The sequence below is a fragment of the Paenibacillus glycanilyticus genome, assembly GCF_030161375.1.
GTDB lineage: Bacteria > Bacillota > Bacilli > Paenibacillales > Paenibacillaceae > Pristimantibacillus > Pristimantibacillus glycanilyticus_B.
In genome coordinates, this window is the sequence record NZ_BSSQ01000011.1 from 56,803 (window position 1) to 172,145 (window position 115,343).

Consider the following 115,343-nt stretch of genomic DNA (forward strand, 5'->3'; position numbering starts at 1 on the left):
ACATTGTACGGCAGAAGAGTTCGCGTACCGCTATAACCGGTTTGCAGATGCAATGAAGGCGGTAGATCCGGATATTGTGCTTCTCGCTTGCGGAGATTGCGATCCTGAATGGAATCGCACGGTGCTAGACATTTCGGCTAGCAAGATGGATATGCTGACGATCCATATTTATCACGGTTTTGGCACGGTTGGCATTACGCCGAATACGTCGGCAGAGGAACGGTATCCTGCGGTGATGTCTTTCCCGGAAATCAGCCGGACGGTTATTTCCAAGGCGGAACATTTGATAAGGAGCAATCCGGCCTATTCCCACGTGAAATTGGCGATTACGGAATATAACACGATGTATTACCCGAACACGATTCGCGAGGGTCGTCCGATGGAGCATACGCTGGAGGCGGCCGTTGCCAATGCGGCGAATCTTAATGAATTCATTCGCCAGTCGCACCTCGTTGAAATCGGCAGCTTCTCCGATCTGGTCAACGGCTGGCTTGGCGGCTGCATTCGCGTTGGCGATTGTTATGCGGATCAATACCGGGGCAAGGAAGCGGGATGGAGCGGACGCAGCCGCGTGGTGTATGGAACGCCGACCTTCCACATGATGAAGGAGTATGCGAATCGCGAGATTTCCCGTATCGTGCCGGCTAATGCAGACTGCGAGACATTCGAATGGCCGTCCGGTTCCAAACGCTTTGGCCTTGAGCCGGGGCCGCTTCCGGCCCTGGATGTGGCAGCGGCAGTGGACGAGTCCGGTCGTGTATTAACTTTGTTTGTTGTTAACAGGGGATTATCTTCGATTGACGCGGAACTTATCATCGGCTCGTTCGCAGATGCCGGCGAAGCGAAAGTATGGGAGCTTGCCGGGGATCATTATGAGACAATTAATTCCGTATTCGAGCCGGAAGCCGTAACGATGCGGGAGCAACGATTGGATTTCGGCAGCAGCAAGCCGGTTCTGGCCATGAGGCCGCATTCTGTTTGCGTAGTAGAGGTTCGCAAATGAAAAAGCCCAATATTTTGCTCATAACAAGCGATCAGCAGCATTGGAATACGATCGGAGCTTTTAATAAAGAGCTACATACCCCCAATTTAGACAGACTCGCGCGGGAAGGGACAACGTTTACCCGGGCTTATTGCCCGAACCCGACCTGCACGCCTAGCCGGGCATCCATTATTACGGGCATGTATCCGAGCCAGCATGGCGCATGGACGCTTGGCACGAAGCTGCTGGAAGATCGCCATACCGTTGGCGAGGATTTTGTGAAGGCGGGTTATCGCACTTCGCTGATCGGCAAAGCGCATTTTCAACCGCTTCGTTCAACGGAGGAGTATCCTTCTTTGGAAGCTTATCCGCTTCTTCAGGATTTGGAGACGTGGAAGACGTATGAGGGACCGTTTTACGGATTTGACCATGTGGAGTTGGCGCGCAACCATACCAACGAAGCCCATGTGGGACAACATTACGCGTTATGGATGGAAGAGAAGGGCTTCGCGAACTGGCGAGATTATTTCCTCGCGCCTACCGGCACGATGGATCCTTCCAATACCTACAAATGGCCGATTCCCGAGGAGTATCATTACAATACATGGATAGCGGAGCGGACGAATGCCCAGCTGGAGAAGTTCAAGTCGGAGGATGAAAGCTTCTTCTTATGGTCCAGCTTCTTCGATCCGCATCCCGAATATCTTGTTCCGGAGCCATGGGATACGATGTATGATCCGGATCAATTAACGGTTCCGACGCTGACTGAAGGCGAGCATGAGCAGAACCCGCCGCATTTTGGCATGACGCAGCAGGACAATCCGGACTTCTCCCATTTGCTGGAGAGCGGTTATGGCGTCCATGGTTACCGGTCCCACAACTACTACGAATACGGGGACAAGGCCAAACTGACGGACTACGATAAGAAAAAGCTTGTCGCGGTTTATTACGGCATGGTCAGCATGATGGATAAGTATATCGGAACGATCTTGGACAAGTTGGATGATCTCGGGATGGCCGACAACACGATTGTGGTGTTTACGACGGATCATGGACATTTCTTCGGTCAACACGGGCTTCAGGCGAAGGGCGGGTTCCATTACGAGGATCTGCTGAAACTGCCGTTTATCGTGCGATATCCGGGGCGGGTACCTGCGGGGCATGTTTCCCCATCTATTCAATCCCTGGTAGATTTGGCTCCAACGTTCCTCTCATTCTGCGGAATCCCGGTGCCAAGCGCCATGACCGGCGTTGACCAGAAGGACGTATGGCTTGGGCGGAAGTCTTCCGCGAGGGACCATGCAATCTGCGAATTCCGGCATGAGGCAACGACGATTCACCAGAAAACGTATATTGGCGAGAGATACAAAATTACCGTTTACTATAATCAGACGTACGGTGAAATCTTCGACTTGCAGGAAGACCCGGGGGAGCTTCGGAATTTATGGAATGATCCTGCACATGCTCCGTTAAAAGCAGAACTATTATTGAAATATATCTGGGCGGAATTAGGCAAGGAATCGATGCCGATGCCTAGAATATGGCATGCCTAGCGTTCAATCAGCAGTCGGTCGACTAAGACCGGCTGCTGATTTTATTGAAGAGGAGAATCTATTAACGTTATAATATTGGAAAAATGTAGATTGGCATGAAGATGGAGGTAAATGGTTTGCATATCGTTTGGAGCAATTTTATCGTTCAAGTTCCAGTGTTAGCCGCAATTCTAGCATTACTCATTTGGGGATTTGTTAGAATCGTAAAATTCATCAAGAAGTAACGAATGAAGAGGGAAGCGCAAAAAGAAGGAATGGCAGTCGATCTAGCGATCAGCGGCCATTCCTTTAATCATGCGTAATCTCGTGGCGGTCAAGTTCGCCGTTATTGTTGAAATAGAGCCGCAATAAGCTGTCATCTACTCCTAATCCTGCTCTTCCAAGATAGTATACATATTGCCGAGTAGGTTCATCTACTTTTAGCGAGGGTTTACCAAGCAAATCAACAATTTCAGCCTCGGACATTCCTACTAGGTGGTACTTCTTAATCAAACTATGCACCATGCCATTTCTTTTCTCGGGTTGTTCTAACCAGGTATCTTTATTGAAGGCTGCACTACACGAACAAAGAATAATTAATAGAAGTATAGAGAGGACGAGTTTTTTCATTGTAGGGATCCTTTCAAGCAAAATAAAATATCTAGCTAGGAACGTTAACAAGCGCATCCATATAGTCTTACGCTTAGTTTCAGTATTTTGTTGCAATAAACAAGACGGGATTTCAAACGCGAAAGGGGCTTGTCCCAATGGATTGTTTAGGCTGCCGTATAGCAAACGGTACGGAACCGGATTTAAAGATCATTTATGAGAACGAACATGTCACATGCGTGCTCGACATTGCTCCGTTTAATGAAGGTCACACTCTCATCCTGCCCAAAAAACATGTTCTCGACGTAGAAGAAATAGACAAAGAGACAACTTCCGCCATTATGGTGGCTTCACAGCATTTATCGCTTGTCCTGAAACAAGTTTTTCATCCGGATGGCATTAGTATTTGTCAGAATGGCGGAATCTTTAATGATCTGACCCATTACCATATGCACCTTATCCCGAGATATCAAGGTGATGGCTTCTCTTGGAGTGAACCCTTGCATCCCCACCATGCGGGCGAGCGGCTCGATGAAACCAGAGCTCGCATCGTCCAGTTCATCGAACGGCATAGCTAAACGGTAGCCGCCTGGCGACAGGCGGTTTTTCTGTGACGTTCAGGTTGAAAAAGCCTTTCCACTTCGTGACATTCTGTCTAATGTAAACGGTCATAATCGCCACTATACTAGACATATATACGAAGTGGAAGAAGGGCAGGTGGGCCATGTGCCACACTCTCAATCGGCTGTTATAACGCTTCGGAATTGGATAGGCGGGCAATGGGTGGAATCGGCAAGCGGCCGATATGAAGAGGTACCGAACCCGGCTACCGGAGAGATCCTTGCGAAGGTGCCGTTATCCGGTGAAGAGGATGTCGATCGGGCTGTTCAGTCGGCGAGCGTTGCTTATGCGAGTTGGCGAGAGGTCGCGGTACCGAGACGGGCTCGGATGCTGTTCAAATACCAGCAGCTGCTGACCGAGCATGGAGATGAGCTTGCTAAATTAATCACAACCGAGAATGGGAAAAGCATCACGGAAGCGCTTGGCGAAGTGCAGCGGGGGATTGAATGCGTCGAGTTCGCGGCCGGTGCGCCAACTTTGATGATGGGCAGCCAGTTGCCCGATATCGCCAGCGGCATTGAGTCAGGGATGTTCCGCTATCCGCTAGGCGTGGTTGGCGGCATTACGCCGTTTAATTTTCCGATGATGGTGCCTTGTTGGATGTTCCCGCTTGCTATTGCATGCGGAAATACGTTTGTGCTGAAACCTTCCGAACGTACCCCGTTGCTCGCGAATCGCCTCGCGGAATTGTTCAAGGAAGCGGGCTTGCCTGACGGCGTGCTCAATATCGTGCATGGCGCAAGGGACGTGGTGAACGGAATGCTTGCGCATAAGCAGGTCAAAGCGATTTCTTTTGTAGGCTCTCAGCCGGTAGCGGAGCATGTCTACAAAACGGCAGCCGCGCACGGAAAAAGAGTTCAAGCGCTCGCAGGAGCTAAAAACCATTCCATCGTCATGCCGGATGCAGACATGGAGCTTGCGGTCTCCAATATTACCGCCGCTGCCTTTGGCTCGGCTGGCGAACGTTGCATGGCTTGCTCGGTTGTTGTGGCGGTCGGAAATGCCGCGGACCAGCTGCAGCAGGCACTTGTTAGAGCCGCCGACCGCATTAAGATGGGCAACGGACTGGAGGAGGATGTATTTCTCGGGCCGGTTATCCGCCAGGAAAACAAGGATCGAACGATCCGCTATATTCAGCTGGGCATTGAAGAAGGCGCCAAACTCATCCGGGACGGCCGGCGCGATGAGGCAGCGGAAGACGGTTATTTTATCGGACCCACGATATTTGACGAGGTCAATCCGGAGATGACGATCTGGAAGGAGGAGTTGTTCGCTCCGGTACTTGCGATCGTGCGCGCGGCTACGCTCGAAGAGGCCATAGCAATCAGCAACCAATCCGAATTTGCCAACGGCGCCTGCTTATACACCGATAGCGCCAAAGCGATCCGGCAGTTCCGCGAGCAGATTGATGCCGGAATGCTTGGCATTAATTTGGGCGTTCCCGCGCCAATGGCTTTTTTTCCATTCTCCGGTTATAAGAGCTCCTTCTATGGGGATTTGCATGCGAACGGCCGGGATGGAGTAGAATTTTATACGCGCAAAAAGATGGTTACAGCCAGGTACTAAAGGTTGAATGGTGAGGAGTGACAAGGAATGTCCATGGATCGGGAAGAAGAGGCGGACTGGATCGCCAAAGACCGCCAATATGTGTGGCATGCGATGACACCATATAATGAACAGGTTCCTCCGATGGTTGTGACGGAAGGGCAAGGCTCATGGATAACAGACGACAAGGGCAACCGTTATTTGGACGGCATGTCCGGATTATGGTGCGTGAATGTCGGATATGGCCGGGAAGAACTGGCGCAAGCCGCGTATGAGCAGCTCAAAACCTTGTCTTATTATCCGCTTACCCAAAGCCATAAGCCTGCGATCCGTCTTGCCGAGAAGTTAAATGATTGGCTGGAAGACGACTATGTGATCTTCTATTCGAATAGCGGCTCTGATGCGAACGAAGTAGCGTTCAAGATGGCCAGGCAATACCATGAGCAATCCGGTGCTCCAAGCCGGTATAAGTTTATTTCCCGCTATCGGGCCTATCACGGCAACTCCATGGGTGCACTCGCCGCAACCGGGCAAGCTCAGCGCAAATACATGTACGAACCGCTCGCCGGAGGATTTCTGCATGTCCGGCCGCCAGACAGTTACCGCCGTCCCGAAGGCATGACCGTTCAACAATTTAATTTGCAATGCGCCGAGGCGATCGAAGAGACGATTGTGTGGGAAGGCCAAGAGACCATAGCAGCCGTTATTATGGAACCTGCCATTACGGGCGGGGGAGTGATCGTGCCCGAGCCGATTTATCTGGAGAAAGTCCGCGACATCTGCACCAAATATGGCGTCCTGCTCATTATGGATGAGGTGATTTGCGGATTTGGACGTTCGGGTCGGAAGTTTGGCCATCTGAATTACGGGATTAAGCCGGATATCGTAACTCTTGCGAAAGGATTAACGAGTGGTTATTTGCCTTTATCCGCAACGGCCGTTCGCAAAGATCTCTATGAAGCTTTCAAAGGAAAAGAGATGTATAGCCACTTCCGTCATTTAAATACGTTTGGGGGTTCACCGGCAGCATGCGCTCTTGCGCTAGCGAATCTTGAGATTTTGGAGCGGGAACAACTTGTTGAGCGGTCGGCTATTCTTGGAGCAAGACTTCGAGATGAGCTATCCGTATTGCTTGAACATCCGGTTGTTGGGGACATTCGCAGCTTTGGTTTCTTGATGGGGATCGAGCTGGTAGCCGACAAGCAGACGAAAGAGCCGTATCCGCTGTCTGGCGTCGTCCGCATTATGGGGGCGTGCAAAGCAAGAGGCCTTATAATCGGAAAAAACGGCGATACCGTCGCAGGCTACAATAATGTGCTTACGATCAGTCCGCCGTTATCATCTACCGATGAGGATGTTGCGTTTCTAATTCAAACGTTAAAAGAAGTTTTTGCGAATCTATAAATAAATCTATTCATATAAAACAAAAAAAAGCCTGATCATATATCAAGCTTCCTGCGTGTTTACTCTATGGTCGGGACGACACGATTTGAACATGCGACCCCCTGGTCCCAAACCAGGTGCTCTACCAAGCTGAGCTACGTCCCGAAAAAAATGGTGCCGGCGATAGGAGTCGAACCCACGACCTACTGATTACAAGTCAGTTGCTCTACCAACTGAGCTACACCGGCATATTTCAAATTGTGTCGGGCACAAAATGTATTATGCCATAGCATGTACGGTTTATGCAATCCTTTTTTTATAGAAAAATCTTAAAGCTTTTTTGCCTTGAAATGCACGACCGCGCTGTACAGCATTTTACCCGTAATGGTGTTGAAAGCGGCATGATGCTGGACTTGATGCACCTGCAATAAAAGCGCTTTATTATTCTCGATTTGCTGCTCGATCTTGAGCTCCAGCGTGCGGAGATCGCTTGCCTCAAAAAACTCAACCTTGTCTTCAATCAGATCCAAACGAAATTCCATGCGTCCCTAGCTCCCGTCTCTCTCATATAGCATCTATTATAACGTCATCCTTCCTTGTTTCAAAGGGGATGAGTCTAAAGTCTGGATATCGGAATGGGAATGGAGCCAAATTTTGTTTACAAAAAGGTAGATTTATCCTAAACTAGTCTTTGTGTCGAAATTAGTCGTAAATAAACTGAAAAAGGCAAACTTGCTGAAAGGCAAGGACGCAAAGTTATGGGCCTAATGCTCTAAAGAGCGATGGTTGCCAGACCGCCGGACGTAGGACATTGTGCCTTTAACAAGCTATCCGCCGTGGATAGCTTGTTCTTTTTTCAGTGACAGCGAGGAGAGACGAGGATGAAGGATCAAGTTAAAAAAGCATGGCAGTGGGTAATCGCCAGAAGGAAACTGGTAGAGGGCAGAAGAAAGATAGGCGTCAGGCTTCTAGTGTTAACGAGCATTATCACGTTTTTTAACGTTGTGGCAGGCGTGTTTATTTATTCGCAAAATCTGTCGGTATCCCATGCGGTCAAGGAATCCAATACGTTAACAAGCGCACAGCGAGAATACGAAGGAATATCGAATACGCTGCTCCAGACCTTGCTCATGATGATCAATTCCATCGAGAACAATAATGACAGCTCCAAATCGGAGGTTGTGGATCCGAAGGAACGGCTGGTGGACATGCCTGGACAGATTGAGCATTTGAAGGGGACTTTTGCGGAGCTGGACAAGTTGTTCCCTGCAGATGACGAGCAGCAGACGTATGTGGGACAAGGCAATATTTACGAAATCGCTTATAACGATCTGCAGAGCTCGAACGTAACGCAATTCGAGAATGTGACGATAGAGATGAAATCCGCTCTGGTGCTTAGACTCGTCAATATTTACTTGAACGAGCTCGAATTCGCCAATCAGAATGTGAACTCCCGGATTACCGTCGATGCGGCGTTAACGGACAAACGGCTTTCCGACAGTATTGATGCCGCTAATCTGATTATATTAATCAACGTATTGATTCTCGCCGTTATACCATTCCTGTTCACTTTTGGCTTGAGCAGAAGCATTAAATCCGGACTTCAAGGCATCATGGGGCGTATTACGGCTTACCAGCATAATGATTTCACTTATAATAAATCGCTTGACCGCAAAGATGAATTTGGCGATATTGACCGCTCCTTGTCGGCGATGGGCGATAATTTGAAAGGAACCATTAAATCGACGCTTAGCGTTAGCCAGACGGTGCTTCAAATGTCGAATCAGATGGGGGACATGATCAGCCGGAACCGTACAGCATCCGAGCAAGTTAAGGGTCAGATTGATCTGGGAACATCGGTCCTGCTCTCCCAATACGACGATGCCACGTCGATCTCGGCTGTCACGGAGCAAATCTCGGCCAGCTCGCAAGAAATTGCGGCGTCGAGCGACTATATCAACAAAGACATGCAGCAGATGAAAGACGATTCGCATACGGGATCGGTTGATATGGAAGGCGTTGTGCAGATGGTGAACCAGACGGTGGAACAGTTCAATCAAGTAACCGAAGCGTTCAACCGCATAACCGAACGTTACAGCAATGTATCGAAGTTTCTCGAGAGTATCCAGGATGTGAATACGCAAACGAACCTGTTATCCCTTAACGCATCCATCGAGTCCGCCCGGGCAGGCGAGCATGGCCGCGGCTTTGCTGTGGTAGCCGACGAGATCCGCAAGCTGTCCGGTCAGACCGACCAAATTTCGAAAAATATTTCGAAAGAAATGCATCTGATCCAAGATGATGTCGCGGCTAGCAGCAAGAGCATGGGGGCTTTCGCCGAGGTCATTTTCTCTACGAAACAAGCGTCAATTGCGGCAAGCGACGTGTTCAAAGGACTAGAGACGCAAAGTCATACGTTGTCTGAACAGGTCAGCGAAATTTCCACTGCCATTAATGAAATTACATCCGGCATTACGGATATCGTTACCTCGGTCGATAAGCTGTTGCATACCTCAACCGACGTTAATGGCAAGATGGAACAGATGGGCCATCTATCCGAAGAGCAGAACCATATTTCGGACAATTTGCAGGAAATGGCCGGCAAGCTCCAGCAATCTTCGTTTGCCCTCAAGGAACAAGCGGCTATCTTTAAAGTATAATTTCTTTGTTCTAAATAATATCTAAGGCTGTTATTCCATGGTGATCTTCAAGGATGACCAAGGAATAACAGCCTTTGTCTGTTTATGGAGTAACTAGGTTGGTTGCATGCTGGAAGCGATGTATGCCGAAATCCGTTAGAGAAGAATTTAAGATGGCGTCTCTAAGCGGATGCAGATTAGGGGAGAAACGGACCTCTATGCCAAGCTTCATGAGATGGCTTAGAAGATCGGGCAATGGATGAACGTTTATAGGAATCAGCGTTTCAGTGGAGATATAGTAACCGGCGGATTCGTCAAACCTCTCGAAAGATTCGGTAGGCAGCTCATACCGGTACAATGTTGTATGCTTTATTCTTTCATACCAGCTAGTCTCTGCCGTAATGACAATGTTAGCATGCGATAAACCAAAAAACTTCTGTTCATCTTCATCGGTTATTCCCGCCGATCTTGTGTACACGATCCGGGGGCAATCTCTGGGGAAGAAAAACGTGAATTGATGTTCTTCATCGATGGCCCACACGACAGGCGGCATATTTGTCCGGTTCGCCTTCACCCTTGGAACAAATCGTTCTATCGAACTTTCCTCGCTAAAATGAAACAATCTCATCTTAAACCTCCAATCGGCTTCACATACTGTATTCGTGCTTAATTATTCTAGGGCAGCATCTCTAGGCGAACAACTATTTTCGTTAATATTTGGTAATTTTCTTGTTGGGGTCTTTACATCACTAATGACCTAGTGTACTATTTGACTATAACACTAATACAAAAGGGAGAGACGTTATGAAAACGGCAAAAATCTCAAACCCGTCCATTGTGCTTCAGTTGAGCGGATTAACCAAAAAGATTGGCGGCAAAGCGATTGTAGACGGTTTGTCCTTCGATATTGCAAAAGGCGAGGTTGTTGGCTTGCTTGGACCAAACGGTGCGGGCAAAACAACAACGATGCGGATGATAGTTGGTTTAATTGGCATGACGGACGGGGATGTACACATCTGCGGCCAAAGTATCCGCACCAACTTTGAACAGGCCATCCGGCATGTAGGCGGGATTATTGAGAACCCGGAATTTTATCCTTACATGACAGGTTATGATAATTTGAAGCAATACCAGCGGATGACGGAGGGCGTAACCGATGCGCGAATCGAGGAGGTTACCAAGCTTGTCGGCATGCAGGATGCCTTGGATAAACGGGTCAAAGCTTATTCGCTTGGCATGCGACAACGTCTCGGAATCGCGCAGGCGCTGCTCCATGAGCCTAAGCTGCTCATTCTCGATGAACCTACAAACGGACTTGATCCGGCAGGCATTAAGGAAATGCGCGAATATTTGAAGCGGATTGCGGAAGCCGAAGGAATTGCGATTCTGGTCTCCAGCCATTTGCTCAGCGAGATTGAGCTCATGTGCAGCCGGGTTATCGTTATACAGGAAGGCAAGTATGTAACCGCCCGCTCGCTTGGCGAAACGGAATCTCCGAAGCAAAAGATTATTTCGATCTCCCTGCAGGTTGGCGATGCCGCACATGCTCAAGCGGTGATAGAAGGAATGGAAGGGATCGAGGTCGTAAGCGTTACCGCAAGCCGCATGACGATACAGATTCAGCATGAGAAGATCCCTGGTCTTGTAGCCGGTCTGGCCACGCAAGGCGTTGAGATTTACCGGATTGAGGAAGTACGCGAAACATTGGAAGACGAGTTTATGAAATTGACTGGAGGGAACCGCATTGCGTAATTTTTCGGGTTTGTTAGTGAACGAATGGCTGAAGCTGAGTAAAAAGAAATCGTTTTTCGTCGCGTATGCCATTCTGGTTGTCGTATTCGGGATATTGGCATTTGCATTCTATAAATTATCGCCGGATGGCCTTGATTCCACATTGGATTTCGCAACGGGCACAATTATGCTTCAAGCGGCCGGACAGCTTGTGCCGGTACTTGCCGTATTGGCTGCGGCTGGCAGCGTTACGCAGGAATACCGCTATGGCACAATCAAGTTTTTGCTCATCCGTGCGCAGAGCCGTCATAAAATTCTCGCATCCAAATATATCATCTCGATTGTATATGCGCTTAGCCTTGTCGTTACGGCGGCCGTGTTAGCCGTTGTTGCCGGTTATATCGTTTACGGCGGCGGTTCCGGTGATTCCACCTGGACGGATTTCTTCAGCAATATGGCGAGTCTGGCCGTATATTCCATCGTGTTTGTGACAATGACCTTTATGGTTGGCATTCTGACTAAATCCAATGGCGCGGCAATTGGCATCGGAATCTTCTCCATGATGATCGGAAGCCTGCTCGTTATGCTGCTCTCCCGTTATTCGATTACGAAATATTTGCTGTTCGCCAATACCGATTTGTCCGTATACCGCAGCGACGCCATACCGGTTGAGGGGATGACGTTAGCTTTTTCCATTGTTATACTGCTCGTATATGTAGCGCTGTTCCTATCCGTCAGCTTTGCCGTATTTAAGAAGCGCGATATCGCGTAAGCGGGCGTTTCAGAGGGCCGACGTTAAGGAAAGGAGATAAGGCACCCGTGACTATTGTATTTGACAACAATATGCCGATTTATATTCAAATTATGAATTACGTGAAAAAGCAGATCATTACCGGTAAATTAAGCCCCGGGGACAAAATCGAATCGGTACGGGATCTTGCCCTTGAACTGCAAATTAATCCAAATACGATTCAACGCACGTTTCAGGAGCTGGAGCGGGAAGGCATTGTGGAAACGAGACGAGGACTTGGCCGATTCGTGACAAGTGAGGGGTCGACGATTATGCAAATAAAGAAAGAGATGGCGGGCGAGCTGCTTGAACGCTTTGTGCAAGGCATGAAGGAACTCGGGTTCGAGAGGGACGACATCGTAGCTATCGTGAAAGATGCCGTTGATGAAGGAAAAGGGAAAAGCCGTAAGGACAGGAGTGAATAAAGACGTGGAATCAATCTTGGAGCTATCGGGAGTATCGAAATCTTATGGTGCCAAGCGAGCGCTGGACGATGTTTCATTTAGCATTCAGTCAGGTAAAATCATAGGTCTGCTAGGCAGCAACGGCAGCGGCAAAAGCACGCTGATGAAATTAGCCGCGGGCCTTATGCAGCCATCCTCCGGAAAGCTGCTTGTATGCGGGGAACCAAGCGGACAACGGAGCAAAGCGGTGACTTCCTTTATGCCGGATAAGCCGCTCACCGAATCCTGGATGCGGGTGAAGGATGCGATCGGATTTTATAAAGATTTTTATGCGGATTTTGATGCGGCGAAAGCCGAAGAGATGCTTCAATTTATGAATTTGAAGCCGTTGGATAAGGTTAATACGTTGTCCAAAGGGATGAATGAGCGGCTGCAGCTAACCCTAGCTTTGTGCCGCAACGCCAAGTTGTATTTGCTGGATGAACCGATTGGCGGCGTAGATCCGGTTGCCCGCGAGAAAATATTGGACGCCATCGTCAAATACTACAACGAGGATAGCTGTCTTATTGTTTCGACGCATCTGGTGCGGGATATTGAAAGGATTTTTGACGAGGTGCTTTTGATTAAGAACGGGAAACTTGTCCTTCAGGAGGAAGTAGAGACGATTCGTTTCTCGCAGGGCAAAAGCGTGGATGAGCTGTTTAAAGAGGTGTTCGCGGAATGATGAATTTGCTCAAGCTGGTCAAATACGATTGGAAACGGAATGCGGGTATGCTGCTTGTTCTGGGAACGTTGTTCCTATTGGCTGAAGCGGCTTTAACGGTATACAGCAAAATAAAACATTTGGATATCGAATTTATTTACGTCCTTTCCTTTGTTTTTTACGTTGCGGTTACGGTTATGGTGTGCGTAACGACATGCAGAACGTATGAGCGGAATCTCCGTTATTTTAACCGGCGACTGCTTCCGTTGCCTGCCGTTTATACGATCCTGTCGCCTATGCTTCTGGGCCTAGCCGGTCTTGTGGTTATTGGAGCGGTTGGCGTGCTGCATCTAGTGGCGATCGGAATGATGTGGGACAGCGGCATTTTGCGGATATCGGATGTGCTGGCGGACAGAGGTTTTTGGTCGATGCTGGTCGCAAGCACGATGTTTATGATGATTATTTTCTTATGCATTACCGTATCCAAGATATTTACCGGCAAAAAGGGAATCTGGATTGGCGTTGCCTTGTTTATGGCTTTGCAGTTTGCGTTTGATTGGCTGGAAAAACTGTTGTTCCCGGACACGGCGGTTACAACCGATCAATTTTTTGAATCGGTTAACGAACGGATTACTGAAGGTACAGATGCAGTCGTTCATGTTCGGTCAACCGTCCCGAATTTTTGGGGACCGCTTGTTTTTGAAATAATCGCAATTTCCGTGCTGGTATACGCCACGGCGTATTTAATCAACCGCAGGCTTCAAGCAAAAGGATAAAGGTTTGTAAAAAGCTTCTTAAGGCGTTTATCGCCCTTAAGGGGCTCTTTTTTTGTCAGAAACTGATGCTTTCGCCCTATTCTTTCAGTTGACTGTCGCTTGTCGAAAGTGTTTCAATTAGGTTTGGATTGTTTGAACGGATGAAGAGGAAGGAGACAAGCAACTTGAATCACATCATGAAGCAGTTTATGAAGGCATCGCGGATCCGCGTCCTTCCAGTTATGCTTATTCCCGTTGCTTTAGGAGCGCTTGGCGCTTTTGTATGGGACGGAAACTTTCATTTCGGGTTGTTCCTGCTTACGTTAGTCGGTTCGGGAGCCGCGCATTTGTTCTCGAATATGATTAATGATTTGTGGGACTACTACAACGGAACGGACGAGGCTGCCAAACAGGCGGAGGGGGCTATCTCTACGAACTCGGGATACTTGACGAACGGGACATGGAGCATCCGTACCTTTGCGGCGGTAACCTGGTCGTTGTTTGGCATTGCGGCGTTAAGCGGTATTATCCTGTCCGTCATTAGCGGCTGGCCAGTTATTGTGTTTGGCGGACTTGGCGGACTTATTGCATATTTCTATGTAGCTCCTCCGATCAGGTTCGGCTACCGGGGGAAAGGCTATAGCGAGGTTGCGATTTTGCTGTCGTTTGGTATTTTGCCCGTTGCCGGCGCTTACTATGTGCAGTCTTCGGAGCTCGATTATCGGGCTTTGCTGTTATCGTTGCCGATCGGTCTGCTAACGACGCTGATCTTGTTTAACCATCATTTCCTGCACTGGCAGGCGGACAAGCAGGCCGGCAAGAAAACGCTTGTTGTTGTATGGGGCGAACAGCGCGCGCTTGTGTTCTCCAGATGGCTGCTCGTTCTCGCTTACGCATCGCTTGTTATTTGCGTCCTGGCAGGGGCGTTGCCTTGGTACGCGCTGATTGGTCTGTTAACCGTCATTCCGCTGTATGGGGTGTACGGCAAGCTGAAGGAACATAACCCTTCGCATGCGTATTTGCCGCTGATGGGCGGTTCGGTGAAAGCAACAAACCGCTGCGGCGTTATTCTTATACTTGCGTTAATTATTCAGGGTCTTGTGTAAAGGACGGGCCATTCTAATAACTAATAACATGGAAAGCCGAGGGATATGAACATGAGCAAACAATGGGTTCTTGGAGATTTCGATACCATTCTTGATGAAGGAAAAGTATGGACGATCGGCGGCTTCCCGTTGCCGGACGGTTCGTTCTGGCAATATCGCGAGCCTGATGCGGTCGTTATCGTACGCAACGGTATTTTGTACGTCCGCGCACCGCTTAGCCGCAAGCATGACAAGATTCAAATTCTCGATAACGCCAAACATATGTATTATTCGGCCAAGCCGGTTGAAGTACCTGAGAAAGGCGAGATCAGCTTCGAACTTCAGATCCGCGCCCGTTCGCAAAACACGGCGCCTGGCGACCTGTACGACGGTTATGCTTCGCTGAACCTGCTTGACTTCACGACGGGCGGCGCGCTTGATTTCTTCGCGGGCAATGACAAATATGCGAGCGTGTATGCCGTTCTGCCATTCCCGGGCGTTCCGGTGCCGGAGTCGGACAAGACAAGATATTTCTGCGTATTCAAGGAATCGACGGAATTCCAAGCCCGTGAGTTTAACACGTACAAAATTACGTACAACCGGGATAAAGACGAGATCGTCTTCTACGTGAACGGTACGGAAGTGCGCCGCGAACACAACGTTCCGGTTAAATTCAACCAATTCACGGTTGCGCTTGGCATTATGACCGAAAAAGATTTGACGCCGGAAGGCAGCGTATCCGTGCATGGACAGACCGTAATCGGGGAATATTCGCCTATTACGATTTCAGTAACTGAAACGGAATAAGAGTATAGGCAGATTTAAGCCAAGCCGTTCCCATAGGGAGCGGCTTTTTGTTGTGCCAGGAATATGAGGGCCGAGAGAGCGGGCAATCATTAACACTTATATTGAGCGGCTATTTAGACATTATAAATGGCGAAGTGCTTGACATGGCCTTCGTTATATTGTATTGTTACTAACATAAATAAAGTTACTTATGTTTATCCTAGGAGGCGGACAAAAATGTCAAATACTGCTACTACATCTAAAGGCCTGCTCGAGGCCGTAAAAGCAAGACGCACTTATTATGGAATCAGCAAACAATCCACGATTTCCGACGAGCAAATTGTTAACTTGGTGCAAGAGGCTGTTAAATATTCTCCTTCGGCTTTCAACTCCCAGAGTGCCCGTGCCGTTGTGTTGCTCGGCGAGAATCACGATAAACTGTGGAACATTGTGAAAGAATCGTTGCGCAAGATCGTTCCCGCGGATCAATTCGCTTCCACGGAACAACGGATCGACAGCTTCCAAGCCGGTTATGGTTCGGTCTTGTTCTTCGAAGATACGGCCGTGATCGAAGGCCTGCAGAAACAATTCGCAAGTTATGCCGACAACTTCCCGAAATGGTCGCAACAGTCTTCCGGTATCGCGCAATACGTGGTATGGACGTTGCTGGAGGAACAAGGACTTGGCGCTTCCCTGCAGCATTACAACCCGCTAATTGACGAAGAAGTGAAGCAAACATGGAACATTCCGGGCAGCTGGCAGCTGATTGCCCAAATGCCGTTTGGCACGCCTACGGCTGAGCCGGGCGACAAGCAATTCCAGCCAATTGACGAGCGCGTGAAAGTTTTTAAATAAAGATGAAGCAAGCAGCTCCCGACATGTTCGGGGGCTGTTTTTCTTGGCGCCCCCGGAGGAGTACTAGCCGTTATAATTAAAAACATGTACAATAAAAACCGATACATCATTTATACCCTTTTTTACTTCGACTGGAGGACCTTATGAGTATCGATTCGCGTACGCTTTCGCGGCTGCTTCAGATGCAGCTTTCACCAACCCTGGATTTTCAATCAACGGCTAATCCGCTTGACATGAACAGCGGTGACGGCAATACCTCCTTATTTGATGTTTTGCTGTCCCAATATATGAACGGCGATCTTTCGGGAATGGAGAGCATGGAGCAATCCGTACTTGCTTCTGATTCGCTAGCCAAGTTGTCCAGCTTGCCCAACTTGTATAGCTCTGCGCTAAGCAGCACGGGTGCCGAAGCGACCGGTATCAGCTCTAGCACGCCGACCGGCTACGATGACCTTATTGCGAGCGCCGCCGCCAAGTATGGCATTGATCCGGAACTGATCAGAGGGGTGATCCGAACGGAGTCTGGATTCAACTCGGATGCCGTATCCTCCGTGGGAGCGAAAGGACTTATGCAGCTTATGGACGCTACAGCGCGAAGTCTTGGCGTATCGGATTCTTTGGATCCCCAGCAAAATATTGAAGGCGGATCGAAATATTTATCCTACCTGCTTGGCAAGTACAGCGGCAACGAACAAGTGGCGCTTGCTGCTTATAATGCGGGACCTGGACGGATTGACCGGCTAGGCATTTCAACGGACAGTCAGCTGCAGGCCAACCTGGACAAGCTGCCGATAGAGACACAGCGCTACATAGGCAAGGTACTGGAAGCCCGTTATTAGTCAAACCTACCTCTAAACGCGGTCGCTCGTCTTCGAACGACCTCGATAGAGGTTTTATTCTTTTTTACGGAAAGGTGTCACCACACTATGCTTTATTTCGATCATTGCGCATCAACCCCGCCGTATGATGAAGTTGTGGACACATTGGCGCAGGTCATGAAGATCCATTATGCCAATCCGTCCTCTATTCATCGCGCGGGAGCCGAAGCCGACAAATTGATAACCCGTTCCCGCGCTTTGCTTGGGGAGCAATTCGGCGTGAAACCCGAGGAATGGCTATTCACTTCTGGCGGAACAGAGAGCAATAATCTCGCGGTTAAAGGGGCGGCTAGGCAATTCCGCAGCAGAGGCAATCATCTGATAACGACTCAAATCGAGCACGCTTCGGTCAATGACGCTTTCCGGCAGTTGGAGCTGGAAGGTTTCCAAGTAACTTATTTACCGGTAAGCTCGACGGGGCACGTTGATCCGGAACAGCTTCGGGCCGCGATCACGGACGATACGATATTGGTCAGTATCATGCATGTGAACAACGAAGTTGGCTCGATTCAGCCGATTGACAAGATAGGCAAGCTGCTGGAAGCTTATCCGAGAGTTCTGTTCCATGTCGATGCCGTGCAAAGCATCGGCAAGCTTCCGGTTAAGATCAAGGAGTGGGGGATTGACCTGCTTAGCGGTTCGGCCCATAAACTGCGCGGACCTAAAGGAATCGGCTATTTGTACGTTCGGGAATCCTTGCAGCTTCAACCGCTTCTGTCCGGAGGCTCGCAAGAGCGGGGGCTGCGGGCAGGCACGCAAAACGTGCCGGGTATCGTAGCCTCCGCGAAAGCCCTTCGGATGAGTATACAAGCCGAAGAGCAGAACAGAGAGCGTTTGTATGCTCTTCGAGGCCGTCTTATCGAGCAAGCGGAACAGATTCCCGAGCTTAAGTTGAACGGGAGCCATGATCAAGCGGTAATGGCGCCGCATATTGTGCATTTTTCGTATGCCGCCATGAAACCGGAAGTAATCGTCCACATGCTTGAGGAGCTTGGCGCAATTGTATCGACCAAGTCGGCATGCTCCTCAAAGGACAACAAACCTAGCCGCGTGCTGCTAGCTATGGGGGCGAACAGGGAACATGCAGCCGGAGGAATCCGGATCAGTTTTGGAGACGAACATACGGAGCAGGATATAGACAAGCTTGCTGTCATGCTGGGTGAGGCAGTTGCCAAGCTGAAGCCGCTTGAAAGGAGCAAATAGCAACGTGATTTATGATAAAGTGATTGTCCGCTATGGCGAACTCGTCATGAAAGGACGCAACCGCAACCAATTCGAGAAACGAATGTTGCAGCAGACTAAGCTAGCTTTGCGGGGGTTTGAGTCATTAACCTATGCCAAATCTTTCGGGAGGCTTACGATCAGCTTAAACGGAGCACCGTTTGAGGCGATTAGCGAACGATTGAAAGATGTATTTGGCATCGTGTCGTTCAGCCCTGTCATTCTGGTGGACAATGAGCTGGAGAAAATTCAAGCCGCGGCTCTTCAATTGATGAACGGCCTTGAACAGACCCCGGCAACATTCAAAGTAAGCGCCAAACGGGCATGGAAGCCATTTGTTCATTCTTCGCAAGAAATGAATCATCTGGTTGGTTCGCATGTGCTTCGGGCATTCGCCGATTTGAAAGTGGATGTGCGGAAGCCGGAAGTGGAACTGCGCGTCGACACTTACGAAGAAGGCACCTTTGTTTATAATAAGGTTATTGCGGGCGCCGGAGGGTTCCCGTTTGGTTCAAACGGCAAAGCCATGCTTCTATTGTCCGGGGGTATTGACAGCCCTGTAGCCGGTTGGATGGCGATGCGCAAAGGCCTTAAGCTCGAAGCCGTCCATTTCCATAGCTATCCGTTCACAAGCGATAAAGCGAAAGAAAAGGTCATCGACCTGGCAAGAAGGCTTTCTTATTACGCCGGTGCGCCTCTGAAGCTTCATCTCGTGCCTTTTACGGAAATCCAGACAAGGCTCGTGCAAGCTAGGCAAGATAGCTTGATGATTACAATGATGCGCCGCGCGATGCTTCGGATTACGGAGCAGCTGGCTGAGCGGAATGAGGCGGGCGGAATCGTAACGGGCGAAAGTCTCGGCCAGGTAGCGAGCCAAACCTTATCCAGCATGAACGTCATCGGAAGGGCGACCGTGCTGCCTCTTCTGAAGCCGCTGCTGATGATGGACAAGCAGGAGATCATTAACGAAGCCGTAAAGATCGGCACGTTTGAAACTTCGATCTTGCCTTATGAGGACTGCTGCACGTTGTTCCTGCCGAAATCGCCAAGCACAAACCCGAACCTGAACGTCGTGGAACGCGCGGAGAAAAATATTCCGGAACTGGAACAAATGCTGTTAACAGCAGTAGAAGGCACTGAAGTGCTGGAGCTGACGCCGGAAGCGCAGGCATCGGCGGAAAAGGCCGGAGAAGACGAATGGTTCTAATAAAAAAAGCAGGGAATCCTTAAAGGGATTCGCTGCTTTTTTCTTGTACGGCTTGTTTAGTGCGGGTATTGGTAAATAATCCAAGAGCGATAACGAGAACGATAATAACGGCAAGGAACGACCAATAGATAGCGGGATTATCCTTGAAGAAATCTTCGAACGCCTTTTCATGAGTGATCATCTTGGCAGCTGTATAAGCAAGGACGCCGGAACCGATATACACGATCCAAGTAAATTTGTTGATGAGTTTAATGAACAGGGTTGAGCCCCAGACGATCACCGGAACACTGATCAGAAGTCCTAGAATAACGAGCAGCGTGTTGCCGTGCGAAGCGCCGGCTACAGCGATTACGTTATCAATTCCCATCGCGGCATCCGCGATAATAATCGTTTGAACCGATTGCCAAAGGGTGTTGCCGGCTTTAATATTGTGGCTATCCTCTTGCTGGACGAGCAGCTTATAGGCGATCCACAAGAGTAGGATGCCGCCGGCGAGGTGAAGCCAAGGCAAATCGAGCAGTTGAACGACGACAACAGTGGCAATGATCCGAATCCCGATCGCGCCGGCCGTACCCCAAAGTACTGCCTTTTTCTGCTGATGCTGCGGCAAATTGCGAGCGGCCATACCTATGACAATGGCGTTATCACCTGCCAAGATGAGATCAATGAATACAATGTTAAGCAATGCCAGCCAAAATTCTACCGTAAAAAAATCCATAATTTTATGACCTTCCCTTCCTACAATACCTGCTTGGTCCAAATCCTTCATTAACTACGCAGGAAGGACAGGAATGGATTCATTTTTTTTTAGGACATCCTCTCATATTACTTGTCCTCTTTACATACAGCTTGTATAGAGGGGGCGAACGTACAGTGGATAGCGTGCTAATTTTTCTTCAAATTGTCCTAATTAACCTATTATTAAGCGGCGATAATGCCGTCGTCATTGCGATGGCAAGTCAGCAGCTTCCGGTCAAGGAACGCAAACGGGCCGTTTGGTGGGGCGCTCTTGCCGCTGTTGGATTACGGTGCCTGCTTACGCTGGCTGCCATCTCGCTGCTCCAGATTCCCTATTTGCAGGCTGTTGGTTCGCTGTTGTTGTTGTACATTGCGGCCAAGCTGCTAGCGGATGCCGGACAAGAAGGCGAAGGCGGGCTGCATATGCCAAGCAGAAAATCGAAATCTTTGGCCCAAGCCATCCGGACGATCGTGGCCGCCGATTTTATTATGAGCTTGGACAATGTGCTGGCGATCGCTGCCGTGGCTGATGGCGACACCGTGCTTATATTGCTGGGGATTGCGCTTAGCATACCGATGATCATTTGGGGAAGCCAGGTGCTTGGCACGCTGCTGCAAAAATTTCCTCCGCTTGTATATATCGGTGCCGGTTTGCTGGGTTACGCGGCAGGCGGCATGCTTGTGCACGATCCGGGAATGGACGCCTTATTATTCAACGGTTCCAGGACAGCCGCGGAGGCAATCCCGCTTTTATGCGTACCGTTTGTGGTGATAATTGGTTTATTGAAGCGGAAAACTTAAATCATTTTTGCCAGCCGTTCACAGGCCGTTCACAGGTGAACGGTATTTTTTTGCAATGTTCCTTCTGTTCCCGCTGGTATTTTCATCGCAGTTCCATTAAACTATGATAGATAAAAACTGGCGTCGTACGTCTGTAAGGGGTAGACGTTGTAAGGAGCGGAAGCGCAAATGCCAAATAACAAATATTCCGCTGGAATTATTGTATTGCTAGCTGGGGTCGTTATTTTACTGGGCAAACTTGGTGTATTCAGCTTTTTGGGGGCAATATTCTGGCCAATGCTCGTCCTCATTCCGGGAATTTTGCTGCATGTCTTTTATTTCGGCAGGCTTCTTCCCGCGGTAGTGCTTGTTCCTGGTGGAATACTAACCGTGTCTGCACTGCTGTTTATCGTTTGTAACATCTTTGGATGGGATGCACTGAAATATTTGTGGCCGCTGTTCCTGCTCGGCGCTGCTGTCGGTCTTTACGAATATTATTTGTTCGGCTCGTCCCGCCCGCGTTTTGCGCTTACGGCAGCTATGGCACTTGCTGTAGCATCGGCTGTATTCTTGCTGCTCGTCCTGTTATGGAGCTGGGGGATTTATATTGTAGCGCTCGTGCTCATGGTTGCCGGAGGTTGGATGGTAATCACGAACCGGTCGCGCCGCTGGTAATGGCTGTAAGAGAAAAAAGTAAGTAAATTAGAGAAAATGGAGTGGATTATTAGTTATGCAAGCAAGAGAAAACATCCGCAATATCGCGATTATCGCCCACGTTGACCACGGTAAAACAACTTTGGTTGATAAGCTGTTGCAGCAATCAGGCACATTTAGAGAACATGAAGCTGTTCAAGAGCGGGCGATGGATTCCAACGACCTGGAACGCGAACGCGGTATTACGATCCTGGCGAAAAATACGGCAATCACGTACAAAGACTACCTTATTAATATCGTAGATACGCCAGGACACGCCGACTTTGGCGGCGAAGTGGAACGGATCATGAAGATGGTTGACGGCGTATTGCTCGTTGTTGACGCATTTGAAGGCTGCATGCCGCAAACGAAATTCGTATTGCGCAAAGCACTCGAGAGCAACCTTACGCCAATTGTTGTCGTCAATAAAATTGACCGTCCGAATGCCCGCCCTACAGAAGTTATTGATGAAGTGCTTGACCTGTTCATCGAGCTTGGCGCTAACGATGACCAGCTGGAATTCCCGGTTGTTTATGCTTCCGCTCTGATGGGTACTTCAAGCCTAGACGCCGAGAAACAAGACGATAACATGCAAGCTTTGTATGAAACGATTGTAAGCCACATCCCTTATCCAACTGAGACAGTTGACGAGCCGCTTCAATATCTCGTAACTTTGCTCGATTACAACGAATACCTGGGACGTATCGCCGTTGGCCGCGTTAACCGCGGTATTGTTCGCCAAGGCCAATCCGTTGCGGTTATTAACCGTGAAGGTGCGGTTAAGCAGGCTCGTATCGAGAAGCTATTTGGCTTCCAAGGTCTGAAGCGCATTGAGATTGAAGAAGCAGGCGCTGGCGACATCGTTGCAATTGCGGGTATTAAAGACATTAATATCGGTGAGACCATCGCTGATCCTTCGCAACCGGAAGCTTTGCCGGTTCTGAAGATCGACGAGCCTACGCTTCAAATGACTTTCTTGGTCAACAACTCGCCATTCGCAGGCCGTGAAGGCAAATGGGTTACATCCCGCAAGCTTCGCGAGCGCCTCTTCAAGGAGCTTGAGACGGACGTTGCGCTTCGCGTTGAAGAAACGGAAAGCCCTGACGCCTTTATCGTATCCGGACGCGGTGAGCTTCACCTTGGCATCCTGATCGAGAATATGCGCCGCGAAGGATTTGAGCTTCAGGTGTCTAAACCGGAAGTTATCATTAAGGAAGTAGACGGCGCGAAATCCGAGCCGTACGAGCGCCTCCTCATTGACGTTCCGGAAGACAGCATGGGCGCTGTTATGGAGAGCCTTGGAACTCGTAAAGCCGAGATGGTTAACATGATCAACAACGGCAATGGTCAAGTTCGCTTGGAATTCATCATTCCTGCACGCGGATTGATCGGTTACCGTACTTCGTTCCTGACTCTGACGCGCGGCTACGGCATTATGAACCATGCCTTCGACAGCTATGGTCCACTTGCCGCTGGCGTTGGCGGACGTCACCAAGGCGTGCTTGTATCGAGCGAGACAGGTACATCGACCTTCTACGGCATGCTGGGCGTAGAAGACCGCGGTATTCAATTCGTTGAGCCGGGCACTGAAATTTACGAAGGTATGATCGTAGGCGAGCACACGCGCGATAACGACATCATCGTTAACATCTGTAAAGAGAAAGCACTGACTAACGTGCGTTCCGCAGGCAAAGATGATACCGTTAAGCTGAAAACGCCTCGTCTGTTCTCTCTGGAGCAAGCGCTCGAATATTTGAATGATGACGAGTATTGCGAAATTACTCCGAAGTCGATTCGTCTGCGCAAGAAGATCTTGAACAAGAGCGAGCGCGAGCGTGCGGAGAAACACCGCAAGATGGCACAAGCTAACGCATAATCACCAGGCAGGCACAAGGGGGTCACGGCATGCAGCAATGGTTGAGCGACCATCACGCCGTTTCGTATTTGCTTATTCTTGGATTTACGGTTTATATCTTCAACAAAGTGTTCCGGGCAAACAATCAGAAGCTTCCGATTCTGAAAGAAGTGCTTGTCTACATTCTGATGGCCATCGGCTCGTTCGTGCTGATGGTCCTTCAGGTCGACAAGCTTCCAATTGTTCAATGTATGGGAATTGCCGTGCTGATGATGCTTATGCTTCGCGGCCGGCAGCTTTATGACAAATGGAAGAGTAACCGGGCCGGCAGCGGCGCCGTAAAGGAAGCTGATTCAGGCAAATGACGTTTGATGATGCCTTGTTCAACTGGCTGCAGATTCATATCGTAGCCGAAGACCGGCCGGATGATCGGGCAGCGCTGGATACTCGTGACTTTTTCGCGCAAATTTTGTCGGAAGATCACGGAGTTGCCAGTCTGCATATTTCGGCGACGGATGCGACGATGGTTCATGTCAAATATGAACGCAACGGACGTTCGAAGCTGCAAATGTATCCGCGGGAAGCTGCAGAGCAGCTTCTCGTTGATATCAGATCCAATCCGAAATACAACTGACATGAAGGTGATGATCTTATGACGCAAGGCTCTGCCGCGCTGCCGCCACGAGGGGGGAACGCCAAAGCCGCTCCAAGATCGCCTAAGCCACCGAAGAAAAGACGCGTATGGTTGAGAGTGGTTTTACTGCTATTATCTGCTGTTATTTTAATAATCGTGGCCTATTTCGGATATTTGGCTTTTAAGGCGAATGATGCTCTTCAAAAAAGCAGTACAGTATCGAATAGCGATGTAAAGATTCCAGTTACGGAATCCGTCAAAAAGAAACCTGTCGGCATGGTATTGCTTGGTCTTGATACGAGGGCTAAGGGCGGCGGTATGAATACCGACGTTATGATGGTTGCCGTATTTAACCCTAATACGAAAAAAGCGACGGTTGTTTCGATTCCGCGCGACTCTTTGCTGCAGCTTGAAGGTTACGGCGAACGGAAAGCGAACGCCAACTATGCCACGTTCTTCAGCCAAGCCCGTTCGGATAAAGGAATGGACAAAGAAGCGGCCGAGGAAGATGCAAAACGTGCGATCCGAGACATGTTAGGCAAATTTTTTGGCGTGGATCTGAAATACACGGCGGTTGTTAACTTCAAGGGCTTCGAGGATGTCATTGATGCGCTTGGCGGCATTGAAGTAAACGTGGATATGGACATGAAATACGTGGACACCGCCGATGGTACAAATATCGACCTGAAGAAAGGTCTCCAGAAGCTTAACGGTGACAAGGCATTGGATTTTGTCCGTTACCGTAAGTCCAACGACGGCCGCAATATGTCCAGCGATTTCGACCGCAACAAACGCGAGAGCGAAGTTGTGGCCAAGATCGTTGACAAGATGAAATCGCTCAGCGGGATTGCCAAGATGGGCGAGGTTATCGATGCGGTAGGCGACAATATGGAGATCGACATGCCGCCGAAGGAAATTCAGAACCTGATGAAGACTTACTTCGGCATCAGCAGCGCGGATGTGCAATTCATTCCGCTCGAAGGAATTTGGAAAAGTCCTTACGTCTATTTGGATGAGGCCAAGCTTGATGAAGCCCGTGCAGCTTTGCAGGCGAAAATGGCTGAATAACCATAGACTACGGATTCTTTTACAGCTATAATAGGTGTACGGATATGAACCCTTGGAAGAGGAGGTCATGCGGATGCCCAAAGCCGTAACCGCTAATTGCATACTAATAAGAATAAGCGGTGAAGAGCGCTTGAGAAGAACATTCTTGGGCCTAGCGGCGGATGACTGCATCTGTGTGCCGATCTTTGCATGTATCCGGATTGAATTGAATACAATGTTGACAGGCTTGTCCCAAAGGACGAACTGTCATAAGGAAAGCCTAGTGAGCCAGTCACTAGGCTTTTTGTGTCTTTTGCCGCGGTATACAAGCTAATGAAGTTTGTGTAAATCGTTGGCGCGTTGTTGAATCTCGGGATCTTGAGGCATAACCTCTCGAGGTACCTGCGGTACGATTCGGCCGATAATATCGGCCATCTCCTCAGCAAAACCGCTAAGCGGTTTGCCGCGGCGGATGTCTGCTCCGATTTCGTTCAGCCGCTGTGATAAATCCATATCGGCTGTTACGATAGCATCAATACCGTAGGGATCTTTATGAAACGCTTCAGCAACGGAATATTTGATTGTGCCAACTCTGGAGCGATCAAGCTTGCTGTCGACGTTGATGCCTACGACAGCGGTGTTGCCGAATACGACACAGTGCGCATTCGTAACTCCTTTGATGCCCATGGCTAACTGTTCCAGATGCTTAGCGACCTGCTCAGGATTCGTAATTTCTTTTTTCTGAGGACTTGTCTGCTGTGCGCGAACAGTGCCATTATTTTGAGGAGAGGGTGATGTTTCGTTACGTGCGACGGTGGCGCAGCCTGCCGTAATTGCCGCAATAGCGATCGCCGCAATAAGTTTATGGTACATGATGGTTCCACCTCTTTTTGTCTTGTTGCACATCGTCTATTCAGCTTTAGTGTACCCGTAGCCAAGTATGGCTATGTATGCCTATCTATTGAATGACCGACGCCGGGAGGGTTCTCATGAGAAAAATATTCGTGCTCGACACTAATGTGCTGCTTCATGATCCGCAATCGCTCTTTGCCTTCGAGGATAACGAAGTCATCATTCCCGCGGTGGTGTTGGAAGAAATCGACTCCAAGAAGAGGTTGGCAGACGAACTAGGGCGCAATGCGCGTACAATTTCCCGGTTGCTCGACGGTATGCGGGTGGATGGGCATTTACACGAGGGCATCATGCTTCCTAATGGCGGACTGTTAAAGGTGGAGCTCAATCATAGGAGTTTCATGCGCGTGCAGGAGATGTTTGGCGAGATGACCAATGACAACCGGATCCTCGCTGTTGCGCTCAACTATCACTTGGAACAGCTGGACAAGGAAGAGACCAGCACGGTTGTACTCGTGAGTAAAGACGTGCTCGTCCGGATTAAAGCGGATGTGCTCGGTCTCAAAGCCCAGGATTATTTATCTGACCAAACGGTGTCTACGACGGATTTCTATGCCGGCCAAGTAACCGTCTTTGTTCACCCGTCTGTCATCGATGAATTTTATTCGTACCGCTTCCTGCCGGTCAAAAGCCTTCAGGGAGTAGCGAGGCTCAAGCCTAATGAATTTGTTATATTGCGAGATGAGATGGGGACCTCCAAATCCGCATTGCTTAAAGTCAGCCAGGATGGCGCTCGCCTAGAACCGTTGTTCCTCAGCAATGATCCGATTTGGGGCATAACCGCCCGGAACGCCCAGCAGCGAATGGCACTCGAGCTGCTGCTTAACGATGAAATCCCGCTCGTCACGCTTACCGGCAAAGCAGGTACGGGCAAGACGCTGCTAGCGCTTGCCGCAGGCCTGTTGAAGGTTGAAGATGAGCATAAATACAAAAAATTGTTGATCGCCCGTCCGGTCGTGCCGATGGGCAAGGATATCGGTTACCTGCCGGGCGAGAAGGAAGAGAAGCTGCGGCCTTGGATGCAGCCGATCTACGATAACCTTGAATATTTATTCGATACGAAAAAATCGGGCGATATTGATAAAATTTTGATGGGACTGGGCAGTATCCAGGTCGAAGCGCTTACGTACATTCGCGGGCGTTCGATTCCGGGACAGTTCATCATTATAGACGAAGCCCAGAATTTAACGAAGCATGAGGTGAAGACGATTGTCTCCAGGGTCGGAGAGGGCAGCAAAATCATCCTAATGGGCGATCCGGAGCAAATCGACCATCCTTATCTCGACGCCGTGAGCAACGGTCTCACGCATATCGTAGAGCATTTCAAAAGCGAAGGCATTAGCGGCCACATTACTCTTGAAAAAGGCGAGCGTTCCAAGCTCGCTCAGCTCGCGGCAGATTTGCTCTAGGTTTTACAAGGTAGCGGTGCGGGGAAATCCCAGCACCGCTTTTTTACGGTCAAAAAGGCAGAGGTTAATGGCAAACGGAGTAATTCTAATGTTTCTGGAGAAGTGTAACGTTCGCTTTTGCTCGCGGATTCCTTTCATCGCAGATGATAGGAATCCGCGAGCAATGGCGATCGGAAGAACATTAGAATTCGGAGTTTGCCCAATTAACCTAATTGGGCAGGGGGGAGCAAAGTCCTAGTTTGTTTGGACAACTCTACGTTTTATTGCTATGATAGGTTTTAATAGACTAGAATACCGGGGGCTAAAGTTACATCGGAAAGGAAGAAGTGTGTGGCTACAAGGAGATATGTCATGATCCTTGCGGGAGCTGTACTGTTGTCCGTTATTTTGTTTGTTCCGAATCTGGACTCCCCAAAACCTGCGGCTACCGGCAATAACTCTAATGATGCAAATGCTGGACCCGTGTCTGACGAGGGAAATGATGAGCCTATGGAATCCATAGTTGTAACCGTTTCCATGCCTGCTGAGCAATTTGCGTATTTGGAAGAGGCAAATGAACGATTCAAAGCTAAATCTCCGAATATGCAAGTGGAACTTTCGAATATCGAATCCAGTGAAGAAGCCTACTCGGCATGGAAGCAAGATCTTATGCTCGGATCTTCCTCTGATATTATGCTCATGGACAGCGGCTGGGTAAGGGAGTTTGCCGTGATGGGTTTGCTTGAGCCTGTCGATAGCGTCAACACGGCTAATACCTTTTCCGATCAACCGGCTAAACTTCTTGCTCCACTGAAGTGGAACAGCTATCTATGGGGCATTCCTTATGACGCGGATCCAACGATTATGGTCTGGAATAAGGCTTTATTGACTGAACAGAGTAGGAACGAACCGCCTAAGGATTGGACGGGCTTTATGGAATTAGCCAATCAACTAACGGCTTCCGGATCGAAATCTCTGCTTTATTTGCCTGGTGATTTCAGCGAGACGGCTGCTTGGCTGGATGGTTGGAGCCTCGAAGATAAACGCGGTGCCGGGTACTTATTATTAAACGATGAATCGGCAAACCGTCTGGAAGAGACAGCTTCCTTAACAATCCCGTCTACCGTTTTGAACAAACGTTTGCTCGGGACGGAGATGGAGAATCAGCGATTGCTTGTTTCGGTCATTCCATGGTCGGACTATAAAGAGCTCTCGGGAACAGAGCAGGACAAGCTGCTGATCGATAAATCCAAGCTGCGGAATTTGTGGCTGGGGAGCCGGAGTTTTGTTGTCGCGGCCAATTCGGAGAAAGCAGAAGCTGCTTTCAGCTGGATTAAGGAAATGACGACCGTTACCGAACAAGGAAATGTCTACGAACGATTTGGCAAGCTGCCGGCCAAAAACTCTTTATACGAAATAAGCGGATATTCGGGCACGATCGCCCAATATCCGCCTTCATGGTTGCTGCCTGTGCTTAATGACGAGCCAGTGAGCGAACCGCCGGCTCCCGACTGGCATAAAGAGTGGAACCGCTGGCAAGCTTTATGGAAGCTGTACGTGAGCGGCGCCGTGGACATCACTTCTTTTATTGATTCCGTTACAGCTTCATCTTCAGATAAACAATAAGTTCATTGTTCTTCACTTCAACCGATTTGGCTTGTATGAAGGATATAATGTCGCCAGGGTAGAAGCCAAGATCAAATTTCTCTTCTAATGTTTTCCTTGTTGTATCCGGGAGAGCAAATCCATTAAACAACAGCTCGTCGACATGGAAGACGATGCCGTTCTTTGGCGTCTCTTCCACGGTGTAGTGGCCGCCTACCGCAATCTCCATGTTGTCATGGTTGCCGGAGGCGGTTATTTTGCCATCCTCAAACGAGAAGGCGAAGTCTTTAAACCGTTCATCCTGTTCCCGAAGGAAATCGTTCAGCACATCGGCGGGAATATGAATCGTATAATTGAATCCGTTAATATCGAGATATTGCTTATGATTCTCGAGCCAACTCGGCAGCTTGTTCATCGCTTTGGATAAGGCGTCGAAATAACTCTCGACTTCCGCTAGGCCGGCTGTTTCCCAATAATGCGTCAACTCCTGCATCATAAGGCGAAGGCGGTCGGCATCGGAACGTCCGGCAAGATCTCCGTCTATCTGCTTCTCCAGAGCAGCTACGCGGCTACGCTGCGTCTGAAGCTTGTTTTCGATCTCTTCGAGCTCTGTTTTTCTAGTGCCCAGCTTTGTGTATTCTTCCTTCAAGCTTGTATATTCCTTCGTATAGGAATCAAGCGTATTCCGGTCCTGTTTGAAAATCAGATCGACATAATCGAGCATTGCAAACAGTTCATGCAAGGAATCGAAGGAAAGGAGGGCGCGCAGCAATACTTCTCGCTCACCCATATAATAAGCGCGTAGCACCTTGCCGGCGTCTTCGCGTTTTTGCTTGATTTCCTGCTCTCGCTCCGCAATCCGTTTGTCGGTATCCGACATATCCTCCGTAACCTTTTGTTTCTCCGCCTGTATACGTGTTATTTCCTTATCAATCTCCACAATAGACAAGCTTTTCTCCAGAATCTGATTAGCCTGCTCGTCCTCCGTCAACTGAGGCTCGGCCATAACGGGAAGCTTGCAAAGAGCAAGCATCAGAACGACCAGAAGGATAAAAAGCCATCTGCCTCGAACATAAATCGGATGGAATGCCACCAGCCGCCTCCTCTCTCACATGCTCGCGTTGCTAGGCCTGTACAGCAATCATTCTATGCGACAGTTCCATTTATTATATCTTATCGGCGGGAGATGAACAGGTGAAAATAGGCAAATTACCGTTAATGAACCGTATATCGGAGCAGATAGCCGTTATGCCCGCAGTCGGATGGCTGCCGGGAGATACCGGTGTACAGGAACATTTCCGTTGCATGACTTTTAAGCAATATATGAACTTTTGCTTGTATGACAACCAGCATGGTTATTACCGGTCTGGTTCGGTTCGCGTGGGGAAGCAGGGCGATTTCTATACAAGCTCTGCCGTTGGATCGGTGCTGGCCCATTGCTTATCGAACGTATTGCGCAGCTATGCGAATGACGTTGCGCAAGGGAGTATAAGGCTGATGGAATGGGGAGCGGGGACGGGGCGGTTGTCCAAGCAAATCCAAGACAGCTGGAAAATCCATTTGAACCGTTCCCCCGGCTATAAATGTCTACCGGTACTTGTTGATGATCATCCCGGCCATCTGGAGGAAGCAAAACGTTCGTTTTCCGCCGATGATCCAACCTGTAAGCCGTTATTTCTTGCTTCGGAAGAGGCGATGCACAAGAAGGAGTTGTGGCAGGGAACGCCTACGGTCGTGCTGGCTAACGAGCTGCTAGACGCATTTCCCGTGCATCGGGTTACAGTCTGGACAGGAAGGCTTGTTGAGCTTGGCGTAGCGGGTAATGCGGAGGAAGGCTTCTATGAGGTATATATGCCGATCTCAGATGAACGGATTCCGTTGTCGCTGCAAAGGGATGGCATTACATTGGTTGAAGGACAAAGGACAGAGGTTAATTTGGAAGCGGAGCAATGGCTCGGCAGGCTTGGCGAGATTATGGCATCCGGACGCGTCCTTATCATTGATTACGGACATGAGGCGAAGGAATATACCGCAGAACACCGGATGAATGGCACGCTGCTTTGCTATTCGGAGCATCGGGCATCCGATACGCCCTACATCAGGATCGGGGAGCAGGATATAACCGCTCACGTGCCTTTCACATCGCTCAAGCATGCTGCGGAAGTATCCGGGTGGCGGATAACCTATTACGATACCCAGAAGCAGTTTCTAATGGATTATGGAGCGTTTGAATTGCTGCAGAACCATGGAGAGACCGACCCGTTCGGAGAAAAGGCGCGAATAAACCGCGCGGTTCGCCAGCTGTTGTTAAGCGATGGCATGAGCGAGGCGTTTAAGGTTCTTATTTTGGATAAATGAAGGATATAAAAAAGGTGCGGCTCCTTGTGGGAGCTGCACCTTTTTGCCGTTCGCGAACATTTTAGAAGGGATTGCCCATTTTGAATACGGTCCAGTAAGTGAAACCTGCGAACGAAATAACCATATATCCCCAGAACATGAGTATGTAGGTTCGTTCGCTAAATTTCAGATAACCAAGGAAAACGAAAGCGATCGCTTGCGCAAAAAACAGCAGTGCGAATTCAGTCATGTGACCTGCGAAGGCCATCAAGCCGATCACAAGCGTCCAAAAACCGAGTACCCGATACATGCGTGCCATGAAACCATCCCCCCTTCGCTCTGACCCGAATTTCTATTGTACATTATAACGGTTGAATTTGGCAGTGTAAACAAGCAAGTACGAACAAAATCAACTATTTTGTGTAAATTGAAAGCGTTATGACTTCAGTTTGCACGTTAATCCAATGAATTATGTATGAGCTATTTGAAATTTGGTTATACAATTTAGTATCCAATAGATTCTATGAACTCTACCAAGGGCATAGAGATAAAGTAAGCGCCTTTACGTAAGGAGGTTTTGGTCGCATGACAGCAGTCAGACAAGATGCGTGGAGTCCGGACGATGATCTTATTCTCGCCGAAGTTACTCTACGCCATATTCGCGAAGGTAGTACCCAGCTTGCGGCATTCGAAGAGGTAGGGGAACGTATAGGACGTACTTCTGCGGCTTGTGGATTCCGTTGGAACAGCTGTGTCCGCAAACGTTATGAAGAAGCGATTCAAATTGCCAAGCAGCAGCGCCAGAAACGGAATTATTTGAAAAAACAGGCGATTGTCGCTACCCCTCATGTCTCTTCTATTGCCGTTTATGAGACGGAAGAAAGAGCATTTAGTGCCAATGCGGTATCGACGGAAGATGCTTTGTCCGTTGATTCCATTATTCGTTTTCTTAGACAATTCAAGACCACTTATCAGGACGTAAGCCGTCAAATCAAGTCTTTCGAGAAAGAACTGCGGGATAAAGAAGACGAGATTGAACGTTTGCGCGAAGAGAATGAGAGATTGTCTAAAGAAGTAAATAATGTTCAAACCGATTATCGCGCAGTCAATGACGATTATAAGACATTGATTCAAATTATGGACCGGGCACGCCGACTGGCGGTGTTGACGCATGAAGAGGAAGCAAAGCCTCGGTTTAAAATGGATGCGAACGGAAATTTGGAACGAATTGAATAGGTGAGCACCCCGCCGGGCAAGAATGGCGGGGTTTCGCTTTTTATGCGAATATACAAGTATGCTATATATACGAGCATACTTTTTTTGTGCCCAGCGCTAATTGGGCTTATGCTATCGAAGCTTTCGAAGTATGAATCATCACAATGACCTCTATAAGGACATAATGGTGATCATTCATTTCAGGAGGAATTAATTTGAATAACTTGAAGATCCATATAGTTGGAGGAGGAGCGATTGGTCTCCTTCACGCCGCCCGTCTTGCCTTGTCGGGTACTGATGTGACCGTTTGGACGAGAACAGGCGAGCAGGCCGAACGGCTGCGGAAGGAAGGCATCAGGCTGGTGACGCTGGAGGGCGAAGAGCGCGACGTCCAGGTGCAAAGCCAGAGCATAGATAGCCTGCAAGGACAAGATGTTGTCGGCTCTTCATCGGCATGGGTTATTCTTACAGTAAAACAAAGCCATATTCATGATGGGCTGCTCCAACGGCTGAAAGGATCTTTAATCCAGAAAAATACAGCGGTTTTATGCCTTCAGAACGGCATTGGGCATATGGACAAGATGGAGGGATATTTTCCTGACATTCCTTTGTATACAGGCGTAACCTCCGTTGGAGCGAGACGGCTTGATCCGCGCAGCGTCCGGCATACCGGCGACGGTCCCCTATGGTTTGGTCCGCATCGGGCGGACAAAAGAAGCGAAAATCTCCAAAATTTGTTGCTCAATATACTGAAATCGGCAGGATTCCGCGCGGGTTTGTCGAATGAGATGAGGGACCGAATTTACCAAAAGCTGCTTGTTAATGCGGTTATTAATCCGCTTACAGCTATTTTTGATACGACAAACGGGGAGCTTCCGAAACATCCGTCCAGATTGAAGCTAATGCGGTCGTTATACGAAGAATCGTTTGCGGTATTGTCGGCAGACGGGATGACGCTGGAGGAAGACGGCTGGAGGCTTGTCTTGCAGGTGTGCGAAGCTACGGCAGCCAATGTATCTTCCATGCTCAGCGATGTAAGGGCAGGGCGCAAGACCGAAATTGACTGGATCAACGGCGGCTTGTCCGAACTTGCGAGACGCCTGGGATTGCCTTCTCCGTTGAATGATGCCGCTGTGGCATTCGTGAAGCAAATCCATTCATAACATGAGGAAAGGTGCGGATGACATGGGCTTTTTATGGGACAGCATTAAATACGTCTACGCCTATTTGGCCGTTATACCTGTCATTCCGTTTTTTCTTGTTTATTTCGGATATGGCATGTTCTCAGACGATAGAAAAAAAGCGTTTCAACTGGCCATGGACGTTACAACGCTGCTCTTGATCGGATGCGTGGCCGTCTTATTCGATTCCATATTCAATAGCTCGTTTGGATTGTTTGCCATTATTCTTTTTATGCTGCTTGGCGGAGGCCTGCTTGGCAACATGCAGTTCCGCAAACGCGGCAACGTCAATATGAAAAGAGTGTTCCGCGCCGTATGGCGGCTTGGTTTTTTTACAATGAGCATGGCCTATCTGCTTCTTATGTTTATCGCGATCGGTCAACAAATTTTTTCCGCATAATTTCAATTGAAGCCCGCAACTTAAAAGTTGCGGGTCTTTTTGTTTTGACGCGCGGCTTATCCTTTGTGTACAATCAAAGTGTTGCATGAATGATTACAGTTATTCAAAATATAAGATTGATTTAGGAGGAACTGGTTGCGCTATGAATACGGAACGTTATGACTTGCCAAGCGCCCAGCCTTTAACAGAGGCGTATATACATCGTACGGACGCAAATATGGATTCGCTTTACGGCTATTTCGCCGGACGGGAGCAGGATTGGGCAACCCGCTTGCAGCGTCTTGAGGAGCTAGCTGGCACACGCGCAAACGCGGCCGAAGTGGCTGATGTGCTGCGTCAATATAACAGCCCGTATACGACGCCGGAGGTAGATGCGTCTATACGTGCGATTGCGGAAGGGGCTCCGGTCATTATTGGCGGGCAGCAAGCCGGATTATGGTCAGGAGCGCTGCTGGTCATACATAAAGCAGTCTCCATCGTGAGCGGCGCCAAATGGGCTTCCGAGAAGCTTGGCCGCAAGGTAGTCCCAGTCTTTTGGATTGCGGGCGAGGATCATGATTGGGATGAAGCCAATCATACCTTTGTGCTCAATGCGGAGCAGGAACTTCGCAAGCTGATCTTGCAGCGTCCCGAAGGTCCAAGAACGTCGGTCAGCCGGACGGCGGTAGACGGAGAAAGCTGGAACAAGCTGCTTGAAGAACTGGAACAAACGCTTCCTCATTCTGATTTCAAGCCAGCACTGTTGGAACAGCTGAAGCAAATCGCTGAACAATCCCGGTCTTTATCGGATATGTTCGCCGGTATTCTCGCCTTTTTGTTCGGCAAGGAAGGACTTGTGCTGCTTGACGCGGACGATCCGAAGCTGCGCAGAGTGGAAGCTCCGATGTTCCGCCAGCTGATTGAGCGCAATGATGAGCTTGAAGAGGCTTATCTGGCGGCTGCCGGCAAAGTGAAATCATGCGGTTACCAGCTGCAGGCGGACGTTGTTGAAGGCAGTGCGAATCTGTTTGTGTTTAATCAGGCCAATGGCCACGAGAGAACGCTGCTTCATAAACGCGACGGACAGTTCCAGGACCGCAAAGGGACGTCGTTCTGGTCCAAGGAGCAGCTGCTTAAGCTGGCGGAAGAGAACCCTTCGCAGCTTAGCAATAACGTACTTACCAGACCGATTATGCAAGATTATCTGTTCCCTGTTCTTGGAACGGTACTTGGTCCTGGCGAAATTGCTTATTGGGCTTTAACCGGGGATGCCTTCCGCAAGCTAGGTATGGAAATGCCGATTATTGTGCCGCGGATGTCCTTTACCTTGGTCGAAGGAACGATTGCGAAGCATATGATGAAATATGAGCTTTCTTTCGAGGATGTGGCCAAACGCTTTGAAGCCCGCAAACAGCAGTGGCTGTCGGAGCAGGACCAGCTGTCCATCGAAGAACGGTTCCATGATGTGAAGCAGACGTTTATTACGATGTATGGGCCGCTGCTTGAACTAGCAGGTTCGATTCAACCGGGACTTCTGAAGCTCGGCGAGACAAACCGCCAGAAGATCGTTGAGCAGATCGAATACTTGGAAGCGAAGACGAAGGATGCTTTCAACAAGCAATACGATGCGTCCATCCGCCAGCTTGACCGCATTGCGCTGTCGTTATGGCCTAACGGCAAACCGCAGGAGAGAGTCATCAATATGGCGGGGTATATGAACCGCTACGGATCGGTTTGGCTGGAGAAACTTCTTGAGCTTCCGTTCAGTCCGGTCGGCGGACATCAGCTAGTCTACTTGTAATAAATCGCTAAATAGAAGGAAATCGTGGAAAGATATTTGTAGGAGGCTATTATAAGGCATGAGTACAGTTGGAAAAAGCATTATTCGCGATATCGCCCTTGCACCGGAAGGGCATTTGAAGATCGACTGGGCAAGCGCGCATATGCCGGTATTAAACCGGATTCGCGACCAATTCGAGAAGGAACTCCCTTTTAAAGGGCTGAAAGTGACGATCTCGCTTCATCTTGAGGCGAAAACCGCTTATTTGGCAAAGGTCGTTCAAGCGGGCGGCGCGGACGTAACGATCACGGGAAGCAATCCGTTGTCGACGCAAGACGATATTTGCGCTGCGCTGGTGGAAGACGGCATTACGGTATTTGCCAAATACAATCCGGATCCGAAGGAATACAAAGAGCTGCTGATCAAATCGCTTGAAACGAAGCCTGATCTGATCATTGATGACGGCGGCGATCTCGTTACCATTTTGCATACGGAACGTCCGGACCTGCGCGAGAATTTGCGCGGAGGCGCTGAAGAAACAACGACGGGCATTATCCGTCTCAAAGCAATGGAGAAGGAAAGCACGCTCAGCTTCCCGATGGTTGCGGTGAATGACGCGTACTGCAAATATTTGTTCGATAACCGCTATGGTACGGGTCAATCCGTATTTGACGGCATTAACCGTACGACCAACCTTGTGGTAGCGGGCAAAACGGTTGTAGTTGTTGGTTACGGCTGGTGCGGCAAAGGCGTTGCGATGCGCGCGAAGGGCCTTGGCGCAAATGTTGTCGTGACCGAAGTAGACGCAATCAAAGCGGTTGAAGCTTACATGGACGGCTTTACGGTGCTGCCGATGGCAGAAGCGGCTAAAGTCGGCGAATTGTTCATTACGGTTACGGGCAACAAAGATTGCATTCGCGCCGAGCATTACGAAGTGATGAAGAACGGTGCCATTCTAACGAATGCCGGCCACTTTGACGTGGAGTTCAACAAGCCGGAGCTTGCGGCGATGTCGACCGACATCCGTACCGTTCGCCGCAACATTGAAGAATACAAGCTGAAGGACGGCCGCAGCATTTATGTGCTTGCGGAAGGACGTCTCGTCAACTTGGCGGCAGGCGACGGGCATCCGGCAGAAATTATGGATACGACGTTTGCTCTTCAAGCGCTTGGACTTAAATACGTAAACGAAGAGTACGCGAATATCGGCCAAAAAGTCGTTAACGTTCCTTACGAGCTGGATGAGCAGGTAGCGCGCTTTAAGTTGGACTCGCTGAACATCAGCATTGATAAGCTGACGCCTGAACAAGTCGCTTATCTCGACAGCTGGAAGGAAGACTAAAACCTAGTTTTTAATAGTTGACCCGCAGAACGTGCCTATTGGCGCGTTCTTTTTTTTACCCGGTCATGGGACTTGCGGCAACCGTCGTACAATGATACAAGAAGGACGTTTACGAAGTAATAATGGCTTCGTAATTCTTCTTTTCGGGAGGGATGCATAATGAAAAGCTCCGTTGACACGATACGGCTTATGGATCGTTTCGGTGCGCGCAACTACAGTCCGCTTCCTGTTGTCATCACACGCGCGGAAGGCGTGTGGGTGGAGGACCCGGAAGGCCGCAAGTACATGGATATGCTTAGCGCCTATTCCGCGCTTAATCATGGCCACCGGCACCCCGCAATCATACGTGCGCTCAAGGAGCAGGCGGATAAGGTGGCGTTGACATCCAGAGCCTTCCACAGCGAGCAGCTTGGGCAATTATCCAGGAAACTCGCGGAATTTACGGGCAAGTCCAAAATATTGGCGATGAATACAGGGGCCGAGGCGGTAGAAACCGCGTTGAAGGCAGCTCGGCGCTGGGCTTATCGGATAAAGGGCGTACCTTCCGGTCAAGCCGAAATTATCGTGTGCGAAGGTAATTTCCACGGACGTACCATTACAATCACTTCTTTTTCCTCGGAAGCGCAATACCGCGCGGGTTTTGGCCCATTCACGCCGGGCTTCAAGATCATTCCTTACGGCGATGCCGAAGCGCTTGCGAATGCGATCACGCCAAATACGGCAGCGTTTCTGGTGGAGCCGGTTCAAGGAGAAGCAGGCGTTATTGCACCTCCTGACGGATTTTTGAAGCAGGCTTTCGAGTTGTGCAGGCAGCATAACGTATTGTTTATGGCCGATGAGATTCAAACCGGGTTTGGTCGGACGGGTAAACGTTTCGCTTGTGATTGGGAAGACGTTACGCCGGATGTTTATATTTTGGGCAAGGCGCTTGGCGGAGGGGTGCTTCCGATCTCGGCCGTGGCAGCCGGGGATGATGTGCTTGGTTTGTTTGAACCTGGTTCGCATGGTTCGACGTTTGGCGGCAATCCGCTTGCATCGGCGGTTGCATTAGCAGCGTTAAAGGTCATGGAGGATGAAAAGCTGGCTGAGCGGTCGGAACAGCTTGGCCGCTATTTCAAGCAAAATCTAGAGGCGATCAGCCATGAAGATATCGTTGAAATAAGAGGGAAAGGGTTATTCATAGGCATGCAGCTTTCCGTGCAAGCCCGTGCCTATTGCGAGGCTTTGTTTCAGATTGGGCTGCTGTGCAAAGAGACGCATGAGACCGCGATTCGTTTTGCCCCGCCATTAATTATAACGAAGGAGGAGCTCGACTGGGCGCTGGAGCGGATTAAGGAAGTGTTTCAAGTATGACGAGGAAGCCGCGAATTTCGTTGATATCCGCGCCGTTTGGACTTGGGGCCGGAAGAGCGGGAAGCGAGCAGGCCCCGGACTATTTAATCCAGCTGGGACTGACCAGTCGGTTGCTTCAGCTTGGCTGCAACATTGACGAGATGAGGAAATTGGATCGTTCAGGTATGGCCGCTCCTTCTATTCAAGTGCCCATGAACCATGCCGTAGAAGTATTAAAGATGGGGGTGGCGCTGGCAGAAGCGGTGGAGACGGCCGTGACGGCCGGCCGGTTCCCGTTTGTGCTTGGCGGCGACCATAGTCTGGCGATGGGAACGCTAGCCGGGTTGACGGCGCGGCATCGCAAGCTAGGCGTTATTTGGATCGACGCGCATGCCGATATGAACACGGAGTCTACCAGCCCTTCCGGCAACATGCACGGTATTCCGCTAGCCGTTGCCTTAGGAAGGGCACAATTGTCTTTGTCGCATTTATTGCCGGGAGCGGGTACGGTCGCGCCCGGCAATATTGTCCTTATCGGAGCCCGCGATCTGGATCCTCCGGAGGAGGCGCTGATTTGGGCGGAGGGGATTACTTGCTATGGCGTGGCAGATATAAGGCGCCAAGGTATGGCTTCCATAGTGGCTCAAGCATTGAATCAGGCTGGCTTAGGTATGGACGGTATCCATCTTAGCTTTGATATCGACAGCATAGATCCATCCGAGGCTCCAGGGACAGGTACGCCCGTACAGCGGGGGTTAACGGCAGATGAAGCCAGAGAGGCCCTTCGACTACTCGCATCGTCTGCGGCACTATGCTCTGCCGAGTTTGTGGAAGTGAATCCGCTGCTTGACCGGAATGATCAGACTTCTAAGCTTGCCATAGAGCTTATTGCTTTATTTTTAAGCAATCTTGCCATTTAACAGGTTTTCTCTCCCTTGTGCAACCTTTCCAATTTTTATTCGTCTAGAGCGATATAAAAAGGGGGAGTATGGATGCGGAATAAAACAAAATGGTATACGTTCTTACTCATGATCATGGCTCTAGCGTTAATTCTTGGCGGTTGTTCGGAAGCAAGCAGCAACATGGACTCCAAAGGAAACGGCGGCACGAATTCAGCTACAACCGGAGCAACCGAACAGATGTCCGTCAGCGAAAATAAGGCAGTAACCGCAACGGAAGGCGCGGCAGCAAGCTCCGCCGAAGCGCCTTCTGCGGTAGGAGGAAGCGCGGACGGAGGGTCGGTTGGCGAGATTGCCGCGGAAGGCACCGGTACGGGACTTAATCAGAAGCTGATCTACAAAGCGAATTTGACGATTGAAGCCGTTGATTATGACAAGGCGGCAACGGCGCTCCGTAACGCGATCCACCAAGCTAGCGGCTATATTTTGCAATTTCAGGATGGACAATATAACGGAGAGAAAAGTTCCACCTATACCATTAAAGTGCCTGCTGCCGGTTTTATGGATTTTATCGACCGTCTGGACGGCATTGAACATAAAAAGTTCGAACGGCAAATAAGCGGAACGGACGTTACGGAAGAATACGTTGACCTCCAATCGAGGCTGAAGGCGCAGCAAGTGGTGGAACAAAGGCTTCTCGCCTTTATGGACAAAGCGACTAAAGCGGATGATCTGGTGAAATTCTCGGAGCAGCTGGCGACGGTTCAGGAAAACATCGAGCGGTTGAAAGGCCGAATCCGCTACCTTGATAACAACGTATCCTATTCGACAATCGAGCTGAGGCTCTACCAGCCCGAAGCGGGGGCCGATACGAAATCAGTTGAAGATGGTCTTGGCGGTAAAATGTCACAAGCTTTGAATGACAGCGTAGACGCTATGGTCACCGTCCTGCAAGGCTTGCTCATCTTCGTGGCGGGCGCGCTGCCAATCCTGCTGCTGGTTGCAATTATCGGTCTGCCAATCTATTGGCTTCGCGGAAGACACCGTTCCAAACAAAGCTTCAGAGCTCACGTTAAACCTCCAATTGCCCCAACGGCCAAGGAGGATGGCCAAGAAGAAGATCCGGATCAGCCAAAAGGTTAATCATATGAAATAATTTTCAAAAATCCTGCTCACTCGAGCAGGATTTTTATTTTAGGTGGCGAACTAGTCTATCTTAGTGGGGAAAAGTGGTGCCAAGTGGAGGATATGGGGGAAGGGGTGGGGCGCATCTCATGTTTATGGGTGAATATCAACATACCATTGATGAGAAGGGCCGCATTATTATTCCTTCGAAGTTCCGAGATTCGCTAGGCATAAGCTTTATCGCTACCCGCGGTTTGGACAACTGTTTGTTCGTTTACCCTATGAATGAGTGGAGCGTGCTGGAGCAGAAGCTCAAGTCGCTGCCGCTAATGAAGTCGGATGCCCGTGCGTTTACCCGGTTTTTCTTTTCCGGCGCAACGGAATGCGAGCTGGACAAACAGGGAAGGGTAAACATACCAGCCCACCTTCGCGATTATGCAAAGTTGGACAAGGATTGCATGGTGCTTGGCGTATCTAGCCGCGTTGAGATTTGGAGCAAATCAACATGGGAAGGCTACTATGAGCAATCCGAACAGGCGTTTAATGAAATCGCGGAGAAATTGGTTGATTTTGACTTTAACTTCTAGAGTAAACAACAGGAATGGGAGGATGTTAGCGTGTTTCAGCATGTTACAGTGCTATTGGAAGAGGCGGTAGACGGACTGGCGATTAAGCCAGACGGCATATACGTCGACTGTACGCTTGGCGGCGCAGGCCATAGTGAGAGAATTGTGTCCCAGCTAAGCGGTGGAGGGCGTTTAATCGCATTTGACCAGGATGATGCTGCGCTGGAGAACGCACGCGTAAGGCTTGCTCCCTATATGGATAGAGTAACGCTAGTCAAAAGCAATTTTCGTTATTTGGAAGAAATGCTTCTCACGTGTGATGTTCCAATGGTCGATGGTATCCCGCAGGTCGACGGTATTTTGTTTGATCTAGGCGTCTCCAGTCCGCAACTTGATGAAGCGGAGCGCGGCTTCAGCTACAACCATGACGCGCCGCTTGATATGAGGATGGATCAGGGCGGGGCTTTAACCGCTTATGATATCGTCAATAGCTGGGAGGAGCGGGAAATTTCTCGCATTTTGCATGTGTACGGGGAAGAGAAATTTGCAAGACAGATCGCGCGCAAAATTGTGCAGGCTCGCACGAACGCGCCCGTAGAAACAACCGGTGAGCTTGCCGAATTAATCAAATCCGGCATTCCGGCTGCAGCAAGACGGACTGGCGGCCATCCGGCCAAACGTTCGTTCCAAGCCCTTCGGATCGCTGTTAACGATGAGCTTGGCGCTGAGGAGGATGCGCTTGAACAGGCAGTCAAATGCGTTCGTTCAGGCGGCCGAGTATCGGTTATTACGTTCCATTCCTTGGAAGATCGCATCTGCAAGCATTTATTTGCGAGTTATGTTGAAAAATGCACTTGTCCGCCGGATTTCCCGAAATGTGTATGCGGCGGCACAGGAAAGCTTCGGTTAGTGAACCGCAAGCCGATTGTTCCGACAGAGCATGAGCTTGAAGTCAATCCCCGCTCTCGTTCGGCCAAGCTGCGTGTCGCAGAAAAATTGTAGGTTCTTTTAAGGGGGTACTTATATTGGCTTATATTAACGGCAATTTGGCCATGCAGCCAAAGCGCAAGCCCGATCAGAAGACGGTCATCCGCGAGACGAAACGAGTTGTAGTAAAGCGCAAGTCGATTCCGATTCAAGAGAAGCTGCTGTACATGTTTACAGTTGTGCTTTGCGTAATCGTGCTTGGCGTCATTGTGAACCAATATGCGAAAAACTATGATATGCGAGTTCAAATCAAACAGATGAATAATCAATCTGCGGCTTTGAACATTGACATGAAAGAGTTGCAAAAGCAAGTCGAAATGCTGAGCGATCCTGAGAGGATCCGCAAGATGGCCGAGACGCAAGGCATGGCAAGCACGGAACAGCCTGACATCATGGTAAATACACAGTCCGCTAAGTCGGAATAGGTGACGCATATGGTGAAACGAATTAAACTTCGTACGTTGTTGTTTGGAGGGATAATTACCCTCCTTTTTGTTGTTCTAATCGGCAGAATCTATTGGGTGCAAGTCGTTAAGGGAGACTTCTGGTATGATAAAGCAAAGTCAAGATGGGCGGCAGAAGAGAAGCTGGTAGCGAAGAGGGGGTCAATTACGGACAGAGACGGCAACATGCTCGCGATGGACTCTATCGCTTACGATGTTACGGTCAACCCTTTTATGATTAACAAGCTGAATATCGCCGACGAAGTAGCGGAAGGATTAAGCAAGCTTCTCGGCAAGCCCAAAGCCGATTTGCTTGATATTGTGACCAAGCAAAAGGCTGACGGCGAATTCTATCAGCAGCGCGAGATTCACGAGGAAGGCTGGAAGATCGATAAAGAGCTTGCGGACAAAGTCGTGGCTTTTCGGAAGGAGCTGTACGATAAATACAAAACGAAGGACGTTGGTATTTATCTCTTTGAAGACCAGAAGCGTTATTACCCTCGTAATTCGATGGCCTCGCAATTGCTTGGCTATGTAACGAAAGAGGGGCAAGCCGCTACAGGCATTGAGGCTTATTTCAACGATAAGCTGCAAGGCGTCGACGGCGAGCTCAAATACGAGAAGGACGGCAAACGGGTACAGCTTGCGCAAGGCGAAGTGGAATACAAGCCGGCCAAGGACGGTCAGGATATTGCGCTCACCATTGATATGGATATCCAGCATTACGTGGAAGAAGCGCTCGTGGGCATTAACGAGAAATACAAGCCTAAGAGCATTACCGCCATTGCGGCTGATCCAAATACGATGGAAATTTTGGCGATGGCCAATTATCCGACTTTTAACCCAAATACCTATTGGGACAGTAATTACGAGAATGCGTATAACCATGCGATCAAGTCTTTATATGAACCCGGTTCAACGTTTAAGATCGTGACGCTGGCGGCAGCGGTGCAAGAAGGGATTTTTAATCCGAATGCCACTTATCATTCCGGTTCGATTGCGGTACCTGGCGCGCCGGTAAAAGATATTAACAAAGTAGGCTGGGGAACGATTTCTTATTTGGAAGGCCTTAAACGTTCCAGTAACGTGGCCTTTGTAAAGCTGGGCTGGGAACAGCTCGGCGGAGAGAAACTACTGGATTATATTAACCGGTTTGGCTTTGGCCAGAAGACGGGGATCTTGCTCGGCGGCGAAGCGGCAGGCGGCATCAATGTCAACTTGTCTATTCCTTCCGATATAGCGCGCGCATCGTTTGGTCAAGGCAAGGTACAAGTAACGGCCCTTCAGCAGGTTGCGGCGGTTGCGGCGGTTGCGAACGGCGGCAATCTGATGGAGCCTCATATCGTTAAGCAAATCTATGATCCAAATACGCAAACAACGGTGAAAACCGAGCCTAAGGTTGTGCGCCAGGTTATTTCCAAGGACACCTCCAAGAAGGTGGGCGAATATTTGGAGCAAGTCGTTTCGGACCAAGAGATTGGCACGGGACGCAATGCCTATATCGAAGGTTATCGGGTAGCAGGCAAAACGGGCACGGCGCAAAAGGTTATCAACGGCAAATATTCTTCGGACAAGTTTGTGGTATCATTTATCGGTTATGCTCCCGTAGAGAATCCGAAGATTGTTTTGTACATCGTTGTTGACGAGCCGAATGATCCGCTTGCCGGCGGTGGTGCCGTTGCGGCTCCGGCCTTCAAGGACATTGTGTACAAGAGCCTGAAACATATGGGTGTTGCGCCAACGATTAAAGGCACCGAGAACGAGAAGAAAGAAGTGACCGTTACCGTGCCGAAGCTGTCGAGCATGACCGTGTCGCAGGCGAAAGCCCAACTGAAATCCCGCAGCTTGAACGTGGAGGTCGTTGGCGGCGGAACAAAGGTTGTGCAGCAAGTGCCCGCATCAGGCGCGTCAGTTCATCCGGCTCAAAAAGTGTATTTGATCACGGAGCAGCGGGACAAGCTCAAAATTCCGGATATGACGGGCATCTCCTTGCGGGATGCGCTTGAGATAGCTTCCGTCTTGGATATTCGGGTTACGGCCAAAGGCGAAGGGTATGTCGCAAGCCAGAAGCAAGTGACTCAAAACGGCGAACGTCTGCTTGAGCTTACGCTTGCTCCGCAAACGGATCTTGCGGCCGGCACGAGCGGGCAGACCGAAGACGCCGCTGCTGGCAACAAGGAATCCAAGCAATAATTCGTCCATAGCTTGTTCTATCCCCCACTTGTCCATCATAGGTTGGGAATGAGCGTCAGCGTATGCTCATCCTGAGGGTGAGGCGTGAGGGGGAACAAGGATGAAAGTATCAAATGTAACGTTGCGTCGCCGGTTGTTTATCGTGCTGCTGATTACCGTGGCGGCTTTCGCCGGTTTGGTCTTCCGGCTTGCTTACGTGCAGTTGTGGCAAGGGGAGAAACTTTCTGCGAAAGCAGAGGATTCCTGGCGGCGTGAAATTCCTTACAAGGCGAAGCGCGGAGAGATCTGGGACCGAAACGGAGTAAAGCTAGCGTATGATGTAAGTACGCCGTCCGTTCTGGCTATTCCCGTTCAAATTCCGGACAAACAGGCAACTGCGGCCAAGCTTGCGCCTTATTTGGACATGACGGAGGAAGCTCTCGTTAAGCTAATGTCCAAAAAGGAAATGATTGTGCAGTTAAAGCCGGGCGGCCGGAAAATGTCTCTCGACAAAGCCGAACAAGTCAGAGGCCTGCGACTGCCGGGCATCGTTGTTGCGGAGGACAATAACCGTTATTATCCTTATGGAAGCTTAGCGGCGCATTTGCTTGGGTTTACCGGGGTCGATAAAGGACTTACCGGGGTTGAAGCCAAATACAATGATCAACTCACGGGAATTGACGGCAATGTTTCTTTCTTGTCGGACGCATCGGGCAAGATCATGCCGAACTCATCGGATACTTATAAGGCGCCGCAACAAGGCTTAACGATGGAACTTACCATTGACCAGCAAATTCAATCGGTCATGGAGCGGGAACTGGATCAAGCGATGACAGCCCTTCAGCCTGACGATATTATCGCGATTGCGATGAATCCAAATACGGGCGAAATATTAGGCATGGCAAGCCGGCCTACTTATGAACCGGCTAACTTTAGGGAGTACCCAAGCGAAGTTTATAACCGAAATCTACCGATCTGGATGACTTACGAGCCAGGTTCGACATTTAAGATTATTACGCTCGCAGCGGCTATTGAAGAGAAGAAGGTTGATCTAAAGAACGAAACCTTCTTTGATCCCGGCGCCGTCGAGATCGGCGGAGCAAGGCTGCGCTGTTGGAAAAAAGGCGGTCATGGCAGCCAAACGTTCCTTGAAGTTGTGCAAAACTCCTGTAATCCGGGATTTGTAAACCTTGGCAATCGGCTTGGCAAAGAGAAGCTTTTCGATTATATTAAAAACTTCGGATTTGGTTCAAAAACAGGCATTGATATTCCTGGCGAAGCGAATGGTATTTTGTTCAAGCTGGATAAGGTTGGTCCTGTAGAGCTTGCGACTACCGCGTTCGGTCAAGGCGTATCGGTAACGCCAATCCAGCAGATTGCCGCCGTTTCGGCAGCGGTTAATGGCGGAACCTTGTATAAGCCGTTTGTTACTAAAGCTTGGATTAATCCGCAGATCGGAGAAACCGTGAAGCAGAATGAACCGGAAGCGGTCCGCAAGGTCATTTCCGAGGACACGTCGAAGCAGGTGCGAGAAGCGCTCGAAAGCGTCGTTGCCCTTGGAACAGGCGGCAATGCGTTTATTGACGGCTATAGAGTAGGCGGGAAAACGGGTACGGCGCAAAAAGTTATTAACGGACGTTATTCTCCCAACGAGCATATCGTATCCTTCGTTGGTTTTGCTCCGGCAGACAAACCGGAGATCGTCGTATACGTTGCGGTAGATAATCCGCAAGGCATTCAGTTCGGTGGCGTCGTAGCGGCTCCAATCGTACGCAACATTATGGAAGACGCCTTAACAATTTTGCAGGTGCCGCCACGCGACAAACAAATTGACAAGAAGCTGAAGCTCGGCGAGAACCCGATTGTGACGGTGCCTAACTTGGTTGGTCAATCGGTGTCCGATATTTACGAGGATATGAATATGAACTTCAACCTGTCGGCGGCCGGTTCGGGCAAGGTTGTCATCCGTCAGGCTCCGGCAGTAGGAGCAAGGGTGGAGAAAGGATCTACGATCCGTATTTATTTGGGTGATGAGGATGATCTAACAGATTCCCATTAACTTACGATGGTCAAGGAAGATGATAGATGCATCCTTCTTGACTTACTGTAGTCAAGGATGATGATATAAACCATCCTCCTTGACTATAATGAGAGATAAAGACCTACATATGGGAGGAATACAACATGCGATTAAGCGAATTGGCAGAACTGCTGATTACGGCGAAGCTGAGCGGATCGGGCGATATGGAGATAACCGGTATCGAGACCGATTCCCGCAAGGTGGAGCCTGGACAATTATTCATCTGCCTGCCTGGACATACGGTTGACGGCCACGCGTTTGCGCCGCAGGCGGCAGCCAAAGGCGCAGTCGCATTCGTCGTTGAACATGAGCTCGCGCTGGATGCGCCTCAGCTAGTCGTTAAGGACAGCCGCCTCGCTATGGCGGTATTGGCTGACCGGTTCTACGGGCATCCCAGCAGGGCATTGAATCTGATTGGCGTAACAGGGACGAACGGCAAGACAACAACGACTTACTTGATTGAACAGATCCTGAATGATCATGGGAAAAATTCAGGAGTAATCGGGACGGTAGAGATGCGTTATGCGGGCAAATCCTTCCCGATGTCCGGCACGACGCCGGAGGCGCTTCAGTTGCAGCGATATTTGGCCGATATGCGCAAGGAAGGCACGGCGTATTGCGCGATGGAGGTTTCTTCGCATGCCTTGGAACAAGGACGCGTGAAGGGCTGCCGATTCCGCACCGCCATATTTACGAACCTGACGCAAGATCATCTGGATTACCACGGTACGATGGATAAATACGCCGATGCGAAGGGGCTGTTCTTCTCCCGATTGGGCAATATTTACGCGGCAGACGAGCAAGACCGTTCCTATGCGGTACTGAATGCGGATGATGAGGTATCCAAGAAGTACGCCAAGCTGACTTCGGCGGAAGTGATTACGTACGGGATTGATCAGGAAGCGGATGTTTCTGCATCCAATATCCGCATTTCGCCGCAAGGCACAACCTTCCGGGTTAAGACATTCCGCGGAGAAGCGGATATCGCGCTCCAGATGGTCGGCAAGTTTAACGTATATAATGCGCTTGCCGCCATTTCGGCTGCGCTGATCGAAGGTCTTACGGTGGAACAGATCAAAGCTAGTCTGGAAGCCCTCCCTGGCGTGCCGGGCCGCGTTGAATCGGTTCAGGCGGGTCAGGAATTTGCCGTCGTTGTGGATTACGCCCATACGCCAGACGGTCTTGAGAACGTGCTGCGCGCCGTGAAGGAACTCGCTCCGCCTCGCTTGATATGCGTATTTGGCTGCGGCGGAGACCGCGACCGGACGAAACGCCCGATCATGGGCTCGATAGCAGCCCGCTATGCGGATTATGTGCTTGTCACCTCGGATAATCCGAGAACGGAAGAACCGGATCTTATTCTGAAGGATATTGAAGCTGGTCTTCTGGAAGACGGCGTATCCTCCGATCGGTATGAGCTGATGGTAGACCGCCGCGCCGCGATTGAAAAAGCGGTTGAAATGGCAAGCCCGGGCGATGTAGTATTGATTGCGGGGAAAGGCCATGAAACGTATCAAATTATAGGAAGCGTTACGCATCCTTTTGACGACCGTTTGGTGGCAAAAGAAGCGATAAGGGGATTATTACATTGATCAATCGTACATTGGAACAAGTAGCCGACATGTGCGGCGCTAGGGCCTATAAAGGCGAATCGATCCGAATTGCCGGAGTCAGCACGGATACGCGCAGCATCCAGACGGGGCAGCTGTTCGTTCCGCTCGTTGGCGATAACTTTGACGGCCATAACTACGTAGCGCAGGCGCTTCAACAGGGAGCGGCAGCTGCACTGTGGGAGACGAAGCGCGAAGTTCCGCAAGAGCTGGCGGATGCGCCGCTGCTTTTTGTCAGAGATACGCTGAAGGCGCTGCAGCTTCTGGCTACCTCCTACCGGGAGGAACTGTATGTCCGTGTCATCGGCATTACGGGCAGCAACGGCAAAACAACAACGAAGGATATGGTTGCCGCCGTGCTGGGCACTTCTTACAAAGTTCATAAGACGGCCGGCAATTTGAATAATCATATTGGACTGCCGTTAACCGTTCTGCAATTGGATGAAGAGACGGATGCGGCTGTTCTGGAGATGGGCATGAGCGGCTTTGGCGAGATTGAGCTGCTAACGAATATTGCCCGTCCTGATGTTGCGGTCATTACGAATATCGGAGATGCGCATCTGCTTCAGTTAGGCTCGCGCGAAGGCATCGCGAAGGCGAAGCTGGAAATCGCGCAAGGCTTGCATTCAGGCGGCGTTCTGCTGTATAACGGCGATGAGCCGCTGCTTGAAGCGGAATTGAAAGTAACGGCCCTGCCGGAAGGCATTCAGTTACAAACCTTTGGACTAGGCGAGTCAAATGAGTGGTCGGCTGCCGATATTGAGGTTGGCGCGGTTTCTTCGGCCTTTGCGGTTAAGCGCAAGGGACAGGAAGCAGTCTCTGCCCTTTATGCCATTCCCGTGCCCGGCCAACATAATGTGAGCAACGCGCTTGCCGCGATTGCGATTGGCCGCCGGTTTGGCATTTCGGAAGAGAAGATTCGCGAAGGACTTGTTAGCCTTGAATTAACGGGGATGAGAATTCAGCCGGTTAAAGCGCACAACGGGGCTATGATTCTAAACGATGCGTATAATGCCAATCCAACGGCCGTACGTGCCGCAATTGATTTGGTCGGGCAGCTGAGCGGCTTCCGGCGCAAATGGATCGTGCTAGGCGATATGCTAGAGCTTGGCCCGGAAGAAGAATCCCTTCATTATGATACCGGGGCTTATATTACGCCGGACAAGGCTGATGCCGTGGTCACTTGCGGACCATTGTCGCAGCACACGTCGGCAGGTGCATTATCTCGATTCCCGGCTGAAGCGAAGGATTATGACATTGTACATTTTGATGATAAAGGGAAGCTTGGAGAATGGTTGAAACAACAAGTGGAGCCTGGCGATTTGGTGCTTGTCAAAGGCTCGCGCGGCATGCGCATGGAACAGATTGTCCAAACTTTGGAAGCGAGGTGAGCTAAATAATGGACACGATGGTCATCTTATTCTCATTAGGTGCATCATTTTTAATAGCGGTTCTGCTTGGACCATTGTTCATTCCGCTTCTCCGGCGCATGAAGTTTGGACAGCAAATCCGTACGGACGGTCCGCAAAGCCATTTGAAGAAAAGCGGCACGCCAACGATGGGCGGCATCATTATTATGCTGGCCCTCCTGATTTCCTTCTTGAAATTTTCCGACAAAACGCCGGATTTCTGGGTGCTGTTCACAGCCTCGCTCGGCTTTGGTCTTGTCGGGTTCTTGGATGATTATATTAAAATTGTCTTCAAACGTTCGCTTGGTTTGACGGCGCGCCAAAAGCTGTTCGGACAGTTATTGTTCTCCATTATCGTATGTGCCGAGCTGTACAATATGAATCACAGCACGATGATCACGGTTCCGGGCACGTCATGGGGCTTTGATCTTGGATGGTTCTATTATCCGTTTGTGGTTATCATCCTGTTCGGATCCAGTAACGCGGTTAACTTTACGGATGGTCTGGACGGACTTTTGTCCGGTACAAGCGCAATTGCATTTGGTGCATTTACGATTATCGCGCTTCAATTGTCCGAACATGAATCGGCTATTTTCTCCGCTGCGATGGTAGGCGCGGTATTAGGTTTCCTAATCTTCAATGCCCATCCTGCCAAAGTGTTCATGGGAGACACCGGTTCGCTTGGGATAGGCGGAGGTATTGCGGCAGTTGCGATTCTGACCAAGACGGAGCTGTTGCTCGTTATTGTTGGCGGCGTGTTTGTTCTGGAAATGCTGTCGGTTATCCTGCAGGTGGGATCGTTTAAACTCCGCGGCAAACGGATTTTCAAGATGAGTCCGATTCACCATCACTTCGAGTTAATTGGTTGGTCGGAGTGGCGCGTTGTTACAACGTTCTGGTCGGTTGGTTTAATCCTTGCCGTGGTTGGACTTTTTCTTGCTCTATAAGCAATAATGGCTTGGTGCGTCTCCCGCCTGCTGCCTAATTGGCAGACTGGCGGGAGAGGGCAAGCTGAACATAACATAGACTACTAAGCGGCTTTCGCCGTTTCTTATACGAAGGAGTTGTACACATGAACCATCCGGCGACTTATCGGGATCGCCGCGTCGTTGTATTAGGTCTAGCCAGAAGCGGCGTGAGCGTAGCGAAAGTATTTCATGCTCTTGGAGCGGAAGTCATTGTTAACGATAAAAAAGAACGTGAACTATGCCCCGAAGCGGATGAATTAACTGCTTTGGGCATTTCTGTGCTATGCGGGTATCACCCGGATGACCTGGTTACCGGCGATACGGCGCTTTTGGTGAAAAACCCGGGCATTCCTTACACGGCTAGTCCCGTTCAGCAGGCCGAAACGCATGGCGTTGAGATTGTTACGGAAGTGGAAGTCGCTTATTGGTTGTCGGCGGCACCTATTATCGGAATAACGGGCTCTAACGGGAAAACAACAACGACCACCTGGATCGGCAAGCTGCTTGATGAAGCGGGCTTTAATCCTATCGTTGCCGGCAATATCGGCACGCCGCTATGCGAAGCGGCAGCCGAGGCGACGGAAGACAATTGGATCGTTGCCGAGCTCAGCAGCTTTCAGCTGAAGGGAACGTCCTCGTTCCGTCCGCGGGTAGCCATGCTGCTTAATATCGTTGAGACGCATTTGGACTACCATGGCGGCATGGAAGATTACGTCGTATCCAAGACGAAGCTGTTCGCCAACCAGACGGCAGATGATATAGCCGTTCTGAACTGGGATGATGCAACTTGCCGGGCTATTGCAGACACGGTTCAAGCTAAAGTTCTCCCGTTCTCGCTTTATGTGCGTTTGGACAAAGGGGTTTGCGTTGAACCGCCGTTTGAGAGAGGCAAAGAATCCGATGCTGCCCATATGATCGTATGGCGCAAGGAAGACGGAACGGAAGAGACGATTCTGCCCGTATCCGAGCTTGGTATTCCGGGCCGCCATAATGCGGCGAACGCGCTAGCGGCTATCGCTGGCTGCCTTGCGGCAGGGGTTGCTCCGCAAGCCATGGTGCCGGCTTTGAAGGGATTCAGAGGGGTCGAACACCGGCTTGAATATGCGGGTGAAATAAACGGCGTTCATTATTATAACGATTCCAAAGCAACGAATCCGACGGCAACAACGATGTCTGTTGGTTCGATGAGCGCCCCGATCATTCTGATTGCGGGCGGACTTGACCGCGGCTCTGATTATATGGAGCTGCTTCCGGTATTCCGCGACCGTCTGAAAGGACTCGTGGCGCTTGGCGAAACGAGAAGCAAGCTGGCGAAGGTAGCGGAACTTGCAGGTTTAACGAATGTACGATTGGTCGAACCTGAGGAGGACGCCGAATCTACCTTGCGGAAGGCGGTGCAAGAGGCAGCAGGACTTGCTGAGTCCGGAGATGCCGTATTGCTGTCGCCAGCCTGCGCAAGTTGGGATATGTTCAAATCCTTTGAGGACAGAGGACGCATTTTTAAAGAATCGGCGCATACCTTGTAAGTAGGGGGCTTGTCCCTACTTACGCTAAACAAGAGGTGTGTTTGCTATGGCCAAAGCCAGGTCCGCCCCGGACGTTTGGATGATCGTCTCTATCGCGCTTATCCTGACGATTGGATTAATAATGGTATATAGCGCGAGCGCTGTGCTTGCTTTCCATGATCACGGCGATAAATTCTATTTCGTGAAGCGTCAGCTTATATTTGCCGTATTAGGCGTGTTTGCGTTAACATTTACGATGAACATGAATTATCTGGTGTGGAAAAAATGGGCGAAGCTTGCGCTTATCATCTGCTTCGTTCTGCTTATTATCGTACTTATACCGGGGATCGGGGTTGTGCGAGGCGGTGCCCGCAGTTGGCTGGGGATCAGTTCGTTTGGCATACAGCCGTCTGAATTTATGAAGCTGGCGATGATTTTGTTTCTCGCCAAATGGCTGTCGGAGAAACAGCAGACCATTACTTTGTTTACTAAAGGGCTGCTTCCTCCTCTTGGCCTCGTTGGACTAGCTTTCGGCTTGATCATGTTGCAGCCTGACTTAGGGTCTGGCGCGGTGATGGTTGGAGCATCGCTAATCCTTATATTTGCGGCAGGTGCCAGGATCAGCCATTTGGCACTTCTTGGATCCAGCGGACTACTGGGACTAATAGGGCTAGTTATTGCCGAACCGTATAGGATGAAGAGGATTACGGGCTTTCTGGATCCTTGGGCGGATCCGCTTGGTACAGGCTATCAGATTATACAATCGCTGTACGCGATAGGGCCGGGCGGGTTAGTAGGGCTTGGGCTTGGCATGAGCCGCCAGAAATTCAGCTATTTGCCGGAGCCGCAGACCGATTTTATTTTCTCCATTATATCCGAAGAGTTGGGCTTTATTGGAGGCGCGGCGCTTATCCTGTTATTTATGATATTGGTCTGGAGAGGGATCCGGACGGCTATATCGGCTCCCGACACGTTTGGCAGCTTGCTGGCGGTAGGGATTACCGGGATTGTGGGCGTTCAGGTGCTCATTAACATTGGTGTCGTAATCGGCGCGATGCCGGTTACCGGGATCACGCTGCCGCTGATCAGCTACGGCGGATCATCATTGACGTTATTGCTTACCGCTCTTGGCATTTTGCTCAATATATCCCGTTATTCAAGATAATCGAGGGATTGCATATTGGCGTAAATGGCCGGCATGGCGCCGCCTTTCGAGGCGGCTTCCTGACGTCCATTTTTGTGTTTGCGCAGGTTGCCTGGGCGATTGTCACATTCAGTATGGAGAGGGCATAAGATACTCTATAAATCGTGACCGTCGCCCTGCTCGGGGCATTAGTCACTAACGCTATGGCAGACAGCAGCAGTGCTTAAGCCTACAGCGGAATCCGCACTCTCTCAACAAGAAGCTAAAAGGAGGTTCGACAACATGGAAAACTATATAACGGAATTGGAACAAGCAGGTCTCGGCCAACTCTTGTACAATGAGCCGCTTGCAAAACATACGACTTGGAAAATCGGCGGACCCGCTGATGTTCTGTTTATCCCACACGGCAAAGATCAGCTCGTGTCGGCCATCCGCCTGCTTCATAAGCATGGCGTACCGTGGACGAATCTGGGACGCGGCTCCAATATGCTGGTGAGCGACAAAGGTATTCGCGGCGTAGTGATCAAAACGAAAGACGGGTTAGATTACGTGCGTTTTGAAGGAACGCTCGCGCATGCGGGTGCAGCTTATTCGTTCATTAAGCTATCGGTCATGTCGGGCAAGGAAGGTCTATCTGGCTTGGAGTTCGCGGGGGGAATTCCGGGTTCGGTAGGCGGAGCTGTCTATATGAACGCAGGCGCGCATGGATCGGATGTGTCACGTATTTTTAGATCAGCTGAGATTGTGCTGGAGACAGGTGAATTGGTTCGATTCGATCGGGAGGCGATGCAATTCTCATATCGCCACTCTATCCTTCACGAGGTGAAAGGCGTCGTTCTAGAAGCTACGTTCGAGCTTGCAGAAGGAGACCGCAATGAGATAGCGGCAGTACTCGCGACTAACAAGGAACGGCGGTTACGCACGCAGCCGCTGCAGCTTGCATGCGCAGGCAGCGTGTTCCGTAACCCGACGGGTGATTTTGCTGCTAGATTGATTCAAGAGGCGGGTTTAAAGGGTGTTCGTTTCGGGGGAGCGGTAGTTTCGGAGCTTCATGCCAACTTCATAGTAAACACAGGGCAAGCGACAGCTGAAGACGTTCTCACCCTCATGTCGCACATTCAAGGTACGATAGCGGACCGCTACGGCGTTCAACTGGTGCCGGAAGTATTGGTGGTGGGTGAGCGGTAATTCGGAGGTGATACATTGGACAAATTGGTGATTGAAGGCGGGAAACCACTCTCAGGATCCATTGTTATCCAAGGAGCGAAAAATGCCGCTTTGCCGATATTGGCAGCCTGTATGCTTGCAGAAGGCACGTTAACCATTGAACATGTGCCAAGGCTGCGCGATATCGAAGTAATGCTTAACATTTTGCGCGAATTAGGATGCCGCGCTGAGCATGTGGGAGATACAGTTATTCTGAATACGGAAACTGCACATACCTCCCATGTTCCGGAATCGTTAATGGGGCAGATGCGCTCGTCGATCTTTTTGATGGGTCCGTTATTAGCTAGATTTGGAGAGACGCAGGTGTATCAGCCTGGCGGCTGTGCAATCGGTGAGAGAAAAATCGATCTTCACTTGGAAGGACTTAAAGCTCTCGGCGCAGAAATTGAGGAGATCGGCAACCGGATTATTTGCAGAGCGGATCAATTGCAAGGTGCTGATATTCATCTGGCCTTCCCAAGCGTTGGAGCAACGGAAAACATTATGATGGCAGCCGTGCTTGCCGAAGGACGCACTACGATTAGTAATGCGGCCCGCGAGCCGGAAATTCAAGATTTGCAAAAGTTTCTGAACGCGATGGGCGCAAAAATCATGGGTGCCGGAACGGATACCATTACGATCGAAGGGGTACAGTCGCTAACACCTTGTACGTATCAGGTAATACCGGACCGAATCGTCGCCGGCACAATTATGGTAGCAGCTGCCGCAACACGCGGTCAGGTGACTCTTTTAAATACAAACCCAGCGCATTTATCTTCCCTCATTCATGTACTCCGCCGGGCTGGTGTTCAAATCGCAGTTGACGGTGATATAATCAAAGTGGGCTGCCCCGGGCGGCCAAGAGCAGTAGAAAGAGTCGTAACGGCTCCGTACCCTGCCTTCCCGACCGATCTTCAGTCGCAGGTGATGGTGCTTCTTGCGCTGGCGGACGGTGTGAGCATTTTGAAGGAAACGATCTTTGAAGGGCGTCTGAAGCATGTGGATGAATTGACCCGCATGGGTGCCGATATCCGGGTGGATATGAATGCGGCCTTTATCCGCGGCGTACCGCGTCTGTACGGTGCAACCGTAGAAGCAACGGATCTCAGAGCAGGAGCGGCATTGGTCATTGCCGGATTGGCTGCGCAAGGCAAAACAATCGTTGAGCAAATCCATCATATTGACCGTGGCTATGATTGCATAGAGACCATGCTTGGCAGACTCGGCGCGCGCATTTCAAGGTATTCTCCTGTACCGAAGAGTTAAACGGTAATAATCGCAGCTGGATAGAAACGACCGGCCCTGCCAATAAGGAGGTCCGGATGTTTTTTTAGAAGGAAGGGACAAGTTATGAGCGAGCTAGTGCCTGTATTGAAAGAACCGGAGCAGCGAAAAAGAAAAGGAAGCCGCAAACTGCTTGCCGTTCTTTTTTTATTGTTTGTTATTCTCTTATCTGTATTATTTTTCAACTCATCGATTAGCAAGATTACGACGATAACAATAGAAGGCGCGCAATATACGTCCAAAAGCGATATTCAGGCAGCCACGGGCATTACCGCAGGAGACGCCTATTTCGGTGTGTCGGGGAGCGCAGTTGAAAGACGCCTCACCAAAGCTTTGAAGCCGATTCAAGAAGCAAGCGTAGTCAAGTCCTTCCCTGGCAATGTCAAAATTACGGTCAAAGAATTTCCCGTTGTTGCGTTTGAATTGTCCGCTAGCGGCGAAATGGCCGCTATTCTGTCGAACGGCACGAACGTTTCGGCATTAAGCGACGAATTTCTTATGGACAAGCCCGTGCTCTCCGGCTGGAAGCCGGACGACCCGAACCGTGCCGAGCTGACCAAGCAGCTGGGGCAAATCTCGGAAAAGCAACTATCGGACCTTTCAGAGATTATTCCGTTCCCTTCGAAGGCATATCCGGACCGGATCAAGATCTATACGCGAACCAAATTCGAGGTCATTACGGCTGTGTCCCTGCTCGCGGAGAAGATCGAAGCGCTCAACGCGGTAATCGAGACGCAGGAGCCTGGCAAAATAACGATGCTTCTCGCGGACACTTATGTTCCTTTTAATAGTAATGCTTCAGAAAATATGGAATCTGACCAAAAAGAGACTACTCAATAGGTTGAAAGAATGGTAGAATTTTATTCACAGATTTATGTATTTTCATAAGATGGTCAAGCATTCACTCACACACATAACAAGGGCATAAAAGGCCGCCACATTAGGGAAATGAAAATTTTGTAGAAAAAAGAGGGAATATATCAAAGGCGTTGAATATGTACAAGGACGAATGTTTAAACCCTATTCTTGTGTTTATTTTATTAGTTGAAACGGGAGGTGCCGCGGGTTGAGCAGTAACGACATCATCGTCAGTTTGGACATCGGTACATCCAAAGTTCGTGCTATTATTGGTGAAGTGAACAACGGATCCATTAATATTATTGGAGTTGGATCTGCCGACTCGGAGGGTATTCGCAAGGGAGCTATTGTAGATATTGACCAGACCGTGCAGTCGATTCGCAGCGCGATTGAGCATGCGGAAAGAATGGTTGGCATTCAAATATCAGACGTCTATGTTGGGATTCAAGGGAATCACATTGCACTTCAGACGAATCGTGGCGTTGTTGCAGTATCCAATGAGGATCGTGAAATAGGCGAGGAAGATATCGAACGTGTTATTCAAGCGGCCAAGGTTGTCGCGCTTCCTCCTGAGAGAGAAATTATTAATTTGGTACCGAAGCAATTTTTGGTTGACGGCTTGGAAGGCATCTCGGATCCTCGCGGAATGATCGGCGTAAGGCTTGAGGTTGAAGCGACCATTGTAACAGGTGCAAAGACGGCTATACATAACTTAATGCGCTGCGTAGAGAAGGCCGGACTGCAGATTTCGGGCGTGATCCTTATGTCACTTGCTTCTGGCGTCATGTCGCTTACGAAAGACGAGAAAACAATGGGAACCGTACTTACGGATATCGGTGCGGGTTCTACAACGATTACGATTTATGAGCAAGGCAGCCTTGCCGCGATATCGACATTGCCGATCGGCGGTGAATATGTCACCAATGATATCGCTTATGGACTGCGCACACAGTCGGAACAAGCGGAGAAGATCAAGCTGAAATACGGCTGCGCGTTTGTTGCCGATGCTGCTGAAGACGTGAAATTCAAAGTAACTCGCATGGGAAGCAATGTAGAGAAAGAGTTTTCCCAGGTGGATTTGGCTAGCATTATCGAGCCGCGCATGCAAGAGATTTTCCATCTTGTCCGTCAGGAAGTGCGCAATCTTGGTTACGGAGACAAAGTGAACGGATACGTACTCACTGGAGGTTCTGTGACGATGCCGGGTACGCTGGCGCTTGCGCAAGCGGAGCTGGAGTCATCCGTTCGCATCGCGTCGCCGGATTATATCGGTGTGCGCGACCCTGCGTATAGCAGCGGGGTAGGAATGATCCAATACGTGTCGAAATATATGGGAGTACGAGGAGCAGCAACAAGTACAGGGAAGAAAACGGCAAGCCGCAAGTCGGGTACCACCGCTTCATCCAAACCCGGTATGTTCGAACGGTTGAAAAATATGTTTAGCGAATTTATTTGATCGGGGGAAAATGGAAGATGTTGGAGTTCGATTTGGATCTAGAGCAACTCGCTCAAATAAAAGTCATTGGTGTTGGCGGCGGCGGTAGCAACGCGGTTAATCGAATGATCGAAAACGGCGTTAAAGGCGTCGATTTTATAACGGTAAATACGGATGCGCAAGCTTTGCATCTGGCAAAGTCCGAGCATAAGCTGCAAATCGGCGATAAGCTGACTCGTGGTCTTGGCGCGGGTGCTAATCCAGAGGTAGGCAAAAAGGCGGCTGAAGAGTCGAGAGAATTGGTTGTTCAGCAATTGAAAGGTTCGGACATGGTATTCGTGACGGCCGGCATGGGCGGCGGTACGGGTACTGGCGCAGCTCCGGTTATCGCCGAGATTGCGCGCGAATGCGGTGCTCTTACGGTTGGCGTAGTTACTCGTCCGTTCACGTTCGAAGGCCGTAAACGTTCCGCGCAAGCGGAGCTGGGTATCGAAGCGTTGAAGGAAAAGGTAGATACGCTGATCGTAATCCCTAACGACCGTTTGCTTGAGATTGTAGACAAGAAGACTCCGATGCTCGAAGCATTCCGCGAAGCGGACAACGTGCTTCGTCAAGCGGTACAAGGTATCTCCGACTTGATCGCGGTACCTGGTCTGATCAACCTTGACTTCGCGGACGTGAAGACGATCATGACGGAGCGCGGTTCGGCGCTGATGGGTATCGGTATCGCCACAGGCGAGAACCGTGCAGCAGAAGCGGCTAAGAAAGCCATCATGAGCCCGTTGCTCGAGACGTCCATTGACGGCGCTCGCGGCGTAATCATGAACATTACGGGCGGCAGCAACCTGTCCCTGTATGAGGTCAATGAAGCAGCCGAGATCGTTATCTCCGCTTCCGATCCGGAAGTAAATATGATCTTTGGTGCAATTATTGACGAAGATCTGAAAGATGAAATCAAGGTTACGGTTATTGCAACAGGTTTCGAGAGCAAGCCAACCGCTGCAACTCGCCGTGCGCCTCAGCCGCAAGCTGAGCCGGAAGCACGCCCGACACCGACGCCTGCGTCGGCTTCGCAGCAAGCTGCCCCGGTTAAGCCGTTTGGCGCATCGACTTCGAGCGACCAGCTCGAAATCCCCGCGTTCCTGCGCAACCGTCGCAACGACCGTTAATCTTATAACGCCTGACCGGTACTCCGGTCAGGCGTTATTTTTTTTGTAGATCAAGCTAACCAACCAAACGTGCAAACGTGGCACCGTAAGCTCCAAAGGCAGCTAACAGGGTGGAAAAGTAACTAATGCTGCTGCTGTAAGCTTCAAAAGAAGCTTACACAGGTCGACCAGGCTTGCGTTACATGCAACTGCCGCACCGTAAGCTCCAAAGGCGGCTAACAGGGTGGAAAAGTAACCAATGCTGCTACTGTAAGCTCCAAAGGCGGCTAACAGCGTGGAAGAGTAACCAATGTTGCTGCTGTAAGCATCAAAAGAAGCTAACACAGGTCGACCAGGCTTACGTTACATGCAACTGCCGCACCGAAAGCTCCAAAGGCGGCTAGCAGGGTGGAGAAGTAACCAATGTTGCTGCTGTAAGCTTCAAAGGAAGCTAACACAAGTCAACCAACCCTACCATAAATGCAAACGTGGCACCGTAAGCTCCAAAGGCGGCTAACAGGGTGGAAAAGTAACCAATGCAGCTGCTGTAAGCTTCAAAGGAAGCTAACACAGGACAACCAACCCTACTATAAATGCAACTGCCTCACGTAAGCAGAACCGTTACTTAAGTTTGTCATTATTAACAATGTAACAACGGACACGTTTCTCTCCGGAACCATGCTTAAGTAGTTTGTTATTTGCTAACATACTATGTAATAGGGTTCTAGTTCGCTTTTCCCCGATTTGTAGGTGCGCTCGAACATCAATCGGTCTCAAGGGCCTGCCAAGCCGCATGGCATACTTCAGAATCTCAGCCTCCAGTATCTCGTCCGCACTCACTTCATCTGTCCTGGGACGCCCCAAGCGCGAGCCGAAATACTGTTGCAGCGTTTGGATGCAGATCCGCGGCTTGTCCTTCACATCATCGTAAGAGAAACGCAGGACATCCCAGCCGTCGATCACCAGATGATTTTGCCTTGCTAAATTGTCCGAGAACTGCCAACGGCTAACGCCTGCGGCATGCGTGTTGTAGCCGTCTACTTCAATAGCAAGCCTCAAGACATCATCAACATAGGCAAAATCAAGATACCGCCTTCCCTCACGGAAATCGATTAGCTCAAACTCCGGATAAAGATGGTCAAATTGCAAGAATGCAGGCCACCACACTTTATCAAGAAACAGCTTGCCCTCATGGCTCACTCCTTCAGCCAATCTTCTTTTATTCTCACCGTTCCGTCTCTTAAGATGATCTTCGTACCAACTATTAAAAACTTCCTCATACGACAAATCCGGTCACGCTCCTCGCCAAATGGGAATAAAAAAAGCCACGTCACAGGAAAGAATTCATCCTGAAGACGCGGCGTGTGCTTCACTGCCATAGGGATAATATGGATAAAGATTACCATAATCCAGACTATGCAACAACCCTATAGCCCTATAAACTCGCATTTTACCCTCGACAAAAAAAGCTATGTCATACCGTCATGTTTAGACAGACTTTGAAATAGGATTTTTATATACTAGGGTCAATCGTTCTCTCTGGAAGGGAGGGCAACAGGTTGTCGTTCCAACCCGCTGGAAGGTGATGCTGTGGCTGTTTATGTCGATGTCATGTTTATGCGGGAGTTGCTTGTTGATGGCAGCATACTGCTGACTACCGCTTGGGTACGTCACATCCGGGCACGTCCTTGGCGGGTGTTGACGGCATCCAGCATTGGTGCTTGTTACGTTGTTCTCATGCTTTATCCGCCGTTATCTATCTTATTTACATTGGCTGTAAAAATACTGATTTCGCTTCTTATGTTATGGGTTGCGTTTGGTTTCTCGTCAATCCAGAACTTATTCAGAAATATCGCCGCTTTCTACACCATTAATTTTGTTGCAGCGGGGGCGATAATCGGTATTCATTACTTGTTGATGCAAGGCTCAGGCGAAGTATGGCGTACGATCACCTTTATAAATGGCGGTATGCAGGTCGAGCTGAAGATGGGATTTATTTATCTTGTCGCGGCCTTTAGTATCGGCATTTACATATACCGCTCGGTTTATGTTCAGCGGCGTGAGAGGGAGCTGGTAAAAACCCATTTGGCCGAGGTGAAAATTCAAATCGGCGACCGGGAGCATACATGCACCGGACTAATTGACACAGGGAACCAGCTGTACGATCCGTTAACGCGGACGCCAGTTATGGTTGTTGAAGCAAACTTGTGGCAAGATGATCTGCCGGAATCCTGGATGAAGAGCATCCGGGAATCTCAAGTGGATCGGCTGGTTGCAGGACTTGGAGAAGAATCGTTTGCCTGGCAGGATCGACTGCGACTGGTACCCTACAGAGGAATCAATCGAGGATCGCAATTTATGCTGGCATTAAAACCGGATTATGTACAAATTGAGCGGGAAGGTCAAGTGTTCGTTACACGGAAGGTGCTGGTCGGCATCGATGGCGGTAAACTTTCATCGGACAGCGCTTACCAAGCGATTATCCACCCGTCACTCGTTCAAAACAGCCAATGATCGGATGAAGAAGAATGAACGCTAACATCAATTTGGGGAGGGATGGGCCGGATGATGCTCGTCAAGTGGAAATTAGTCCTGCAGTTATATTATTATCGTGTTTTGTTTTTATTCGGATTAAAAAGCGAAGAAATCTATTATATCGGCGGCAGCGAGGCGCTTCCTCCGCCCCTCACCCGTGAAGAAGAGGAATATTTGCTCGATAAGCTGCCATCCGGCGATACCGCCATCCGTGCGATGCTCATTGAACGGAACTTGCGACTTGTCGTATACATTGCGCGTAAGTTCGAGAACACCGGCATCCATATTGAAGATTTGGTATCGATCGGAGCTATCGGCCTCATCAAAGCGGTAAACACGTTTGATCCGGAGAAAAAAATCAAGCTGGCCACTTACGCTTCCCGTTGTATTGAAAATGAAATTTTGATGTACCTGCGCCGCAACAGCAAGACGCGCACAGAGGTATCTTTTGACGAGCCGCTTAACATTGATTGGGATGGCAACGAACTGCTCTTGTCGGATGTGCTTGGTACGGAGAATGATACGATCTACCGGAATATCGAGGAGCAGGTTGACCGTAAGTTGCTTCATAAAGCGTTAGATAAGTTATCCGAACGGGAACGCATTATTATGGAACTACGCTTCGGACTTGCGGACGGCGAGGAAAAAACACAGAAGGATGTAGCCGATTTATTGGGCATTTCCCAGTCCTATATCTCCCGTCTTGAGAAGCGGATTATCAAGCGGCTGCGTAAAGAATTCAACAAAATGGTGTAATGGTATACCCATTTTCGGGGCAACAGATACCCCTGATTCGGAAGAATAAAATAGGGGTCCAGGGAGATAATGTACATTAATGTTTCTCCTTGGGAGGTAATCACGTTGACCCGAAATAAAGTCGAGATCTGTGGAGTGGATACCGCGAAACTGCCTGTCCTGACCAATGCCGAAATGCGGGAGTTGTTTACCGCACTACAAACCCAGAATGAATGGGCAGCAAGAGAGAAATTAGTTAACGGCAATTTAAGGCTGGTTCTAAGTGTCATTCAGCGGTTTAACAATAGGGGAGAGTTTGTGGACGACTTATTCCAAGTCGGCTGCATCGGACTTATGAAGGCAATCGATAACTTCGATCTTAGCCAGAACGTCAAATTTTCCACCTACGCTGTACCGATGATTATCGGAGAAATTCGCCGTTACTTGCGTGACAATAATCCTATCCGCGTATCGCGGAGTCTTAGGGATATTGCCTATAAAGCGCTGCAGGTTCGTGACAGCCTGACGAATCAGAATTCGCGTGAACCAACGATCTTTGAAATTTCCGAAGCCTTAAACGTACCAAAAGAAGATGTCGTATTTGCACTAGACGCGATTCAAGATCCGGTCTCGCTCTTTGAACCGATCTATCATGACGGTGGAGATCCCATCTATGTGATGGACCAGATCAGCGATGACAAGAATAAAGATGTTTCTTGGATTGAAGAAATTGCCCTTCGCGAGGCGATGCACAAGCTGAACGACCGCGAGAAAATGATTTTATCCATGCGCTTCTTTGAAGGCAAGACGCAGATGGAAGTAGCCGACGAAATCGGTATTTCGCAAGCTCAGGTATCCAGGCTGGAGAAGTCCGCGATCCAACAAATGCAAAAGCATGTCAAAACATGAACGGTGCCGTCTGGCACCGTTTTTTTGTTGTTCATGGCTGGAAATAAGGACAAGTCCGAATTGTTTTTTTTCGGGAACAGGACATTTTGGGCGTTTTGTACATATAGATTAGTGAGGGTGTTTATCCCGTGAAGAGGGGTGAAGCGCAAATGAAAATATCCGATTTTCAAACAAAGGATGTTATTAATATTGTGGACGGCAAAAAGCTGGGGCAGATCAGCGATCTTGAACTGGACCTTCGCCAAGGCCGCATTGATGCTATTGTTATTCCGCAATTTACAAGATTTCTTGGGATGTTCGGCAACGGCGGAACCGAGGTTGTCATCCCGTGGCGCAATATTGTGAAGATCGGGGCGGACGTGGTACTCGTACGATTGGATGAAGGAAGCAAGAAACTGGAAGAAGAAGATTTGCACGCGCGCACATAACAGGTTAAACTGCTTACAGAGGTGAGTGCCCGTATGGAATCGTTTAAATCTGTACCAACGGCGAAGGGACCTTCGCTTTTTTTATTGCCATCCTGGATGGATCGCAATAACCGGCTGACCGCCGGATTTACCGGCCGGGGCGGCGGAGTCAGCGAAGATGCGTGGGCATCGTTAAATGTAGGTCTTCACGTAGGAGATGCGGATGAAGACGTTGTTCGCAATCGTCGGCTTATAACGGAAGCGATCGGTTGGCCGTTCGAGGCTTGGACTTGCGGTGAACAGGTGCATGGCTGCGAAGTATTTCAGGTAACGGAAAGCGAGCGTGGAATGGGTAGAGAGTCCCGCGCTTCCGCGATTGCGGATACTGACGGTCTGATGACGAATATACCCGGGGTGCTGCTGGCATCCTTTTACGCGGATTGCGTTCCGCTTTATTTCTATGATCCGGAGAATCAAGCGGTAGCCTTGGCGCACGCGGGTTGGAAAGGAACCGTACAGCAAATTGCGACACGGACGATCGAAGCGATGCAGGAACAGTACGGAACGAAACCCGAGGAACTTCTTTGCGCCATCGGTCCGTCGATTAGCGATTGCTGTTATGAAGTAGACGGTTTTGTGATTGATAAGCTTCAACCATTGGTAGAGGAACTTGCGCGAGAGCTGACGGTTGACCCTGAACTTATGATGACATTGGTGGAAAACGGTAAAGCTATGGTAAACTTAAAACAAATTAACCGACACATTATGCTGAAAGCAGGAATTTTGCCGATTCATATCGAATTATCCCAGTGGTGCACGGGATGCAGTACGGATCAATTTTTCTCCCACCGGAAAGAGGGCGGCAAAACAGGCCGAATGGCCAGCTGGATCGGTATCCGGGAAAGGTGAACGAATGACAAACGCGATTAAAGAAGCATTGCAAGTCAGAATCGAAGAAGTGGAGCGCCGAATTTCTGCCGCCTGTGAGAAAAGCGGCCGCAGCCGTGATGAAGTGAACATTATTGCGGTTACGAAATATGTGGCCTTGGCGACAGCGGAGGCGGCATATGAACTTGGACTCCAGCATCTTGGCGAGAACCGCTGGCAGGATGCAAAGGAAAAATGGGAAGCCATAAGCGGCAGCGAAACGGATGAGTACGGCGGACAAGCCGTCTGGCATTTCATCGGATCCCTGCAGACAAACAAGGTAAAAGACGTCATCGGTAAATTTACATACATACATTCGCTTGATCGTCTGTCGTTAGCGGAGGCGATCGACAAACGGGCTTCCCAGCTTGGTCTTACCGTTCCTTGCTTTATCCAGGTTAACGTATCAGGGGAACAGTCGAAGCACGGTCTTGAGCCTGAAGAGCTTCCGGCATTTCTAACTAAGGTTAAGGAATTATCATCGCTGCGCATAATCGGTTTAATGACGATGGCGCCTTATGAGACGGAAGCAGAAGAGACGAGGCCGGTGTTTCGCGCGTTGCGCGATCTGAAGAACGAGATGAATGAGCGCTCGATCCTCCCGGAGCCAATGACGGAACTATCCATGGGTATGTCAGGAGATTTCGAAGTGGCGATTGAGGAAGGCGCAACCTGGATTCGATTAGGAACGATACTCGTTGGAAAAGAGGGGTAGAGCATGAGTGTAATGAACCGATTTATGAACTTTCTTGGTCTTCAGGAGGAAGAAGAGGTTGTAGAACGCGAAAGAGTTGTACAGCAGCAACCGGAAGAACCGGAAGTTGAAACTTCTCCGTTCGAAGCACGTAGAAACTCCAAAGGCGGCAATAACAACAATATTGTAAGCATTCATTCGCAGAAGAGCGTACGCGTCGTGCTAAGCGAACCTCGCTCTTACGATGAAGCGCAAGATATTGCCGACCATCTGCGTTCGCGCCGGGCGGTTATCGTGAATTTACAGCGTGTACGCACGGATTTGGCTGTACGGATTGTTGATTTCTTAAGCGGAACGGTTTACGCGCTTAACGGCCACATTTCGAAGCTTGGGCCAAACATCTTCCTGTGCACACCGGATTCTGTAGAAATTCAAGGCGCCATTACCGAAATGCTGGCAGAGGATATTGATTACAATAAGATGAGGTGACCTTGATTGACTGTTTCTTCGTTAATTATGAATCTACAGAGCATTTACAGCTTTATGATTATTGGCTACGTATTATTGTCCTGGTTGCCAAATGCACGTGAGAGTTTTATTGGGGTATGGCTTGGCAAATTGGTAGAACCGTATCTCGGCATTTTCCGCAGATTCATTCCACCGATTGGCGGCATGCTTGATCTTTCCCCAATCATTGCGATTTTTGCATTGCGCTTTATTGCGTTTGGCGTTATCGCGGTTCTTGAGTTCATTTTGAACATGTTCTAAGGAAGGACAGCTTATGAATAAAGCAGTATATGAACATTTCCATCCGGATGAGAAACCATTTGTCGACCGGGCAATGGAGTGGGTAGAACGGTCCGCGCAGCTTCATGAGCTGAAGCGGACCGATTTTTTAGATCCGAGACAATCGCAGATCTTGCAAATGCTTGCGAACCGGGATCCGGACGTGAAGCTGCGGCTCGACGGCGGTTATCCGGAGGCAGAACGCTGCAGAGCAATCATCGGGCCGGAGTATCGTTATTTAGAGGATGAACCGGCTGGTTTATCTGTGCTTGCCGTAACAGGCGGCGGCAGTGAGCTTGATCACGGAGATTATCTAGGCGCGTTGCTTGGTCTCGGCGTCAAACGTGATCGAATTGGAGATATTCATGTTCATGAGGACTACGCGCATATAATGGTTTTAGACGAAATTGCCGATTACTTAAATGTACACTTAAGACAAGTGCATCGTGCGAGCGTACTTACGGAAATCATTCCCATCTCAGAGCTGAAGCCCGTTGTACCTGACCTTCAAGAAATGTCCTTCACCGTCGCATCTATGCGGCTTGATGGAATCGCCAGCGACGTTTACCGGATTAGCAGGACCAAGATCGTAGATCCGATCCGCGCGGGTAGATGCAGAGTGAATTGGAAGACAGTCGAGAATCCGTCCGAGCCACTAAAAATGGGAGACGTAATCTCCTTCAAAGGTCTTGGTCGATTCAAAGTACTGGAAGTGGATGGCATGACAAAAAAGGGAAGAATTCGTGTTAGGGTTGGTAAATTTATTTAATTCGTTGCAGGATTTTGGAAACAACTGTCGAATCCATCTTCACAACGAATATTTCCGAGTACATCCGCGATTGCGGCAAATACGTTGAGGAGGTGCGCCAATGCCTTTAACGCCATTGGACATACATAACAAGGAATTTGGACGAAGATTACGCGGGTACGACGAAGATGAGGTTAACGAATTTCTTGATCAGGTGATCAAGGATTATGAATCGATTATTCGCGAGAACAAGGAGCTTCAGAATCAGATTCTGGGCTTGCAGGAGAGATTGAACCATTTTTCCAATATCGAAGAGACGCTTAGCAAAACAATCATCGTTGCGCAGGAAGCTGCGGATGAAGTGAGAAACAACGCGAAGAAAGAAGCTCAACTCATTATTAAAGAGTCGGAGAAAAATGCCGACCGGATTATTAACGAGTCGCTCTCGAAGTCGCGCAAAGTATCGCTGGAAGTGGAAGAGCTTAAGAAGCAGGCTTCCATCTACCGTGCACGTTTCCGTACGCTAGTTGAAGCGCAGCTTGAGCTGCTTGGTCAAGAGGGCTGGGATTCGCTTGATCCGGGTACGCAGCAACTATCCCATTCATCGCATAACTCCCATTCTTCGCATGTCACGTCTTCCGTAACTCATCTGTCCGCGGAACATTTGCAGCGAGGTTAGGCATTTGTCATTTGACAACCGCTCGTCGATGAGCTATAAATAGAATTAATTGCATGATAGTTGATTCAAACTTCATTGACGAGAACGAGTACGATTCCAAGTTCGTCCACCAGAGAGCCGTCGATTGCTGAGAGGCGGCGTTCGAACCGATTCGGAAAATCATCTCCGAGAAGCAGCACTGAACCTGCGATATGTAGAATTCGCATTATTAAGGGCTGACGGCTTGTCCCCCGTTACAGGGACCGCGAATTTACGCAATTCGCGCCAAGGTGTCGTATACGGTTGCTTTAATCAGCAATTGGCATGCGGAACAAGGGTGGTAACGCGAGCTGAGCCTCGTCCCTTTTTACAGGGACGGGGCTTTTTTGTTTTTCAGCAAATACTAAAGTTTTCAGGAGGTATATCAAATGCAACGTGTAGACGTCAAAGAAAAAGCAAGAGCCCGCGATTTGCGCATTCTGAAGCAATGGTCGGAGAACGATACGTTTAAGAAATCCATTGAGAACCGTACAGGCAAACCAAACTATGTATTTTATGAAGGTCCTCCGACCGCAAACGGTGCGCCGCATATCGGCCACGTACTGGGCCGCGTAATCAAGGACTTCATTGGCCGCTATAAAACGATGCAAGGCTACCGCGTTGTCCGCAAAGCGGGCTGGGATACGCATGGTCTGCCGGTAGAGCTTGGCGTTGAGAAGCAGCTTGGCATCTCCGGCAAGCAAGAGATTGAGAAATACGGCGTTGAAGCATTTATCAAGAAGTGTAAGGATAGCGTGTTCGTGTATGAGAAGCAATGGCGTGAGCTCACTGAAGCAATCGCTTATTGGACGGATCTCGACAATCCGTATATCACGCTGAAGAACGAGTACATCGAAAGCGTATGGCATATCCTTTCGACGATCCACGGCAAAGGTTTGTTGTACCGCGGACATCGCGTAAGCCCGTATTGCCCATGCTGCCAAACGACGCTCAGCTCGCATGAAGTAGCTCAAGGTTACGAGGATGTGAAAGATCTTTCGGCAACGGTGAAGTTCAAGCTTGCTAATGGCGAATCCATTCTTGCGTGGACAACAACGCCTTGGACGCTTCCAGCCAACGTTGCTTTGGCCGTTAATCCGGAACTGGAATATATTCGCGCTTCCAAAGACGGCGAAGTGTTCATCGTTGCTAAGAACCTGGCCGACAGCGTGCTCAAAGAAGGGTATGAGACGCTCTCGACGTTGAAGGGCTCTGAGCTTGTTGGTCTTTCTTACGAGCCGCCATTCCGCTATGTGCCGGTTGAACATGGCCACGTGGTTATTCCTGGTGATTTCGTCAGCGACACTAGCGGTACCGGTATCGTTCATATCGCGCCGGCGCATGGTGAAGATGACTATAAAGTTTCCCGCCAGAACGGCATCAGCATGCTTAGCGTCGTGAATAACGCCGGCCGTTATGTTGATGAGGTTACGGACCTTGCCGGTCGTTTCGTCAAAGACTGCGATGTAGACATCGTCAAAATGCTAAGCGAACGCGGCTTGCTCTTCTCCAAAGAGCGTTACGAGCATAGCTATCCGTTCTGCTGGCGTTGCAAATCGCCGCTTCTGTACTATGCAACGGAAAGTTGGTTTATCGAAACGACTAAAGTGAAAGATCAATTGATCGCAAATAACAGCAACGTAGACTGGTACCCGGGTCACATCCGCGAAGGCCGTTTCGGCAAATTCCTTGAGGATCTCGTGGATTGGAATATCAGCCGCAACCGTTATTGGGGAACGCCTCTGAACGTGTGGGTATGCGAAGCAACGGGAAAAGAATATGCGCCAAGCAGCATTGCCGACCTGCGCGAACGCGCAGTAGATTTCGTGCCTGAGGATATCGAGCTGCATAAGCCGTATGTAGACGAAATCAAGTTGAAATCGCCATTCCAGGAAGGCGCGGTAATGACCCGCACGCCGGAAGTAATTGACGTATGGTTCGACAGCGGCTCCATGCCGTTTGCCCAGCAGCATCATCCGTTTGAGAATGCCGAAGAGTTCGCTGACCAATATCCGGCGGATATGATCTGCGAAGGGATCGACCAAACACGCGGCTGGTTCTTCAGCTTGCTGGCGGTGTCCACTTTGTATAACGGCAAGGCTCCTTACAAAGCGGTTATCTCGACGGGGCATATCCTAGATGAGAACGGGCAAAAGATGTCCAAATCCAAAGGTAACGTTATCGATCCTTGGGAGATCATCAATGAGTATGGCACGGATGCGTTCCGTTGGGCTCTTCTTGCAGACAGCGCTCCATGGAACAGCAAACGTTTCTCGCGCGGTATCGTAGGCGAAGCCAAGTCGAAAGTGATTGATACAATCGTTAACACTCACGCGTTCTATGCGCTTTATGCGTCGATCGATGGTTTCAATCCGGCTGATCATGAAGAACGCCCATCAACAAGCAAGCTCGACCGCTGGATCGTATCAAGACTGAACAGCTTGATCAAGACGGTCATCAAGGGTCTTGAAGTGAACGACTTCTTAAACCCTGCGAAATCGATCGAAGTATTCGTGGACGAGATGAGTAACTGGTACATCCGTCGTTCGCGCGACCGCTTCTGGGGCAGCGGCCTGACGGAAGACAAGGTTGCGGCTTATCAAACGCTGCGCCATGTGCTCCTGACGCTTTCCCGTCTTATCGCTCCTTACGCTCCGCTGCTTGCGGAAGACGTATATGGCAACCTTGGCGGCGAATCCAGCGTTCACTTTGCGGATTATCCTGTAGCGGATGAATCGGCAATTGACGAGACGCTCGAACGCGACATGGATAGCGCCAAACAAGTCGTTGAGCTTGCCCGCAACGTGCGCAACGAGACCGGCATCAAAACCCGTCAGCCTTTGTCTGAGCTGATTGTATCGCTTGACCGTGATTTCGCGGTGTCGGACTATGAGGAAATCATCAAAGATGAGATCAACGTGAAGTCGATCGTCGTTCAAAATAGCGATAGCGGGTTTGTTGATTTCGCCCTGAAGCTGAACCTCAAGGTAGCAGGCAAGAAATACGGCAAACATGTTGGCCCGATCCAAGCTTATTTGAAAGGGCTCGCTCCAGAAGCGACACGTGAAGCGGTCAATTCCGGCAGCCTTGTCTTCACTACGGCAGAAGGCGAAGCGGTTACGGTAACTACGGAAGAGCTGCTCGTTGAGAAGCAAGCCAAATCCGGTTTTGCATCGGCATCGGCTGGTGGCGTAACGGTAGCTCTTAACACGGATATTACGCCGGAGCTGGAACAGGAAGGCTGGGTTCGCGAGGTTATCCGCGCGGTTCAGGATACGCGCAAGAAGCTGGATCTGCCGATTGAGAAACGGATCGATCTTGCACTGGATGTAGACGCCGAGCTGCAAGCTGCTTTGCAGAACTTCAGTCATGTATTGAATGAGAATGTCCTGCTGAACAGCGTTTCGTATGAGCAAGCTGATGGTATGGAACGAGTATCCCTTGGTGACAAAGAAATCGGAATTCTTGTCCGCGTTTAGGCATATAGATGCCGGGGATCGGGATATAGTATAAGGAGCATGGCCAAAAAACCGAGGCCTTCATGGGTAAGGCCTCGATTTTTTCCTACCAGCAAGCGGATGAAGGAACCGCAAACGTTTTGCAAAGGGGGACGCCGCATGGTCCGTATCAAACTGGACAACGACCCGGAAAAAGAACGCAAGGATAAAAATGACGACGAATCGATAGAGCAATCCTTAAGCAAGTTGGACATGCGTCTGAGCAAAATCGCTACAAACATGGAACGGACTCAAATCGCCGATTATGTGGATCTGCTGAATCATCCGCTTCGGCTTATTTGGCGGAATCTGCTGGCAGGGCTCTCCAAAGGAGTAGGGCTGGCGATTGGTTTTACTTTTTTTGCTGCGACCATTCTGTATGTACTGCGTATTATTGGTGCGCTCAACCTTCCCATCATCGGTGATTATATCGCAGACATCGTAAGGATTGTTCAGAACCAGCTGGAAGGCAAAATGTATTAAATTGAAAGGCGGACGGTGCTTGCACCTGTCTCTTANNGAGATGTGTATAAGAGACAGGTGCTTGCACCGTCCGCCTTTTCTCACCGCAATAAAAAGTATAAGTTTCCCTGTCATTCGAACTGTTCGGTCTCGAGTTCATGGTCGCCTTCGTCATGGTCCATATATTGCTTATAGTTACGGTTCCGAATGACAGACACATGTTTGCCGGTAATGTCCGTCGCAACAAAACTTTCGTAGGATTCAACGAAACCGTCATTTTCGTCCGCTTCAATCCCAATATGGTCATAATCGCCGACATTGTTGTTTTCCGAGAATGCGGGGGATTCAGCCGTGCCCCATTGTTCAACGATCTGCCAAGCATCTTCGCCGTCAAAGCCGTTATAATCATCGTCATCCCGGCTGGAGCGGCCAAACGGAGGGGAGAGAAATTCCTCTTCCACCGGCTGGTTGTGGGATATGTCCTGTCTTGGCGCATGCTCGACACAATAGAGCGACTCGGGAAGCGCTTCTAGCCGTTCATTGGAAATAGCTTTTCCGCATGCCAGACATTGTCCGTAAGTTCCGTTATCCATTGCTTCCAGCGCGGCCGTAATGCGGGCCAGATGAAGATCCTCTTTCTCAAGCAGAGCGAGATCCTTGGAGCGCTCGAACATCTCGGTTCCAAGATCCGCCGGATGATTATCAATAGGGGATAATTCGCCGGTACTATCGCGCAGCGAAGAAGCAAGTCCATGATGGTCGTTTTGGGACTGACGATCCTCGATCTCCTGTTTCTCTGCCTCAAGCCGGCTTCGAAGCTGCGCAAGCTGGGTTGCATTCGGCATCGGTTGCACCTTCCTTAAACAAAATGAAGTATGTCGATCAATATCTAAGCTATAGTTTTCGCAAACGGGCTTTTTTTATAAAGGACTTCGTTGGAAAGGGGACTACTGGCTGAATAGCGGCCGATTATGCTACAATACAGTAGTTTGGTACAAACTAGGAGGGATACGATGCGTTTTTATTATTACTGGATCGCGATAGCAGCTTTTGTGCTGGATTTGGTCACCAAAAAAATCATTGAGGCTCAGCTTGAAATCGGTGAGCAAATTAGCGTGATCGGCAATTTCTTCATTATTACCTCGTATCGGAACCGCGGAGCAGCATTTAGCATTTTGCAAGAACAGAGGGTGTTCTTCATCATTATTACTGTTCTTATTGTGAGCGCCATTATCTGGTATACCCAAGCTAACCGAAAATCAGGAAAAGTATGGTTATTGACCGGGCTTGGACTCGTTCTTGGCGGAGCGGTTGGCAATTTTCTCGACCGTGCCCTTAAAGGCGAAGTAGTTGACTTCCTGATGTTTAATTTCGGCAGCTATACGTTCCCGATTTTTAACATAGCGGATTCCGCTATTTGCGTTGGCGTAGCATGTATTCTGATTGATACTTTGCTTCATTCCAAGGAAGAGAAGAGCCAAATTGGCAATAGAGAGGATAAGGAACATAACGAGCATGAACAGCCTGTTTAATGAAAGTGAAGAGTTGTTGGAGTTTGAAGTATTGCCGGAGCAAGCAGGAGAGCGGATTGATAAATTCGTAACGGACAGCTTGAACGAGGATTCCATATCCCGAACGCAAGTGCAGGAGTGGATCAAATCCGGTGCCGTACACGTTAATCAAAACGCGGTTAAACCTAACTATAAGCTATCCTCTGGCGATCAAGTGGCGATTCGTATTCCGGAGCCGGAAGATGCGCCGATTGTAGCGGAAAATATTCCGCTTGATATTGTTTATGAAGATTCTGACGTTATCGTCATAAATAAACCTAGGGGTATGGTCGTACACCCTGCTCCCGGACATTCGTCGGGTACAGTCGTTAACGCGCTTATGTATCATTGCAAAGATTTGTCCGGCATTAACGGCGTGCTGCGCCCCGGCATTGTTCACCGCATCGATAAGGACACTTCCGGATTGCTGATGGCAGCCAAAAACGATCTGGCGCATGTATCGCTTGCCCAGCAGCTCAAAGACCATACCGTTTCCCGCAAATACATTGCGCTTGTTCACGGTAATTTGCCGCATGATCAAGGCACGATCGACGCGCCAATCGGACGGGACCAGAACGACCGGAAGATGTTTACGGTCACGGATCGCAACAGCAAGCATGCCGTTACTCACTTTTCGGTACTTGAGCGCATTGCCGATGATTATACGATTGTCGAGCTGCAGTTGGAAACTGGGCGCACGCACCAGATCCGCGTTCATTTGAAATATATCGGTTATCCGCTTGCGGGAGATCCGATGTACGGACGCAACAAGACGGTGGCGCTCAAAGGACAAGCCTTGCATGCTGCTCTACTGGGCTTTAAGCATCCCCGGACCGGCGAGTTCCTTGAGTTCGAAGCGCCAATTCCGGCCGATATGGAGCATGTGATTAATTCGCTTCGCTTGCGTTAAAAAAAGCTGAATGCGAAAAAATGCAAACATTTCAGCAAATTATTCATTAATTCAACTAAAAAAGTAAGCTATTCTAAGCATGAATAAGCTTGTCTTTATGAATAAAGGAGAGACGATACGATATGCAAAACATGGAACAAACAATGGAAGTTATTAATTACATCAAAAATGGCAAAAAAGTTACGCCGGTGAAGGTTTACTTCAAGGGCAAAATCGCTTCCACTAATACTGAAGTAAAAGTATTCGATTTCGGCGACGGCGGCGTGCTGTTCGGCGATTGGGCGCAAGTCCAAGAATTGCTGGAAACTGAGAAAGCAAACATCGAATATTACGAAGTTGAGAACGATCGCCGCAACTCCGCGATTCCAATGCTGGATCTAAAAGGCATCAACGCCCGCATCGAGCCAGGCGCGGTTATCCGCGATAAAGTTGAGATCGGCAACAACGCGGTTATCATGATGGGCGCATCGATCAATATCGGTTGCGTGATTGGCGAAGGTACAATGATCGATATGAACGCAACGCTTGGCGGACGCGTTCAAGTCGGCAAAATGTGCCATGTTGGCGCAGGCGCGGTTCTGGCTGGCGTTATTGAACCGCCATCCGCTTTGCCTGTTGTTATCGAAGATGACGTTGTTATCGGCGCTAACGCGGTTGTTCTGGAAGGCGTACGCGTAGGCCAAGGCGCAGTAATCGCGGCTGGCGCGATTGTAATCGAAGACGTGCCTGCGAATGCGGTTGTTGCCGGCGTACCGGCTCGCGTTATCAAGATGGTAGACGACAAGACCAAATCCAAGACCATCATCGTTGAAGGTCTTCGCGACTTGAAATAATAAGATTTGCTACGCGCGCCATAAATATGGCGCGTGTTTCCTTATAAAGCGCCTTACAGGGGAATAGGAGTTAACAAATGAGCGTGTTTGTGGAGTTGAGAAGGAAGTTGCACCAAATTCCCGAGCCGGGCTTTCAAGAGTTTAAGACGCAAGCCATGCTGCTCGAGTATTTGAACGGATTGCCGCAAGAGAATTTGGAAATACGTACTTGGCGCACCGGCATTTTTGTTCGGGTAAAAGGTCTCGTCGGCGAACGCTGTTTAGGTTACCGGGCCGATATGGACGGACTTCCGATTGAAGAGGATACGGGTTATTCATTCCAATCGACGCATCCGGGCTACATGCATGCATGCGGTCATGATTTACATATGGCAATTGGTCTTGGCGTATTAACGTCCATTGTGGAACAGCCCATTAATGATGATGTTCTGTTTGTATTTCAACCGGCAGAAGAAGGGCCAGGCGGTGCGTTGCCGATGCTTGAGAGCGAGGAGTTCAAAGCGTGGAAGCCGGATTTCATGATGGCGCTGCATATCGCGCCGGAATATCCGGTAGGTACAATCGCAACGCGGCCGGGTATTTTATTTGCCAATACGTCCGAGTTGTTTATCGACGTAATCGGCAAAGGCGGCCATGCCGCTTATCCTCACCGCGCGAACGATATGATTGTTGCGTCCGCGAGCCTTATTATGCAGCTGCAGTCTATCGTTTCCCGGAACGTTGACCCACTCGATTCGGTTGTGGTAACCCTCGGCAAGATCGAAGGCGGTACGAAGCAGAACATCATTGCGGAGCGGGTACGCCTTGAAGGCACGATCAGAACGTTGTCCGCCAAGTCGATGAGTGACGTGAAAGGGCGTATCGAAGCTATATTAAACGGCATTGAGGTCAGCTTCGGCTGTAAGACTGAGCTCGATTACGGCTCGAATTACTATCAGGTATATAACAACGAGCAAGAAGCGGAGCAATTTATGAATTGGGCTCAGGCTTATGATTCCGTAAATCTCATTGAATGTACCGAAGCCATGACCGGAGAGGACTTTGGATATTTCCTTCGCGATATTCCTGGCCTCATGTTCTGGCTTGGCGTTGATACGGCTTACGGCCTTCATCATGCTAAGCTTGAACCCCAAGAGGAAGCGATCGGGATTGCAATCGACGTGGTTTCTAAGTATTTGCGCCATCGCTCTTCTTAACAAAAAAGCTGCTTCGCGAACAATTCGCAAAGCAGCTTTTTATTATCTATAGAATAGTTATAGGCCTTGTACAAAAGATTTGATCCGTTCCATTGCTTCTTGAAGCATTTCCATCGAGCAGGCGTAGGAAATTCGGATGTACTCGTCCCCGAATGGGGCAAAAGCGGCTCCCGGTACGACAGCAACCCGTTTCTCTTCAAGCAGTCGATGCGCAAACGTTGTGGAATCAAGACCAAACTTTGCGATGGATGGGAAGATGTAAAAAGCTCCGTTTGGCTTTACTACATCAAATCCTGCCTCAACCAGACTGTTATAAGCGAAGTCGCGGCGACGTGCGTATTCGTCTCGCATTGGCAAGGCGTCATCGATGCCGTTCGTCAATGCTTCGACTGCTGCGGCTTGGCTAATGGAGCTGGTGCAGGTTACGTTGTACTGGTGAACCTTTACGATATGTTTAGCCAGATAAGCCGGCGCAAACAACAATCCAATACGCCAGCCGGTCATGGAATGCGACTTCGATAACCCGTTAATAACGATCGTTTTGTCGCGCATCCCCGGCAAAGACGCGATGGAGGAATGAGTGCCGTCAAACACGAGCTCGCTATAAATCTCATCGGACAATATAAACAGTTCGCGCTCTTCGACTAATGCCGCAATCTCCTGAAGCTCTTCTAGGCTTAACGTACAGCCTGTCGGATTTGAAGGCGATGCCAGCACAATGCAACGCGTGCGTTCCGTCAAATGCTCCTTGATCAGATCGGCTGTCAGTTTAAAGCTGTTGCCGCTTGTATCAACATGTACCGGTAAAGCGCCGCACATGCGAATGATCGGCTCATAGCCCGGATAGATTGGACCCGGAAGCAGCACTTCGCTGCCTTCTTCCAGAATAGTCCGGAAAGCCACATCGATGGCTTCGCTTGCGCCAACCGTCACGATAACTTCTTCGGCCGGATCGTAGGACAGCCCGTATTTGCGTTGTAAAAACTCGGAAGCCGCTTTACGCAACTTGAGTGTTCCTGCGTTAGGCGTATATACGGTTTCGCCATTGTCGATCGCCTGCTTGGCTGCGTCAAGAATATGTTTCGGCGTCGGGAAATCCGGCTGCCCGATCGTCAGCGACAGCACCCCGTCGTATTGACTGACCTTATTGGCCATTTTTCGAATACCGGATACTTCAATCGCTTGAACTTCCGGTCTGATTAAATGTTCCATTCCTTCACCTGTCCCGTCTATGTACGTAATCAATGTTATTCATCATATCATATCGGGCTAGGCACTTCGAGAGGGAGAAACGTACATTGTCATGAAGGAATACTTCCGTAAAAAAGTCCCTGTAATATTAATTAAAGGGTATGCAGAACCTAAGATAAGTAATTATGATGGGAACATCCGATCAATTCGGTACAATGTATTGACATAATGCGACGGAAGAGGTACAATTCCTTTTGATATATGGCAGTACCTTTAAATCAGCCCTGTGAGGCTGGCAAGGTAGCGTGAATAACAGATCTGCCGCACTTAGAATAGGGCCTTAGCCTAACCGTATCCTGCTGGGATTGCGGAGGTTAAGTTCGACCCTCTATGTGTGGCTGGTCTCAGGCTCCTTGCGTTGTTGGCAAGGAGCCTTTTTTGTCTCCTCGCCAACATGCGCGATTGATGATCCGAGAGCGAAGGAGGCGGCAGCGGTGGAAGATGAGCATTTGGTTATTATGGACGAGACAGCGATCCGAAGAGCTCTTACAAGAATTGCTCACGAGATTGTGGAGAAGAACAAAGGAATTGATAACTGCGTTCTGATTGGCATTCGTACAAGAGGAATTTACCTGGCGCACCGAATTGCGGACCGTATCCAAGATATCGAAGGCAAGCCAGTGGAAGTCCGAGAGCTCGACATTACCTCTTACCGCGACGACCGTAAAGCATCTGTGGATACCAGCGTAGAACTGGCGGCTGTGATCGGCGATTTGAATGGCGAGAAGTTCTCCGCACATGATAAGAAAGTTATCTTGTGCGACGATGTTCTCTACACCGGTCGAACGATACGCGCAGCCATGGACGCTCTGATGGATTGCGGAAGACCGCAAAGCATCCAGCTCGCCGTACTGGTCGACAGAGGCCACAGAGAGCTCCCTATCCGGCCTGATTATGTAGGCAAAAACGTACCGACCTCCAAACAAGAGCAAATTGACGTCTCGTTAACGGAAATCGATCTGAAGGACCAAGTCATGATCATACACCAAAGGGGGCAGGCCTGATGACGACGATGACACAACTTAAACAACGCAGTTTGCTTGGATTGAAAGACCTTAGCAAAGAGGAAATTGAAGCGATTCTGGATCGCGCGGCTTATTGGGAACAACACCCAAACAAAGTGCACAACGTGATGCAGGGCAAGTTCGCGGCGAACATGTTTTTCGAGAATAGCACGAGAACGCGCTTTTCCTTCGAAGTTGCGGAGAAACGGCTTGGCGCGGAAGTATTGAACTTCTCGGCGGCTGTGTCCAGCGTCCAGAAGGGTGAATCGATCTACGACACGGTTCGCACGCTTGAATCGATGGGCATCGACGTCGGCATTATCCGATTGAAGCCAATCGGCGTACTGGCAGATCTCGCCACGAAAATTCAAGTGCCTTTGATCAACGCAGGCGACGGCAACAACGAGCATCCGACGCAGGCTCTGCTCGATTTATATACGATGCGCAAACATTTCGGCAATCTGAACGGTCTGACCGTATCGATCATCGGTGACGTTCTGCACAGCCGCGTAGCAAGATCCAATCTGTGGGCGCTTCGCAAATTTGGCGCGAAAGTGCAATTCTGCTCGCCGGGCAACATGAAAGCGGCAGACCTCGACGCTCCGTACGTTTCGATGGACGAAGCGCTTCAAGCCGATGTGATTATGATGCTCCGCGTACAGCTGGAACGCCATGAGAGCGGCATGTTGAACTCGGCGGAAGCTTATCGCGAACAGTTCGGCATGACGGTCGAACGCGCAAGCAATATCAAGGACCATGCGATCATCATGCATCCGGCTCCAATCAACCGCGGCGTTGAGATCGACGACGAAGTCGTCGAAAGTCCCAAATCGCGCATTTTCCCGCAAATGGCAAACGGCGTACCGATTCGAATGGCGGTTATTGAACGGGCATTAAGCTAATAACGAATAAACTCCGGAAGGTGAACAAAACAATGTCAGTATGGATTATTAACGGTAACGTATGGGATACAGCTTCTGGAAGCTTGCAAAAAAAACACATTCGTCTCGAAGGCGAGCAAATTGCCGAAATCGTTGACGGCGGCCAAACGCCGGACACGGGCTCGGCAGAAGTAATCGATGCAACGGGCAAACTCGTGTCCGCAGGCTTCATCGACATGCACGTCCACCTTCGCGATCCGGGCTTCGAATATAAAGAAGACATCGCGACAGGAACAAGATCCGCGGCTAAAGGCGGCTTTACTACAATCGCATGCATGCCAAACACAAGACCTTCGGTTGATACGCCCGAAACAGTCAAATACATTTTGGATAAAAACGCGGCAGAAGGCGTTGTAAAGGTTCTGCCTTACGCAGCGATTACGAAAAACCAGCTGGGCCGCGAACTGACGGACTTTGCGGCTTTGAAAGAAGCCGGCGCAATCGGCTTTACCGACGACGGCGTTGGCGTGCAAAGCGCGCAAATGATGAAAGACGCCATGACGCTGGCGCAATCGATGAACATGCCAATCATCGCGCACTGCGAAGATAACACTCTGGTTGAAGGCTTATACGTAAGCGAAGGTTCCTTCTCCCGCAAGCATGGCATTAAAGGCATTCCGAACGAATCGGAAGCGATCCATGTAGGACGCGACGTATTGCTGTCCGAAGCGACAGGCGTTCATTACCATGTGTGCCACGTTAGCACCGAGCAATCGGTTCGCCTGATTCGCCTTGCGAAGCAAATCGGCGTTCGGGTAACGGCTGAAGTGTGCCCGCATCACCTGATTCTGTCGGACGAAGATATTCCGGGAATGGATTCGAACTGGAAAATGAACCCGCCGCTCCGCACGCCACGCGACGTAGAAGCGGTTATCGAAGCGCTTGAGGACGGCACGATCGACATGGTCGTAACCGACCACGCTCCGCATAGCGCGGAAGAGAAAGCTCGCGGCATGCAGCTTGCGCCGTTTGGCATCGTTGGCTTTGAGACGGCTTTCCCACTGCTCTACACGAAATTTGTACGTACCGGCAAATGGACGCTGGGCTTCCTGCTCGACCGGATGACAGCTGACCCTGCTCGCGTATTCGGACTTCCTACCGGCCGTCTTGAAGCGGGAGCGCCTGCCGATCTGACAATCGTTGATCTGGATAATGAGCGTGCGGTAGATCCTTCTACCTTCGCGTCGAAGAGCAACAACACGCCATTTGGCGGCTGGAAGCTGCATGGCTGGACAGTAGCCACAATTGTTGACGGCAAAGTCGTGTATAACGAATCCGCTAACTAATAGAACATACGAAGACCTGATGAGGAGTGATACGGATGCAAGCAAGACTATTATTGGAAGACGGGACGTTATTTACCGGACAATCATTCGGGGCGGAAGCGCAAACGTTTGGTGAGGTTGTTTTTAATACAGGGATTACAGGTTACCAAGAAGTATTGTCCGATCCGTCCTATTGCGGGCAAATCGTTACAATGACATATCCGCTGATCGGCAACTACGGGATCTCGCGCGATGACTTCGAGTCTATCCGCCCAAGCATTCACGGGTTTGTCGTACGCCGTTACGAGCCGGTGCCAAGCAACTGGCGCGCGCAATATTCCCTTGGCGATCTGCTGAAGGAATACAACATTCCGGGCATCACCGGAATCGACACGCGGATGCTGACTCGTATTCTCCGTCAGCACGGTACGATGAAAGGTGTTCTTACAACGGGCACTGAGCGTGTGGAAGAGCTTCAAGAACGTCTTGGCGGCATTCAGCTGATGACGGATCAGGTTGCTCGCACATCCACGAAATCCGTCTTCTCGAGCCCGGGCTTTGGCCCGCGCATCGTCCTTGTAGACTTCGGCGCAAAAAGCGGTATTCTTCGCGAACTGACTGAGCGCGGTTGCGACGTTGTGGTTGTTCCGCACAACACGACTGCAGACGAGATCCGCAAGCTTGCACCTGACGGCATTCAGCTGTCTAACGGCCCCGGGGATCCGAAAGACGTTCCGTACGCTGTACAAATGATCAAAGAACTGCTCGGCGAAATTCCAATCTTCGGTATCTGCCTTGGCCACCAATTGTTCGCTCTGGCTTGCGGCGCGGATACGACAAGACTGAAGTTCGGTCACCGCGGCGGCAACCACCCGGTTAAAGAACTGGCTACCGGCCGTTGCTACGTGACTTCGCAGAACCATGGTTACACGGTTCTTGAAGATTCGATCAACAGCAAGGAACTGACCGTTACTCACATCAATAACAATGACAAGACCATTGAAGGTCTGAAACATAATAAATATCCAGCGTTCTCGGTGCAGTACCATCCGGAAGCAGCACCAGGTCCGTTCGATTCCAGCTACCTGTTCGATGAATTCCTTGAGATGATCCGCGAACACAAACAAAACAACCCGCAAAAACCTCGTCAAGCTGTGCTGGCGGCAACGTTGAAAGGAGAACTTCAATATGCCCAAAAATAATGAACTCAAAAAGATTCTCGTAATTGGCTCCGGTCCAATCGTCATCGGACAAGCGGCAGAATTCGACTATGCCGGCACGCAAGCTTGCCAAGCGCTCAAAGAAGAAGGCTATGAAGTCGTACTGATCAACAGCAACCCTGCTACGATCATGACGGATACAAACATGGCTGACAAAGTATACATCGAACCAATCACGCTTGATTTCGTATCCCAAATCATTCGCCAAGAGCGCCCAGACGGCCTCTTGCCGACACTTGGCGGCCAGACTGGTCTGAACATGGCCGTTGAACTTGCTCGTGCTGGCGTACTGGAACAAGAGAACGTTAAACTTCTTGGCACGCAGCTGACTGCAATCGAGAAAGCGGAAGACCGCGACCTGTTCCGTGATCTGATGCGCGAACTGGAACAACCGGTACCGGAGAGCGTTATCGTAACTACGGTTGAAGAAGCGGTTACTTTCTCTAACGAGATTGGCTACCCGATCATCGTTCGTCCGGCTTACACGCTGGGCGGTACAGGCGGCGGTATTTGCGGAAATGAAGAAGAGCTTCGCGAAACGGTTGCTTCGGGTATCCGTTACAGCCCGATCAACCAATGTTTGGTCGAGAAATCGATCGCCGGCATGAAAGAAGTCGAGTATGAAGTTATGCGCGACGCGAACAACAACTGTATCGTTGTCTGCAACATGGAGAACTTTGACCCGGTTGGCGTACATACTGGCGACAGTATCGTAGTAGCGCCTTCCCAAACGCTGTCTGACCGCGAGTATCAAATGCTCCGTTCGGCATCGCTTAAGATCATCCGCGCCCTCAACATCGAAGGCGGCTGTAACGTTCAGTTCGCGCTGGATCCGCACAGCTTCCAATACTATGTAATCGAAGTTAACCCCCGCGTAAGCCGCTCCTCGGCGCTTGCGTCCAAGGCAACTGGTTACCCGATTGCGAAGATGGCTGCGAAGATCGCTATCGGCTACACGCTGGATGAAATCGTTAACCCGGTTACAGGCCAAACATACGCGATGTTTGAGCCTACCCTTGACTATATCGTATCGAAAATCCCACGTTGGCCGTTCGACAAGTTCGTTAACGCGAACCGTAAGCTCGGCACGCAAATGAAAGCTACGGGCGAAGTTATGGCGATCGGCCGTACATTCGAAGAGTCGATGCACAAAGCGGTTCGTTCGCTTGAGATCGGCACGCACCGTATTCACTTGAAAGAAGCGGTTACGCTTGACGATGCCGTTCTGCAAACGCGTCTGGCTAAGCCGGATGACGAGCGGATGTTCCTCGTAGCGGAAGCATTCCGCCGCGGTTACAAGCTGCAGGATATTCAAGATCTGACGAAGATCGACTGGTGGTTCCTTGATAAAATCCAAGGCATCGTTGAATTCGAAGATCAAATCCGCAGAGAAGTAGCACTTTCGCCTGAAACCCTGTATGAAGCGAAACGCAAAGGCTTCTCGGACCGTTCGATTGCCGAAATCCGCAAAGAAGGATTCCCAAGCGGCAGCCATACGAACGAGCATGATATCCGCGCGTTCCGTAAAGAACTTGGCTTCACTCCGGTATACAAAATGGTAGATACTTGCGCGGCTGAATTTGAAGCTTCGACACCGTACTACTACTCGACATACGAAACAGAAAACGAAGTAACGGAATCAAACAAAGAGAAAGTTCTCGTGCTTGGCTCCGGTCCAATCCGTATCGGTCAAGGCATCGAGTTCGACTACTCGACGGTTCACGCGGTATGGGCAATCCAGAACGCAGGCTACGAAGCGGTTATTATCAACAATAACCCTGAGACCGTATCGACGGACTTCAGCACTTCCGACCGTCTGTACTTCGAACCGCTCTTCTTCGAGGACGTAATGAACGTAATCGAGCAAGAGAAGCCAATTGGCGTAATCGTTCAATTTGGCGGTCAAACGGCGATTAACCTGGCAGCTCCGCTTACGAAAGCCGGCGTACGTATCCTTGGCTCGAGCCTCGAGAGCATCGACACGGCGGAAGACCGCAAGAAGTTCGAAGCTTTGCTTCGCAACTTGAACATTGCTCAGCCTGAAGGCAGCACGGTAACTTCGGTTGACCAAGCGGTTGAAACGGCGCAAAAACTCGGTTACCCGGTACTTGTCCGTCCGTCCTACGTACTTGGTGGCCGCGCGATGGAGATCGTATACTCCGACGAAGAACTTCTGAGCTACATGGAAGTTGCGGTTAAGATCAATCCGGAGCACCCGGTTCTGATTGACCGTTACATGCTTGGCAAAGAAGCGGAAGTTGACGCTATCTGCGACGGCGATACCGTTCTGATCCCGGGTATTATGGAGCATATCGAACGCGCTGGCGTTCACTCCGGCGACTCGATCGCGGTATACCCACCGCAGTCGCTGTCTGACGATATCAAGAACCAAATCGTAGACATCACCGTAAATATCGCTAAGGCGCTCAAAGTAATTGGCCTTGTAAACATCCAATTCGTTATCCATAACGAAAAAGTATACGTAATCGAAGTTAACCCGCGTTCGTCCCGTACGGTTCCGTTCCTGAGCAAAGTAACGGATCTGCCGATGGCGAACCTGGCTACTAAAGCGATTCTTGGCACGAAACTGGCTGACCTTGGCTATGTAGACGGTCTCTGGCGCGAAGATAGCTATGTATCGGTAAAAGTACCGGTATTCTCCTTCGCGAAACTTCGCCGCGTTGACCCGACTTTGACTCCGGAGATGAAATCGACGGGTGAAGTTATGGGCCGCGACGAGAATTATGCAAAAGCATTGTATAAAGGTCTTATCGGTGCAGGCATGAAAATCCCAATGTCCGGTTCGATCATCGTAACGGTAGCAGACAAAGACAAAGAAGAAGCGACTGAACTGCTCCGCGGTTTTGCGGCACTGGGTTACAAAGTGCTTGCAACCGGCGGTACGGCTGACACGCTCGAAGAAGCTGGCCTCCGCGTAAGACGCGTGAACAAGCTGAGCGAAGGCGCTCCAAACATTCTTGATCTGATCCGCGAAGGTGAAGCTCAATTCGTGATCAATACGCTTACGAAGGGCAAAACGCCTGAACGCGACGGCTTCCGGATTCGCCGTGAAGCGGTAGAGAACGGTGTTGTATGTATGACATCGCTTGATACGGTACGCGCTTTGCTCGGCATGCTTGAATCGATCAACTTCTCCTCGCGCCCAATGCCGGTGCTTCAGAAGTAATTGAATACAAGAAAGCACGGCCAGCGCCGGTTGCTTTCGGGGCAGAAGCTATAGCAGCTTCTGCCGCCGAAGCCGGCGGATGGCCGTTTATTTCGGCCTCAGAAGCGAAAGGAGACTTTGATTGCGATGAGTTTAACAAGAGAACAAGCGGCAGGCAAAGTCATGGTTGCCCTTGATTATGCGGATGCGGCTTCGGCCGAGCGGCTACTCAGCGAACTGGAAGGCATTCCATGTTATATGAAGGTGGGCATGCAGCTCTTTTACGCGGCGGGAACTACTTTTGTAGAAGACTTGAAGAAACGCGGCTACCGCGTTTTTCTCGACGTGAAGATGCATGACATTCCGAACACGGTAAAAGGCGGCTCGAACAGCGTAACGAAGCTAGGCGTGGACATGTTTAACGTTCATGCGGCCGGTGGAGCAGCAATGATGGAAGCGGCTGTTGAAGGCGCTGAAGCCGCGCTTGCGAGCGGACAAGAACGCCCGGCAATTATCGCCGTAACGCAGCTTACAAGCACTAGCGTGAAGGTATTGAACGAAGAGATTGGCATAGCGGGTTCGGTGGAGCAAGCGGTTGTCCGTTATGCGGAACTGGCGAAACAAGCTGGACTGAATGGCGTAGTGGCATCGCCGCTGGAAGTAGAAGTAATTAAGGCGGCATGCGGCACCTCCTTCCAGACGGTAACTCCGGGCATTCGTCCTACTTGGGCTGCAACTAATGATCAATCCCGAATCATGACTCCGCGCGAAGCGCTTGCGCAAGGCACGGATTATATGGTTATCGGCCGTCCAATTACGGCTGCGGCAAACCCGCGTGAAGCATTAGAATCCATTATTGAGGAGCTGATTTAACGATGAGCACAGTAACATTAACCGAATTGCCTCGCGCAATTGCATCCAAACTGTTGGAGATCGAAGCGGTAGCGCTTCGTCCAAACGATCCGTTTACATGGACATCCGGTTTGAAATCGCCCATCTATTGCGATAACCGTTTGACGATGACATACCCGGAAATCCGGGACATGATTGCCGAAGGATTCGCAACGGTAATCCGCGAGCGTTACCCGGATGCAGAGGTCATTGCCGGAACTTCCACGGCTGGTATCCCGCATGCCGCATGGGTAGCGCAAAAGCTGAACCTGCCAATGGCTTATATCCGCGATAAAGCAAAAGGCCACGGCAAGCAAAATCAAATCGAAGGCCGTATCAATCCGGGTCAAAAGGTTGTTGTCATCGAGGACCTGATCTCCACTGGCGGCAGCTCGCTGAAAGCGGGTCTGGCCGTTCGCGAAGCAGGCGCGGAGGTATTGTCCGTTCTGGCAATTTTCACTTACCAGTTCGAGAAAGCTTCTAACGCGTTTGCAGCGGAAAATATGCCGCTTGAAACATTGTCGAACTACAGCGCGCTGATCGAAGTAGCGGCTGAAATCGGCAAGGTGCAAAACGAAGATATCGCAACGCTGCAATCTTGGCGCGCAAATCCGGAAGCATTCGGCAATTAAGAAATATCCTTTTAAGCAAATGAAAGAGCAAGCCCTTCAGCGGGCTTGCTCTTTTTTTATGGAATTCGACACAGTTCTTGTCATTTATGTTTATTTATTATGTCGTAATACCGATGTAGTTAATAAGGCGCAATCCTTCAACTTAGACGGGGTAAAGGGGCAGTGAACAAAGATGAGATTCAACTTAAAATGGAAGCTGGCGATAATTGGCGTAATACCGCTTTGTTTTTATGTTTTTTCAGGTCTATATTCCATGTCGGAGCTTATTGCAACAAATAAGACAATGTCGGATGAAGTGTACGGTGTATCCGCTCGTTCAACCTCTTTGATTCTTAATGCGGACCGTGATTTATATCAGGCCTATTCGGCTTATCAATATTTGGCTTTTGGCGATCTCGATGACAGCAGCAAATCGGAATGGAAGGATACGCTTAACACGAATCTGAAGGATGCGTCAGACCGGGTGAATGCGGCGAGAGAGATTTTTGAAGCGAATGAGCTGCTGGACGTGCATAATGAGAACGGAAAATCGATCATGCAGCTTATTCAGGAGTTTAATACCGCATTCAGCGGATGGTCTGAAGTGGTGAACAGCGCCATAACGTCGGGCGATGCTGCGGATCGGGATAAGGAGATCAACGAGCAATTCGAGAAAGCTCGAAGCGGGCTTGATGATATCGGCAATTTGCTCGATCAATATGCGAAGCAGCAAATAGACGATAGCAATCAGCAGCTGGAGTCTTCCAAGTCGGGCACGTACATCGGGATGGGAGCCGCGACCCTCTTGCTTGTCATCCTTATCTATTTCACAATTCGCAGTATCTCGCGTACCGTCAATACCGTGATGGTAAGAATGAAAATGGTCGCTGATGGTAATTTAACCGCTGACAGAAGCCTGAAATACAGCAAAGATGAGCTTGGCGACAGCTTGCGTTCCGTAGATGATACGATCGACGTATTGAAAAGGCTGCTTACGTCCATTTCTTCCAGTTCAAAGAACGTAGGTGCTTCTACTTCGCAGTTAACGATTATTTCTGACGAATCGGCTTCCGCCTCCCAGCACGTGGCGATTAACATTCAGGAAGTGTCGCACGGCAATGAAATCCAGGCGCGAAGCGCGGAGGAAACGGCAAAAGCGATTGAAGAAATGGCCATCGGGATTCAGCGGTTAGCGCAAAATACGTCCGCTTCAGCGGAGCAGTCGACAGTGACTTCGGGTGAAGCCATCCAAGGGCAGGAAGCGCTGAATCGGGTCATTGCCCAAATGGCTCAAGTAAAAAACGTAATCGGTCAGTTGTCGGACATGATTGGGACGTTGGAAGCCCGTTCCCAGCAAATAGGGGCCATTGCCGAGAATATTACCGCTTTTGCGAATCAGACCAATATATTGTCGCTTAATGCGTCAATCGAAGCAGCCAGAGCAGGCGAGCATGGACGCGGTTTTGCCATTGTGGCGGGAGAAATCCGCAAGCTTGCGGCTAGCTCCCTGGAATCGGCGGACGGCATTCATCAGCTAGTAAGCGAGACAAGAGGCGAAATTTCCAGCGCGTCAAGCTTCATGGCGCAAACGTTGAACGAAGTAGAACGCGGCAATAACCGGGTAGAAGAGCTTCAGCATAGCTTGGAGCTGATTGTAACGGCAATTGACCATATGACCGGACAGCTTCAGGAAAACTCGGCCATTACGGAGCAAATGTCGGCGAGCTCGGAAGAAGTGAATGCGTCGATGGAGCAAGCGGCTTCCTCGGCCGCAGCCAATCTCGCACGCACTGAAAATGTTGCGGCGGCTACCGAAGAACAGCTCGCGTTAATGGAAAGCATCGCAACCGCCGCAAGCCAATTGAATGGGGTTGTCCGCGAGCTGAATGAGGCTGTTGGTTATTTTAAAGTTTAATATTAATTGAAATACAGATTAAGCATCGTGCATATGTCGGTTTAAATGGCATAATGAACGATGCTTTTATATTTTTAGAATATATTTCATTCCATTGGAACTTTTTCTTAATGTCATACGTCTAACGATTTAGATGAGAATTATGAAAGAGAGAAATGGGAGGTATCGCATCCGTTCATGGCGGCAACAGACAAGGAAAATAGAGTAGACGAAGAGCAGAAAGACACGGAATTACATAACACCAGGTTGCTGTCGGTAGTAGATGTAGAGAGAACTTTTCAAGCTGGCGGAGCGCCGCTGCGAGTTCTGAAGGGACTTCATATGGAGCTGATGCCGCGTCAGCTGGTTATGCTGCGGGGCAGGTCCGGCTCTGGTAAAACAACGCTGCTTAACTGCCTCGGAGGACTTGATACGCCGAGCAAAGGCGAAATCTGGTTCAATGGCAAGCCGTTTCACAAATTGAATGATACCGAGCGCACGCATATACGGCGCAAGGAAATGGGATTTATATTTCAGGCCTTCGCCTTGATGCCTTTGTTATCCGCTTGGGAGAACGTCGAGTTATCGCTTCGAATGGCTGGGACGCCTCGCTCGGAGTGGAAGGAGAGGGTCGCTTATTGTCTTGAACTGGTGGGGCTTGAGAAACGGATGCACCATCGTCCTTTTGAACTGTCCGGGGGCGAGCAGCAGCGCGTTGCGATTGCGAAAGCCATTGCCCACAAGCCGATCCTGCTGCTGGCGGATGAGCCGACAGCCGAGCTCGACTCGAACATGTCCGCACAAATCATGGCGGTCTTTCAAAATATAATTCGCACCGAACAAGTTACGATTTGCATGACTACACACGATCCTACAATTTTGGAGGTTGCCGATCATGTCTATGAAATGGTGGACGGGAAATTTGTATAAACGCTCAGCGGCAGTAATGATTGCGGCAGCGGTCTTGATGACAAGCGGCTGCTCGCTTTTGCCCGATGAACCGGAAGAGGAAGTGCTCCCGTCCATCGCACCGCCTCAAATCTCGAAGAAGCCGGAATACGAAGTGACGACGGCAACTTTGGAGACGAAGGTGCAGGTGATCGGGAAGATGATCTCGCAGCAGGAGGAGACGCTGTATTTTACCCTAGACGGGATGCGTCTTAAGGAATTGAACATCAAAGCCGGCGATCAGGTGAAATCCGGTCAGACGATTGGCGTGCTGGATGTTGAACTTATGCAGAAGGATCTTCGCAATCAGAAGCTGGCTTTCCGAAGAGAAGAGACGGCAATGAAAGAAGCTCTGCAGATGAAGGACGAGATGGATCCAATTGAGTTCGAGGAGAAGTCGATCGCCTTCGAGGAGAAGAAGCAGGCGCTTAACGATCTGGAGGAGCAGATCAGCCGCTCGGTGCTGACCTCGCCGTTTAGCGGAACCGTCGTTACGCTGAATGTACAGAAAGGGGATCTGATCAAGGCTTACGATCCGATCGCCGTCATTGCGGATACAAGCTTGATGGTCCCGGCAGCCAAACTGACGAAAGACGATCAAGCTAAAATCTCCGCCGGCATGCCGGTTGTTGTTGATATCAACAATGCCGGACAATTCAAAGGAACCGTCAAGGCACTTCCGGTAACTACATCCGATTCCAGCGGCGGAGGAGGCGGAGGCGGTCAGCCAACAAGAGAACGGCCGGAAGATTTCATGATTATCGAGGTAAAGAATTTGCCAAAAACGATTAGCCGCGGTACGCCATTATCCATCAATGTCATTACGAAACGCAAGGAAAACGTCGTCGTCATTCCGCCATCCACGCTCCGTACGATCGGTTCCAGAACGTACGTGCAGGTCGTTGATGCAGAAGGGAAGCGGGAGGTAGACGTCGAGGTCGGCCAGCAGACGGCTACGCAGGTTGAAATCATTAGCGGACTTACGCCGGGCCAGAAAGTTGTAGGTAAATAACTTATGGGAATTCCATTATTCCGGTTTCTATTTCGCAAAATGTGGAATACCCGCTGGCTTACGCTTAGCACCTTAGCCGGCCTTATTCTTGCCGTTGCTTTTGCAACTAGTATCCCGATGTACGCCGATGGCGCGCTTAAGCGGGTTGTTGCCCAATCTTTGCAGGAGAAAAGCGACGGTCTCCCCGCCGGCTCCCTGCTTATGCGTTACCAGGTGCCTGGGGGCGAGAAGACCGATCCGGCTGCCTTGAAAGAGCTGGAGCGGTTCATCAAAGAGGATGTTCCGGGCAAAATCGGCTTCCCTTATCAAACGAATATTTCAAGCTACGCGATCCGCGGAGCAGAAGTTGTGCCGGAGGATCCTAGCAAGGTGGATGCCAGCCGCATTCGCCAGATGACGATTATGACGATGGCCGATCTCGAAGGGAAAACCGAATTGACGCAAGGCCGCTGGTTCAAGAATACCGAAGGTACGGACGATGTGCTGGAAGCGGTCATGCTGGAGGAGGGAATGTACCGCAACGATCTTCATGTCGGCGATATACTTGATTATCCGGTCTACGGCGGACTTGATCTTACCCTTCGCGTCAAAATTGTCGGCGTCGTAAAGCCGCTTAATCAGACCGATCCTTATTGGTATCAGGGATTGGAAGGACTTATGAACACGCTCCAGATCAGCGAAGACGAGTTTATGGGGTCCCTGATTCAGAAGGCGGGCATTCCGGTCAATAATGCAAGCTGGTATTATGCTTTTGATTTGTCCCAAGTGAAGACGAGTCAATTGTCGCCGCTTGGCCGAACGCTGGACCGGTTAAATATCGATTTGTACCAGAAGCTGAAAGGGGCCAAAGTGGAGATTTCTTTCGCTTCGACCTTGATTGAATTCAAGAAGCAAAGCCTGCAACTGCAGACCTTGTTATTTACGCTCGCTGCTCCGATGATTGCGATGGTATTTTACTTTATAGCGATGAATGCCCGCCAGTCGCTAGATAAGCAGCGAAGCGATATTGCCGTCCTGCGAAGCAGGGGAGCGGGAACGAGACAGATTATATGGATCTATCTGCTCGAAGGACTGATCCTTGGCAGTGTAGCGATAGCGGCAGGTCCGTTTATAGGCTGGTTCATGGCGAAGAGCATCGGCTCCGCAGACGGCTTCTTGTCCTTCGTTAACCGCAAGTCGATTCCGGTAGGGTTCTCGACGGAAGCCATTATTGCGGGTGCGGCTGCTGTTCTGCTGGCCGTGCTGTCGACCGTTATTCCGGCAGTCGTCTACGCGCGTTCCTCGATTGTCAGCTACAAGAGAGAGCTTGCCCGTTCGGACCGCGGGCCATTATGGCAGCGCTGGTTCCTGGACGTCGCGCTGCTGGCTGTAGCCGGTTATGGCTGGTATTTGTTCAACGAACGGCAAATGTTGTCCTTCCAGACCGGAATGACAACGGATCAATTAAACGTGCAGCCGTTTCTCTTTTTTGTTCCGGCGCTTTCCATCTTTGCGCTTGGACTATTCTGTTTGCGGTTATTTCCTTGGCTGCTTAAGTTGTTTAATTGGCTTGGACGCAAGTTCTTGCCGGTACCGTTATATTTAACGCTGACGCAGCTGTCGCGTTCTTCCAAAGGGTATTATCCGCTTATGATTCTCCTTATTCTGACGCTTGGATTAGGCGTCTATAACGCATCCGCCGCGCGAACCATCGACTTGAACTCTACCGAACGCACGTTGTACAAATACGGTTCGGACGTTACCATTCAGACGGTGTGGGAAGGTACGGTTGAGGTGACTCGCCCGAATGACGGAAATAACGGCAACGGCGGGGGCAATGGAGGCAATGGGGGTTCAGGAGGTGGCGGCAACGGCGGTGGCGGCGGTGGCGGCGGTGGCGGAGGCCAACAGCCAGTACCGACGAAGATCATTTATAACGAACCTCCATTTGAAATTTTCCGCAAGCTGGAAGGGGTGGAGGCCGCAGCCCGAGTTCTCCAGACCAAAGGCAATGTGGTTGTAGCGGAACGGTCAATCGGGCAAGGCACGGTAATGGGCATCGATAACGTTGACTTTGCCAAGGTCGCTTGGCTTCGGAACGATCTATTCCCGATTCATCCCTACTATTATCTTAATTATTTAGGCATGTATGAGCAGGCAGCGCTAATACCATCCAATGTGGCTAAGAAATATCAGCTGGAGCTGGGAGACAGCATCTCGGTTGGCTTCACGGAAGGCAAGCTTGATTTCGTCATCGTGGGCATTATTCCTTATTGGCCGACGCAATACCCGGACCAATCGCCGTTTGTCATCACGAACCTGGATTATCTTTATGACCAGCTTCCAATGATGCCTTACGAGGTTTGGCTCAAGATGAAGCCTGAAGCCAAACTGGCTCCAATCGTGGAAGAGCTGCAGAAGGCGGGCATCGAGATCGCGAAGGTGAACGACGTCCGTTCAGAGCTGATCACGCAATCCAAGCTTCCTACAAGAGGCGGCGTATTTGGGATTCTGAGCCTTGGCTTCCTCGTATCCGTCATAGTCACTTTGACCGGATATGTGCTGTATTGGTTCTTTAATCTATCGGGCCGCGTCGTACAATTTGGCGTATTGCGGGCTATGGGCTTATCGCGAAGGCAGTTAACCGGCATGTTGCTCCTGGAGCAGCTGTTCACGGCTGGACTTTCGATTGGACTAGGGATTCTAATCGGCAAAATCACGAGTTTGATTTTCCTGCCATTCCTGCAGACAGCGGAAAATGTGGCAGATACGGTGCCGCCGTTCCGGGTCGTCTTTGATTCCAAAGATACGAATCAGCTGTACGCGGTGGTTGGATTTATGATGGTGACGGGAGCGATGCTGCTCTTCCTGCATATCCGCAGGCTGCGGGTACATCAAGCAGTCAAAATGGGAGAGGAGCGTTAAACAATCATGATTTCTTGCGAAGGGCTCGTCAAAATTTACAAAAGCGATGATCTGGAAGTTGTCGCTCTGCAAGGCTTGAACCTCCGTGTGGAAGATGGAGAGTTAATGGCTATTATCGGCAACAGCGGGAGCGGGAAGTCGACGCTGCTAAATATATTGGGCGGGCTAGACCGCCCTTCCGCGGGTTCCGTTCAAGTCGGACCTTGGGATTTGCTCAAGATCTCGGAAGATGAATTGGTGAAATACAAACGCGAAACGGTAGGCTTTATCTGGCAAAACAATGCTCGCAACCTGTTGCCATATCTGACAGCCTTGGAGAACGTCGAAATGCCGATGATGTTGTCCGGCAAGGTAGACCGGGCTTACGCGAAGCAGCTGCTTGAATGGGTAGGCCTGAAAGAGAGGATGCACAACAAGCTGCATCAACTCTCCGGCGGCGAACAGCAGCGCGTTGCGATAGCCATCTCATTGTGCAATCGTCCTAAGCTACTTCTTGCCGATGAGCCAACCGGTTCGGTCGATACGGCTACCTCGGATCTAATCATGGGCATATTCCGAAAGCTCAATAAAGAGATTGGCGTTACGATCGTTATCGTTACCCACGACCTTACGCTAGCCGGCAAGGTAGACCGCGTTGTTGCGATACGAGACGGATTAACAAGCACCGAATTTCTGAAACGCAATCCGAATATGATTCCCGGTGGAGGTGAGCAGCAGGACGAGAAGGGTCTTCAAGCCGTTCATGAAGCTTATGTAGTCGTGGATCGCGTTGGCCGGTTGCAGGTACCTAAAGAATATTTGAGCGCACTCAACATTAAAGACAAAGCATCGATGGAATTTGACGGCGAGCGGATTATCATTACGCCGCCGAAATCACTGGGGGGTTAATCGTATGAAGAGGAAATGGGCGTCGAAAGCTGCTATTGTATCGTTATCCTTAATGATGACCACATCGCTTCTGGCGGCGTGCAGCAAGGGCTCGGAAAGCACGGCCGAAAAACACGTGCTCCGGCTTGGCGTATTGTACGGGGGAACGGACAACGAATCTTATGTCCGCCAACAATACACGGATACGTATGAAATGATGCATAAGAACATCGATTTCGAAATCGTAAGCGCCATTGATTACAACGATCAGCGCTACGATACGCCTAATCCGGATGGCGTCACGAAACAACCGGACCCGTTTGCAAAAATGAAAGAAATGCTCACCGGAGACAATCCGGTTGACGTGGTTATTCTGGATTACAGCATGCTGCGCCGTCTGATCCAAGATAATCTCCTACAGCAGCTTGATCCGCTCATCCAGAAGAGCAAATTCGATCTGACAGACTACGTACCGACTGTTATCGATGGCATCAAATCTGCGGATGACAGCGGCAATATTTATGCTTTGACGCCTACATTCAGCTCTTCCGCTTTGTATTACAACAAAAAATTGTTCGCCGATGCAGGCGTTGACCTTCCGAAAGACGGCATGACCTGGGAAGACGTAATCAACACGGCGAAGCTGGTTGCCAAAGGCGAAGGCACGGACCGCAAATACGGTTTGTCCATCAACCGCTGGGCGGGCGACGGCTTCAGTGATTCCCAAACGTACGCAGCTCCGTTGCAGCTGAAGATGTGGGATGACAAAGGCGAGAAAATGCTCGTCAACAACGAACAATGGGAATCGGTATGGAATACGATTGCCGATCTGTACAAGCAAAAAATTTCGCCAAGCCAGGAAGATATGAGCGCATGGCAGCAAAAGATTTCGACCGATGATCCTAACTCTTACAACCCGCTTGGCGGCGACATGTTCTTGAACGGCAAAGTGGCGATGACCATTGCCGAATACGGTTATATCAACGAATTGAGCAATGCGATGAACAATGCTTCCAAGATCAAGAACTTCAACCCGTTTGATTGGGATGTCGTAACGATGCCTACGCAATCGTCTAAACCCGGCATTGGCGGCAATATCTATTTCAGCCAGCTGATGGGCATTAACTCAAAGGCGCAAAACCCGGATGACGCTTGGGATTTCGTTCAATTCACGAACGGTGCCGAATGGGCAGAGCTGAAATCGCGCAGCTCGTATGAGCTTGTTGCGCGCAAAGAGTACTTGAAGCCGAAGAACGGCCTGAATTACAACATTAACGCGTTTACGACGCTCAAGCCGATCCCGCCTCAATCGACCGATACGGAGAAGCTGAATCGCGATAAACCAGGCATCTGGGAAGCGCAATCCCCAGGTTACGAATTGTTCCAGAAGGTGATCAAAGGGGAAATGTCGTCGAAGGAAGCGCTCCAGGAATGGGAGACTAAAGGCAACGCCGTGCTGGAAAAGTTAAAAACGAACCCGAACGGCGGCAACGGTGAAGGTGGCGGACCAATCGTTAGGCCGCTTGACGATTCGGCCGCGTCCGTAGAAGCAGAACCGGCAGGATGATTCCTTGCAGGAAGCGATAGAAGCGAAAGAAGCCCAGCGGATATTCCGCTGGGCTTCTTTCTTCGTGCTAAGTTAGCCTTCAAATAGAAAAGTTTTATCGATATGCCACATGTCGCTTGCCGTTTTGCGGAGCAGATGCAGCTGATCTATCTCGGTAGTTAAGTTAACTGAAGACATCCTAAGATTGCCGTACAGGTCATGGAGCTCATCTGGCGGCATGTTTTGCCCGATGGTCACATGCGGCGTGTAGACAAAGTTAGGCGCCGGAACATGGAGTGGTCCGCTGCATACCGCTTCGTGAAGCCGGATCATGGGCGTTGGGTCTTTAAGAGCCAAATATAGCACGTGGCTCGCAGGGTAAAAGGACGAGACGCGGTTAAATGTAATCTGGAACGGCTTCATCTCAGAGGCTACCGTCTGCAAATGTTCGATAATCGTCGGCAGCTGAATATCCGAAAGCTCTTCTTTCTCCCGCACCGTCATATGCGGCGGAATAATCGAATAATGCGGATCGTGGCGAATGCGCCAGCTGTTGGCAAAGTCCTGCACAGCTTGTGACGGAAATACGGCAATACCATAAAGCATGCTCATCAGCTCCTTTTCGATAATTTGATTATACCCGATTTGCTTGATTTAACCGAATTTGGGCATTATATATCGCGAGGAGGGATCCGTTATGAGATGGATATATTGGGTGCGGTTATACGAAACCAAATTTCAGGCTGGCTGTCTTGTAAGAAGAATGGAGAACGACTGGTGGGTATATGGTTATGAATGCCCACAGGAGATCGAGGTTTTCAAGTCAAGAAAAGGCCGTTATGGCGTACGTTTCCTTATTTAAACATATGTTGTAGAGGGCACAACATTATGCTCAAATAAGGGACGAATATATTTTTTTCCTCGAAAGAGAAAAAATGCTTGACTGTATATATAGCCATATAGTATATTAATTGATGTCGCCATTTCAATTTGATGACTTAAACAAATGGATATCGCGGGGTGGAGCAGCTCGGTAGCTCGTCGGGCTCATAACCCGAAGGCCGCAGGTTCAAATCCTGCCCCCGCAACCAACCACTCGACTGAAACGCGCTCTTAAGCGTTTATCGAGGGCCCTTAGCTCAGTTGGTTAGAGCGGTCGGCTCATAACCGATTGGTCGTGGGTTCGAGTCCCTCAGGGCCCACCATTTGAAGCATCAAGACAAAAATGCCGGGGTGGCGGAACTGGCAGACGCACAGGACTTAAAATCCTGCGGTGGGTGACCACCGTACGGGTTCGATTCCCGTCCTCGGCACCATTTTTTCGAACTACATAACGTTATAAGATAAACCCCTTTCACTTGGTCCCATGGCCAATGAAAGGGGTTTTTACGTTGATTCGATTGCTCACTCTCGGTATTCGGTAGACGCTATGGATGATTGTCCCGTAATCCATTACAATAGATAGACAATGCGAGGTAAAGGTGGTTAATGGATGGCAGGAAGCAAACATTATGTCGTTTGGGTTGGCAAGCAGCCCGGCGTCTACAAGAGCTGGCCGGAGTGCCAGGCACAGGTCAATGGATACCCGGAAGCGAAATACAAATCTTTTGAATCCAAAGACAAAGCGGAAGCTGCCTATAAGGAAGGCTGGAAAAACCATTGGGGACAAGGGAAAAGCTCAACTGCTGCTGCCGGATCGCCGGCGCGCGGCAAAACCTCCTCATACGCTTCGAAATCAACGTCTTCGGCAGCGGAAGAACAGGAAATTGATTATGATAGCATCTCCGTTGACGTTGGCACCAGAGGCAATCCAGGGCCGGTAGAATACAAAGGCGTCGAAACGCAAACGGGAGATATTTTATTCTACGTGGGACCGATTCCTAACGGTACGAATAACCTAGGCGAGTTCATCGCGGTTGTTCACGCGTTGGATTATCTTAAGAAGCAAGGAAGCAACCGGACGATTTACAGCGATTCGAGAACGGCGTTAAGCTGGTTAAGGAATAAGAAAATCGCGTCAACGCTTGTTAGAGACGCTTCAACGAAGCAAATATGGGAGCTCGCGGATTGGGCGATCGATTGGCTGCGGCATAATACGTATTCGAATAAGGTCGTCAAATGGAACACGGAAGAATGGGGAGAAATCCGCGCGGATTTCGGGAGAAAATAAAGGGGAACGCAATTGATGGATTTCAAGCTTACTAATGATTGGGCACGGCTGCTGCGTCCCGAAATGGACGAGCCGTATTTCAAACGGATGGAAGGGCAGCTGGATGAGTATTATCGCACGACAACCGTTTATCCCAAGGTCGAGCATATATTTAATGCACTACAATATACGCCTTACGGTGAGACGAAGGTCGTCATTCTTGGGCAGGATCCGTACCATGGACCAGGGCAAGCGCATGGACTAAGCTTCTCCGTCAGGGAAGGCGTCGCGATACCGCCATCGCTGCGGAATATTTATAAAGAGCTGCAGGAAGATATCGGATGCCCGGTTCCACGGCATGGTTCGCTTGTGACTTGGGCGAAGCAAGGGGTGTTGCTGCTGAATACGGTTCTAACCGTTGAGGAAGGTCAAGCGAACTCGCATCAGAAGCTTGGATGGGAACGGTTCACAAGCCGTATTATCCAGAGCTTGAACGATCGCGACAGGCCTGTCGTATTCCTGCTTTGGGGCAAGCACGCCCAAGATAAAGCGGCATTTATTGATGCGGATAAGCATCCGGTTATTGCATCGGCGCATCCTAGTCCGCTAGCGGCGCGCAAAGGCTTTTTCGGCAGCCGTCCGTTCTCGAAAGTAAATGAGCATTTGCGCCGTCTTGGCAGCGAAGAGATTAACTGGCTCCTGCCGGAACAGCCGGAAGAAGATTAAAGATAAAGAAAGCCTCCTAAGCCATAGATGAATGGTTAGGAGGCTTTCTTGCGTTAGCTGGCTTGAGCCGGGCTGCTTACCGCGATATCCGAAGAGACGCCGCTGCCTTCAGTGGATTCGAGCACGGGCTTATAAGCGGCATCCACATAGGTCGATGCGCTGATTTCCGTAATGACTTGCGGATACATTTTGTCCGGATCGGGCTGGACCGTCTCGACCGAGACGAAAGCTTGATCTCCCACGAAGGAGATGGAAGTGATCCGCAGGCCGTAACCCGGATGCGGAGCTTGACCGGTTACCGTTACTTTATTAATGTCCTTGTTCACCGAAGTAACCGTCAGCTTAAGCTCTTGTACCGGCTGAACAACCGGCGTTGTTGGTGTTTTTTGGACAAACTCGAGACCGTCGTACAGCCAACCTGCCGCTGCGCTGCGGGTAATGGCTTGTTTCGGATAGAAGTTGTTTTTGCTATCAAGCGTTGCGATCTTCGAGATGAGAAGCTTCTGAACGCTGTCCATATAATCTTTGTTGACGTCTTTCTCGTCATTCAGCGTCATGTACATCTCGATGAAGGCATAATCGCCTTGCTTAAGAATGGCTTTGAACAAATGGTGGGCGAATTGCTCGCGTGTCATGGCATCGTTGGCTTTGACGTCTTTAGGTACTTCGAGGCCATTGTACTGGGCAATGATGAACGCCTGGGAGTACCAAGCATCGTCTTTCAGATTCGTGTAGTAATCGGAAACTTTAGGTTCTTTGATGAAACGGATGTTGTCAATATTCAGATGAAAAGCTTTGACGAGCAGCGTCACGCCAGCGGCGTAGGTCAACTTCCCTTCGGAATTGAACTTATCGCCTTTCTCGCCGGAGATGAGCCCTTGCTTCTGCAAGGAATCAATCTTGGTTTTATTCGGATCTTTGCTCGTATCGCTGAATGCAAATACGGTTTGTCCCAAAGTAAAGACAAGCAGTATGGATAGGGCTAGCAATAGAAATGATTTACGTTTCATGCACGACTCTCCTCTTGTTTTGTAATTTTGCTATAGCATCTATAATAACGAAGCCAATATTGGTAATGTTGCACCAAATAGAGAAGAGTCATGCGAATTACGGGTTTAAACTTTTGTGAACAAGCAGCTGCTTGATGGCAGGGAGGCAAGAAGATGGCTCAAAGCCAAATTCCTCTCTCATCCGCCGGATCGCGATGGGGTGGTAACGGAAACGGACTGCGGCAGGAGCAAACTTGAGCTCAAACGGCATTACTTGTGCCCAAGCATCAAATAGCTGCTGATTCGCAAGATTATGTCCGCTAGCCACGTTATAAATAAAATGTTGTCCGTTTAGCGCAATTTGCACAAGCGCCTCCACGACATCATCAATGCGAATATAATCCTTCTCCGAATCGAGTGTGGAATGCAAAGTAACTTCGCCTCGGCTTATAATATCGTCCATGACGGAATAAATAAAATTGCTGGAGCGGAAGTCATCGCCAACAACGTTGGACAATCTTGCCACGCGCACATGGGCACGGCCGGAGTTCAGGCAGACCGATTCGCCAAGCAGCTTTGACAGGGCGTAAATGTCTTCGCGTTCATTTGGATTGACTAGGAGCGGGGCATCCTCATCCGTACACTCCGCCCGGTGGTATAGCCTGGTTGTGGATAGATACAGCAAGGAATCGAACTCGGCAGACCGAAGCAGCTTGCTTATGTAGCCGGTATGGGCTTCAACGACATCATAAGGCCTGGAACGGAAATCGGAGGTAATGCCGGCACAATAGAAGAGATGGCCTAATGGCTTGGCGTATACATCGGGATCCACTTTTTCCGGACAATACACATCGTATCCGTTCTTGCTCAGCTGGGCTGCGAGATGGGAGCCGACAAAACCTCTTGCACCGATTACGGTTGCTTTCTTCGTCATGAACGAGCTCCTCTCCGCTCTAGCGGATTGCCTGCATATATCCCGTAAGCTTCGAGCGTTCCCCGGACTAGCGACCCCGCTCCGATTACGGCTCCTCTCCCGATGTGGGTCCCGTCGAGAATCACGCAGTTCGCTCCGATCCATACATCTTCTTCGAGGATGATCCCGCCTTTACCGGGAAGGAAACCTTGTTCGCGGATTAAACGGCTGCGGTCCCGATAGGCATGATTAACGGGAGCAAAGGTGCAGTTAGCCGCAATAAGCGCGTTGTCGCCAATCTGCACGCCATTGCCTGAATATATGACGGTACCGGAGTTGATAAACACGTGATGGCCAATGGCGATATCTCCCGATCCTCCCGCAAACTTAACTTTTACAAAGGCATCGATCATCGAATGCTCGCCAACGATCAACTTGCTGCCTCGGTTGGAGGTTTCGAGATCGCATAACGATGATATAGCCGCCGATTCAGAGATGAAGTGCATAGTCATCGCTCCACGGCGCAAGATGGGCATCCCGCTCGCTAATGACAGGATCATCGTAAATCCAGCTAATGTTGAAGGCAGAATCATCGTAGCGGATACCGTTCTGAACATTGGGGTCATAGATGCCGGACATATGGTAATACAACGTGGAATGGGGCTCTAACGTCTGAAAGCCATGGGCATAGCCGGGAGGAATATAAAGCATATGATGATTGTCGCCGCTAAGCTTGAAGGCTTCCCATTGCTTATAGGTTTTGGATCCTTTCCGAATATCAACAACAACGTCATAGACACTTCCTTGTATGCATTGAATCATCTTGGATTCCGCGAACGGGAGGTTCTGAAAATGCATGCCCCGAATCGTCCCTTGATGAATATTGCTCGAAATGCTCCACTGCTGGAAGTTTTCTTCAAGCCCCCGTTCTTTGAAGGCATTACGGCAGAACGCCCTGGCAAAATACCCTCGATTATCGGTTAATTGCTCCGGCTCGATGTAATAAACGCCTTCAAGCGATGTTTCATGAAACCGCATAGGCTTCCCATCTCCTCTCAATAGATCACAAGCTGAGGAATGCAAACGACGAGTTTAGCGCCCCATTCCCGCGTATAATGTAGCTCCTGCTCGATTTCATCTTTTAAATTCCAAGGCAGAATGAGGATGTAATCCGGTTTTGTCTCTTGAATGGTAGCCGGGGCATAAATAGGGATCCGGCTGCCGGGCATATATAAGCCTTGTTTATACGGATTTTTATCCACGGCATAACGGATATAGTCGGTTCCAACCCCTAAGTAGTTGAACAGGGTATTGCCTTTGGCGGGTGCACCGTATGCGGCAACTTGCTTGCCTTCGCGGGATGCCTGGAACAAAAACCGATACACCTGTTCCTTGACGGTTTTTACTTGTTCCGGGAAGCGGGCATAGGTACTGACTTCCTGAAGGCCGTAAGTAATTTCCTCGCGCATAACTTCAGTTACGCGTGGAGTAACGGCTTGTTTGGTATTCTCGGCATGTCTTGCGAATACGCGGAGAGAACCGCCATGCGTTGGCCATTGCTCCACGTCATACACCGTTAAGCCATACCTCTCAAACAGATGACAAACGCTTAGAAGAGAAAAGTAGGAGAAATGCTCATGGTAAATCGTATCGAATTGCCGGTCTATCATTAATCGCAGCAGATGCGGGAATTCCAGCGTAATGGTGCCTTCGGGAGATAGCAGCTCTTTGAGGCCAGCGACAAAATCCTGCAAGGCCGGAACATGAGCAAGCACGTTATTGCCGATAACGAGATCCGCTTTGCCACGCTCCATGGCTAGTTGTTTGGCGAAAGCAAGCGTGAAAAATTGAGAGAGGGTCGAAATGCCTTTATCTTCCGCATGCTTAGCTATATTGCGGGCTGGCTCGATTCCGAGCACCGGAATGTTGTGCGGGAGGAAATACTGCAATAAATAACCGTCGTTGCTTGCGATCTCTACGACCGAGGATGAGTGATCCAAAGACAAGCGGGGGATCATCGTATCCACGTAGTTTTTTGCATGGACCAGCCAGCTGGAAGAATAAGAACTGAAATAAGCGTATTCTTCAAAGATGTCTTGAGGCGACTCGAATTGTTCCAATTGAACGAGCAGGCATATCTCGCAGACAAATACCCGCAGCGGATAATAAGGTATTCCTTGATTTAACTGTTCCGGGCGGAGGAAGTTGTTGGAGAGGGGCGAAGTCCGCAAATCAACGAACAAATGGCGAAGGGAATTGCCGCAAGATCGGCACAAGGTGTCAGCCAACAGAGTTCACCTCCAACTGCTCGTATTGCGTGATTTGCCCGAGAGTAAAAGCGTTCATATTCTCTCCGTTATAATAGGCGCGGTACCAGTCACTTGTCCAAGCTATCGTCTCGTCAAAGGATAATCGGGAATGCCAGCCAAGCATATTCCGGGCTTTATCGGATTGAAGAAGCAGCGTATTTGTTTCATGCGGCTGCTCGCTGTTGTCATAGGTAAATAGCGGGAGATTTCCCCATTGCCGGATGAGCCGGGAGGCCAATTCGCCTACGGATATGCCTTGACCCGTAGTTTGACCGAAATTCCACGCTCCCCCGAACTTCTCGTCTTCCCATAGTTTTTCAGCCAGAAGGAGATAGCCATGCAGCGGCTCGAGCACATGTTGCCAAGGACGGATTGCGTGGGGATTCCGAAGAACAGGCGATTGTCCTGATGTGATGCTGCGAACAAGGTCCGGGACAATCCGGTCGGGCGCCCAATCTCCGCCGCCGATTACATTGCCTGCACGCGCTGTGACCACCCGTTTGCCGAGCGGCGCAAGAAAGGCATCGCGATAACTGCTGGTGATTAACTCCGAACAGGCTTTACTGGCGCTATATGCATCATACCCGCCTAACCGGTCCTCTTCCGTATAACCGGACAATGTCTCTTTATTCTCATAGACCTTATCCGTCGTAATGTTAACGATAACTTTCGTAGCAGGTGAATGCCGCGAGGCATCCAGCAGAGCAGCCGTACCGTAAGCATTGGTCAAGAACGTGCCAAGCGGGTCTTGATAGCTGGCCCGGACAAGCGCTTGCGCGGCAAGATGGAAGACGATATCGGGCTGCTGATCGGTTATTGCCTTCGACACGGCAGCGGCATTTGTAATATCTCCTTCAACGGAAGTGAGTTCAAGCGATAGACAAGCGGCCAGATTCGGCGCTTCGGAAGCGGGAAGAGAGAAGCCGGTTACTTCCGCGCCCAGATGTTGCAGCCATGCGCATAACCAACTTCCTTTAAAGCCGGTATGGCCGGTGACGAGCACTTTTTTGCCAGACCAGAATCGATTCATCATTTCCACACCTTCCAAGGTGCATTTCCTTTGTTCCACAGCTCGTTAAGCTTGTTCTTGTCTCTAAGCGTATCCATCGGATGCCAGAAACCCTGATGCTGATAGACGGCTAATTCCCCAAACGAAGCTAGCGATTCCAAAGGTCCATGCTCCCAAACCGTTTCATCGTCGCGGATCAAATCAATGACCTTTGGTTCCAGGACAAAAAATCCGCCATTAATCCAATGCTTGTCATGATGCGGTTTCTCCTTGAAGGATAGGGCTTGTTGATCTTCGATCTCCAAGATGCCGTACCGCATGCCGGGATTAACGGCGGTTACGGTAGCAAGTTTGCCTTTGCTCTGGTGCAGGGAGATTAGGTCGCTGATCTGAATGTCTCCGACGCCGTCGCCATAGGTGAAACAGAAGGCGTCATCACCGATATAAGGGGCTAGCCGTTTCAGTCTGCCGCCTGTCATGGCATGTTCCCCGGTATCCACGATGGTAATCTTCCAAGGTTCGGCTTTGGAATTCATCAAGGTGACCCGGTTATCGGACAGGTCAAAGTGCACGTCGGATTGATGAAGATAATAATTCATGAAGTATTCTTTTATGTAATAGGACTTGTATCCGGCTGCGATAATGAAATCGTTAATGCCGAAATGCGAATAAATTTTCATAATATGCCATAAAATCGGCTTGCCGCCAATCTCGACCATCGGCTTCGGTTTGGAGACCGTTTCTTCGGATAGGCGGCTTCCGAGTCCGCCGGCAAGGATAACAGCTTTCACGCGGGAAACCTCCCTAGGGCTGCATTGGCAGCTTCAATTCGTTACAAGATGGCCGGATGGCAGCAAATAGTTCGCTAGACTGACGCCGGAACGTTCAAATTCCGAATAGCCATGCTCGAATAAAATATAGTCGAACTGCTCGCCGGCGAGCAGCCATTTCAGATCGGCGACCGTCTCATAATAGAAGCTCCGCTCCGATACCGTGCGGAGGTCGACCATATATTTTTCCTGATTGGACAAGCTGGTTAGCCTGACTTCCGAGGCCCCTTGTTGCTCAAGGAAAGTTTTGAAGGCGAGCGGGGTTGCCCCAATACAGCAATTAATGGCGAGCAGGGAAACGGATGCTTTAGGCGACCATCGGGCCTTCAACTCTTCGACGAGCTGCATATTCGGCAGCCCTTCGGTCCACGAATCGATGCCGTATTTATCATGGAAGATTTGCCTGCTGACCTGCAGGGAGTTGTGTTGCCGCTGATCGATGCCGGTAGTAACCGAACCATGGTGGTAAATAAACGTGTCGCCCGCAAAGATAAGCTTATAGCCGGCTCTTCGGTACCGGTAGCTGATGTCGTCGTCGCCAAACTCTCCGAAATAGAAGCGGGAATCGTATCCTCCAATCTCGCGCAGTCTTTCCGTTTGGGAGAAGAGAATAACAGGCATAAGCCGAATCCTTTCTTCCCATTTGCGGGGATCCGAATGGTTGTAGGCTTTCGCCTGCAGCTGCATCTCCTCCAGCGTATGGAAGGGAAGGTTGATTTGCTGATAGTTGCTGACATAATTGGCTCCCGGCGATACAAATCCGATTCGCGAATCAGATTCGATGCAGGTTAACAGGTTGGGCAGCCAGTCTGCCGTCAAGATCATATCATTGCTGATTAGAGCAATGTATTTACCTTGCGCTGCATTCATCCCTGCATTAAACCCGTTAACCGGACCGACATTCTCAAGCAGGTGAACGGCTCTGGCGCCCAGAATGGAATCGAAATAAGCCTGCGTGCCGTCTGAGGAACCGTTGTTCACAAGAATGAATTCATTGCCTTCCATTGGCGTATGCAACAGCAAGCTGTCGATGCAGCGTTTCGTAGTCTCAAGATGGTTGTAGGCAAGGATGACTATGCTTACGAGCGGTTGCACGGGTTCTGGCAGAAGGATCACCTCATTTCTTCCAACTGTTAAATTGTATTTTTTGGAATGAAAAAAAGACCTTTGCAGGTCTTTCGCGAGGGTTATTGCGGATCATCTATATACCATGGATTCAGATGAATCAATACTTCTTCCACATCCGGATGATGATGGAGAATCGTTTGTTTGATTTTGCGGGAGACATCATGTCCTTCCTGAATGCTCATCTCGCCGGGCACGCCCACGCGGATATCGATCATCACATATTGGCCAAATTCTCTGGCGCGGATCCGGTCAATTCGTTTCACCTCGGGAATAGAAAACACAAGGCGCTCGTAATCAAGCAGTTTTTCCGGGGATACGGCTTTCTCCATTAATACATCGACGGCTTCTTTGCCCATATGGTATGCGAGTTTTAAGACAAAATAAGCAACCACAATTCCCGCAGCCGCATCGCCATAGCTCAAGAAAGCAATATCGTTCCGCTCTCCGACAATAGCGGCGCCAATCCCGATTACCGCGGCGATTGATGCATAGACATCCGCCAGATGATCGTAAGCTGTCGCTTCAAGGCTTTTGCTTGTTGTCGTTTTGCTAATTCTCATGCAATATACATACAGCCACAGCTTCCAGAACAGCGAGACGACGGCAGCTGCGAATGCAACAAGGCTGGCTTCCCCAGCCGGGTGGAAGAACGATTCAAACGAATGATAAGCGATAAATAAAGCTGCAATCACCATGATGATGGCGACCATCGCAGATCCGATCAGCTCGCTTTTGCCGTGGCCGTACGGGTGATCTTCATCGGCGGGTTTTTGCGCAACCTTTGCCGCGCCTAATGCGGCTGCCGTAGCAATAACGTCGCCGGCATTATGTACTCCGTCCGCGATTAACACCTGGCTCTTGAACATGAGGCCTACTATGAGTTTAATGCCGGTAAGAATCAGATTGCTGAATAAGCTGATCCAGATGGCAAATACGTTCGAGGAAACTTTAGAATCTGACCCTTTGGCCACTTTAGAATCGGACTCGCTCACCTAATAAACCTCCATTGACGCATATTTAAAAACAACGACCCTTATCATATATGATGAAAGGCGTGTGGGTCTAGAGAAACAGTGTTGCAACGGGTCAAGACTTTTAGGCGAGGCGAAAAGGTGTCCAAATAAAAGGGAGGGAGCGCTTTGCTCCCTCCCTTTGTCTTGCAAAATTATCGATGTTCAATCAGGTCGATCGCGCCAAGCACGACATGGGCTAGACCAAACCCAATAACACCGGTCCCCGCAAGCTTATACTTGCTTTTTTTGAGCAATGTTGCACCAGAGGCAGTCACAACGGTTCCAAGAACGGCAGGAATCAAACCTTCACGCATAACAATCACTCCTTAGATGGTTTTGCAAGACGCTATAGTATGCGCGAAAAGATTAAGAACATACAAAAAAAACGTTGAGGAAGCTGTAATTTTCAAATATTCGCAAATAGTTCGCTTCTTAGTATAATGTATACATCAATCATTGGAATTAATAGGATTATAGAGAGGTGAAAGAAATGGCGTTAACAGCTAAACAACAAAGATTCGTAGAAGAGTATTTAATCGATCTGAACGCCACGCAAGCGGCGATTAGAGCGGGATATAGCATCAATACGGCAGCAGCGATCGGGTACGAGAATTTGGGGGAGGCAGATGTTTCCGCAGCCATTCAACAAGCCATAGCTGAACGCTCTAAAAGAACGCAAATCACTGCGGATAGGGTGTTGAAAGAATACGCGAATATTGCCTTTAGCAATATGACCGATTTTCTGAAGGTGGAAGAACGAACGGGTAGAGATGAAGTAGGGAATCCAATCTATTATAAAACAGTGACGATCTTAAATACGGAAAGCATTGATAAAGACAAGGTTAGAGCGATCTCGGAGATCAAACAAACGCGCGATGGGATTACCATTAAGCTGCATGACAAGATAGGCGCTCTTGATTCGATAGCAAGACATTTGGGCATGTTTAAAGAATAAAGTACGTCAGTAATAAGAAAACCCGCAAAGCCTAAGGCTTTGCGGGTTTCTGTTCGTATGATCTGTAGTGGGCTCGAACCACTGACCCCTACCCTGTCAAGATTAACTTTGTTGTTTCCTATAGTATCTGTAAGTAATCAATCGCTAACTGCTGTTGTAAACTCACTGCTTAGTGAGTCCTTCAATATCCCTATATTATCAATAGTGAGTGACCAAATATGTGACCAACTACAGAGTAAACAATACGTTCATATATCACTGATTTAAAGTGGAATCGTTAGTGATGCAATTTTCGCTAGTACTTTTATTTCGTTTACATTTGCTTGAATCGGTGGATACTTATTATTTTCACTCAATAAAACAACCATATCATTAAAAAGTATATATCTTCTAATTACTACTTCATTCGCGTACATTGCAACTACCATATCACCGCTATTTATCATTCCGTTTGGATCAACATTACAAATAGAACCTTTTGGAATTCTAGGTTCCATTGAATCATCTTCAATTTTATGGATTAGTGTAAGGTTTTCTTCGAGCCCTTCATTTAGCTCTAATCCTTCGAAATCTTTAATAAAATCGAGATCATGCATGTTATTCAATTGCTCGAGATATTGCTGCATGTATTCTTCTGGAACATTTTGTGCCTGCATGGAAATTAGTGTTGTTTGCTTATACATAGAAATTATTTTTATAATAAAATCTTTAATTAAATCAGGTGCTTTCGCCAGATAAGCTTCATATCGGAATTGTTCGATATCTCCATTACAGACCCTTGCAATCGCAATATTGACTTCATCGGATGCAACAGCTTGTTTTGTTGTCTGGAGCTTGCTTATATACGATGGATTAATTTTGACTCCGAATGATCCGCATTTATCTGCAATTTCTTTTAATGTCAATTTACTATTCTCAACCATTTCAATTAGCATTTCATGATACCCCAAAACAATCCCCCCAATGTAAATATCTTAACTTGCATATATCCCATAATCAATAAAAAATATCTTACTATACATTCATCAATATTGACATGTAAGTAAAGTATGATACTATAAGATACATGAATAAATAGTAATGCATGATTACTTACTAGACAGTACTTAAGAGAGGGTGTGTTTTGGCTTGAGTAAAGAAATCAATGATTTGGTAGTAGATTTGGAAAATTATCTTGTTGCGTTAACTAAATCTCGGGTAATTCAGTTAAATATTGAACGAAAAATTTCAAGTAAGGTAGAACTGCTTCGGCGTAGCTTGGAAAGCGCAGCCGATACCGGTAAGGAGTGAAGCGACGCACCGGCCCGGCCTTGATATGGGGGGGCAAGTCATGCAAGGCTGTTTTAGCCGACAGGCCACTCCGTGGCATGGCGGATAAGCCTGTTTTGCATGTCTTGCAGGGGCCCCGTGTCAAGGCTGAGGCGATAGTATCGCTAACCAGCAACCATATAACATGCTGGGTTCTAATTACACTACGGGGAGGCTTAAAGCGTTGATATTAAAGGGTCTAGACACTCTTGAGTTTGGTTTAGAAATTGCTAATTATGAAAAAGTATTTCTACCCTATTTATCAAAGTTTAAGGAACTAAAAGAACTTAGTCACATAACAGGTATTGAATATGAATATTCAATTGGTGATCTTAATCTAACAGTGCATAGAAACGGTCAGAAGTTTTATGCTTATCGATTATCTTGTAAGGACTTTAGTATCGCTTTCATGGAAAAAGCAATGAATTCTAATCCACCAGTATTTGTTCGCTTTATGTCCTCTTATTTATGGTCTTATGGCTTTTATGAATCCTATGAAAGGTTTTTAAGCTGGTTCGAGAATTTTCAGGTTGCTATTTCAAAAAACAAATTATCTCGAGCGGATATCTGCGTTGACTCAGACAAATTTAAAATTTGCAAAAGTGATATTGAAGGTGTGATCACTCGGGCTAGAAATAAAACTGAGCATTTTGTTAGTGAAGAATTCACTAAAGGAAGAATTTTCAGTGGCTTTACAATCGGTGGTGGGAATTCTTTGTTAGCTCGTATTTATCTAAAATCTTTAGAGATTAAGAAATCCGGGAAGGTATGGTTTAAAGAAATTTGGATGGATAATGACTGGGCTCCTGAGAAAGATGTTTGGAGAGTTGAATTCCAACTGCGACGACCTGTTTTAAAAGAGCTATCGGTAGATACGATAGAGCAGCTTAACGAGAAGATGTCCGAACTATGGTCGTATCTTACTCAAGAGTGGTTAACAATTAGACAGCCTAAAAAAGATAACACGTCAAGATGGAAAATAAAGAAGAAGTGGAGGCTTATTCAGACAGCTAGTAAAGACTACGAGGCAACTCCCTTGATAAGATCAGTCATTAAACAAGGCGATATTGTCAGGCTTTTGAATCAAGCTGCTGGCCTTCAAATGTCCATCGCCGCTATTGGAAACCACGAAACGACAAAAGAGACTGCGCATGTCATTAATGCTTGGTTAGAAACTAAGTTGCATTTTGAGCAAACAAATTTTGAAGATCAAAAGGAAAAAAGACAAAGAAAATTTATTTCAGACAATTATGGAGGCATTACTCATGAAATATGAACCGACTAAGACAGAAATTACAATCCATTCGTTTGATGGTAGTTACAACATTAAGGTAACTATTAACGAGAGCGCTAATAATGAAAGCATTAATAATTCGATCATTCGAGCAATAAACCACCTAATTACAGGGCTTGATTTCAAAAGAGATATTTCTAAAGAGGGTTTCGACATAGGTGAAAAAGCAGCAATATCTATCCTCGATAGTGTCGCAGAGATGCTTAAATCAAACGGTTTCTCATATGGTGAAGAAGAAAATCTTGCTCTAATTAAGAGTCTAATTGCCTTCACTGAATATAAACGAGGTGACAACAATGCTAACTAATTTAGAAATGCTTCCCCCTGTTTTGGATGTTAGCCATATTCAAATTGTTCTAGGGATCGGAAGAAGACAAGCTTATGAATTAGCGAATTCTGGTCAATTTCATGTTGTTAGAGCTGGTAAGAGAATTAAAGTAGCTCGAGAAGTTTTCGTTAGATGGTTAATTGGAACATTGGTCGTATAGGAGGAGCATATGGCAGGCTCAATAAAAAAGGACGGTAACAGCTGGTATTTTGTTTTAGATCTTGGGAAAGATCAGTTAACTGGAAAAAGAATTCAAAAGAAGAAACGAGGATTTAAAACTAAGAAAGAAGCACAAGCAGCGCTTGTTGAGACTTTAAACGAGCTCAACAAAGGGACCTATATTCCGCAGGTTAAAACTCTGTACAAGGACTATCTAAATGAGTGGTTTACGGATAAAAAAACAAAGATACAACCATCTACATACAGCACTTATAAATGGTTAATTGATAAATATATTATCGAATATCTTGGGAATATTGAGCTGTCAAAATTAACTCCTATGATACTGCAAAGGTTTTATAATGAACTATCCAATGCTGGTAACATCGTACCGGAAAATATACAAAAGATACACTCGCTAATAAACAATTCCTTAAAGAGGGCAGAGCGCTGGGGCTTGCTTAATAGAAATGTTGCAGCTCTCGTAGATCGTCCTAAGTCCGTCAAAAAGGAAATTGAGGTATGGAGTTTAGAAGAAGCCAAGCAATTTCTCAAGGTTGCCCTAGAAGATCGACTATATATTGCTTTTCTTTTGGCTGTTACAACTGGAATGAGACAAGCAGAAATTTTAGGGCTAAGATGGAAAGATGTGAATTTTGAAGATTCCTCTATAAGCGTAATTCAAACTCTAAGTCATGATGGAAAAACTCTCAAGATAGGAACTAAAACTAAATCGGGCATGAGAAAGGTTCATTTGCCCTTAGAATCAATCCAGCACCTGATGAAGCATAAACGAATAGTAGAAAGAGAAAGGTCGCAGAATGGCCCTTTATATGAGAATAATGATCTGATTGTTTGTACCTCTTTCGGAACTCCGATTATACCTAGAAATCTCATGAGAACCTTTTATCGATTAATAAAAACTGCTGATGTCAAAAAAATACGTTTTCACGACATTAGACACACACATGCAACACTGCTTCTTATGCAGGGAGTTAATCCTAAAATTGTTGCAGAACGACTAGGTCATTCTGATATTAGAATGACCTTAGACACCTATAGCCATTTACTGCCCAGTATGCAGCAGGAAACAGCAAGTAAGTTTGGTGCAATGCTATTTAATAATTAGGCTTTTTTAAACTTTATTGTTGTATTTCGATTAAGATATTCCAGCTAATAGCTTGTCAATAATTAAATGTTAATGGCCGCTTCTAGAGATGATATACTGAAAAAAGGGTATGACAAATAACCGTCCCTTTCGGCACAGGAAGATATTTCATGTGTTTCTATAGCTTGCTACTTAATCTAAACGGAACGATTCTTTCTTAGTCAAAATGGCAAAGATCCAGTGGATGAGTTTATTTACACAAGCGATTACGGCTACCCTGAACAGCTTTCCCTCAGCACGTTTTTTATCGTAGAACGCTCTTAATTTTTTGTTTCGGTTACTACGAATGCCACATCGCACGGCTTGAAATAGAGCTGAGCGGAGCCTCCTTGAGCCGTGTTTCGTGATTCTATTTTGGGTTGATACAAATTTGCCTGAAGAAAAAACACTTGGATCGACACCAGCGAAAGCTACTAGTTTCTTGGCATGTTCGAACCGATCGATCTCCCCGATCTCTGCTAAGATTGTTGCAGCAATCTTAGTACCAATGCCGGGAATCGATTGGATTAAATCATATTCGAGCAATTCTTCAGCCAGGGCATCTATCGATTTTACGAGGTCTGTTAGATGTTCCTGGTATTGAAGAAGTAATTTAATGAGTAGCTGAATGGAGATTAAATGACTTGGGAATGCCGTCTCTTTAAAAGGGTTACGCCTTGCTGCAGCTATTAGAATTTGAGCACGTTCCAGACACCATAAAGTGGATCGACCGCGTCCAGTAAGGCTTTGGATTGCTGCTTTAACTTCGCTCTCAGTCCTTTCTAGCACATCTTTGGATGTAGAGTACTTGGCCAGCAGTTTAAGTGAAACCTTAGAATACAGGTCACCAAACACGCCGCGATATTCGGGAAAAACCTGATCGAGTATAGCCTGGAATTGCAGTTTCACTTGGACATACATACCAGTTAAAGAATCGTATTGGCGCGTGAGATAGCGCAAATTCAAGAGATGCTGGCCACGCTTTTTAATAGGCTCAAACTCTTCTTTATAAAATAGCATCCCGAGCTGAAAGGCATCCGCAGCATCCGTCTTTACCCGTCTTAGATTGGTTTTTTTGGCTTCGAATGAGATTAACGGATTAATGACAATGGTTATATACTGGTGCTCATCCAGAAACTGAACCACAGGGCTATGATAATGACCTGTAGCCTCCATAACAACGGAGGGACGTATTCCAGCAGCAGACTCTACATCTCTGATATATTCAAGAAAGGATGCTAATCCCTCAAGATTATGCTGGAACTTAAAGACCTTTCCGTACGGTAATCCACGTTTTAAAAAGGCTTGTGCATGACTCTCTCCCTTAGAAATATCCACACCAATGACTGGATTCATTTCATCACTCCCAAAGTAAATTCGCCGGCAGCCCCTAACCTTCTTGTTGTCCACACTATCGCATGTGATACGGGATCAATGTCCCAACCAGCCTAAACATGGTTTAACAAGTAGGGGGGACGAACAGAATAGCTTACGGGATCTGAGTCCCACGGGCAGTTACGTTCGATCCCCGGCTACTGCAATCTTACGACCCTACAAAAAAGAGGTCGACCAGAAAGATCTGGTGACCTCATAATACGAACGGGCAGTATAGTTCCAATATGTGCTAATATAGTAGACGATAATATTTTGATTGGGGTAGTAATTTGGACTTTTCTAGTTTTTTTAATATAAGCTCAGGGATTTTTCAGCGAGAAAGAGCGATGGGGGAATAGTATGAAGTTGGATTTGCGATCTGCACTATCTTTTTTATTTATAGTAGTACCAGCATTAATTTTTGGTGCTTTCGGCAAAACAGCAGAAATGGGGCTATCCTTACTAGTTGGTGCTGTTGCAGGTGCTTTCCTTAACCTCGATAAGTTTGCTGAATTTAAAGGTGGTGGATTTGAAGCAAAATTAAAAGAAGCCGTTCATGAAGCGTACGCGACAATTGATAATATGAAAGAAGTGGCAAGACCACTGATTATTACTATGATCTCAAATCTAACGTTTGCAAACAGGTTTGATGGTGCTGATTTTAATGAACAGAATAAATACAAAAATGAAATGGTTAAATTAGCGAAATCATTAGGAGTATATGATGATGAGCTTAAACATGAAGTTGAACTATTTTATCACCATAATGTTTGGGATTTGTATGATGAGGTTGTAAATTCAAGTCACGCTATGAAAGATTACGATCACTTATCACATAAAAGTACATTCATTCGCTCCCAATTAAATTCTTTATATGACCGAGAATCCAAGCAGTATCCAACAGAGGTTCAAATTCGTGAGATTATCAACACACACGGAGGAGACTCTGATAATATTTTTGAAGATGCAATCAACAGGTATGTCTACTTCCTGAAAAACAAGGAACCAAAAAAGAAGTAAGGAATCGTTAGAGAAATCAGTATAAATATATTAGAATGTAAGTCAGTTTCTTAATGGTAATTGAGGGAATTACATGATTTTCTTGCAATATTTCCAGTGTTTAGCGTAAAATGAAAAATGATCCGAAAGCATCGGTCAAAAACTGCGGAAGTACCGCAGTTTTTTTGTGTAATAATTAACATATAGGGTTGCAAGAGCTATGGGTTATCGCGTTTCATTTACGAGGCGTGCACCATTCACTGCGAACCTTGGATGCGGATTGTTTTATGAAAAGAGAACGAAGTCTATTTATTATTTAGAACTTCTTTAACCAAGGGGATGAACATATATGGGGAGGAAAGCTATACTTGGAGAATGTCATATCTGTGGTATAGAAGGTAAGTTATCATTCGAACATGTTCCTCCAAAAAGTGCTTTTAATGACTCAAAGTTAAAAAGATATGGTTTTGAACAAATATTTAACAAGCATCCAGGAGAGCTTCCTACACAGGGTTACAAATTAG

At 49.1% G+C, this 115,343-nt stretch carries 111 protein-coding genes, 5 tRNA genes, 1 riboswitch and 1 other annotated feature (2 of these 118 only partly in view); of the genes, 91 read left to right on the forward strand and 25 right to left on the reverse strand.

The window, feature by feature from the left end; all coding sequences use genetic code 11:
• A protein-coding gene (locus QQK89_RS12800; RefSeq protein WP_284238961.1) for an alpha-L-arabinofuranosidase C-terminal domain-containing protein crosses the window boundary here: on the forward strand, positions 1-1,003 show its end. Its footprint begins 1,007 nt before the window's first position; only the last 1,003 of its 2,010 coding nucleotides appear in the window; its start codon lies off the left edge, out of view; the stop codon is at positions 1,001-1,003.
• A complete protein-coding gene (locus QQK89_RS12805; RefSeq protein ID WP_284238962.1) occupies positions 1,000-2,535 on the forward strand; it encodes a sulfatase family protein in 1,536 nt (511 codons plus the stop codon). The genes QQK89_RS12800 and QQK89_RS12805 overlap by 4 nt, the downstream gene beginning before the upstream one ends.
• Before the next feature lie 288 nt (positions 2,536-2,823).
• Here the strand turns inward: QQK89_RS12805 and bamE are convergent, their stop codons facing one another.
• Positions 2,824-3,144 (reverse strand): outer membrane protein assembly factor BamE domain-containing protein, encoded by a 321-nt coding sequence (gene bamE / locus QQK89_RS12810; RefSeq protein WP_284238963.1) that lies wholly within the window; start codon positions 3,142-3,144, stop codon positions 2,824-2,826.
• Between the two features lie 137 nt (positions 3,145-3,281).
• Here bamE and QQK89_RS12815 point away from each other — a divergent pair, with 137 nt between their 5' ends.
• The 3 genes from QQK89_RS12815 to QQK89_RS12825 all read left to right on the forward strand — a co-directional run bounded on the left by QQK89_RS12815 (position 3,282) and on the right by QQK89_RS12825 (position 6,693).
• On the forward strand, positions 3,282-3,701 hold the full coding sequence (locus tag QQK89_RS12815) for an HIT family protein (protein WP_284238964.1): 420 nt from the start codon (positions 3,282-3,284) through the stop codon (positions 3,699-3,701).
• Positions 3,702-3,849: 148 nt separating this feature from the next.
• Positions 3,850-5,310, forward strand: coding sequence for a CoA-acylating methylmalonate-semialdehyde dehydrogenase (locus QQK89_RS12820; protein WP_284238965.1), 1,461 nt, complete (start codon positions 3,850-3,852; stop codon positions 5,308-5,310).
• A 27-nt stretch (positions 5,311-5,337) separates the two neighbouring features.
• Positions 5,338-6,693, forward strand: coding sequence for an aspartate aminotransferase family protein (locus QQK89_RS12825; protein WP_284238966.1), 1,356 nt, complete (start codon positions 5,338-5,340; stop codon positions 6,691-6,693).
• 67 nt (positions 6,694-6,760) lie between these two features.
• On the opposite strand, the gene QQK89_RS12830 is transcribed toward QQK89_RS12825, so the two are convergent.
• From QQK89_RS12830 to QQK89_RS12840, 3 genes are all read right to left on the reverse strand, one after another.
• Positions 6,761-6,837: transfer RNA gene (locus tag QQK89_RS12830), tRNA-Pro, on the reverse strand.
• A 7-nt stretch (positions 6,838-6,844) separates the two neighbouring features.
• Positions 6,845-6,920 (reverse strand) — tRNA-Thr (locus QQK89_RS12835).
• A gap of 81 nt (positions 6,921-7,001) precedes the next feature.
• Positions 7,002-7,214 (reverse strand): YrzA family protein, encoded by a 213-nt coding sequence (locus tag QQK89_RS12840; protein ID WP_284238967.1) that lies wholly within the window; start codon positions 7,212-7,214, stop codon positions 7,002-7,004.
• Positions 7,215-7,387: 173 nt separating this feature from the next.
• Positions 7,388-7,474: riboswitch (cyclic di-GMP riboswitch) on the forward strand.
• Between the two features lie 79 nt (positions 7,475-7,553).
• On the opposite strand from QQK89_RS12840, the gene QQK89_RS12845 reads away from it, so the two are divergent.
• Entirely contained in the window at positions 7,554-9,332 is a 1,779-nt protein-coding gene (locus QQK89_RS12845) for a methyl-accepting chemotaxis protein (RefSeq protein WP_284238968.1), read from the forward strand.
• Between the two features lie 82 nt (positions 9,333-9,414).
• Here QQK89_RS12845 and QQK89_RS12850 read toward each other — a convergent pair whose 3' ends face one another.
• Positions 9,415-9,939: a DUF6886 family protein gene (locus QQK89_RS12850; protein ID WP_284238969.1), complete on the reverse strand. Its 525-nt coding sequence runs from the start codon at positions 9,937-9,939 to the stop codon at positions 9,415-9,417.
• A 176-nt stretch (positions 9,940-10,115) separates the two neighbouring features.
• On the opposite strand from QQK89_RS12850, the gene QQK89_RS12855 reads away from it, so the two are divergent.
• From QQK89_RS12855 to thiI, 11 genes are all read left to right on the forward strand, one after another.
• The gene (locus QQK89_RS12855; RefSeq protein WP_284238970.1) at positions 10,116-11,063 is read left to right on the forward strand and encodes an ABC transporter ATP-binding protein; all 948 of its coding nucleotides are present in this window, start codon (positions 10,116-10,118) and stop codon (positions 11,061-11,063) included.
• A complete protein-coding gene (locus QQK89_RS12860) occupies positions 11,056-11,814 on the forward strand; it encodes a DUF2705 family protein (RefSeq protein WP_284238971.1) in 759 nt (252 codons plus the stop codon). Before QQK89_RS12855 ends, QQK89_RS12860 begins: the two co-directional genes overlap by 8 nt.
• Positions 11,815-11,861: 47 nt before the next feature.
• Entirely contained in the window at positions 11,862-12,257 is a 396-nt protein-coding gene (locus QQK89_RS12865) for a GntR family transcriptional regulator (protein WP_284238972.1), read from the forward strand.
• A gap of 4 nt (positions 12,258-12,261) precedes the next feature.
• Positions 12,262-12,960 (forward strand): ABC transporter ATP-binding protein, encoded by a 699-nt coding sequence (locus QQK89_RS12870; RefSeq protein WP_284238973.1) that lies wholly within the window; start codon positions 12,262-12,264, stop codon positions 12,958-12,960.
• Positions 12,957-13,715, forward strand: a complete 759-nt coding sequence (locus QQK89_RS12875) for a hypothetical protein (RefSeq protein WP_284238974.1) — start codon at positions 12,957-12,959, stop codon at positions 13,713-13,715. The genes QQK89_RS12870 and QQK89_RS12875 overlap by 4 nt, the downstream gene beginning before the upstream one ends.
• A 164-nt stretch (positions 13,716-13,879) precedes the next feature.
• Complete coding sequence (locus QQK89_RS12880) at positions 13,880-14,800, forward strand: prenyltransferase (protein ID WP_284238975.1); 921 nt, start codon at positions 13,880-13,882, stop codon at positions 14,798-14,800.
• A 51-nt stretch (positions 14,801-14,851) separates the two neighbouring features.
• Positions 14,852-15,586: a DUF6081 family protein gene (locus tag QQK89_RS12885; RefSeq protein WP_284238976.1), complete on the forward strand. Its 735-nt coding sequence runs from the start codon at positions 14,852-14,854 to the stop codon at positions 15,584-15,586.
• A gap of 216 nt (positions 15,587-15,802) precedes the next feature.
• Positions 15,803-16,420: a nitroreductase family protein gene (locus QQK89_RS12890; protein ID WP_284238977.1), complete on the forward strand. Its 618-nt coding sequence runs from the start codon at positions 15,803-15,805 to the stop codon at positions 16,418-16,420.
• A gap of 143 nt (positions 16,421-16,563) precedes the next feature.
• A complete protein-coding gene (locus tag QQK89_RS12895) occupies positions 16,564-17,259 on the forward strand; it encodes a lytic transglycosylase domain-containing protein (RefSeq protein WP_284238978.1) in 696 nt (231 codons plus the stop codon).
• A gap of 87 nt (positions 17,260-17,346) precedes the next feature.
• Entirely contained in the window at positions 17,347-18,501 is a 1,155-nt protein-coding gene (locus tag QQK89_RS12900; RefSeq protein WP_284238979.1) for a cysteine desulfurase family protein, read from the forward strand.
• A 4-nt stretch (positions 18,502-18,505) separates the two neighbouring features.
• Complete coding sequence (gene thiI / locus QQK89_RS12905; RefSeq protein ID WP_284238980.1) at positions 18,506-19,726, forward strand: tRNA uracil 4-sulfurtransferase ThiI; 1,221 nt, start codon at positions 18,506-18,508, stop codon at positions 19,724-19,726.
• 19 nt (positions 19,727-19,745) lie between these two features.
• Here the strand turns inward: thiI and QQK89_RS12910 are convergent, their stop codons facing one another.
• On the reverse strand, positions 19,746-20,444 hold the full coding sequence (locus tag QQK89_RS12910; protein WP_284238981.1) for a TerC family protein: 699 nt from the start codon (positions 20,442-20,444) through the stop codon (positions 19,746-19,748).
• Between the two features lie 155 nt (positions 20,445-20,599).
• Between QQK89_RS12910 and QQK89_RS12915 the strand changes: the two genes are divergently transcribed.
• The 6 genes from QQK89_RS12915 to QQK89_RS12940 all read left to right on the forward strand — a co-directional run bounded on the left by QQK89_RS12915 (position 20,600) and on the right by QQK89_RS12940 (position 25,494).
• Positions 20,600-21,265 (forward strand): TerC family protein, encoded by a 666-nt coding sequence (locus QQK89_RS12915; RefSeq protein WP_284238982.1) that lies wholly within the window; start codon positions 20,600-20,602, stop codon positions 21,263-21,265.
• Between the two features lie 168 nt (positions 21,266-21,433).
• Positions 21,434-21,919: a hypothetical protein gene (locus tag QQK89_RS12920; protein WP_284238983.1), complete on the forward strand. Its 486-nt coding sequence runs from the start codon at positions 21,434-21,436 to the stop codon at positions 21,917-21,919.
• Positions 21,920-21,974: 55 nt separating this feature from the next.
• Positions 21,975-23,813, forward strand: a complete 1,839-nt coding sequence (gene typA / locus QQK89_RS12925; protein WP_284238984.1) for a translational GTPase TypA — start codon at positions 21,975-21,977, stop codon at positions 23,811-23,813.
• A gap of 29 nt (positions 23,814-23,842) precedes the next feature.
• The gene (locus tag QQK89_RS12930; protein WP_284238985.1) at positions 23,843-24,157 is read left to right on the forward strand and encodes a YlaH-like family protein; all 315 of its coding nucleotides are present in this window, start codon (positions 23,843-23,845) and stop codon (positions 24,155-24,157) included.
• The gene (locus tag QQK89_RS12935) at positions 24,154-24,426 is read left to right on the forward strand and encodes a hypothetical protein (protein WP_284238986.1); all 273 of its coding nucleotides are present in this window, start codon (positions 24,154-24,156) and stop codon (positions 24,424-24,426) included. The genes QQK89_RS12930 and QQK89_RS12935 overlap by 4 nt, the downstream gene beginning before the upstream one ends.
• Before the next feature lie 18 nt (positions 24,427-24,444).
• A complete protein-coding gene (locus QQK89_RS12940) occupies positions 24,445-25,494 on the forward strand; it encodes an LCP family protein (protein WP_284238987.1) in 1,050 nt (349 codons plus the stop codon).
• A gap of 309 nt (positions 25,495-25,803) precedes the next feature.
• On the opposite strand, the gene QQK89_RS12945 is transcribed toward QQK89_RS12940, so the two are convergent.
• Positions 25,804-26,346, reverse strand: a complete 543-nt coding sequence (locus QQK89_RS12945) for a YhcN/YlaJ family sporulation lipoprotein (RefSeq protein ID WP_284238988.1) — start codon at positions 26,344-26,346, stop codon at positions 25,804-25,806.
• Between the two features lie 116 nt (positions 26,347-26,462).
• Here QQK89_RS12945 and QQK89_RS12950 point away from each other — a divergent pair, with 116 nt between their 5' ends.
• A complete protein-coding gene (locus tag QQK89_RS12950; RefSeq protein WP_284238989.1) occupies positions 26,463-27,794 on the forward strand; it encodes a PhoH family protein in 1,332 nt (443 codons plus the stop codon).
• A 330-nt stretch (positions 27,795-28,124) separates the two neighbouring features.
• Positions 28,125-29,399 (forward strand): sugar ABC transporter substrate-binding protein, encoded by a 1,275-nt coding sequence (locus QQK89_RS12955; RefSeq protein ID WP_284238990.1) that lies wholly within the window; start codon positions 28,125-28,127, stop codon positions 29,397-29,399.
• Here QQK89_RS12955 and QQK89_RS12960 read toward each other — a convergent pair.
• Entirely contained in the window at positions 29,371-30,471 is a 1,101-nt protein-coding gene (locus QQK89_RS12960) for a coiled-coil domain-containing protein (RefSeq protein ID WP_284238991.1), read from the reverse strand. The two genes, QQK89_RS12955 and QQK89_RS12960, sit on opposite strands and share 29 nt — an antisense overlap.
• A 101-nt stretch (positions 30,472-30,572) precedes the next feature.
• Here QQK89_RS12960 and QQK89_RS12965 point away from each other — a divergent pair, with 101 nt between their 5' ends.
• Positions 30,573-31,736 carry a class I SAM-dependent methyltransferase gene (locus QQK89_RS12965; RefSeq protein WP_284238992.1) on the forward strand — a complete coding sequence of 388 codons (1,164 nt, stop codon included), beginning with the start codon at positions 30,573-30,575 and terminating at the stop codon, positions 31,734-31,736.
• Between the two features lie 61 nt (positions 31,737-31,797).
• Here QQK89_RS12965 and QQK89_RS12970 read toward each other — a convergent pair whose 3' ends face one another.
• Complete coding sequence (locus tag QQK89_RS12970) at positions 31,798-32,034, reverse strand: DUF2626 domain-containing protein (protein ID WP_091180709.1); 237 nt, start codon at positions 32,032-32,034, stop codon at positions 31,798-31,800.
• Positions 32,035-32,300: 266 nt separating this feature from the next.
• Between QQK89_RS12970 and QQK89_RS12975 the strand changes: the two genes are divergently transcribed.
• The 23 genes from QQK89_RS12975 to ftsZ all read left to right on the forward strand — a co-directional run bounded on the left by QQK89_RS12975 (position 32,301) and on the right by ftsZ (position 59,804).
• A complete protein-coding gene (locus QQK89_RS12975; RefSeq protein WP_284238993.1) occupies positions 32,301-32,951 on the forward strand; it encodes an RsfA family transcriptional regulator in 651 nt (216 codons plus the stop codon).
• Between the two features lie 194 nt (positions 32,952-33,145).
• Positions 33,146-34,093 (forward strand): ketopantoate reductase family protein, encoded by a 948-nt coding sequence (locus QQK89_RS12980; protein WP_284238994.1) that lies wholly within the window; start codon positions 33,146-33,148, stop codon positions 34,091-34,093.
• 22 nt (positions 34,094-34,115) lie between these two features.
• The gene (locus QQK89_RS12985) at positions 34,116-34,511 is read left to right on the forward strand and encodes a DUF3397 domain-containing protein (RefSeq protein WP_284238995.1); all 396 of its coding nucleotides are present in this window, start codon (positions 34,116-34,118) and stop codon (positions 34,509-34,511) included.
• A gap of 142 nt (positions 34,512-34,653) precedes the next feature.
• Entirely contained in the window at positions 34,654-36,291 is a 1,638-nt protein-coding gene (gene bshC, locus QQK89_RS12990; protein ID WP_284238996.1) for a bacillithiol biosynthesis cysteine-adding enzyme BshC, read from the forward strand.
• A gap of 58 nt (positions 36,292-36,349) precedes the next feature.
• Positions 36,350-37,612: an adenosylhomocysteinase gene (locus QQK89_RS12995; RefSeq protein ID WP_284238997.1), complete on the forward strand. Its 1,263-nt coding sequence runs from the start codon at positions 36,350-36,352 to the stop codon at positions 37,610-37,612.
• 159 nt (positions 37,613-37,771) lie between these two features.
• Complete coding sequence (locus QQK89_RS13000) at positions 37,772-38,965, forward strand: ornithine--oxo-acid transaminase (RefSeq protein WP_284238998.1); 1,194 nt, start codon at positions 37,772-37,774, stop codon at positions 38,963-38,965.
• Positions 38,962-39,864, forward strand: a complete 903-nt coding sequence (rocF, locus tag QQK89_RS13005) for an arginase (protein WP_284238999.1) — start codon at positions 38,962-38,964, stop codon at positions 39,862-39,864. The genes QQK89_RS13000 and rocF overlap by 4 nt, the downstream gene beginning before the upstream one ends.
• A 72-nt stretch (positions 39,865-39,936) precedes the next feature.
• The gene (locus QQK89_RS13010) at positions 39,937-40,986 is read left to right on the forward strand and encodes a DUF4349 domain-containing protein (protein ID WP_284239000.1); all 1,050 of its coding nucleotides are present in this window, start codon (positions 39,937-39,939) and stop codon (positions 40,984-40,986) included.
• Positions 40,987-41,117: 131 nt separating this feature from the next.
• Entirely contained in the window at positions 41,118-41,555 is a 438-nt protein-coding gene (gene mraZ / locus QQK89_RS13015) for a division/cell wall cluster transcriptional repressor MraZ (protein ID WP_284239001.1), read from the forward strand.
• Positions 41,556-41,585: 30 nt separating this feature from the next.
• Positions 41,586-42,536 carry a 16S rRNA (cytosine(1402)-N(4))-methyltransferase RsmH gene (gene rsmH, locus QQK89_RS13020; RefSeq protein WP_284239002.1) on the forward strand — a complete coding sequence of 317 codons (951 nt, stop codon included), beginning with the start codon at positions 41,586-41,588 and terminating at the stop codon, positions 42,534-42,536.
• Positions 42,537-42,559: 23 nt separating this feature from the next.
• A complete protein-coding gene (gene ftsL, locus QQK89_RS13025) occupies positions 42,560-42,946 on the forward strand; it encodes a cell division protein FtsL (RefSeq protein WP_284239003.1) in 387 nt (128 codons plus the stop codon).
• Between the two features lie 9 nt (positions 42,947-42,955).
• Positions 42,956-45,157 carry a penicillin-binding transpeptidase domain-containing protein gene (locus QQK89_RS13030; RefSeq protein ID WP_284239004.1) on the forward strand — a complete coding sequence of 734 codons (2,202 nt, stop codon included), beginning with the start codon at positions 42,956-42,958 and terminating at the stop codon, positions 45,155-45,157.
• A 100-nt stretch (positions 45,158-45,257) separates the two neighbouring features.
• Entirely contained in the window at positions 45,258-47,195 is a 1,938-nt protein-coding gene (locus QQK89_RS13035; RefSeq protein WP_284239005.1) for a stage V sporulation protein D, read from the forward strand.
• Positions 47,196-47,320: 125 nt separating this feature from the next.
• Positions 47,321-48,808, forward strand: a complete 1,488-nt coding sequence (locus QQK89_RS13040) for a UDP-N-acetylmuramoyl-L-alanyl-D-glutamate--2,6-diaminopimelate ligase (protein WP_284239006.1) — start codon at positions 47,321-47,323, stop codon at positions 48,806-48,808.
• Positions 48,805-50,217, forward strand: coding sequence for a UDP-N-acetylmuramoyl-tripeptide--D-alanyl-D-alanine ligase (locus tag QQK89_RS13045; protein ID WP_284239007.1), 1,413 nt, complete (start codon positions 48,805-48,807; stop codon positions 50,215-50,217). The genes QQK89_RS13040 and QQK89_RS13045 overlap by 4 nt, the downstream gene beginning before the upstream one ends.
• A gap of 8 nt (positions 50,218-50,225) precedes the next feature.
• The gene (mraY, locus tag QQK89_RS13050; protein ID WP_284239008.1) at positions 50,226-51,182 is read left to right on the forward strand and encodes a phospho-N-acetylmuramoyl-pentapeptide-transferase; all 957 of its coding nucleotides are present in this window, start codon (positions 50,226-50,228) and stop codon (positions 51,180-51,182) included.
• Between the two features lie 125 nt (positions 51,183-51,307).
• Positions 51,308-52,729, forward strand: coding sequence for a UDP-N-acetylmuramoyl-L-alanine--D-glutamate ligase (gene murD / locus QQK89_RS13055; RefSeq protein WP_284239009.1), 1,422 nt, complete (start codon positions 51,308-51,310; stop codon positions 52,727-52,729).
• A 46-nt stretch (positions 52,730-52,775) separates the two neighbouring features.
• Positions 52,776-53,873 (forward strand): stage V sporulation protein E, encoded by a 1,098-nt coding sequence (gene spoVE, locus QQK89_RS13060; protein ID WP_284239010.1) that lies wholly within the window; start codon positions 52,776-52,778, stop codon positions 53,871-53,873.
• 261 nt (positions 53,874-54,134) lie between these two features.
• On the forward strand, positions 54,135-55,040 hold the full coding sequence (murB, locus tag QQK89_RS13065) for a UDP-N-acetylmuramate dehydrogenase (RefSeq protein ID WP_284239011.1): 906 nt from the start codon (positions 54,135-54,137) through the stop codon (positions 55,038-55,040).
• Positions 55,041-55,055: 15 nt separating this feature from the next.
• The gene (gene murA / locus QQK89_RS13070; RefSeq protein ID WP_284239012.1) at positions 55,056-56,324 is read left to right on the forward strand and encodes a UDP-N-acetylglucosamine 1-carboxyvinyltransferase; all 1,269 of its coding nucleotides are present in this window, start codon (positions 55,056-55,058) and stop codon (positions 56,322-56,324) included.
• Between the two features lie 84 nt (positions 56,325-56,408).
• Positions 56,409-57,182, forward strand: coding sequence for a cell division protein FtsQ/DivIB (locus QQK89_RS13075; protein WP_284239013.1), 774 nt, complete (start codon positions 56,409-56,411; stop codon positions 57,180-57,182).
• A 226-nt stretch (positions 57,183-57,408) separates the two neighbouring features.
• Positions 57,409-58,656: a cell division protein FtsA gene (gene ftsA / locus QQK89_RS13080; protein WP_284239014.1), complete on the forward strand. Its 1,248-nt coding sequence runs from the start codon at positions 57,409-57,411 to the stop codon at positions 58,654-58,656.
• 17 nt (positions 58,657-58,673) lie between these two features.
• Complete coding sequence (gene ftsZ, locus QQK89_RS13085; RefSeq protein ID WP_284239015.1) at positions 58,674-59,804, forward strand: cell division protein FtsZ; 1,131 nt, start codon at positions 58,674-58,676, stop codon at positions 59,802-59,804.
• 600 nt (positions 59,805-60,404) lie between these two features.
• Here the strand turns inward: ftsZ and QQK89_RS13090 are convergent.
• On the reverse strand, positions 60,405-61,070 hold the full coding sequence (locus tag QQK89_RS13090) for a DNA-binding response regulator (protein WP_284239016.1): 666 nt from the start codon (positions 61,068-61,070) through the stop codon (positions 60,405-60,407).
• A gap of 303 nt (positions 61,071-61,373) precedes the next feature.
• Between QQK89_RS13090 and spoIIGA the strand changes: the two genes are divergently transcribed.
• From spoIIGA to QQK89_RS13150, 12 genes are all read left to right on the forward strand, one after another.
• A complete protein-coding gene (spoIIGA, locus tag QQK89_RS13095) occupies positions 61,374-62,297 on the forward strand; it encodes a sigma-E processing peptidase SpoIIGA (protein ID WP_284239017.1) in 924 nt (307 codons plus the stop codon).
• 54 nt (positions 62,298-62,351) lie between these two features.
• On the forward strand, positions 62,352-63,074 hold the full coding sequence (gene sigE, locus QQK89_RS13100) for an RNA polymerase sporulation sigma factor SigE (RefSeq protein WP_015845452.1): 723 nt from the start codon (positions 62,352-62,354) through the stop codon (positions 63,072-63,074).
• 105 nt (positions 63,075-63,179) lie between these two features.
• Entirely contained in the window at positions 63,180-63,962 is a 783-nt protein-coding gene (gene sigG, locus QQK89_RS13105; RefSeq protein ID WP_015845451.1) for an RNA polymerase sporulation sigma factor SigG, read from the forward strand.
• A gap of 149 nt (positions 63,963-64,111) precedes the next feature.
• A complete protein-coding gene (locus QQK89_RS13110; RefSeq protein WP_284239018.1) occupies positions 64,112-64,390 on the forward strand; it encodes a PRC-barrel domain-containing protein in 279 nt (92 codons plus the stop codon).
• 33 nt (positions 64,391-64,423) lie between these two features.
• A complete protein-coding gene (gene pgeF / locus QQK89_RS13115; RefSeq protein ID WP_284239019.1) occupies positions 64,424-65,278 on the forward strand; it encodes a peptidoglycan editing factor PgeF in 855 nt (284 codons plus the stop codon).
• Positions 65,279-65,282: 4 nt separating this feature from the next.
• Entirely contained in the window at positions 65,283-66,011 is a 729-nt protein-coding gene (locus tag QQK89_RS13120; RefSeq protein ID WP_284239020.1) for a YggS family pyridoxal phosphate-dependent enzyme, read from the forward strand.
• A 3-nt stretch (positions 66,012-66,014) separates the two neighbouring features.
• Positions 66,015-66,479, forward strand: coding sequence for a cell division protein SepF (locus QQK89_RS13125; RefSeq protein WP_284239021.1), 465 nt, complete (start codon positions 66,015-66,017; stop codon positions 66,477-66,479).
• Between the two features lie 27 nt (positions 66,480-66,506).
• Positions 66,507-66,758: a YggT family protein gene (locus QQK89_RS13130; RefSeq protein WP_284239197.1), complete on the forward strand. Its 252-nt coding sequence runs from the start codon at positions 66,507-66,509 to the stop codon at positions 66,756-66,758.
• A gap of 13 nt (positions 66,759-66,771) precedes the next feature.
• Entirely contained in the window at positions 66,772-67,545 is a 774-nt protein-coding gene (locus tag QQK89_RS13135) for an RNA-binding protein (RefSeq protein WP_284239022.1), read from the forward strand.
• A 100-nt stretch (positions 67,546-67,645) separates the two neighbouring features.
• Positions 67,646-68,203 (forward strand): DivIVA domain-containing protein, encoded by a 558-nt coding sequence (locus QQK89_RS13140; protein WP_284239023.1) that lies wholly within the window; start codon positions 67,646-67,648, stop codon positions 68,201-68,203.
• Positions 68,204-68,269: 66 nt separating this feature from the next.
• Positions 68,270-68,550 (forward strand) — a binding site (T-box leader).
• A gap of 60 nt (positions 68,551-68,610) precedes the next feature.
• Positions 68,611-71,700: an isoleucine--tRNA ligase gene (gene ileS, locus QQK89_RS13145; protein ID WP_284239024.1), complete on the forward strand. Its 3,090-nt coding sequence runs from the start codon at positions 68,611-68,613 to the stop codon at positions 71,698-71,700.
• Positions 71,701-71,838: 138 nt separating this feature from the next.
• Positions 71,839-72,201: a DUF5665 domain-containing protein gene (locus QQK89_RS13150; RefSeq protein ID WP_284239025.1), complete on the forward strand. Its 363-nt coding sequence runs from the start codon at positions 71,839-71,841 to the stop codon at positions 72,199-72,201.
• Positions 72,202-72,311: 110 nt separating this feature from the next.
• Here QQK89_RS13150 and QQK89_RS13155 read toward each other — a convergent pair whose 3' ends face one another.
• Positions 72,312-73,025, reverse strand: coding sequence for a TraR/DksA C4-type zinc finger protein (locus QQK89_RS13155; protein WP_284239026.1), 714 nt, complete (start codon positions 73,023-73,025; stop codon positions 72,312-72,314).
• 168 nt (positions 73,026-73,193) lie between these two features.
• On the opposite strand from QQK89_RS13155, the gene lspA reads away from it, so the two are divergent.
• From lspA to QQK89_RS13175, 4 genes are all read left to right on the forward strand, one after another.
• Positions 73,194-73,712 carry a signal peptidase II gene (gene lspA, locus QQK89_RS13160; RefSeq protein WP_284239027.1) on the forward strand — a complete coding sequence of 173 codons (519 nt, stop codon included), beginning with the start codon at positions 73,194-73,196 and terminating at the stop codon, positions 73,710-73,712.
• On the forward strand, positions 73,696-74,640 hold the full coding sequence (locus QQK89_RS13165; protein WP_284239028.1) for an RluA family pseudouridine synthase: 945 nt from the start codon (positions 73,696-73,698) through the stop codon (positions 74,638-74,640). Before lspA ends, QQK89_RS13165 begins: the two co-directional genes overlap by 17 nt.
• Before the next feature lie 122 nt (positions 74,641-74,762).
• Positions 74,763-75,473, forward strand: coding sequence for a 2,3,4,5-tetrahydropyridine-2,6-dicarboxylate N-acetyltransferase (gene dapD / locus QQK89_RS13170; RefSeq protein WP_284239029.1), 711 nt, complete (start codon positions 74,763-74,765; stop codon positions 75,471-75,473).
• A 77-nt stretch (positions 75,474-75,550) separates the two neighbouring features.
• A complete protein-coding gene (locus tag QQK89_RS13175; protein WP_284239030.1) occupies positions 75,551-76,669 on the forward strand; it encodes an N-acetyldiaminopimelate deacetylase in 1,119 nt (372 codons plus the stop codon).
• Between the two features lie 57 nt (positions 76,670-76,726).
• Here QQK89_RS13175 and QQK89_RS13180 read toward each other — a convergent pair whose 3' ends face one another.
• Positions 76,727-77,881 carry an aminotransferase A gene (locus tag QQK89_RS13180; protein WP_284239031.1) on the reverse strand — a complete coding sequence of 385 codons (1,155 nt, stop codon included), beginning with the start codon at positions 77,879-77,881 and terminating at the stop codon, positions 76,727-76,729.
• A 473-nt stretch (positions 77,882-78,354) separates the two neighbouring features.
• Between QQK89_RS13180 and pyrR the strand changes: the two genes are divergently transcribed.
• The 13 genes from pyrR (at position 78,355) to QQK89_RS13245 (ending at position 96,210) form a co-directional block, all read left to right on the forward strand.
• On the forward strand, positions 78,355-78,924 hold the full coding sequence (pyrR, locus tag QQK89_RS13185) for a bifunctional pyr operon transcriptional regulator/uracil phosphoribosyltransferase PyrR (RefSeq protein ID WP_284239032.1): 570 nt from the start codon (positions 78,355-78,357) through the stop codon (positions 78,922-78,924).
• A complete protein-coding gene (locus tag QQK89_RS13190) occupies positions 78,921-79,826 on the forward strand; it encodes an aspartate carbamoyltransferase catalytic subunit (RefSeq protein WP_284239198.1) in 906 nt (301 codons plus the stop codon). The genes pyrR and QQK89_RS13190 overlap by 4 nt, the downstream gene beginning before the upstream one ends.
• A 32-nt stretch (positions 79,827-79,858) precedes the next feature.
• Entirely contained in the window at positions 79,859-81,151 is a 1,293-nt protein-coding gene (locus tag QQK89_RS13195) for a dihydroorotase (RefSeq protein ID WP_284239033.1), read from the forward strand.
• 35 nt (positions 81,152-81,186) lie between these two features.
• Positions 81,187-82,332: a carbamoyl phosphate synthase small subunit gene (locus QQK89_RS13200; RefSeq protein ID WP_015845432.1), complete on the forward strand. Its 1,146-nt coding sequence runs from the start codon at positions 81,187-81,189 to the stop codon at positions 82,330-82,332.
• Positions 82,319-85,537, forward strand: a complete 3,219-nt coding sequence (carB, locus tag QQK89_RS13205; protein WP_284239034.1) for a carbamoyl-phosphate synthase large subunit — start codon at positions 82,319-82,321, stop codon at positions 85,535-85,537. The genes QQK89_RS13200 and carB overlap by 14 nt, the downstream gene beginning before the upstream one ends.
• Positions 85,538-85,663: 126 nt before the next feature.
• A complete protein-coding gene (gene pyrF, locus QQK89_RS13210) occupies positions 85,664-86,389 on the forward strand; it encodes an orotidine-5'-phosphate decarboxylase (protein WP_284239035.1) in 726 nt (241 codons plus the stop codon).
• Between the two features lie 2 nt (positions 86,390-86,391).
• Complete coding sequence (gene pyrE, locus QQK89_RS13215) at positions 86,392-87,039, forward strand: orotate phosphoribosyltransferase (RefSeq protein ID WP_284239036.1); 648 nt, start codon at positions 86,392-86,394, stop codon at positions 87,037-87,039.
• A 172-nt stretch (positions 87,040-87,211) separates the two neighbouring features.
• Positions 87,212-88,933 carry a methyl-accepting chemotaxis protein gene (locus QQK89_RS13220; RefSeq protein WP_284239037.1) on the forward strand — a complete coding sequence of 574 codons (1,722 nt, stop codon included), beginning with the start codon at positions 87,212-87,214 and terminating at the stop codon, positions 88,931-88,933.
• A 177-nt stretch (positions 88,934-89,110) separates the two neighbouring features.
• Positions 89,111-89,842, forward strand: coding sequence for an ABC transporter ATP-binding protein (locus QQK89_RS13225; RefSeq protein ID WP_284239038.1), 732 nt, complete (start codon positions 89,111-89,113; stop codon positions 89,840-89,842).
• Entirely contained in the window at positions 89,808-90,872 is a 1,065-nt protein-coding gene (locus QQK89_RS13230; protein WP_284239039.1) for an efflux RND transporter periplasmic adaptor subunit, read from the forward strand. Before QQK89_RS13225 ends, QQK89_RS13230 begins: the two co-directional genes overlap by 35 nt.
• Before the next feature lie 3 nt (positions 90,873-90,875).
• Positions 90,876-93,776: an ABC transporter permease gene (locus QQK89_RS13235; protein WP_284239040.1), complete on the forward strand. Its 2,901-nt coding sequence runs from the start codon at positions 90,876-90,878 to the stop codon at positions 93,774-93,776.
• Positions 93,777-93,782: 6 nt separating this feature from the next.
• Entirely contained in the window at positions 93,783-94,664 is an 882-nt protein-coding gene (locus QQK89_RS13240; RefSeq protein ID WP_284239041.1) for an ABC transporter ATP-binding protein, read from the forward strand.
• Between the two features lie 4 nt (positions 94,665-94,668).
• Positions 94,669-96,210 (forward strand): ABC transporter substrate-binding protein, encoded by a 1,542-nt coding sequence (locus QQK89_RS13245; RefSeq protein ID WP_284239042.1) that lies wholly within the window; start codon positions 94,669-94,671, stop codon positions 96,208-96,210.
• Positions 96,211-96,282: 72 nt separating this feature from the next.
• Here QQK89_RS13245 and QQK89_RS13250 read toward each other — a convergent pair whose 3' ends face one another.
• Complete coding sequence (locus tag QQK89_RS13250) at positions 96,283-96,795, reverse strand: 2'-5' RNA ligase family protein (RefSeq protein ID WP_284239043.1); 513 nt, start codon at positions 96,793-96,795, stop codon at positions 96,283-96,285.
• Positions 96,796-96,886: 91 nt separating this feature from the next.
• Here QQK89_RS13250 and QQK89_RS13255 point away from each other — a divergent pair, with 91 nt between their 5' ends.
• The 6 genes from QQK89_RS13255 (at position 96,887) to QQK89_RS13280 (ending at position 99,064) form a co-directional block, all read left to right on the forward strand.
• Entirely contained in the window at positions 96,887-97,051 is a 165-nt protein-coding gene (locus tag QQK89_RS13255) for a hypothetical protein (protein WP_284239044.1), read from the forward strand.
• A gap of 152 nt (positions 97,052-97,203) precedes the next feature.
• Positions 97,204-97,280 (forward strand) — tRNA-Met (locus tag QQK89_RS13260).
• Positions 97,281-97,317: 37 nt separating this feature from the next.
• Positions 97,318-97,394, forward strand: a tRNA-Ile gene (locus QQK89_RS13265).
• Positions 97,395-97,416: 22 nt separating this feature from the next.
• Positions 97,417-97,505, forward strand: a tRNA-Leu gene (locus QQK89_RS13270).
• A gap of 176 nt (positions 97,506-97,681) precedes the next feature.
• Positions 97,682-98,359: a ribonuclease H gene (gene rnhA, locus QQK89_RS13275; protein ID WP_284239045.1), complete on the forward strand. Its 678-nt coding sequence runs from the start codon at positions 97,682-97,684 to the stop codon at positions 98,357-98,359.
• Between the two features lie 15 nt (positions 98,360-98,374).
• The gene (locus tag QQK89_RS13280; RefSeq protein WP_284239046.1) at positions 98,375-99,064 is read left to right on the forward strand and encodes a uracil-DNA glycosylase; all 690 of its coding nucleotides are present in this window, start codon (positions 98,375-98,377) and stop codon (positions 99,062-99,064) included.
• Between the two features lie 53 nt (positions 99,065-99,117).
• Here QQK89_RS13280 and QQK89_RS13285 read toward each other — a convergent pair whose 3' ends face one another.
• The 10 genes from QQK89_RS13285 to QQK89_RS13330 all read right to left on the reverse strand — a co-directional run bounded on the left by QQK89_RS13285 (position 99,118) and on the right by QQK89_RS13330 (position 107,569).
• Positions 99,118-100,074 (reverse strand): S-layer homology domain-containing protein, encoded by a 957-nt coding sequence (locus QQK89_RS13285; protein ID WP_284239047.1) that lies wholly within the window; start codon positions 100,072-100,074, stop codon positions 99,118-99,120.
• A gap of 97 nt (positions 100,075-100,171) precedes the next feature.
• The gene (locus tag QQK89_RS13290) at positions 100,172-100,987 is read right to left on the reverse strand and encodes an NAD-dependent epimerase/dehydratase family protein (protein ID WP_284239048.1); all 816 of its coding nucleotides are present in this window, start codon (positions 100,985-100,987) and stop codon (positions 100,172-100,174) included.
• Complete coding sequence (locus tag QQK89_RS13295) at positions 100,984-101,472, reverse strand: acyltransferase (RefSeq protein WP_284239049.1); 489 nt, start codon at positions 101,470-101,472, stop codon at positions 100,984-100,986. The genes QQK89_RS13290 and QQK89_RS13295 overlap by 4 nt, the downstream gene beginning before the upstream one ends.
• Positions 101,456-102,004 carry a dTDP-4-dehydrorhamnose 3,5-epimerase gene (gene rfbC / locus QQK89_RS13300; RefSeq protein WP_284239050.1) on the reverse strand — a complete coding sequence of 183 codons (549 nt, stop codon included), beginning with the start codon at positions 102,002-102,004 and terminating at the stop codon, positions 101,456-101,458. Before rfbC ends, QQK89_RS13295 begins: the two co-directional genes overlap by 17 nt.
• Positions 102,005-102,021: 17 nt before the next feature.
• Entirely contained in the window at positions 102,022-103,254 is a 1,233-nt protein-coding gene (locus QQK89_RS13305) for a class I SAM-dependent methyltransferase (protein WP_284239051.1), read from the reverse strand.
• Positions 103,247-104,308 carry a CDP-glucose 4,6-dehydratase gene (gene rfbG, locus QQK89_RS13310; protein ID WP_284239052.1) on the reverse strand — a complete coding sequence of 354 codons (1,062 nt, stop codon included), beginning with the start codon at positions 104,306-104,308 and terminating at the stop codon, positions 103,247-103,249. The genes QQK89_RS13305 and rfbG overlap by 8 nt, the downstream gene beginning before the upstream one ends.
• Entirely contained in the window at positions 104,305-105,075 is a 771-nt protein-coding gene (gene rfbF, locus QQK89_RS13315; RefSeq protein ID WP_284239053.1) for a glucose-1-phosphate cytidylyltransferase, read from the reverse strand. The genes rfbG and rfbF overlap by 4 nt, the downstream gene beginning before the upstream one ends.
• Positions 105,076-105,108: 33 nt before the next feature.
• The gene (locus QQK89_RS13320) at positions 105,109-106,230 is read right to left on the reverse strand and encodes a glycosyltransferase family 2 protein (RefSeq protein ID WP_284239054.1); all 1,122 of its coding nucleotides are present in this window, start codon (positions 106,228-106,230) and stop codon (positions 105,109-105,111) included.
• A gap of 71 nt (positions 106,231-106,301) precedes the next feature.
• Positions 106,302-107,234, reverse strand: a complete 933-nt coding sequence (locus QQK89_RS13325) for a cation diffusion facilitator family transporter (RefSeq protein WP_284239055.1) — start codon at positions 107,232-107,234, stop codon at positions 106,302-106,304.
• Between the two features lie 173 nt (positions 107,235-107,407).
• Positions 107,408-107,569, reverse strand: a complete 162-nt coding sequence (locus QQK89_RS13330) for an asparagine synthase (RefSeq protein WP_284239056.1) — start codon at positions 107,567-107,569, stop codon at positions 107,408-107,410.
• Positions 107,570-107,745: 176 nt separating this feature from the next.
• On the opposite strand from QQK89_RS13330, the gene QQK89_RS13335 reads away from it, so the two are divergent.
• Complete coding sequence (locus tag QQK89_RS13335) at positions 107,746-108,210, forward strand: terminase small subunit (protein ID WP_284239057.1); 465 nt, start codon at positions 107,746-107,748, stop codon at positions 108,208-108,210.
• A 263-nt stretch (positions 108,211-108,473) separates the two neighbouring features.
• Here QQK89_RS13335 and QQK89_RS13340 read toward each other — a convergent pair whose 3' ends face one another.
• Positions 108,474-109,160: an XRE family transcriptional regulator gene (locus tag QQK89_RS13340; protein WP_284239058.1), complete on the reverse strand. Its 687-nt coding sequence runs from the start codon at positions 109,158-109,160 to the stop codon at positions 108,474-108,476.
• A gap of 178 nt (positions 109,161-109,338) precedes the next feature.
• Here QQK89_RS13340 and QQK89_RS13345 point away from each other — a divergent pair, with 178 nt between their 5' ends.
• The 4 genes from QQK89_RS13345 (at position 109,339) to QQK89_RS13365 (ending at position 112,428) form a co-directional block, all read left to right on the forward strand.
• Positions 109,339-109,500 (forward strand): hypothetical protein, encoded by a 162-nt coding sequence (locus QQK89_RS13345; protein ID WP_284239059.1) that lies wholly within the window; start codon positions 109,339-109,341, stop codon positions 109,498-109,500.
• A gap of 202 nt (positions 109,501-109,702) precedes the next feature.
• The gene (locus tag QQK89_RS13350) at positions 109,703-110,794 is read left to right on the forward strand and encodes a replication initiation factor (RefSeq protein ID WP_284239061.1); all 1,092 of its coding nucleotides are present in this window, start codon (positions 109,703-109,705) and stop codon (positions 110,792-110,794) included.
• Positions 110,784-111,119, forward strand: coding sequence for a hypothetical protein (locus QQK89_RS13355; RefSeq protein WP_284239062.1), 336 nt, complete (start codon positions 110,784-110,786; stop codon positions 111,117-111,119). The genes QQK89_RS13350 and QQK89_RS13355 overlap by 11 nt, the downstream gene beginning before the upstream one ends.
• A 190-nt stretch (positions 111,120-111,309) precedes the next feature.
• Complete coding sequence (locus tag QQK89_RS13365) at positions 111,310-112,428, forward strand: tyrosine-type recombinase/integrase (protein WP_284239064.1); 1,119 nt, start codon at positions 111,310-111,312, stop codon at positions 112,426-112,428.
• A gap of 171 nt (positions 112,429-112,599) precedes the next feature.
• Here the strand turns inward: QQK89_RS13365 and QQK89_RS13370 are convergent, their stop codons facing one another.
• Entirely contained in the window at positions 112,600-113,802 is a 1,203-nt protein-coding gene (locus QQK89_RS13370) for an IS110 family transposase (RefSeq protein ID WP_284239065.1), read from the reverse strand.
• 378 nt (positions 113,803-114,180) lie between these two features.
• Here QQK89_RS13370 and QQK89_RS13375 point away from each other — a divergent pair, with 378 nt between their 5' ends.
• Together QQK89_RS13375 and QQK89_RS13380 are read left to right on the forward strand one after the other, a co-directional pair.
• Positions 114,181-114,840 (forward strand): hypothetical protein, encoded by a 660-nt coding sequence (locus QQK89_RS13375; protein ID WP_284239066.1) that lies wholly within the window; start codon positions 114,181-114,183, stop codon positions 114,838-114,840.
• 328 nt (positions 114,841-115,168) lie between these two features.
• On the forward strand, positions 115,169-115,343 hold the beginning of the coding sequence (locus QQK89_RS13380; RefSeq protein ID WP_284239067.1) for a hypothetical protein. 629 nt of this gene lie beyond the right edge of the window; the window shows 175 of its 804 coding nt (coding positions 1-175); it begins with the start codon at positions 115,169-115,171; the stop codon falls past the right edge of the window.

Bases quoted from the DNA above. Each gene is read 5' to 3' on its own strand.
- pyrF (WP_284239035.1), top strand. From the start codon at position 85,664: ATGAGTTTAACAAGAGAACAAGCGGCAGGCAAAGTCATGGTTGCCCTT.
- QQK89_RS13140 (WP_284239023.1), top strand. From the start codon at position 67,646: ATGCCTTTAACGCCATTGGACATACATAACAAGGAATTTGGACGAAGA.
- QQK89_RS13370 (WP_284239065.1), bottom strand. From the start codon at position 113,802: ATGAATCCAGTCATTGGTGTGGATATTTCTAAGGGAGAGAGTCATGCA.
- QQK89_RS12850 (WP_284238969.1), bottom strand. From the start codon at position 9,939: ATGAGATTGTTTCATTTTAGCGAGGAAAGTTCGATAGAACGATTTGTT.
- QQK89_RS13175 (WP_284239030.1), top strand. From the start codon at position 75,551: ATGAGCGTGTTTGTGGAGTTGAGAAGGAAGTTGCACCAAATTCCCGAG.
- rfbG (WP_284239052.1), bottom strand. From the start codon at position 104,308: ATGATGAATCGATTCTGGTCTGGCAAAAAAGTGCTCGTCACCGGCCAT.
- QQK89_RS12935 (WP_284238986.1), top strand. From the start codon at position 24,154: ATGACGTTTGATGATGCCTTGTTCAACTGGCTGCAGATTCATATCGTA.
- QQK89_RS13180 (WP_284239031.1), bottom strand. From the start codon at position 77,881: ATGGAACATTTAATCAGACCGGAAGTTCAAGCGATTGAAGTATCCGGT.
- QQK89_RS12985 (WP_284238995.1), top strand. From the start codon at position 34,116: ATGGGCTTTTTATGGGACAGCATTAAATACGTCTACGCCTATTTGGCC.
- QQK89_RS12970 (WP_091180709.1), bottom strand. From the start codon at position 32,034: ATGGCACGCATGTATCGGGTACTCGGTTTTTGGACGCTTGTGATCGGC.
- murB (WP_284239011.1), top strand. From the start codon at position 54,135: ATGGAAAACTATATAACGGAATTGGAACAAGCAGGTCTCGGCCAACTC.
- QQK89_RS13290 (WP_284239048.1), bottom strand. From the start codon at position 100,987: ATGACGAAGAAAGCAACCGTAATCGGTGCAAGAGGTTTTGTCGGCTCC.
- QQK89_RS12875 (WP_284238974.1), top strand. From the start codon at position 12,957: ATGATGAATTTGCTCAAGCTGGTCAAATACGATTGGAAACGGAATGCG.
- QQK89_RS12815 (WP_284238964.1), top strand. From the start codon at position 3,282: ATGGATTGTTTAGGCTGCCGTATAGCAAACGGTACGGAACCGGATTTA.
- ileS (WP_284239024.1), top strand. From the start codon at position 68,611: ATGCAACGTGTAGACGTCAAAGAAAAAGCAAGAGCCCGCGATTTGCGC.
- rfbC (WP_284239050.1), bottom strand. From the start codon at position 102,004: ATGCGGTTTCATGAAACATCGCTTGAAGGCGTTTATTACATCGAGCCG.
- QQK89_RS13150 (WP_284239025.1), top strand. From the start codon at position 71,839: ATGGTCCGTATCAAACTGGACAACGACCCGGAAAAAGAACGCAAGGAT.
- QQK89_RS13010 (WP_284239000.1), top strand. From the start codon at position 39,937: ATGCGGAATAAAACAAAATGGTATACGTTCTTACTCATGATCATGGCT.
- QQK89_RS12920 (WP_284238983.1), top strand. From the start codon at position 21,434: ATGCCAAATAACAAATATTCCGCTGGAATTATTGTATTGCTAGCTGGG.
- QQK89_RS12855 (WP_284238970.1), top strand. From the start codon at position 10,116: ATGAAAACGGCAAAAATCTCAAACCCGTCCATTGTGCTTCAGTTGAGC.
- rnhA (WP_284239045.1), top strand. From the start codon at position 97,682: ATGGCAGGAAGCAAACATTATGTCGTTTGGGTTGGCAAGCAGCCCGGC.
- QQK89_RS13240 (WP_284239041.1), top strand. From the start codon at position 93,783: ATGATTTCTTGCGAAGGGCTCGTCAAAATTTACAAAAGCGATGATCTG.
- QQK89_RS12930 (WP_284238985.1), top strand. From the start codon at position 23,843: ATGCAGCAATGGTTGAGCGACCATCACGCCGTTTCGTATTTGCTTATT.
- QQK89_RS13130 (WP_284239197.1), top strand. From the start codon at position 66,507: ATGAATCTACAGAGCATTTACAGCTTTATGATTATTGGCTACGTATTA.
- dapD (WP_284239029.1), top strand. From the start codon at position 74,763: ATGCAAAACATGGAACAAACAATGGAAGTTATTAATTACATCAAAAAT.
- QQK89_RS12885 (WP_284238976.1), top strand. From the start codon at position 14,852: ATGAGCAAACAATGGGTTCTTGGAGATTTCGATACCATTCTTGATGAA.
- QQK89_RS13165 (WP_284239028.1), top strand. From the start codon at position 73,696: ATGAACAGCCTGTTTAATGAAAGTGAAGAGTTGTTGGAGTTTGAAGTA.
- lspA (WP_284239027.1), top strand. From the start codon at position 73,194: ATGCGTTTTTATTATTACTGGATCGCGATAGCAGCTTTTGTGCTGGAT.
- QQK89_RS13295 (WP_284239049.1), bottom strand. From the start codon at position 101,472: ATGCACTTCATCTCTGAATCGGCGGCTATATCATCGTTATGCGATCTC.
- QQK89_RS12910 (WP_284238981.1), bottom strand. From the start codon at position 20,444: ATGGATTTTTTTACGGTAGAATTTTGGCTGGCATTGCTTAACATTGTA.
- QQK89_RS13250 (WP_284239043.1), bottom strand. From the start codon at position 96,795: ATGCTTTATGGTATTGCCGTATTTCCGTCACAAGCTGTGCAGGACTTT.
- QQK89_RS13365 (WP_284239064.1), top strand. From the start codon at position 111,310: ATGGCAGGCTCAATAAAAAAGGACGGTAACAGCTGGTATTTTGTTTTA.
- QQK89_RS13375 (WP_284239066.1), top strand. From the start codon at position 114,181: ATGAAGTTGGATTTGCGATCTGCACTATCTTTTTTATTTATAGTAGTA.
- typA (WP_284238984.1), top strand. From the start codon at position 21,975: ATGCAAGCAAGAGAAAACATCCGCAATATCGCGATTATCGCCCACGTT.
- QQK89_RS12950 (WP_284238989.1), top strand. From the start codon at position 26,463: ATGAGAAAAATATTCGTGCTCGACACTAATGTGCTGCTTCATGATCCG.
- QQK89_RS13285 (WP_284239047.1), bottom strand. From the start codon at position 100,074: ATGAAACGTAAATCATTTCTATTGCTAGCCCTATCCATACTGCTTGTC.
- QQK89_RS12890 (WP_284238977.1), top strand. From the start codon at position 15,803: ATGTCAAATACTGCTACTACATCTAAAGGCCTGCTCGAGGCCGTAAAA.
- murD (WP_284239009.1), top strand. From the start codon at position 51,308: ATGAACCATCCGGCGACTTATCGGGATCGCCGCGTCGTTGTATTAGGT.
- QQK89_RS12900 (WP_284238979.1), top strand. From the start codon at position 17,347: ATGCTTTATTTCGATCATTGCGCATCAACCCCGCCGTATGATGAAGTT.
- QQK89_RS13110 (WP_284239018.1), top strand. From the start codon at position 64,112: ATGAAAATATCCGATTTTCAAACAAAGGATGTTATTAATATTGTGGAC.
- QQK89_RS13195 (WP_284239033.1), top strand. From the start codon at position 79,859: ATGTCAGTATGGATTATTAACGGTAACGTATGGGATACAGCTTCTGGA.
- bshC (WP_284238996.1), top strand. From the start codon at position 34,654: ATGAATACGGAACGTTATGACTTGCCAAGCGCCCAGCCTTTAACAGAG.
- QQK89_RS12945 (WP_284238988.1), bottom strand. From the start codon at position 26,346: ATGTACCATAAACTTATTGCGGCGATCGCTATTGCGGCAATTACGGCA.
- QQK89_RS13125 (WP_284239021.1), top strand. From the start codon at position 66,015: ATGAGTGTAATGAACCGATTTATGAACTTTCTTGGTCTTCAGGAGGAA.
- sigE (WP_015845452.1), top strand. From the start codon at position 62,352: ATGCTCGTCAAGTGGAAATTAGTCCTGCAGTTATATTATTATCGTGTT.
- QQK89_RS12975 (WP_284238993.1), top strand. From the start codon at position 32,301: ATGACAGCAGTCAGACAAGATGCGTGGAGTCCGGACGATGATCTTATT.
- QQK89_RS13030 (WP_284239004.1), top strand. From the start codon at position 42,956: ATGGTGAAACGAATTAAACTTCGTACGTTGTTGTTTGGAGGGATAATT.
- QQK89_RS13255 (WP_284239044.1), top strand. From the start codon at position 96,887: ATGAGATGGATATATTGGGTGCGGTTATACGAAACCAAATTTCAGGCT.
- QQK89_RS12840 (WP_284238967.1), bottom strand. From the start codon at position 7,214: ATGGAATTTCGTTTGGATCTGATTGAAGACAAGGTTGAGTTTTTTGAG.
- QQK89_RS13040 (WP_284239006.1), top strand. From the start codon at position 47,321: ATGCGATTAAGCGAATTGGCAGAACTGCTGATTACGGCGAAGCTGAGC.
- carB (WP_284239034.1), top strand. From the start codon at position 82,319: ATGCCCAAAAATAATGAACTCAAAAAGATTCTCGTAATTGGCTCCGGT.
- QQK89_RS13245 (WP_284239042.1), top strand. From the start codon at position 94,669: ATGAAGAGGAAATGGGCGTCGAAAGCTGCTATTGTATCGTTATCCTTA.
- QQK89_RS13135 (WP_284239022.1), top strand. From the start codon at position 66,772: ATGAATAAAGCAGTATATGAACATTTCCATCCGGATGAGAAACCATTT.
- QQK89_RS12940 (WP_284238987.1), top strand. From the start codon at position 24,445: ATGACGCAAGGCTCTGCCGCGCTGCCGCCACGAGGGGGGAACGCCAAA.
- QQK89_RS13155 (WP_284239026.1), bottom strand. From the start codon at position 73,025: ATGCCGAATGCAACCCAGCTTGCGCAGCTTCGAAGCCGGCTTGAGGCA.
- QQK89_RS13230 (WP_284239039.1), top strand. From the start codon at position 89,808: ATGTCTATGAAATGGTGGACGGGAAATTTGTATAAACGCTCAGCGGCA.
- QQK89_RS13035 (WP_284239005.1), top strand. From the start codon at position 45,258: ATGAAAGTATCAAATGTAACGTTGCGTCGCCGGTTGTTTATCGTGCTG.
- QQK89_RS13235 (WP_284239040.1), top strand. From the start codon at position 90,876: ATGGGAATTCCATTATTCCGGTTTCTATTTCGCAAAATGTGGAATACC.
- QQK89_RS13220 (WP_284239037.1), top strand. From the start codon at position 87,212: ATGAGATTCAACTTAAAATGGAAGCTGGCGATAATTGGCGTAATACCG.
- QQK89_RS13075 (WP_284239013.1), top strand. From the start codon at position 56,409: ATGAGCGAGCTAGTGCCTGTATTGAAAGAACCGGAGCAGCGAAAAAGA.
- QQK89_RS13355 (WP_284239062.1), top strand. From the start codon at position 110,784: ATGAAATATGAACCGACTAAGACAGAAATTACAATCCATTCGTTTGAT.
- QQK89_RS13000 (WP_284238998.1), top strand. From the start codon at position 37,772: ATGAAAAGCTCCGTTGACACGATACGGCTTATGGATCGTTTCGGTGCG.
- QQK89_RS13280 (WP_284239046.1), top strand. From the start codon at position 98,375: ATGGATTTCAAGCTTACTAATGATTGGGCACGGCTGCTGCGTCCCGAA.
- QQK89_RS12995 (WP_284238997.1), top strand. From the start codon at position 36,350: ATGAGTACAGTTGGAAAAAGCATTATTCGCGATATCGCCCTTGCACCG.
- QQK89_RS12825 (WP_284238966.1), top strand. From the start codon at position 5,338: ATGTCCATGGATCGGGAAGAAGAGGCGGACTGGATCGCCAAAGACCGC.
- QQK89_RS13330 (WP_284239056.1), bottom strand. From the start codon at position 107,569: ATGCGTGAAGGTTTGATTCCTGCCGTTCTTGGAACCGTTGTGACTGCC.
- bamE (WP_284238963.1), bottom strand. From the start codon at position 3,144: ATGAAAAAACTCGTCCTCTCTATACTTCTATTAATTATTCTTTGTTCG.
- QQK89_RS12805 (WP_284238962.1), top strand. From the start codon at position 1,000: ATGAAAAAGCCCAATATTTTGCTCATAACAAGCGATCAGCAGCATTGG.
- QQK89_RS12895 (WP_284238978.1), top strand. From the start codon at position 16,564: ATGAGTATCGATTCGCGTACGCTTTCGCGGCTGCTTCAGATGCAGCTT.
- QQK89_RS13200 (WP_015845432.1), top strand. From the start codon at position 81,187: ATGCAAGCAAGACTATTATTGGAAGACGGGACGTTATTTACCGGACAA.
- rocF (WP_284238999.1), top strand. From the start codon at position 38,962: ATGACGAGGAAGCCGCGAATTTCGTTGATATCCGCGCCGTTTGGACTT.
- QQK89_RS13120 (WP_284239020.1), top strand. From the start codon at position 65,283: ATGACAAACGCGATTAAAGAAGCATTGCAAGTCAGAATCGAAGAAGTG.
- QQK89_RS13225 (WP_284239038.1), top strand. From the start codon at position 89,111: ATGGCGGCAACAGACAAGGAAAATAGAGTAGACGAAGAGCAGAAAGAC.
- mraZ (WP_284239001.1), top strand. From the start codon at position 41,118: ATGTTTATGGGTGAATATCAACATACCATTGATGAGAAGGGCCGCATT.
- ftsZ (WP_284239015.1), top strand. From the start codon at position 58,674: ATGTTGGAGTTCGATTTGGATCTAGAGCAACTCGCTCAAATAAAAGTC.
- QQK89_RS12845 (WP_284238968.1), top strand. From the start codon at position 7,554: ATGAAGGATCAAGTTAAAAAAGCATGGCAGTGGGTAATCGCCAGAAGG.
- pgeF (WP_284239019.1), top strand. From the start codon at position 64,424: ATGGAATCGTTTAAATCTGTACCAACGGCGAAGGGACCTTCGCTTTTT.
- QQK89_RS13335 (WP_284239057.1), top strand. From the start codon at position 107,746: ATGGCGTTAACAGCTAAACAACAAAGATTCGTAGAAGAGTATTTAATC.
- mraY (WP_284239008.1), top strand. From the start codon at position 50,226: ATGGACACGATGGTCATCTTATTCTCATTAGGTGCATCATTTTTAATA.
- pyrE (WP_284239036.1), top strand. From the start codon at position 86,392: ATGAGCACAGTAACATTAACCGAATTGCCTCGCGCAATTGCATCCAAA.
- spoVE (WP_284239010.1), top strand. From the start codon at position 52,776: ATGGCCAAAGCCAGGTCCGCCCCGGACGTTTGGATGATCGTCTCTATC.